Annotated in this window: 102 protein-coding genes and 1 tRNA gene (1 of these 103 only partly in view); 70 read left to right on the top strand and 33 right to left on the bottom strand. The window is 61.7% G+C overall.

Annotation, left to right across the window (positions count from 1 at the left end; translation table 11 throughout):
- Window positions 1–4: 4 nt before the first annotated feature.
- On the bottom strand, window positions 5–277 hold the full coding sequence (locus tag E9677_RS08340) for a DUF4164 domain-containing protein (protein WP_136557635.1): 273 nt from the start codon (window positions 275–277) through the stop codon (window positions 5–7).
- Between the two features lie 341 nt (window positions 278–618).
- Here E9677_RS08340 and tkt point away from each other — a divergent pair, with 341 nt between their 5' ends.
- The 8 genes from tkt (at window position 619) to E9677_RS08300 (ending at window position 11,937) form a co-directional block, all read left to right on the top strand.
- Window positions 619–2,601, top strand: a complete 1,983-nt coding sequence (gene tkt / locus E9677_RS08335; protein WP_136557634.1) for a transketolase — start codon at window positions 619–621, stop codon at window positions 2,599–2,601.
- Between the two features lie 74 nt (window positions 2,602–2,675).
- Window positions 2,676–3,686, top strand: coding sequence for a type I glyceraldehyde-3-phosphate dehydrogenase (gap, locus tag E9677_RS08330; protein WP_136557633.1), 1,011 nt, complete (start codon window positions 2,676–2,678; stop codon window positions 3,684–3,686).
- Between the two features lie 248 nt (window positions 3,687–3,934).
- Window positions 3,935–5,593, top strand: a complete 1,659-nt coding sequence (locus E9677_RS08325; protein WP_136557632.1) for a BCCT family transporter — start codon at window positions 3,935–3,937, stop codon at window positions 5,591–5,593.
- Window positions 5,594–5,810: 217 nt separating this feature from the next.
- Window positions 5,811–7,640, top strand: a complete 1,830-nt coding sequence (locus E9677_RS08320) for a potassium/proton antiporter (protein ID WP_136557631.1) — start codon at window positions 5,811–5,813, stop codon at window positions 7,638–7,640.
- 84 nt (window positions 7,641–7,724) lie between these two features.
- Entirely contained in the window at window positions 7,725–8,924 is a 1,200-nt protein-coding gene (locus E9677_RS08315; protein WP_136557630.1) for a phosphoglycerate kinase, read from the top strand.
- Window positions 8,925–9,349: 425 nt separating this feature from the next.
- Window positions 9,350–10,264, top strand: coding sequence for a fructose bisphosphate aldolase (locus E9677_RS08310; RefSeq protein WP_136557629.1), 915 nt, complete (start codon window positions 9,350–9,352; stop codon window positions 10,262–10,264).
- 128 nt (window positions 10,265–10,392) lie between these two features.
- Window positions 10,393–11,316 carry a PhzF family phenazine biosynthesis protein gene (locus tag E9677_RS08305; RefSeq protein WP_136557628.1) on the top strand — a complete coding sequence of 308 codons (924 nt, stop codon included), beginning with the start codon at window positions 10,393–10,395 and terminating at the stop codon, window positions 11,314–11,316.
- Between the two features lie 177 nt (window positions 11,317–11,493).
- Window positions 11,494–11,937 carry a PACE efflux transporter gene (locus E9677_RS08300; protein WP_136557627.1) on the top strand — a complete coding sequence of 148 codons (444 nt, stop codon included), beginning with the start codon at window positions 11,494–11,496 and terminating at the stop codon, window positions 11,935–11,937.
- Between the two features lie 6 nt (window positions 11,938–11,943).
- On the opposite strand, the gene E9677_RS25145 is transcribed toward E9677_RS08300, so the two are convergent.
- Window positions 11,944–12,099: a hypothetical protein gene (locus E9677_RS25145; RefSeq protein ID WP_168801152.1), complete on the bottom strand. Its 156-nt coding sequence runs from the start codon at window positions 12,097–12,099 to the stop codon at window positions 11,944–11,946.
- Between the two features lie 206 nt (window positions 12,100–12,305).
- Between E9677_RS25145 and E9677_RS08295 the strand changes: the two genes are divergently transcribed.
- The 4 genes from E9677_RS08295 to E9677_RS08280 all read left to right on the top strand — a co-directional run bounded on the left by E9677_RS08295 (window position 12,306) and on the right by E9677_RS08280 (window position 15,880).
- The gene (locus E9677_RS08295; RefSeq protein WP_136557626.1) at window positions 12,306–13,601 is read left to right on the top strand and encodes an MFS transporter; all 1,296 of its coding nucleotides are present in this window, start codon (window positions 12,306–12,308) and stop codon (window positions 13,599–13,601) included.
- Complete coding sequence (locus tag E9677_RS08290) at window positions 13,598–13,792, top strand: DUF1192 domain-containing protein (RefSeq protein WP_136557625.1); 195 nt, start codon at window positions 13,598–13,600, stop codon at window positions 13,790–13,792. The genes E9677_RS08295 and E9677_RS08290 overlap by 4 nt, the downstream gene beginning before the upstream one ends.
- 352 nt (window positions 13,793–14,144) lie before the next feature.
- Window positions 14,145–14,660 (top strand): protease adaptor protein RcdA, encoded by a 516-nt coding sequence (gene rcdA, locus E9677_RS08285; protein ID WP_136557624.1) that lies wholly within the window; start codon window positions 14,145–14,147, stop codon window positions 14,658–14,660.
- Between the two features lie 152 nt (window positions 14,661–14,812).
- Entirely contained in the window at window positions 14,813–15,880 is a 1,068-nt protein-coding gene (locus E9677_RS08280; protein ID WP_136557623.1) for a patatin-like phospholipase family protein, read from the top strand.
- An 81-nt stretch (window positions 15,881–15,961) separates the two neighbouring features.
- Here the strand turns inward: E9677_RS08280 and rpmE are convergent, their stop codons facing one another.
- Window positions 15,962–16,183: a 50S ribosomal protein L31 gene (gene rpmE, locus E9677_RS08275; protein ID WP_112244294.1), complete on the bottom strand. Its 222-nt coding sequence runs from the start codon at window positions 16,181–16,183 to the stop codon at window positions 15,962–15,964.
- 188 nt (window positions 16,184–16,371) lie between these two features.
- Here rpmE and E9677_RS08270 point away from each other — a divergent pair, with 188 nt between their 5' ends.
- Window positions 16,372–18,174, top strand: a complete 1,803-nt coding sequence (locus E9677_RS08270; RefSeq protein WP_136557622.1) for an ABC transporter transmembrane domain-containing protein — start codon at window positions 16,372–16,374, stop codon at window positions 18,172–18,174.
- A gap of 20 nt (window positions 18,175–18,194) precedes the next feature.
- Here the strand turns inward: E9677_RS08270 and E9677_RS08265 are convergent, their stop codons facing one another.
- The 7 genes from E9677_RS08265 to E9677_RS08235 all read right to left on the bottom strand — a co-directional run bounded on the left by E9677_RS08265 (window position 18,195) and on the right by E9677_RS08235 (window position 26,449).
- Window positions 18,195–19,841: an FAD-binding dehydrogenase gene (locus E9677_RS08265; protein WP_136557621.1), complete on the bottom strand. Its 1,647-nt coding sequence runs from the start codon at window positions 19,839–19,841 to the stop codon at window positions 18,195–18,197.
- An 88-nt stretch (window positions 19,842–19,929) separates the two neighbouring features.
- On the bottom strand, window positions 19,930–20,961 hold the full coding sequence (locus E9677_RS08260; protein ID WP_136557620.1) for a peptidoglycan -binding protein: 1,032 nt from the start codon (window positions 20,959–20,961) through the stop codon (window positions 19,930–19,932).
- Window positions 20,962–21,993, bottom strand: coding sequence for a flagellar motor protein MotA (locus tag E9677_RS08255; protein WP_136557619.1), 1,032 nt, complete (start codon window positions 21,991–21,993; stop codon window positions 20,962–20,964).
- Between the two features lie 98 nt (window positions 21,994–22,091).
- A complete protein-coding gene (locus tag E9677_RS08250) occupies window positions 22,092–22,892 on the bottom strand; it encodes an inositol monophosphatase family protein (protein WP_136557618.1) in 801 nt (266 codons plus the stop codon).
- Between the two features lie 139 nt (window positions 22,893–23,031).
- Window positions 23,032–24,297 carry an MgtC/SapB family protein gene (locus E9677_RS08245; RefSeq protein ID WP_136557617.1) on the bottom strand — a complete coding sequence of 422 codons (1,266 nt, stop codon included), beginning with the start codon at window positions 24,295–24,297 and terminating at the stop codon, window positions 23,032–23,034.
- A gap of 305 nt (window positions 24,298–24,602) precedes the next feature.
- Window positions 24,603–25,793, bottom strand: a complete 1,191-nt coding sequence (locus E9677_RS08240; RefSeq protein ID WP_136557616.1) for a tetratricopeptide repeat protein — start codon at window positions 25,791–25,793, stop codon at window positions 24,603–24,605.
- An 8-nt stretch (window positions 25,794–25,801) separates the two neighbouring features.
- The gene (locus E9677_RS08235; RefSeq protein WP_136557615.1) at window positions 25,802–26,449 is read right to left on the bottom strand and encodes a thiamine phosphate synthase; all 648 of its coding nucleotides are present in this window, start codon (window positions 26,447–26,449) and stop codon (window positions 25,802–25,804) included.
- Window positions 26,450–26,553: 104 nt separating this feature from the next.
- Here E9677_RS08235 and E9677_RS08230 point away from each other — a divergent pair, with 104 nt between their 5' ends.
- The gene (locus E9677_RS08230; protein ID WP_136557614.1) at window positions 26,554–27,330 is read left to right on the top strand and encodes a sulfite exporter TauE/SafE family protein; all 777 of its coding nucleotides are present in this window, start codon (window positions 26,554–26,556) and stop codon (window positions 27,328–27,330) included.
- 77 nt (window positions 27,331–27,407) lie between these two features.
- The gene (locus E9677_RS08225; protein WP_136557613.1) at window positions 27,408–27,668 is read left to right on the top strand and encodes an ArsR/SmtB family transcription factor; all 261 of its coding nucleotides are present in this window, start codon (window positions 27,408–27,410) and stop codon (window positions 27,666–27,668) included.
- 147 nt (window positions 27,669–27,815) lie between these two features.
- Here E9677_RS08225 and E9677_RS08220 read toward each other — a convergent pair whose 3' ends face one another.
- On the bottom strand, window positions 27,816–27,992 hold the full coding sequence (locus E9677_RS08220) for a YdcH family protein (RefSeq protein WP_112244271.1): 177 nt from the start codon (window positions 27,990–27,992) through the stop codon (window positions 27,816–27,818).
- 232 nt (window positions 27,993–28,224) lie between these two features.
- On the opposite strand from E9677_RS08220, the gene E9677_RS08215 reads away from it, so the two are divergent.
- From E9677_RS08215 to E9677_RS08190, 6 genes are all read left to right on the top strand, one after another.
- Entirely contained in the window at window positions 28,225–28,428 is a 204-nt protein-coding gene (locus tag E9677_RS08215) for a YdcH family protein (protein WP_136557612.1), read from the top strand.
- An 18-nt stretch (window positions 28,429–28,446) separates the two neighbouring features.
- Window positions 28,447–28,947: a 5-(carboxyamino)imidazole ribonucleotide mutase gene (gene purE / locus E9677_RS08210; protein WP_136557611.1), complete on the top strand. Its 501-nt coding sequence runs from the start codon at window positions 28,447–28,449 to the stop codon at window positions 28,945–28,947.
- Window positions 28,944–30,008 (top strand): 5-(carboxyamino)imidazole ribonucleotide synthase, encoded by a 1,065-nt coding sequence (locus E9677_RS08205; RefSeq protein WP_136557610.1) that lies wholly within the window; start codon window positions 28,944–28,946, stop codon window positions 30,006–30,008. Before purE ends, E9677_RS08205 begins: the two co-directional genes overlap by 4 nt.
- A 178-nt stretch (window positions 30,009–30,186) precedes the next feature.
- A complete protein-coding gene (gene ykgO, locus E9677_RS08200) occupies window positions 30,187–30,312 on the top strand; it encodes a type B 50S ribosomal protein L36 (protein ID WP_003497670.1) in 126 nt (41 codons plus the stop codon).
- A gap of 113 nt (window positions 30,313–30,425) precedes the next feature.
- On the top strand, window positions 30,426–31,061 hold the full coding sequence (locus tag E9677_RS08195; RefSeq protein ID WP_136557609.1) for a tetratricopeptide repeat protein: 636 nt from the start codon (window positions 30,426–30,428) through the stop codon (window positions 31,059–31,061).
- A gap of 75 nt (window positions 31,062–31,136) precedes the next feature.
- Complete coding sequence (locus E9677_RS08190) at window positions 31,137–32,207, top strand: alpha/beta fold hydrolase (RefSeq protein WP_235882889.1); 1,071 nt, start codon at window positions 31,137–31,139, stop codon at window positions 32,205–32,207.
- 58 nt (window positions 32,208–32,265) lie between these two features.
- Here E9677_RS08190 and pyk read toward each other — a convergent pair whose 3' ends face one another.
- Window positions 32,266–33,705, bottom strand: a complete 1,440-nt coding sequence (pyk, locus tag E9677_RS08185; RefSeq protein WP_136557608.1) for a pyruvate kinase — start codon at window positions 33,703–33,705, stop codon at window positions 32,266–32,268.
- Window positions 33,705–34,094 (bottom strand): DUF1036 domain-containing protein, encoded by a 390-nt coding sequence (locus E9677_RS08180; protein ID WP_136558122.1) that lies wholly within the window; start codon window positions 34,092–34,094, stop codon window positions 33,705–33,707. Before E9677_RS08180 ends, pyk begins: the two co-directional genes overlap by 1 nt.
- A gap of 302 nt (window positions 34,095–34,396) precedes the next feature.
- Between E9677_RS08180 and E9677_RS08175 the strand changes: the two genes are divergently transcribed.
- The 3 genes from E9677_RS08175 (at window position 34,397) to E9677_RS08165 (ending at window position 35,895) form a co-directional block, all read left to right on the top strand.
- Entirely contained in the window at window positions 34,397–35,206 is an 810-nt protein-coding gene (locus E9677_RS08175; RefSeq protein WP_136557607.1) for an N-formylglutamate amidohydrolase, read from the top strand.
- An 11-nt stretch (window positions 35,207–35,217) separates the two neighbouring features.
- Window positions 35,218–35,523, top strand: a complete 306-nt coding sequence (locus tag E9677_RS08170) for a DUF1244 domain-containing protein (RefSeq protein ID WP_136557606.1) — start codon at window positions 35,218–35,220, stop codon at window positions 35,521–35,523.
- Between the two features lie 105 nt (window positions 35,524–35,628).
- On the top strand, window positions 35,629–35,895 hold the full coding sequence (locus E9677_RS08165; RefSeq protein WP_054157131.1) for a DUF2312 domain-containing protein: 267 nt from the start codon (window positions 35,629–35,631) through the stop codon (window positions 35,893–35,895).
- A gap of 75 nt (window positions 35,896–35,970) precedes the next feature.
- On the opposite strand, the gene E9677_RS08160 is transcribed toward E9677_RS08165, so the two are convergent.
- Together E9677_RS08160 and E9677_RS08155 are read right to left on the bottom strand one after the other, a co-directional pair.
- Window positions 35,971–37,848 carry a DUF882 domain-containing protein gene (locus tag E9677_RS08160; RefSeq protein ID WP_235882888.1) on the bottom strand — a complete coding sequence of 626 codons (1,878 nt, stop codon included), beginning with the start codon at window positions 37,846–37,848 and terminating at the stop codon, window positions 35,971–35,973.
- A 150-nt stretch (window positions 37,849–37,998) separates the two neighbouring features.
- Window positions 37,999–39,516, bottom strand: coding sequence for a sigma-54-dependent transcriptional regulator (locus E9677_RS08155; protein ID WP_136557605.1), 1,518 nt, complete (start codon window positions 39,514–39,516; stop codon window positions 37,999–38,001).
- A 250-nt stretch (window positions 39,517–39,766) separates the two neighbouring features.
- Between E9677_RS08155 and E9677_RS08150 the strand changes: the two genes are divergently transcribed.
- The 3 genes from E9677_RS08150 to E9677_RS08140 are packed head-to-tail and all read left to right on the top strand — an operon-like array spanning window position 39,767 to window position 43,409.
- On the top strand, window positions 39,767–41,617 hold the full coding sequence (locus E9677_RS08150; protein ID WP_136557604.1) for a M3 family oligoendopeptidase: 1,851 nt from the start codon (window positions 39,767–39,769) through the stop codon (window positions 41,615–41,617).
- Between the two features lie 20 nt (window positions 41,618–41,637).
- Window positions 41,638–42,801, top strand: a complete 1,164-nt coding sequence (locus E9677_RS08145) for an aminodeoxychorismate synthase component I (protein WP_136557603.1) — start codon at window positions 41,638–41,640, stop codon at window positions 42,799–42,801.
- Window positions 42,786–43,409: an aminotransferase class IV family protein gene (locus tag E9677_RS08140; RefSeq protein ID WP_136557602.1), complete on the top strand. Its 624-nt coding sequence runs from the start codon at window positions 42,786–42,788 to the stop codon at window positions 43,407–43,409. Before E9677_RS08145 ends, E9677_RS08140 begins: the two co-directional genes overlap by 16 nt.
- Before the next feature lie 7 nt (window positions 43,410–43,416).
- Here the strand turns inward: E9677_RS08140 and E9677_RS08135 are convergent, their stop codons facing one another.
- Window positions 43,417–43,761 carry an Atu4866 domain-containing protein gene (locus E9677_RS08135; protein ID WP_136557601.1) on the bottom strand — a complete coding sequence of 115 codons (345 nt, stop codon included), beginning with the start codon at window positions 43,759–43,761 and terminating at the stop codon, window positions 43,417–43,419.
- A 10-nt stretch (window positions 43,762–43,771) separates the two neighbouring features.
- The gene (locus tag E9677_RS08130; RefSeq protein WP_136557600.1) at window positions 43,772–44,494 is read right to left on the bottom strand and encodes an SDR family oxidoreductase; all 723 of its coding nucleotides are present in this window, start codon (window positions 44,492–44,494) and stop codon (window positions 43,772–43,774) included.
- A 111-nt stretch (window positions 44,495–44,605) separates the two neighbouring features.
- Between E9677_RS08130 and E9677_RS08125 the strand changes: the two genes are divergently transcribed.
- From E9677_RS08125 to E9677_RS08080, 10 genes are all read left to right on the top strand, one after another.
- The gene (locus tag E9677_RS08125) at window positions 44,606–45,490 is read left to right on the top strand and encodes a LysR family transcriptional regulator (RefSeq protein ID WP_136557599.1); all 885 of its coding nucleotides are present in this window, start codon (window positions 44,606–44,608) and stop codon (window positions 45,488–45,490) included.
- A 65-nt stretch (window positions 45,491–45,555) separates the two neighbouring features.
- Entirely contained in the window at window positions 45,556–46,443 is an 888-nt protein-coding gene (locus E9677_RS08120) for a heme-dependent oxidative N-demethylase family protein (RefSeq protein WP_136557598.1), read from the top strand.
- A gap of 135 nt (window positions 46,444–46,578) precedes the next feature.
- Window positions 46,579–48,021: a homospermidine synthase gene (locus E9677_RS08115; protein WP_136557597.1), complete on the top strand. Its 1,443-nt coding sequence runs from the start codon at window positions 46,579–46,581 to the stop codon at window positions 48,019–48,021.
- Window positions 48,022–48,215: 194 nt separating this feature from the next.
- Complete coding sequence (gene omp10 / locus E9677_RS08110; RefSeq protein ID WP_136557596.1) at window positions 48,216–48,578, top strand: outer membrane lipoprotein Omp10; 363 nt, start codon at window positions 48,216–48,218, stop codon at window positions 48,576–48,578.
- Between the two features lie 208 nt (window positions 48,579–48,786).
- A complete protein-coding gene (locus E9677_RS08105; protein ID WP_136557595.1) occupies window positions 48,787–50,712 on the top strand; it encodes a 5'-nucleotidase C-terminal domain-containing protein in 1,926 nt (641 codons plus the stop codon).
- A gap of 121 nt (window positions 50,713–50,833) precedes the next feature.
- The gene (hemH, locus tag E9677_RS08100) at window positions 50,834–51,868 is read left to right on the top strand and encodes a ferrochelatase (RefSeq protein WP_136557594.1); all 1,035 of its coding nucleotides are present in this window, start codon (window positions 50,834–50,836) and stop codon (window positions 51,866–51,868) included.
- 411 nt (window positions 51,869–52,279) lie between these two features.
- Window positions 52,280–52,888 (top strand): hypothetical protein, encoded by a 609-nt coding sequence (locus E9677_RS08095; RefSeq protein ID WP_136557593.1) that lies wholly within the window; start codon window positions 52,280–52,282, stop codon window positions 52,886–52,888.
- An 80-nt stretch (window positions 52,889–52,968) separates the two neighbouring features.
- The gene (locus E9677_RS08090; protein WP_136557592.1) at window positions 52,969–54,930 is read left to right on the top strand and encodes a methyl-accepting chemotaxis protein; all 1,962 of its coding nucleotides are present in this window, start codon (window positions 52,969–52,971) and stop codon (window positions 54,928–54,930) included.
- A gap of 193 nt (window positions 54,931–55,123) precedes the next feature.
- Window positions 55,124–56,128, top strand: coding sequence for an SPFH domain-containing protein (locus tag E9677_RS08085; RefSeq protein ID WP_136557591.1), 1,005 nt, complete (start codon window positions 55,124–55,126; stop codon window positions 56,126–56,128).
- A 5-nt stretch (window positions 56,129–56,133) separates the two neighbouring features.
- Complete coding sequence (locus tag E9677_RS08080; protein WP_136558120.1) at window positions 56,134–56,592, top strand: NfeD family protein; 459 nt, start codon at window positions 56,134–56,136, stop codon at window positions 56,590–56,592.
- 9 nt (window positions 56,593–56,601) lie between these two features.
- Here E9677_RS08080 and E9677_RS08075 read toward each other — a convergent pair whose 3' ends face one another.
- Window positions 56,602–57,597 carry a KpsF/GutQ family sugar-phosphate isomerase gene (locus tag E9677_RS08075; protein WP_136557590.1) on the bottom strand — a complete coding sequence of 332 codons (996 nt, stop codon included), beginning with the start codon at window positions 57,595–57,597 and terminating at the stop codon, window positions 56,602–56,604.
- Between the two features lie 153 nt (window positions 57,598–57,750).
- Between E9677_RS08075 and E9677_RS08070 the strand changes: the two genes are divergently transcribed.
- Complete coding sequence (locus E9677_RS08070) at window positions 57,751–59,310, top strand: outer membrane beta-barrel protein (RefSeq protein ID WP_136557589.1); 1,560 nt, start codon at window positions 57,751–57,753, stop codon at window positions 59,308–59,310.
- Between the two features lie 21 nt (window positions 59,311–59,331).
- Here E9677_RS08070 and galU read toward each other — a convergent pair whose 3' ends face one another.
- Window positions 59,332–60,219, bottom strand: coding sequence for a UTP--glucose-1-phosphate uridylyltransferase GalU (gene galU, locus E9677_RS08065; RefSeq protein ID WP_136557588.1), 888 nt, complete (start codon window positions 60,217–60,219; stop codon window positions 59,332–59,334).
- Between the two features lie 195 nt (window positions 60,220–60,414).
- Here galU and E9677_RS08060 point away from each other — a divergent pair, with 195 nt between their 5' ends.
- Together E9677_RS08060 and E9677_RS08055 are read left to right on the top strand one after the other, a co-directional pair.
- The gene (locus tag E9677_RS08060) at window positions 60,415–61,626 is read left to right on the top strand and encodes a lytic murein transglycosylase (protein WP_136557587.1); all 1,212 of its coding nucleotides are present in this window, start codon (window positions 60,415–60,417) and stop codon (window positions 61,624–61,626) included.
- Window positions 61,627–61,740: 114 nt separating this feature from the next.
- On the top strand, window positions 61,741–62,958 hold the full coding sequence (locus E9677_RS08055) for an SGNH/GDSL hydrolase family protein (RefSeq protein ID WP_408014699.1): 1,218 nt from the start codon (window positions 61,741–61,743) through the stop codon (window positions 62,956–62,958).
- Window positions 62,959–63,035: 77 nt separating this feature from the next.
- On the opposite strand, the gene E9677_RS08050 is transcribed toward E9677_RS08055, so the two are convergent.
- Both E9677_RS08050 and gltB read right to left on the bottom strand, forming a co-directional pair.
- Window positions 63,036–64,490 carry a glutamate synthase subunit beta gene (locus E9677_RS08050; protein ID WP_136557585.1) on the bottom strand — a complete coding sequence of 485 codons (1,455 nt, stop codon included), beginning with the start codon at window positions 64,488–64,490 and terminating at the stop codon, window positions 63,036–63,038.
- Window positions 64,491–64,577: 87 nt separating this feature from the next.
- Complete coding sequence (gene gltB / locus E9677_RS08045; protein WP_136557584.1) at window positions 64,578–69,296, bottom strand: glutamate synthase large subunit; 4,719 nt, start codon at window positions 69,294–69,296, stop codon at window positions 64,578–64,580.
- Between the two features lie 413 nt (window positions 69,297–69,709).
- Between gltB and E9677_RS08040 the strand changes: the two genes are divergently transcribed.
- The 5 genes from E9677_RS08040 to E9677_RS08020 all read left to right on the top strand — a co-directional run bounded on the left by E9677_RS08040 (window position 69,710) and on the right by E9677_RS08020 (window position 73,578).
- Window positions 69,710–70,756, top strand: a complete 1,047-nt coding sequence (locus tag E9677_RS08040; RefSeq protein ID WP_136557583.1) for a threonine aldolase family protein — start codon at window positions 69,710–69,712, stop codon at window positions 70,754–70,756.
- 145 nt (window positions 70,757–70,901) lie between these two features.
- Complete coding sequence (locus E9677_RS08035; protein WP_136557582.1) at window positions 70,902–71,204, top strand: BufA1 family periplasmic bufferin-type metallophore; 303 nt, start codon at window positions 70,902–70,904, stop codon at window positions 71,202–71,204.
- Window positions 71,205–71,280: 76 nt separating this feature from the next.
- On the top strand, window positions 71,281–72,201 hold the full coding sequence (gene bufB, locus E9677_RS08030; RefSeq protein WP_136557581.1) for an MNIO family bufferin maturase: 921 nt from the start codon (window positions 71,281–71,283) through the stop codon (window positions 72,199–72,201).
- Window positions 72,191–72,982 carry an HvfC/BufC N-terminal domain-containing protein gene (locus tag E9677_RS08025; RefSeq protein WP_136557580.1) on the top strand — a complete coding sequence of 264 codons (792 nt, stop codon included), beginning with the start codon at window positions 72,191–72,193 and terminating at the stop codon, window positions 72,980–72,982. The genes bufB and E9677_RS08025 overlap by 11 nt, the downstream gene beginning before the upstream one ends.
- Window positions 72,979–73,578, top strand: coding sequence for a DoxX family protein (locus tag E9677_RS08020; RefSeq protein WP_136557579.1), 600 nt, complete (start codon window positions 72,979–72,981; stop codon window positions 73,576–73,578). The genes E9677_RS08025 and E9677_RS08020 overlap by 4 nt, the downstream gene beginning before the upstream one ends.
- A 28-nt stretch (window positions 73,579–73,606) precedes the next feature.
- Here E9677_RS08020 and E9677_RS08015 read toward each other — a convergent pair whose 3' ends face one another.
- Window positions 73,607–74,077, bottom strand: a complete 471-nt coding sequence (locus E9677_RS08015; RefSeq protein ID WP_136557578.1) for an Hsp20 family protein — start codon at window positions 74,075–74,077, stop codon at window positions 73,607–73,609.
- A 397-nt stretch (window positions 74,078–74,474) separates the two neighbouring features.
- On the opposite strand from E9677_RS08015, the gene E9677_RS08010 reads away from it, so the two are divergent.
- Complete coding sequence (locus E9677_RS08010; protein WP_136557577.1) at window positions 74,475–75,464, top strand: alpha/beta fold hydrolase; 990 nt, start codon at window positions 74,475–74,477, stop codon at window positions 75,462–75,464.
- Between the two features lie 9 nt (window positions 75,465–75,473).
- Here E9677_RS08010 and hisN read toward each other — a convergent pair whose 3' ends face one another.
- Both hisN and E9677_RS08000 read right to left on the bottom strand, forming a co-directional pair.
- Window positions 75,474–76,250, bottom strand: coding sequence for a histidinol-phosphatase (gene hisN, locus E9677_RS08005; RefSeq protein ID WP_136557576.1), 777 nt, complete (start codon window positions 76,248–76,250; stop codon window positions 75,474–75,476).
- Window positions 76,251–76,574: 324 nt separating this feature from the next.
- The gene (locus tag E9677_RS08000) at window positions 76,575–77,450 is read right to left on the bottom strand and encodes an N-formylglutamate amidohydrolase (RefSeq protein ID WP_136557575.1); all 876 of its coding nucleotides are present in this window, start codon (window positions 77,448–77,450) and stop codon (window positions 76,575–76,577) included.
- 198 nt (window positions 77,451–77,648) lie between these two features.
- Between E9677_RS08000 and cpdR1 the strand changes: the two genes are divergently transcribed.
- The 3 genes from cpdR1 (at window position 77,649) to E9677_RS07985 (ending at window position 79,769) form a co-directional block, all read left to right on the top strand.
- Complete coding sequence (gene cpdR1, locus E9677_RS07995) at window positions 77,649–78,011, top strand: response regulator CpdR1 (RefSeq protein WP_006726917.1); 363 nt, start codon at window positions 77,649–77,651, stop codon at window positions 78,009–78,011.
- Window positions 78,012–78,106: 95 nt separating this feature from the next.
- Window positions 78,107–78,181 (top strand) — tRNA-Val (locus E9677_RS07990).
- Between the two features lie 58 nt (window positions 78,182–78,239).
- Entirely contained in the window at window positions 78,240–79,769 is a 1,530-nt protein-coding gene (locus tag E9677_RS07985) for a glycosyltransferase (protein ID WP_136557574.1), read from the top strand.
- Here E9677_RS07985 and E9677_RS07980 read toward each other — a convergent pair.
- Together E9677_RS07980 and E9677_RS07975 are read right to left on the bottom strand one after the other, a co-directional pair.
- Window positions 79,762–80,184 carry a hypothetical protein gene (locus E9677_RS07980; protein WP_136557573.1) on the bottom strand — a complete coding sequence of 141 codons (423 nt, stop codon included), beginning with the start codon at window positions 80,182–80,184 and terminating at the stop codon, window positions 79,762–79,764. The two genes, E9677_RS07985 and E9677_RS07980, sit on opposite strands and share 8 nt — an antisense overlap.
- A gap of 1 nt (window position 80,185) precedes the next feature.
- Window positions 80,186–80,887 carry a fumarylacetoacetate hydrolase family protein gene (locus E9677_RS07975; RefSeq protein WP_136557572.1) on the bottom strand — a complete coding sequence of 234 codons (702 nt, stop codon included), beginning with the start codon at window positions 80,885–80,887 and terminating at the stop codon, window positions 80,186–80,188.
- A 262-nt stretch (window positions 80,888–81,149) separates the two neighbouring features.
- Between E9677_RS07975 and E9677_RS07970 the strand changes: the two genes are divergently transcribed.
- The 18 genes from E9677_RS07970 (at window position 81,150) to E9677_RS07885 (ending at window position 106,518) form a co-directional block, all read left to right on the top strand.
- Window positions 81,150–82,577, top strand: a complete 1,428-nt coding sequence (locus E9677_RS07970; protein ID WP_136557571.1) for a mannose-1-phosphate guanylyltransferase/mannose-6-phosphate isomerase — start codon at window positions 81,150–81,152, stop codon at window positions 82,575–82,577.
- A 129-nt stretch (window positions 82,578–82,706) separates the two neighbouring features.
- Complete coding sequence (locus E9677_RS07965; protein WP_136557570.1) at window positions 82,707–86,081, top strand: transglutaminase family protein; 3,375 nt, start codon at window positions 82,707–82,709, stop codon at window positions 86,079–86,081.
- Between the two features lie 4 nt (window positions 86,082–86,085).
- Entirely contained in the window at window positions 86,086–88,500 is a 2,415-nt protein-coding gene (locus tag E9677_RS07960; RefSeq protein ID WP_136557569.1) for a circularly permuted type 2 ATP-grasp protein, read from the top strand.
- 4 nt (window positions 88,501–88,504) lie between these two features.
- Window positions 88,505–89,386: a transglutaminase family protein gene (locus tag E9677_RS07955; RefSeq protein WP_136557568.1), complete on the top strand. Its 882-nt coding sequence runs from the start codon at window positions 88,505–88,507 to the stop codon at window positions 89,384–89,386.
- Window positions 89,387–89,480: 94 nt separating this feature from the next.
- Entirely contained in the window at window positions 89,481–90,698 is a 1,218-nt protein-coding gene (locus tag E9677_RS07950) for a TadE/TadG family type IV pilus assembly protein (RefSeq protein ID WP_205910117.1), read from the top strand.
- A gap of 261 nt (window positions 90,699–90,959) precedes the next feature.
- Window positions 90,960–93,422 carry a glycogen/starch/alpha-glucan phosphorylase gene (locus E9677_RS07945; protein ID WP_136557566.1) on the top strand — a complete coding sequence of 821 codons (2,463 nt, stop codon included), beginning with the start codon at window positions 90,960–90,962 and terminating at the stop codon, window positions 93,420–93,422.
- Window positions 93,422–95,635, top strand: a complete 2,214-nt coding sequence (gene glgB / locus E9677_RS07940) for a 1,4-alpha-glucan branching protein GlgB (protein ID WP_136557565.1) — start codon at window positions 93,422–93,424, stop codon at window positions 95,633–95,635. The genes E9677_RS07945 and glgB overlap by 1 nt, the downstream gene beginning before the upstream one ends.
- Before the next feature lie 13 nt (window positions 95,636–95,648).
- Entirely contained in the window at window positions 95,649–96,908 is a 1,260-nt protein-coding gene (gene glgC, locus E9677_RS07935) for a glucose-1-phosphate adenylyltransferase (protein WP_136557564.1), read from the top strand.
- Window positions 96,909–96,916: 8 nt separating this feature from the next.
- Window positions 96,917–98,356 carry a glycogen synthase GlgA gene (glgA, locus tag E9677_RS07930; protein ID WP_136557563.1) on the top strand — a complete coding sequence of 480 codons (1,440 nt, stop codon included), beginning with the start codon at window positions 96,917–96,919 and terminating at the stop codon, window positions 98,354–98,356.
- A gap of 3 nt (window positions 98,357–98,359) precedes the next feature.
- A complete protein-coding gene (locus tag E9677_RS07925) occupies window positions 98,360–99,988 on the top strand; it encodes an alpha-D-glucose phosphate-specific phosphoglucomutase (RefSeq protein ID WP_136557562.1) in 1,629 nt (542 codons plus the stop codon).
- Window positions 99,989–100,104: 116 nt separating this feature from the next.
- The gene (locus tag E9677_RS07920; protein ID WP_136557561.1) at window positions 100,105–100,464 is read left to right on the top strand and encodes an ArsR/SmtB family transcription factor; all 360 of its coding nucleotides are present in this window, start codon (window positions 100,105–100,107) and stop codon (window positions 100,462–100,464) included.
- A gap of 10 nt (window positions 100,465–100,474) precedes the next feature.
- Window positions 100,475–100,984 carry an arsenate reductase ArsC gene (locus tag E9677_RS07915; protein ID WP_136557560.1) on the top strand — a complete coding sequence of 170 codons (510 nt, stop codon included), beginning with the start codon at window positions 100,475–100,477 and terminating at the stop codon, window positions 100,982–100,984.
- Window positions 100,985–100,989: 5 nt separating this feature from the next.
- The gene (locus tag E9677_RS07910) at window positions 100,990–101,691 is read left to right on the top strand and encodes an aquaporin (protein WP_136557559.1); all 702 of its coding nucleotides are present in this window, start codon (window positions 100,990–100,992) and stop codon (window positions 101,689–101,691) included.
- Window positions 101,688–102,113, top strand: a complete 426-nt coding sequence (gene arsC, locus E9677_RS07905) for an arsenate reductase (glutaredoxin) (protein ID WP_136557558.1) — start codon at window positions 101,688–101,690, stop codon at window positions 102,111–102,113. The genes E9677_RS07910 and arsC overlap by 4 nt, the downstream gene beginning before the upstream one ends.
- A complete protein-coding gene (arsH, locus tag E9677_RS07900) occupies window positions 102,106–102,816 on the top strand; it encodes an arsenical resistance protein ArsH (protein ID WP_268960300.1) in 711 nt (236 codons plus the stop codon). The genes arsC and arsH overlap by 8 nt, the downstream gene beginning before the upstream one ends.
- Window positions 102,817–102,896: 80 nt before the next feature.
- Window positions 102,897–104,855, top strand: coding sequence for a glycogen debranching protein GlgX (gene glgX / locus E9677_RS07895; RefSeq protein WP_136557557.1), 1,959 nt, complete (start codon window positions 102,897–102,899; stop codon window positions 104,853–104,855).
- An 89-nt stretch (window positions 104,856–104,944) separates the two neighbouring features.
- A complete protein-coding gene (locus E9677_RS07890) occupies window positions 104,945–105,433 on the top strand; it encodes a MaoC family dehydratase (protein WP_136557556.1) in 489 nt (162 codons plus the stop codon).
- Window positions 105,434–105,459: 26 nt separating this feature from the next.
- The gene (locus E9677_RS07885) at window positions 105,460–106,518 is read left to right on the top strand and encodes a DUF2332 domain-containing protein (RefSeq protein WP_136557555.1); all 1,059 of its coding nucleotides are present in this window, start codon (window positions 105,460–105,462) and stop codon (window positions 106,516–106,518) included.
- A gap of 19 nt (window positions 106,519–106,537) precedes the next feature.
- Here E9677_RS07885 and E9677_RS07880 read toward each other — a convergent pair whose 3' ends face one another.
- Complete coding sequence (locus E9677_RS07880; protein WP_136557554.1) at window positions 106,538–106,900, bottom strand: hypothetical protein; 363 nt, start codon at window positions 106,898–106,900, stop codon at window positions 106,538–106,540.
- 232 nt (window positions 106,901–107,132) lie between these two features.
- Between E9677_RS07880 and E9677_RS07875 the strand changes: the two genes are divergently transcribed.
- A complete protein-coding gene (locus E9677_RS07875; protein ID WP_136557553.1) occupies window positions 107,133–108,011 on the top strand; it encodes a hypothetical protein in 879 nt (292 codons plus the stop codon).
- 152 nt (window positions 108,012–108,163) lie between these two features.
- On the opposite strand, the gene E9677_RS07870 is transcribed toward E9677_RS07875, so the two are convergent.
- Genes E9677_RS07870 through E9677_RS07855 form a run of 4 tightly spaced genes read right to left on the bottom strand, consistent with a single transcriptional unit; the run spans window position 108,164 to window position 113,292 of the window.
- The gene (locus E9677_RS07870) at window positions 108,164–108,718 is read right to left on the bottom strand and encodes a sarcosine oxidase subunit gamma (RefSeq protein ID WP_136557552.1); all 555 of its coding nucleotides are present in this window, start codon (window positions 108,716–108,718) and stop codon (window positions 108,164–108,166) included.
- Window positions 108,711–111,704, bottom strand: coding sequence for a sarcosine oxidase subunit alpha (locus tag E9677_RS07865; protein WP_136557551.1), 2,994 nt, complete (start codon window positions 111,702–111,704; stop codon window positions 108,711–108,713). The genes E9677_RS07870 and E9677_RS07865 overlap by 8 nt, the downstream gene beginning before the upstream one ends.
- Complete coding sequence (locus tag E9677_RS07860) at window positions 111,701–112,021, bottom strand: sarcosine oxidase subunit delta (protein ID WP_136557550.1); 321 nt, start codon at window positions 112,019–112,021, stop codon at window positions 111,701–111,703. Before E9677_RS07860 ends, E9677_RS07865 begins: the two co-directional genes overlap by 4 nt.
- A gap of 17 nt (window positions 112,022–112,038) precedes the next feature.
- On the bottom strand, window positions 112,039–113,292 hold the full coding sequence (locus E9677_RS07855; RefSeq protein ID WP_136557549.1) for a sarcosine oxidase subunit beta family protein: 1,254 nt from the start codon (window positions 113,290–113,292) through the stop codon (window positions 112,039–112,041).
- 307 nt (window positions 113,293–113,599) lie between these two features.
- On the opposite strand from E9677_RS07855, the gene rpsU reads away from it, so the two are divergent.
- Together rpsU and E9677_RS07845 are read left to right on the top strand one after the other, a co-directional pair.
- Complete coding sequence (gene rpsU / locus E9677_RS07850) at window positions 113,600–113,827, top strand: 30S ribosomal protein S21 (protein ID WP_136557548.1); 228 nt, start codon at window positions 113,600–113,602, stop codon at window positions 113,825–113,827.
- A 158-nt stretch (window positions 113,828–113,985) separates the two neighbouring features.
- Window positions 113,986–114,828 carry a tetratricopeptide repeat protein gene (locus E9677_RS07845; protein WP_235882918.1) on the top strand — a complete coding sequence of 281 codons (843 nt, stop codon included), beginning with the start codon at window positions 113,986–113,988 and terminating at the stop codon, window positions 114,826–114,828.
- Between the two features lie 143 nt (window positions 114,829–114,971).
- On the opposite strand, the gene E9677_RS07840 is transcribed toward E9677_RS07845, so the two are convergent.
- Entirely contained in the window at window positions 114,972–115,196 is a 225-nt protein-coding gene (locus E9677_RS07840; RefSeq protein ID WP_136557546.1) for an aa3-type cytochrome c oxidase subunit IV, read from the bottom strand.
- A gap of 132 nt (window positions 115,197–115,328) precedes the next feature.
- A protein-coding gene (locus E9677_RS07835) for an N-acyl amino acid synthase FeeM domain-containing protein (protein WP_235882886.1) crosses the window boundary here: on the bottom strand, window positions 115,329–115,343 show its end. It continues 705 nt past the right edge of the window; the window shows 15 of its 720 coding nt (coding positions 706–720); its start codon lies beyond the right edge, outside the window — the gene reads right to left on this strand; it ends in the stop codon at window positions 115,329–115,331.

Raw genomic sequence — 115,343 nt, 5'->3', positions numbered from 1 at the left:
ACAATCAGCGATCGAGCACCGCGCGGATCGTCTCCATGGCCGTGACCAGACGACGTGATACCTCACGATTGACCTCTTCGAGTCGATTGGCCCGAAACTCCGACTGGTCCAGTTCCTGGGCGAGGCGCGACCGATCGGCATGCACCCGCCGGACCTCACCGTCGATCTCCATACTCTCGCGCTCCGCCTCGAAGCGCATGTCGACGGCATTCTCCAACCCGGCGACAGCCTGGCGAAGCGCCGTGAGCGCGGCATCCACCGAATTTTCCGCCGGCATGATTGTGCCCCTGCTTCACTGACGTCTGTTCGCCACACGAATCGTCGTGGCTGCCGTGATGATGTGAGCCGGGACAGTAAGCCCCGGCCTTGCCGCGCGTCAATAAAGTGCAAGCCATACACTGAAGCCAATTCTGTGGAAGACTGCCACAAATTGCCGCTTGGAAATTCATAGCGAAAACTCGCACAGGAATGAGGCAGCGCGATGATTTATTGGCTCCAGAAACGCCCGAAGCCGGGCCATTTGTTGACTTGCGCGATGCACCTGATAAGGATCACCCCCGTTCAGGCGGCCCACCCCGGCGGGCCGTGTCTCGAAGCCCCGGAACAAGCGGAAAAGCCATGATTTCTCCCGAAAAACATCAGCGGATGGCGAATGCGATCCGTTTCCTCGCCATGGATGCAGTGGAAAAGGCCAATTCCGGCCATCCCGGCATGCCCATGGGCTGCGCCGATGTCGCGACCGTCCTCTTCAGCCGCTACCTGAGCTTCGACCCCAAGAACCCGCTCTGGCCCGACCGTGACCGTTTCGTCCTTTCGGCCGGCCATGGCTCGATGCTGATCTACTCGCTCCTCTATCTTACGGGATACGAGGACATGACCATCGAGGATATCAAGTCCTTCCGTCAGCTCGGCGCCAAGACCGCCGGCCATCCGGAATACGGCCACGCTTCCGGTATCGAGACGACCACCGGGCCGCTCGGCCAGGGCATCGCCACGGCTGTCGGCATGGCACTCGCCGAGAAGAAGCTCGAAGACGAGTTCGGCTCGGACCTGCAGAACCACTACACCTACGTGCTTGCCGGTGACGGCTGCCTCATGGAAGGCATCAGCCAGGAAGCGATCACGCTTGCGGGTCACCTGAAATTGAACAAGCTGATCGTCTTCTGGGATGACAACGGCATCTCGATCGACGGCGCGGTCTCGCTCGCCGATTCGACCGACCAGCATGCCCGTTTCCGTTCGGCCAACTGGAATACGATTGCCATCGACGGCCACGATCCGGATGCCATCGCTTCCGCCATCGAAACCGCGAAGAAGTCCGACAAGCCGACCATGATCGCCGCCAAGACCGTCATCGGCTTCGGCGCCCCGAACAAGGCCGGCACCCACAAGGTTCACGGCTCGCCACTCGGTGCCGATGAAATTGCCGCGACTCGCAAGGCGCTCGGCTGGGAAGAAGAAGCCTTCTCTATCCCCGCTGACGTACTCGACGCCTGGCGCCTCGCCGGCCTGCGCTCGACCAAGACCCGCAAGGACTGGGAAGCCCGCCTCGCTGGCGCCGACACGGAGAAGCGCGCGGAGTTCAACCGCCGCTTCGCCGGCGAACTTCCAGGTACGCTTGCCGGCGCCATTGACGCCTACAAGAAGAAGCTCGCTGAAACCAAGCCGACGGTCGCGACCCGCAAGGCTTCGGAAGATGCGCTCGAAGTCATCAACGGTGTCGTCACCGAAACGCTCGGCGGCTCCGCTGACCTGACCGGCTCGAACAACACCAAGACCAGCCAGACCCAGTCGATCACCCCGACTGACTTCTCCGGCCGTTACATCCATTACGGTATCCGCGAACACGGCATGGCCGCCGCCATGAACGGGATCGCGCTGCATGGCGGCCTAATCCCCTATTCCGGCGGCTTCCTGATCTTCTCGGACTATTGCCGTCCGTCTATCCGTCTGGCCGCCCTCATGGGCATCCGTGTCATCCACGTTCTGACCCATGATTCCATCGGTCTCGGCGAAGACGGCCCGACCCACCAGCCGGTCGAGCACATGGCAGCCTTGCGCGCCATTCCAAACCTGATGATGTTCCGCCCGGCCGACGCCACGGAAACGGTCGAGTGCTGGCAGGTTGCGCTGGAAACCAAGGATCGTCCGTCGGGCCTCGCGCTGACGCGCCAGAACCTGATCCCGGCCCGCACCGAATATGAAGAGCGCAACCTCTGCGCCCAGGGTGCCTATGAGCTGATCTCGGCCAGCGACGCAAAGGTTTCGATCTTCGCTTCCGGTTCGGAAGTGGAAATCGCGATCAAGGCCCAGCAGCAACTGGAAGCCAAGGGCATTCCGGCCCGCGTCGTGTCCGTTCCCTGCTTCGAGCTCTTCTTCGATCAGGACGCCGACTACCAGGAAGCGATCATCGGCAACGCGCCGGTCAAGATCGCGGTCGAAGCCGGCATCCGCCAGGGCTGGGACGCAATCATCGGCTCCACCGGCACCTTCATCGGCATGACGTCCTTCGGCGCCTCCGGCCCGGCCAAGGAACTCTACAAGCACTTCGGCATCACGGCCGACGCTGTTGTCGCCGCAGCCGAAGCCAAGCTTGCCTGACACCATCCCGCCAGGGCGCGACTGTCGCGCCCTGACCTGCCTGCCAAGCCATCTATTCAATCGGGAGTGCACCAATGACTGTGAAAGTTGCCATCAACGGCTTCGGCCGTATCGGACGTAACGTTCTCCGCGCCATCGTCGAATCCGGCCGTACCGACATCGAAGTCGTCGCCATCAACGATCTCGGCCCGGTCGAAACCAACGCCCACCTGCTGCGTTACGACTCGATCCACGGCAAGTTCCCGGCCACCGTGAAGGTCGACGGCGACACGATCACCATTGACGGCGGCAAGCCGATCAAGGTCACTGCGATCAAGGATCCGGCAACCCTTCCGCACAAGGAACTCGGCATCGATATCGCCATGGAATGCACCGGCATTTTCACATCGCGTGACAAGGCCGCCCTGCATCTCCAGGCTGGCGCCAAGCGCGTCATCGTCTCGGCACCGGCAGACGGCGCAGACCTGACCGTCGTCTTCGGCGTCAACCACGACCAGCTGACCAAGGACCATCTGGTCATCTCCAACGCGTCCTGCACGACGAACTGCCTGGTTCCGGTCGTCAAGACGCTTGATGACGCCGTTGGCATCGACCACGGCTTCATGACGACGATCCACTCCTACACGGGTGACCAGCCGACGCTCGACACCATGCACAAGGACCTGTACCGCGCCCGCGCAGCAGCCCTGTCCATGATCCCGACCTCGACGGGTGCTGCCAAGGCCGTTGGCCTGGTCCTGCCGCATCTCAAGGGCCGCCTCGACGGCACCTCGATCCGCGTGCCGACCCCGAACGTCTCGGTCGTCGACTTCAAGTTCGTTGCCAAGCGGAACACCACGGTTCAGGAAATCAACGACGCCATCATCGCTGCTTCCGACGGCGCGCTGAAGGGCATCCTCGGCTACACCGACGAGCCGCTGGTTTCCCGCGACTTCAATCACGACAGCCACTCATCGATCTTCGCGCTCGACCAGACCAAGGTTCTCGAAGGCAACTTCGTCCGCATCCTGACCTGGTACGACAACGAGTGGGGCTTCTCCAACCGCATGTCGGACACGGCAGTGGCAATGGCGAAGCTGATCTGAACTTACTGACTTTGTCTCGCATGAAAGGCGGGCCAGCAATGGCTCGCCTTTTTCGTTTTCGGGGATGGCCGAGCGTCCGCAAAAAAATTCGTTCCGATCGGGAACAATTGAGCGGCTCGCAAGTTGCCTCTTCGAATTGTGGCGCAAATGCGGCTCTCAAAAAGGGCGCGCGCCACCACTCTGGCGCAACACTTGCGCCCATTTCGGGGCCCGATTGCCCCGTCTCACATCGAAAGGATACCGGAACATTGGCTCTCACAACGACCGATCCCGACACAGCTGTCGCTGAAGACGCGATACCGGCGCCCGAAGGGCGAACCGAGATCATCGACACGACCTACGAGATCGGTCAGGACAACATCAACTTCCGCCGCCGCTTCGTCTTCGAACTCGACATTCACAATGTCGTCTTCAGCGTCTCGGCCATCGCAATCGTGCTCTTCACCTTCCTGACGCTCGCCTTCCAGACCACGCTCGAGCCTGTCTTCACCGGCCTGCGTGACTTCCTGACCGGCAATCTCGATTGGTTCTTCCTGCTCACCGGCAACATCTTCGTGCTCGTCTGCATCGGCCTGATCCTGTCCCCGCTTGGGCGGATCCGTCTCGGCGGCCCGGATGCGCGACCGGATTACAGCAACCTCTCCTGGTTCTCGATGCTGTTTGCCGCCGGCATGGGCATCGGCCTGATGTTCTATGGTGTCTCGGAACCCATGGGCCACTTCACGGCAGCCCTCGGCGGTCCCGTCTTCGAAGATGGCGTACGTACGGACTGGGCACCGCTCGGCGGCGCAATCGGCGATCCGGAAGCGGCCCGTCGCCTTGCCATGGCCGCCACCATCTTCCATTGGGGCCTGCACCCCTGGGCGATTTACGCCGTGGTTGCACTGGCCCTTGCCCTTTTCTCCTTCAACAAGGGACTGCCACTCACCCTGCGCTCGATCTTCTATCCGATCTTCGGCGAACGGGTCTGGGGCTGGCCGGGCCATGTCATCGACATCCTCGCGGTCTTCGCCACGATCTTCGGCCTGTCCACCTCGCTCGGCATCGGTGCCCAGCAGGCGAGCGCCGGCCTGGAGTTTCTCTTCGGCATTCCCTCGACCCAGACGACGATGATCCTGCTCGTGCTCGCCATCACCTGCATCGCCATCGCCTCTGTCGTGGCCGGCATGGACAAGGGCGTCAAACTCCTGTCCGAGATCAATCTGGGCCTCGCTGCCTTGCTGCTCGTCTTCATCATCGCGGTTGGACCGACCATGCAGATCATTCAGGGCTTCTTCCTGAACCTGAAGGCCTATGCGACCTATCTGCCGGCGCTCGCCAATCCCTTCGGGCGCGAAGACACCAATTTCGCCCAGGGCTGGACGGCCTTCTATTGGGCATGGTGGATCAGCTGGTCGCCCTTCGTCGGCATGTTCATCGCCCGCGTCAGCCGTGGTCGCACGGTTCGCGGCCTCCTGACGGCTGTGCTGCTGATCCCCTCGCTTGTCTCCGTTCTCTGGATGACGGCGCTCGGTGGCACTGCGATCAGTCAGGTCGTCAATGACGGACTGAGCAGCGTTCAGGATGCAGCACTTGAACTGCAGCTGTTCGAGATGCTCGCCCATCTGCCGCTCACCGCCGTCACCTCTTTCATCGGCATCGTGCTCGTGGTGGTCTTCTTCGTCACCTCGTCCGATTCCGGCTCGCTGGTGATCGATACGATCTCGGCGGGCGGCAAGGTCAATGCCCCTGTGCCGCAGCGCGTCTTCTGGGCGACCTTCGAGGGTCTCGTCGCTGTTGCCCTGTTGCTCGGCGGTGGTCTGGTCGCCCTGCAGGCGATGGCGGTCTCCACCGGCCTGCCCTTCGCCTTCGTCCTTCTCGGCGCGAGTTATGCGCTCATCAAGGGCCTGCTCTCCGAACCGAGATAAAACTTTGTGGGGCGGATTAAAGAATTTAAATTCGCCCCACAATCATCATGATCTTGTTCCAGTTTCTTCAAGCCGTTCGGCAAGCACGAGATTACCCTGTTTGAAAATCGACCCGTCTCAGGATGGGAAACGACGACCATCGGTTTGACACCCTGATGGCCGCGGCGGACAGTGGTGGGTGTTGCCGCCCGGCCGGCATCTGGAAAGGGGAAGAGGGTTGAGCGAATTCTACGCGGTCACACTGGTTGCAACGGCCCTGGTTTTTCTGGCCGCCTTTTCGAGCCTGATCGCCTTTCGCTTCGGCGCCCCTCTCCTTCTTCTCTTCCTCACGATCGGCCTCGCTGCGGGCGTCGATGGCCTGGGGATCGTGTTTTCCAACTTCCCGCTCGCCTATGTGGTCGGTTCGCTCGCCCTGGCGGTGGTACTCTTCGATTCCGGCTATGGCACGTCGCTGCAGTCCTTTCGCCTGTCGGCCGCACCGGCGCTGACGCTCGCGACCTTCGGCGTGCTCCTGACCACGCTCCTCCTCGGCCTCGCCGCCCACTTGCTCTTTGGCTTCAGTTATCTCGAAGGCCTGCTGCTCGGCGCCATCCTCGCCTCCACCGACGCGGCGGCAGTCTTCTTCCTCCTGCGCATCGGCGGCATCAACATCCGTGACCGCGTCCGCTCCACACTGGAAGTCGAATCCGGCACCAACGACCCGATGGCAATCTTCCTTGCCATCGCTCTGGTCGAACTCATCTCCAACGGCAGCGGCGCAGACGGTCTCTCTCTCGAATTGCTCAGGCTCTTCGTCGAACAGATGGGAATCGGCCTGATCCTCGGCCTCGCCGGCGGTGCGTCGATCGCCTTCATTTTGCGCCGGCTGCATATCGAACAGGGTCTCGCCCCGATCTTCATGCTGGCCATCGCTCTGATGATCTTCTCATTCACCGGCCTGATCGGCGGCAGCGGCTTCCTGGCGGTCTATGTCGCGGGCATCTATGCCGGGTCTCGCAAGCTGCCCGCAACGGTCGCGATCAAGCGTTTCCAGGATGGCATGACATGGCTGGCCCAGATCATCATGTTCCTGGTGCTCGGGCTTCTCGCGACGCCCTCGCAATTCCCGGAAATCCTGTTACCCGCCGTCCTGCTTGCGCTCTTCCTGGTCTTCGTCGCGCGTCCGCTTGCCGTCTGGCTTTGCCTCCTGCCCTTCGATTTCACCCAGCGCGAAACCGGCTTCATCGCTTGGGTCGGTCTGCGCGGAGCCGTGTCGATCCTGCTCGGCATCGTGCCGGTGGTCGGCAACATGGAAAACGGCCAGATCTTCTTCAACACGGCCTTCATCGTCGTCATGATCTCGCTCGTTCTTCAAGGCTGGACCATCAAGCCTCTGGCCAAGCGTCTCGCCCTGATCATCCCGCCACGCATCGGCGCGATCGACAAGGTCGAGCTCGATCTGCCGGGCACGGCCAACCACGAACTTCTGGCCTACCGCGTCGTCGCGCGCAGCCCCGTCCTGCGTGGCGAGCGTATACCGCGCTGGGCCATGCCGTCGCTCGTCATCCGCGACGGCAAGTCGATGCGCTACCAGTACGCAGGACGCCTGCGCGAGAACGACCAGGTCTATCTTTTCATCGCCCCGAGCTATTCCAAGCTGCTCGACCGCCTCTTTGCGACAGAAGCACCGGTCGCGGAAGATGACGGCGAATTCTTCGGCACATTTGCCATCTCGCCCGCCAGCCATGTTCGCGATATCGACGAGGCCTATGGCCCACTCTCGATCTCCGACAGTGAGCGCAGCAAGACGATCGCCGAACTGATCACCCAGCGCGTCGGTGGCCGACCCGACTACGCCGATCGGGTGCGACTGGGTACCATCGTGCTCATCGTCCGCGATATCGACGAACACGGCCACATCGCGTCCGTCGGCGTTTCCATGGAGCCTGTAGAGCCAGCCACGACATGGCCGATCTTCCTGAATATCCGCGAACTCGCCCATGCGCTGCGCGATTATCTGCGTCGAAAACGCGCCGCGATCAGCGCGCAGCAGACCGGCGAAAAATGACGCCGCTCGCCTTGCGCCGTCACGTAAGCGGTGTAAGGTCCCGCCCGTCAGCCCAGTTCAACAGCATTTCAGACGGGTAAATCCATGCCGGCTTTCAAGACACTCGACGATCTCACCGACATCGCAGGCAAGCGCATTCTTGTCCGCGTAGACCTCAACGTTCCCGTCACGGACGGCAAGGTATCCGACACCACCCGCATCGAACGCGTGGCGCCGACGATCCTGGAACTGTCGGAGAAGGGCGCCAAGGTCATCCTGCTCGCGCATTTCGGCCGTCCGAAAGGCGAGCCGGTTGCCGACCAGTCTCTGTCGCTGATCGCCCCGTCCGTCGAGGAAGTACTCGACCAGCGCGTCGCCTTCGCCTCCGATTGCATCGGCGCGCCGGCCGCTGATGCCATTGCCGCCATGAATGACGGCGATATCCTGCTTTTGGAAAACACCCGTTTCCACAAGGGCGAAGAGAAGAACGAAGCCGGCTTCGTCGCAGAACTCGCCAAGAACGGCGACATCTACGTCAACGACGCCTTCTCCGCCGCCCACCGCGCGCATGCCTCGACGGAAGGCATCGCCCATCACCTGCCGGCCTATGCCGGCCGCACCATGCAGGCCGAACTCGAAGCGCTCGAAAAGGGCTTGGGACAGCCGACCCGTCCGGTCGTTGCCATCGTCGGCGGCGCCAAGGTCTCGACCAAGATCGACCTGCTCTCCAACCTTGTGACCAAGGTCGACGCGCTCGTCATCGGCGGCGGCATGGCCAATACCTTCATCGCCGCCCAGGGCATCAATGTCGGCAAGTCGCTCTGCGAGCATGACCTCGCCGAAACCGCGCTTGCGATCATGGAGACGGCAAAGACCGCCGGCTGTGCCATCGTGCTGCCGGTCGACGGCGTCGTCGCCCGGGAGTTCAAGGCAAATGCCGCCAACGAGACGGTAGACGTCACAGCTATCCCGGCCGATGCCATGATGCTCGACGTCGGCCCGAAATCGATCGAACTGGTCAATGACTGGATCGGCAAGGCTGCGACGCTGGTGTGGAACGGTCCGCTCGGCGCCTTCGAGATCACGCCCTTCGACAAGGCGACCGTCTCGGCGGCACTGCATGCCGCCGAACAGACCAAGGCCGGCAAGCTCGTCTCCGTTGCCGGCGGCGGCGATACCGTGTCTGCGCTGAACCATGCCGGCGTTGCCGACGATTTCTCCTACGTCTCGACGGCAGGCGGCGCCTTCCTCGAATGGATGGAAGGCAAGGAACTCCCGGGCGTGGCCGTGCTCACCAAGGGCTGATCCGCCTCCCGACAAGCAAAGCATTGATAAACCGCGTGTCCCAAGGCACGCGGTTTTTTCGTGTCCGGCGTCATTGGGCTGCACCTGCATCAATGTTAGCATGCCTGCAAAAGGAACAGCGCGGCTTCGAACGGGTTCTCCTGAGTGAGGAAACGCTCTCATCAGGCCCGTTTGGCATGGCAATTTCTGTGCCGTTTGAAATGGATTTAAAAATCTTTGAATTTTCAAACGATTGAAACGATTTCAATCGTTTCAATAGCTTAGCCACCCATTTTCCCATTGCGGAAGTTCTGTTATCGCCGAAGTCATCACGGTCTTGAAGGACCGATAGGCGGTCAGGGAGTGACCGGCACGGCGAAAGAGCCGTCACCAGATGCAGAGATTGTGCGGCGCTACGGTGCCATGTTCAGGGATAGGAGTGAGATATGGTGGACGCGAAAATGTTGAACAAGATCACCTCGGCGCCCGGCTTTATCGCGGCGCTGGATCAGAGTGGAGGTTCGACACCCGGCGCACTGCGTCTCTATGGCATCGCCGAAAACGACTATCAGGGCGACGACGAGATGTACCGCCTGATCCACGCCATGCGCGTACGCATCATGAAGGCACCGGCCTTCACGGGCGACAAGGTCATCGGCGCGATCCTCTTCGAACGCACCATGGATGGCGATGTGGATGGCGAACCGGTCCCCGCTTATCTCTGGGAAAAGCGTGGCGTCGTGCCTTTCCTGAAGATCGACAAGGGCCTGCTCGATGAAGAAAGCGGCGTGCAGAAGATGAAGCCGATGCCCGATCTCGACGCGCTGCTGATCCGCGGTCGCGAGAAGGGCATCTTCGGCACCAAGATGCGTTCGGTGATCGCCCATGCCGACAAGGCCGGCATTGCCGCCGTCGTCAAGCAGCAGTTCGAAGTCGCGCGCCAGATCATCGGCCAGGGTCTGGTGCCGATCGTCGAGCCTGAAGTGTCGATCAAAAGCCCGACCAAGGTTGAAGCGGAAGCCATCCTGCGCGACGAGATCGCGAGCGAACTCGACAAACTGCCGGCCGGCGACAAGGTCATGCTGAAGCTCACCATCCCGACGGTCGCCGATTTCTATGCCCCGCTGGTCGCCCACAAGTCCGTCGTGCGCGTCGTCGCCCTTTCCGGTGGTTACAGCAGGGTGGATGCCTGCGAGAAACTCCGCCATAACCACGGCATGATCGCGAGCTTCTCGCGCGCGCTGGCCGAACAGCTGCGCGTCTCCATGAGCGACGCGGAGTTCAACACCAGCATCGCAAAGACGATCGATGAGATCTATGCCGCGAGCGTGGACAAGACGGGTGCAATGGCAGCCGAGTAATCGGCCGGTGTTTGAAAGCCGTTCAGGCGCGACCGCCAGAACCTAAACTTGTCATCAGGACACGAAAGCCCGGCCACGCGCCGGGCTTCTTGCTTTAACAATGCGCGGGCCAAACATCGGAGCCATCCATGCCTTCCGCCACCCGGGCCATCCCCTTCGTCACCGTCGACGTCTTCACCGACACGCGCTTTGCCGGCAATCCGCTGGCCGTCATCATGGATGCCAGGGATCTCAGTGGACCGGAGATGCAGCAGATCGCCGCCGAGTTCGGCTATTCGGAGACGACCTTCGTCCTGCCGCCAAGCAACCCGCAGAACACGGCAGAGATCCGGATCTTCACGCCTGTCACCGAGGTCCCCTTTGCCGGCCATCCGAATGTCGGCACCGCCCATGTGCTGGCCACTGCAGGCAGCGTCTACGGCAAGCCCGTTGGCGACCATATCCGCTTCGAGGAGAAGGCCGGACTCGTTGAGATTGCAGTCAGCCGCGATGCCGAAGGCAAGGTTGCCGAAACCACGATCCGCGCGCCGGGGCCGCTGACGATAGGCGCAAGGGTTCCTGCGCCCGTCATGGCGCCCTGCATCGGCTTGACGGAAGAAGACATCGTGACCCGTCAGCACGAACCGCTCTTCGCCTCCGTCGGCCTGAAATTCATCCTGGTCGAAGTGGCGAGCCTCGAAGCCCTCGGCCGGGCGAGCCCGCGACTGGACCCGCTTGAGGCGCTCCGCGCCAACCACGAGAACGAGAACTGCGACTGCGCCACTTTCCAGTACACCTGGGTCGGCCCCGATCATGTCCGGGCCCGCATGTTCGCGCCTTTCGACAATGTCGCGGAAGATCCGGCAACCGGCAGCGCCTCGGCCGCACTCGGCGCCTTCCTCAGCACCCTCGCCCCCGCGCCGACCGAGAGACGTCTCCTGATAGAACAGGGTGTGGAAATGGGCCGGCCAAGCCTCATCGGCGTGACTGTCACCACATTGGCCGGGAGGTTCGACCGGGTGGAGATCAGCGGAAGCTCCGTGACCGTCATGCGGGGCGAACTCACCCTGTGACCCGAAGGCAACCACCGACGGGATAACGCACAATCCTTATGCTGTTGCTGAAAAGATCAGCAATACATTCTTGCCGCTTCCAACCATTGCGCCTATATCCTCCAGCGAGGACGACCTCCCCTGTCAGGGACTTTATCGAACGCGGGACGACCCGCCTGTTTTCCCGGAGGGAAGAACATGCGCACCGCCGCAGACCGCATTCGTCACGCCATCAGCTTCGAACTTCTTGGCCTTGCCCTGATCATACCGATCGGCAGCTGGGCCTTTTCCATGCCAGTCGCCGATATCGGCATTGTCGGCGTCGTCAGCGCCACGCTCGCGACCGCCTGGAACTACATCTACAATCTGGGCTTCGACCACGTCCTGCAGCGCTACACCGGGACCACGCTGAAGACTGTCGGCATGCGGGTCGCCCATGCCGCACTCTTCGAGGCAGGCCTGCTGATGATCCTCATGCCATTCATCGCCTGGTATCTGGGGATCAGCCTCTGGCACGCCTTCGTGATGGACGTCGCCTTCGCGCTTTTCTACATGGTCTATGCCTTCGCCTTCAACTGGGGCTATGACCGCCTCTTCCCGCTGCCGGAATGGCAGGACGCACAGGAAGCAGGCAAGGTCTGAGGGCCATCAGGGCCGGATCAGGAGCGTGACCGACCAGGTGACGAAGGCGACAACCGCGAGCTTCCAGAAGTCGCCTCGGCGCCGGAGCCCCGGCAGCCCGAGCGGCTTGATCAGTTGAACGATCATCGCCAGGATCAGAAAGGCAGAAATGGCCTTGGTCATCGACATTCCTTGTGGACGTGCATCTGCGGGCGGCCAGACGGCGCGTGAAGCAGCAGGTCAGCCACAACCATGTCACTTTTGCCCGCCAGAAAGTCATCCTGCAAGCACCAAGCGTCGCATTCAGATTACGGTAGGAAGATCAGTCTACTGTGAACGAAACACGCAGCTCCGTCCGGACGCCACCCACTCCAATCGACAAGAATGCCATGAGACGTAATCTTCTGCCGGTAATGGCCCTGCTCCTGGGCACGCTTTTCCTGTTCCTCGGAAACGGCCTCCATGGTCTGCTCCTGCCCGTGCGGGGTGCCGCCGAGGGTTACTCGAACGAGGTGCTTGGTCTGCTCGGGACCACCTGGGCCGCCGGCTTCGTGCTCGGCTGCTTCGTCTCGCCGAAGCTCGTGATGCGTGTCGGCCATGTCCGGGCCTTCTCGACCTTCGTCGCCCTGATTCTGGTGAACGCGCTCCTCACCGGCATCGTCGTTGATGCCTATTGGTGGGTGGCGCTCCGCGTCATTACCGGCTTCTGCACCGCTGGCACCTCGATGATCATCGAGAGCTGGCTGAACGAGCGCGCGACCAATGAGAGCCGCGGCATGATCTTCTCCTTCTACATCTCGATCACGCTGATCGGGGTGGTCGGAGGACAGATGCTGGTCGGCATCTTCGATCCGGCGACGACCATCCTCTTCATGATCTGCGGCATCGTCTATGGCTTCGCGATCATGCCGACGCTGATGTCGACGGCAGCCACGCCACAGCCGCTCCGGTCCATCAAGCTCGATCTGCCACTGCTCTACCGCAACTCGCCCGTATCCTTCATCGGCATCCTCATGATCGGCATCGCCAATGGCGCCTATGGCACGCTCGGGGCCGTCTTTGGATCACGCGTCGGTCTCGACCCGTCGACCATAGCGTTGCTCCTGTCGGTCACGATCTTCCTCGGCGCCATCATGCAGTTTCCGGCCGGCAAACTGTCCGACCGCATCGATCGCCGCTACGTGTTGGCAGCACTCTCGGCGCTCGCCGCCTTCGCGGCGCTCGCCATGGTCGCCATCATGCCTTCTGATCCGCTCTGGATTTTCATTTTCGTCGGCATTTACGGCGCCGCCGCCAATGCGCTCTATCCGATAGCCGTGGCGCATGCGAACGACTTCGCCAAACCCGACGAGTTCGTGAAGGTGTCAGGCGGCCTGCTTCTACTCTTCGGCATCGGCACGATCATCGGACCGACGCTGGGTGGTCCCGTCATGACCGCTGCCGGTCCCTATGCTCTCTTTGCGGTGACCGCGATCGCTCACCTGCTTATCTCGGCCTATGCCATCTATCGCAGCCGGACACGCGCCGCGATCCCGGCCGAGGATCGTGAAAACGTGCCGAACCTGCCCATCTCCGCATCGCCGATGAGCAGCACGCCGGAAGGCTTGAGCCTCGATCCGCGCGCTGCGCCGTTCCCGGAGGAGGAAGCGTTCGATGAGGAGCAACGGAGGGAGGAACACCCATGATAAGGGACGAGGAGCCTGCCAAGCGCAGAAATGAACACGAACTCGGGTGTGACCTGTCCAGCATTTCCGCAGATGAATTGCGGCACCGGATCAGTCTGCTCGAAGCGGAGATTGATCGAATCAAAAGCGAGATCGACCGCAAGGATGCAGGCCGGAAAGCCGCCGACAGCCTCTTCGGCCCCAAAGTATAACGGGTGAAATCCTCAGAAACGACCGGAAATGAACGCCTTTTCACGTTTGCGTTTACTTCACGTTAAGCATTTTACGGGAAACTATGTTCATCCAGAGCTCCTGGATTCAGGCAGTTCATCTCATTCGGTGAGCCTCTGATTTTCCCTGTTTTACCTTGAGAGCCGCATTTGCGGCTCTTTTTTTGTCCCATTTGCCAAAGGTTTCACGAAAGTGTGGGAATTAACCCTTCCTTAAGTTTCGCCTTGCGGATTTGGGCTATTGGTAGCATCGTGGCCTCACAAAATGCGACAGGAACAAGTTCGTACCACTGTCGTTACATGCCTTAAGTGATGCGTTTACAGGGAAACATCCATGTCGGAACTCGGTATGAATACGGTTAGCTTCGCCGGTCGCGTCGCAGCGTCCAGCCAGTTCAAGGCGACCTATGCCGAGGGCATGGGTCTGGTCGAAGAAACGGCTGCCTATCTCGATGGCCCGGGCCGCGCAGCCGCCAAGGTTCTGCCGCGCCAGGCATCGGTTCTCTACGCTGCGGAGTCGATGCGCCTGACCACGCGTCTAATGCAGATGGCCTCCTGGCTGCTGCTGCAGCGTGCCGTCAACAACGGCGAGATGAGCCGCGATCAGGTTCTCTCCGAAAAGAGCAAGGTGCGCCTGGACGGCTTCAACGTCGATCGTTCCGCCCCAGGCTGGCACGACCTGCCGGAATCCTTCCGCGACCTCGTGGAGCGTTCGCTCCGCCTGCAGAACCGCATCGCCCTGCTCGACCGGGAAATCTATCGTCCGGCTGAAGAAGAATTCCAGCCCGACAACGAAAACAGCGTCCAGGCTCAGTTGAACCTGCTGCGCACCGCCTTCAACGCAGGCTGATCAAGCCAACAAGCACCACCTCGAACCCGGCCAGCAAACGTTGGCCGGGTTTTTTGCTGTCAATTTTCCTAAAATTGATTGTATCGACTGGATGTTTACAACTTTAAATATTATGCGACACTGATCCCCGTTCCAAACACCGGGAGAGGTCCATGACCAAATTCATCTTGTCTATTGATGGTGGCGGCATCAGGGGCGTGATCCCCGCCGTCGTGTTGACCGTTCTGGTCAAGAAGCTGGCAGACAGAAACAAGACCCTGCCGCTGCATCGCTACTTCCATCTCATCGCGGGCACTTCGACTGGCGCGATCATCGCCGCAGGCCTCACCTGCCCTCGCCCCGGGCACCCAAAGGAGCCCGCGGCTGACCCGCAGACCCTGCTTGCCCTTTACAAGAATAAGGGACCGAAGATCTTCGACATCGGCCTGTTCCGAAAGATGGCCAATTTCGGCGGGCTGTTCGAGGAACGCTATAGCGCCGCGGCCCTCGAGAAGATTCTGACCGACATGCTGGGCAAGACATCAGAGATCAAGGACGCCCTCGCCAAGGTTCTGATCACGGCCTACGACATCCACGCACGCCGAGCCGTGTTCATGACCAATGCCGACAAGGACCACGAGCGCTTCTACTTCTGGCAGGCGGTCCGCGGGTCCTCGGCAGCACCCACCTATTTCGAACCCGGCCTCGTCGAAGATCTCACCCGCACCGCGCATGGCCAGACACCGATGCTTCCCTTGATCGACGGTGGCGTCTTCGCCAACGATCCCGCCATGGCGGCCTATGTCGAAGGATCCAAGCTCGGCTGGCGGGAAAACGGGGACGAAATGGTGATCCTCTCGCTCGGAACCGGTTCGGCAAACCGGAAGATCCCCTATCAGCAGGCCAAGAGCTGGGGCGCCGGTGGCTGGATCAACCCGGCCAACGACACGCCGTTGATCTCCGTCCTCATGCAGGGTCAGTCGAGCACCGCATCCTATCAGTTGAACAAGCTGCTCAACCGCGAGCCGCCTTCATTTGCCGAGGGGGCAACGGTCGTGACCCTCGCGAATCGGAAGGGGCTCAACTACTTCCGGCTCGATGCACCGCTGGTCGGTGTGAATGATGCCTTGGATGACGCCACGCCGGGCAATATTGCAGATCTGGAGAAATTCGGGCGTACGCTGGCCGAGAAACACGATCTCGCCCTGGAAGAAATTGCCGACCGCATCACGGCGACCTAATCCCCATCGTTCAGAGCCTGCCCGAAACGACAAAGCCCGGCGCGAAGGCCGGGCTTTTCGTATGCGGATCGTTCGAAACGATTAGAGGCCGAGGCCACCGAAACGCTTGTTGAACTTGGAAACGCGACCACCGCGGTCCAGCATTGCCTGGTTGCCGCCGGTCCATGCCGGGTGCGAGGTGGGGTCGATTTCGAGGTTCATGACGGCGCCTTCCGAACCCCAGGTCGAACGAGTCTGGTATTCGGTGCCGTCGGTCATGACGACCTTGATGACGTGGTAGTCGGGATGGATGTCAGCCTTCATCGCTCTATTCCTGCTGTGCCGTGGGGTCCATTTGCCGCAATTGCCTCGGCAGAACCTATTCAATAGATGAAGCCGCAGTCCGTCTGAGCTACGGCTTCCCAATTCGATGCCGTGCCTATACATGAAGGATGCAGGGATAACAAGTGCCATGGCGCGAAAGCCCGTGTGCGCTGAAGGAGCATGACAGAGTGACCTCGGAAGCAGACAATACAGACAAGAAACGCCGCTCTCTGAAGCCTCTGACCAGTCTCTATCCCTATCTGAGCAACTACCGCGGACTGGTCGCCGGCGCCCTTATCTTCCTCTGCCTCGCAGCCGCAACGACCCTTGCCCTGCCGATCGCCATTCGTCGCATGCTCGATCACGGCTTCCAGGCATCCGACAGCGCTTTCATCAACCGATACTTCGCCATGATGATCGTCATGGCCATAGTCCTCGCGGTGGCAAGCGCCCTGCGCTACTACTATGTCATCACCATCGGCGAGCGCGTGGTCGCTGACCTTCGCCGGGATGTCTTTGCCCATGTCACCCGGTTGTCTCCCTCCTTCTTCGACATCAATCAATCGGGCGAAATCGTCTCCCGCCTGACCGCCGACACGACCCAGCTGAAGTCCGCGGTCGGCGCGACGGCTTCGCTTGCCCTGCGCAACACCATCCTCTGTCTCGGTGCCGTCGTCATGATGATCGCGACGAGCCCGAAACTCTCGATCATGGTGCTGGCGGCAATCCCGATCATCGTCTTTCCGCTGGTCGGATTCGGCCGCTCCGTGCGTCAGCGCTCCCGCGCCGCCCAGGACACCCTGGCCGAAGCTTCGTCCTATGCCGGCGAGGTGATCGGCGCGGCGCGCACCCTTCAGGCCTTCAATGCCGAAGAGGGGGCCCGGGAACGCTACTCCTCATCCGTCGAGAGCGCCTACGAGGCCGCCCGCTCTGCGATCAAATCCCGCTCGCTTCTGACGGGCGTCGCGATTGCGCTCGTCTTCGGCAGCGTCGTCGGCGTCCTCTGGTATGGCGCCCAGAGCGTGCTGGCCGGCTCCATGAGCGGCGGCACGCTCGGCCAGTTCCTCCTCTATTCCCTGATCGCCGCAGGCTCGCTCGGCACGTTGTCGGAAGTCTGGGGCGAACTCTCCCAGGCCGCGGGTGCCGCCGAGCGCCTGCATGAACTGCTGGAAGAACATCCGGCGATCGCCGCACCTGCCCTGCCCAAGGCGTTGCCCGAACCGGCAAAGGGTAGTGTCGCCTTCGACGATGTCCATTTCTCCTATCCATCCGCCAAGACAAAATCGGCGCTCAACGGCCTTTCTTTCTCGGTCGCCCATGGCGAGACGGTCGCGATCGTCGGTCCGTCCGGCGCCGGCAAGAGCACGATCTTCTCGCTGATCCTGCGCTTCTACGATCCCGCCTCTGGCTCGATCCGGCTCGATGGCGTCGATATCCGCGAGGCCGATCCGCAGGCCGTGCGCGCCCGCATTGCGATCGTCCCGCAGGACACGACGATCTTTGCCACGTCGATCCACGAAAACATCGCCTTCGGCACGCCAAATGCATGCCGCGGCATGGTGGAAGCAGCAGCAGAAGCTGCCCAGGCATTCGAGTTCATCGGGCGTCTGGAAAACGGCTTCGACACGATCGTCGGCGAACGCGGTGTGACGCTGTCCGGCGGCCAGCGCCAGCGCATTGCGATCGCCCGCGCCCTGCTCCGCGACGCACCTCTTCTCCTGCTCGACGAAGCCACCTCGGCACTCGACGCAGAGAGCGAGACCTTGGTGCAGAAGGCGCTTGACGGACTGATGCGCGATCGGACGACCATCGTCATCGCTCACCGGCTGGCAACCGTGTTGAAGGCCGATCGCATCCTCGTGCTCGACGACGGCCGGATCGTCGAGGAAGGCACCCACCAGAGCCTGATCCAGCAGAGCGGCCTCTACGCGAAACTCGCTCGCCTGCAGTTCGAGACCGGCGGCCGCGATTTCACCGTAGCCGCCCAGTAGTGCCGCGACGGACGGCCTATTTACCGTCCGGCGCTGCGTCCCGCCACCAATCCGGAATACAGGCAGCCCCCCAGGAAGGTACCTTCCAGGGCGTTGTAACCATGCATGCCACCGCCGCCGAAGCCGGAGACCTCGCCGGCCGCGTAAAGCCCCGGCACCGGCTTGTTCTCCCGGTTGAGGACCCGACCTTCGAGATCGGTATGAACCCCGCCCAATGTCTTGCGGGTGAGGATATGCAGCCGGACGCCGATCAAGGGCCCGGCCGCCGGATCGAGCAGCCTGTGCGGTTTGGCCGTGCGCATCAGCTTGTCACCGAGATAATTCCGGGCACCGCGGATGGCCACGACCTGTGCATCCTTGGAAAATCGGTTGCTCATCTCCCTGTCCCGCGCCTCGATCTGCGCACGGATATGATGCACGCCGAGCCGGTGCTCCCCAGTGAGTTCGTTCATGCCCGATACCAGATCCTCGAGACTGTCGCGAACGACGAAGTCCTCCCCCTTGTCCATGAAGGCCTGTACGGGACCGGGCGGATTCTTGCCGAGCCGCTGCAGAAGCAACGGGATGTTCTTGTCCGTGAGATCCGGATTCTGCTCTGAGCCCGATAGCGCGAACTCCTTCTTGATGATCGCCCTGTTCAGGATGAACCACGAATAGTCATGGCCGCGCGACCGAATTGCGCTCAGCGTGGCCAACGTATCGAAGCCGGGCAAGGCCGGTGGCGGGAAACGTTTTCCATCCGCATCGCACCAGAAGGATGACGGCCCGGGCAGGATGCGGATCCCGTGGTTCGGCCAGATCGGATCCCAGTTCTTGAGGCCCTCGGTGTAATGCCACATACGGTCGCCATTGATAATCTCGCCACCGACCGCCTGTGTGATCGAGAGCATCCGCCCATCTACATGGGCGGGCACGCCGGCCACCATCTTCTTCGGCGGCGCGCCGAGGCGATCCACCGGCCAGCTCTTGCGGACGAGATCGTGGTTGCCGCCGATACCACCCGACGCCACGATCACGGCACCGGCCCGCACCTCGAAGTCACCGACGACATTGCGCGAACTGGAACCGCCACGTGGCGTGGCGTCGCCCGCCAAAAGCACACCGGCGGCCCCGGTCACGGTACCGTCCGAGACGACCAGCCGATCGACCTGATGGCGGAAGAGGAAGCTGAGCTTGCCCTGGTCGGCGGCAGCCCGGGCACGCCGGGTGAAGGGCGCGAGCACGCCGGGTCCCGTACCCCAGGTGACATGGAAACGCGGCACCGAATTGCCATGACCATCGGCCTGACCGCCACCCCGCTCCGCCCAGCCCACGACAGGGAACCAGCTGACACCCTGGCTCTTCAGCCAGCTGCGCTTCTCACCGGCGGCAAATTGCAGATAGGCTTCCGCCCATTGCCGCGGCCAGAAATCTTCGATGCGATCGAAACCTGCCGATCCGAACCAATCCTGCCGCGCGAGCTCGATACTGTCCCGGATCCCCATGCGCCGCTGTTCCGGACTGTCGACCAGAAAGAGGCCGCCGAGCGACCAGAAGGCCTGTCCGCCGAGGTTCTGTTCACCCTCTTGGTCAATCAGCCCGACTTTGAGGCCACGGTCGGTGGCCTCCGTAGCAGCCACGAGACCAGCCAGCCCGCCTCCGATGACGACGACGTCGAATTCTTGCATGCAAGCCTCCCGCTCCGCCGCGATCTTACCTTTACGCGCACGTAATGCATCCCACAAATTGTGGGGAGAGCAAACGAATTTGCTAGGCTCAGCGCTCGGTGAGTTTGAGTTCGATGCGACGGTTTTGCGAGAGGACGTCGGGTGTGTCACCCTCGGCGATCGGCTGGAATTCCCCGAAACCGGCGGCAACCAGTCTATTGGCTGGAACGCCTTGGGAAATCAGGTACTTGACCACAGATGTAGCTCGGGCCGAGGAGAGCTCCCAATTGTCCCGGTAACGGCCCGTTCCCGTCAGCGGCGACGCATCCGTATGGCCGTCGACCCTGAGCACCCAGTTGATCTCGGCGGGAATTTCCTGCGCCAGTTCGAGAATGGCCGCCGCGAGCTTGCCCATTTCCGCCTGGCCCGCCGTATCGAGATCGGCGCCGCCGACCGGGAACAGGACTTCCGACTGGAAGACGAAGCGGTCGCCGACGATCCGGATGTTTTCGCGGTCCGATAGGATCTCGCGAAGACGCCCGAAGAAGTCCGACCGATAGCGATTGAGCTCCTGGACGCGCTGGGCGAGCGCCACGTTGAGACGACGACCGAGGTCGGAGATACGGGCCTGCGATGCCTGGTCCTTCGCCTCGGATGCCTGGAGGGCTTCCTCGACCGCCCCGATCTGCGCTCTGAGTGCTGCGATCTGCTGGTTGAGGAGCTCGATCTGGCTCATTGCACGGGCACTGACCTGCCGCTCGGCATCGAGTTCGCCGGTGAGCCGTCCTACCTTTTCATCGGCCACCGCGGTAGATCCGGCGCCGCTTTCGAGCAGTTGTTGCAGCCGGGTTCTCTCGCTTTCGGAGGAAGACAATGACGACTGGAGAGAGGCCAGCGTGTCCTCGAGGTCCTGATTGCCGCTCTTTTCGAGCGCCAGCAATTGTGTGAGTTCCGCAATCTGGCTGTTCAGGCGGTTGAGCACCTCGTCCTTGCCCGAGATCTCGCGGCCCAAAATGAACTGGGCGACGACGAACACTGTGAGCAGGAACATGATGGCAAGCAGCAGCGTCGACAGGGCATCGACGAAGCCAGGCCAATAATCGACCCCGCGGTCACGGCGGCGGTTGCGCCCGAGCGCCATTTACTTCGCCCCGCTGATCTTGTCGTTCAGTCGGTCAAGCGTCTTGCGCATGGCACGCGCGTCCTCCTGCTGGGCCTCGATCCAGTCTCGCAGCATCTGCTGCTCATTGCGCATGTTCTTGACCAGACCCTGGATGCCCTCGGCAAGGCCGGCGATGGCAGCAACCGAGCGATCATTCCCGTCCTTGCTGCCGAGCTTCTGGATCTCGGCGACGAGAAGCTGGATGTCCTCGCTGGCAACCGTAGCGCTGCCGTCGGAAACGACCGCGCGTTCGGAATCCACATCGGTGACGGAGGAAAGCCAGTTTTCGAGTTCGACGTAGAACCGGTTCTGCGCTCGCCCCGCCTGCAGGTCGAGGAAGCCGAGGATCAGCGAACCGGAAAGGCCGAGCAGCGAAGACGAGAACGCCGTGCCCATGCCGGCGAGCGGTGCCGTGAGGCCCGACTTCAGCGACTGAAGCACGTCATTGCTCTCGCCCGACGCCGGATCGAGAGACGCGATGACCTCGTTGATTGACCCGATCGTTCCGAGCAGACCCCAGAAGGTACCGAGAAGGCCGAGAAAGACAAGCAGACCGATCAGGTAGCGGCTGGTGTCACGGGATTCGTCGAGGCGTGTCCCGATCGAATCGAGGATGGAGCGCAAGGCGGTGGTGGAGATCGCCATGGAGCGGCGACCGCCGATCAAGGCACGCATGGGGGCGAGAAGCTTCGGCTCGCGCCCGACCAGGGAGGCATTGTCGCCAGCGGCACGGAAAGAGTTGAACCAGCGCACTTCGGGCCTGAGCGCCAGCACCTGAGTGAAGACCAGGATGATGCCGACGGCGAGCACGCCGAGGATGAGGCCGTTCAGCCCCGGATTGGTCACGAAGGCCGCATGCGCCTGCCGGTAGAGGATGGCCGCGATGAAACACACGATGATCAGGAAGATCACCATGGTCGTGAAGAAGGGCATCGGGCTGGAGAGTTTCTGGCCGTATGCTCCCGGGCGGGTTTCACCCACCTCGAGATCCTCCAACTTCACTTTCGCCATGATACGCTCAACCTCCGGGGAATCTTGGACCGGAGGCTAGTGCAAAAATGAGACGAATTGAAGCCGCGGACCTTGGGAAAACTTTCCCTATACAGGGATCAGGACTGCGGCACCGGACGGTTGACGACCTCTTCCAGAGCCTTGCGGATGTATTCGTTGCCGGCAAGCACGGTGCCGTTCTCGAACATGTCCTGGCCGCCCTTCATGTCGGAGACGAAGCCGCCAGCTTCCTTGATCAAGAGAATGCCGGCCGCGATGTCCCAGGAATTGAGCTGGGCTTCCCAGAAGCCGTCGAGACGGCCGGCCGCGACATAAGCGAGATCGAGTGCTGCAGCTCCCATGCGGCGAACGCCGGAGACTTCGCCCATCACGTGACGCAGTTCCACGAGGAACTTGCCGTGCTGGCCACGACCGAGATGCGGCACGCCGCAACCGATGACGCAATCGGAAAGCACCTTGCGCGCACCGACGCGGATGCGGCGATCATTGAGGAAGGCACCGCCACCCTTTTCCGTCGTGTAGAGTTCGTCGGTGGCCGGGTTGAAGATGACGCCGGCGACGATCTCGCCATTGCGCTCGAGCGCGATCGAGACGGCGAATTGCGGGATACCGTGCAGAAAGTTGGTCGTGCCGTCGAGCGGATCGACGATCCAGCGATGCGCACCGTCCGTGCCCTTGATCTCCTCACCTTCCTCGCCGAGGAAGCCATAGGTCGGACGGGACTTCAGCAGTTCCTCGCGCACGATCTTCTCGGCGCGAAAATCGGCCTGCGAGACGAAATCGCCAGGACCCTTCACGGAAACCTGCAGGTTCTGCACTTCGCCGAAATCGCGCGAGAGCGACTTGCCGGCCTTGAGTGCAGACTGGACCATGACGTTAAGAAGGGCGGAGCGAGCCATAGGTAGAATTCCTTGAAACTGGGATGCGCCGGAAAGCGGCAAGGGGCAAGCGCGCCTCGGCGGCGGTGTTTGGCGGGTTCAAGACCACAAATGCCGCTGGAATTCAAGGGGGATGGCCGCTGCGTTCCATGCGCCCTCGTCAGACAAGCCCTGCAGCGAAGGTCACGACAAAGCCCGAAACCAAAGCGAGCAGAGATATGGCGGCCAGCCTCAGTGCAAAGCCCCGGCTTCCGGCGGCCGCCGCGTAGACAACCTTGGCCAGCATGTTGGCCGTGACGGCTATTCCGATGGCGGTGGTCGCGACATCGAGCGGCAGGCCCGGCAGCATGCCGGCGACGGTGACAGTCATGGCATCGACATCGGCGAGCGCCGTCAGGCCGGAGACGATGTAGAGGCCTCCGTCACCGAGGATCTGGCTCGCTGCGCGTGCGACGAAGGCAATGACGGTGATCAGCAACGCCATCTTGATGACCTGCGAAAGTTCGAACGGATTTCCGGGCAAGTCTGCCTCGGACGAAGGGCCGGCCCGCGCAACGAGCGCGATCGCGCCCATCAGCATCAGACCTCCAGCGACTAGGAGCCCCGGCAACAGCCGTTCGGCAAGCGTTGGCGCAAGTGCAAAAAGCAGGAGCCCCGTCCGAATGAGGGAAACGCTTCCCGCCGCCATCGCGCCGGCAGATGGACCGGCAGCATTGGCGGCCAATTCGCTCTGGCGCGCCATGGCGAGCGTTGTGGCGGTCGAGGAGACGAGGCCACCCACAGCGCCGGCAATGAGATCACCGCGACCGCCACCGATCAGGCGAACGGCGACATAACCGACATAGGAGATGGATGCCAGCATGATGACGAGGATCACAATGCTGCGCGGCGACACTCCACCGAAGGGACCGTAGGGATCGGCAGGAATGAGCGGTAGCAGCACGAAACCCATGGCGAGCAGAATGACGGCCGAGCGCAGCTCGACCCAGGTCAGGCGCCGGATCGCGCCGTGCAGGAATTCCCGGCTGGCAAGAACGGTGACCATTGCGGCCCCTGCAGCGGATGCCACCGCCATCTCGCCGGTGACGGCGAGCGCGCCGAGCCCGAATGTGGTGATCCCCGCAATCACCGTCGTCGCGCTGAAAGAGCCTTCCGCCCGCGCCTCCATCAGGCCGAAGCGGAGCAAGACGACGGAAACTGAGATCAGGAAGCTCGCCACGATCAGGCCGGACAGGCTGCCCGGCGCGAGGACGGCATCGAGCAGACCCGCGAGCCCGCCGGTCATGCCGATCAGCGTGAAGGTGCGAATGCCGGCAATGCGGGCGCCTTCCGGCTCGTCGCGCTCACGCCAGTGTCGTTCTACGCCGACCGCCGCGCCGATCGCGATGGCGAGCCCGAGACGCTGGAAGATATCGATGAGATCCATGACCGCCGCCCTCCCCTTGATACCAAATCTCGATGATAGGAACCCATAGGATCGGCTCGACCGGCCTTGCTGGCTAGGAGAGATCCGAAGAGCGATGCTTTCGCATCGGTCAAGGAACTCGACAACGCCAGAGGGGCCGGGAAGCCGACCGAAGGTGGCTTATCGCAGCCCTCTGGCGTTGTTGCGCCGCTTGGCCGATGCGAAAGCATCGCCCGGCGCGCCGCGCCTAGCCAAAGACCTGCGATAAGCCATCCTATGGGCTCCTGTCATCGAGACTTGGTATACAGCGGCAGAGCGAGGCCGCGTCATGTCCGCCGGAACCGGTTGGCCCGATCGATGGCCTGCTTCTGCTGCTCTTCGTTGAGACCGAGGTAGAAATCCTCGAGACCGGGATCCTTGAGACCCGCGCGGCGCGACAGAACATACCACTTGGCGGCCTCGATCGAATCGGGCGCGGTGCCGAGCGCGTTGATGTAGAGATGCGCCAAGCGGTTCTGGGCCACCACATTGCCGCGGGCAGCAGCAATGCTGAGCCACCGGTATCCCGCCTCGTAGTCACGCGGACCGTTATAGCCGTTGACGAGCCAGAGCCCCATGTCGAGCTGCGCCGTATCGAAACCGGCGCGCGCGGCGCGCGTCATCCACTCCCGGGCGCGGGCCTTCTTCTCGTCCGGCACGTCCTTGAGCGCCGAATAGACCTGTGCCAGCGCGTATTGCGCGTCCGCAATGCCCTGTTCGGCCGCCTTTTCGTAGTAAGGCATGGCAGCGGTCAGCCCGCGAACGCCGGGCGTTCCGGCAACCAGGATCTGCGCCCAGTTGAACTGGGCCGAAGCATTGCCCGCATCGGCCGCGCGGCGCATGTAGTCGTCCGCCTTCGCCTTGTCCTGCGGGACTTCGCGGCCCTCCATCAGGAGCAGGGCATATTTGAACATAGCAGCCGGATCACCGCCCTGGGCGGCCTGACCATACCAGAAGGCCGCACCCTTCAGATCGCGCTTGACCCCGAGGCCCCGCGACATGATTTCCGCCAGCAGGGTCTGCGCGGCAGGATCGCCGAGCTGCGCACGCGGCAGCGCCCTATCGACGGCAGTCAGGAAGAGCCCGCGCTGGAAGGCACCGTAAGCGTCGTCGGGTGTTCCTTCGTAAGGCTTCTCCGGCGGGACGTCGGGCAGCGGCGTACCCATCCGCAGATAAATATTGATGCCCTGCAGCGCGTCGGGCTCACCACCCACCGTGGGCTTGTCGCCCTTGATCACGGGCGGAGCGGAATCCCTGTCACCGCGATCGAGCGTGTTCGCATCACCCGTGCTGCTGCTCGGCCGTGAACCGCGTTCGATCTCGCCCGCATTGTCAGGATCGGCCGGCATGATGGCCGGCGCATCGCCGATCTCGAGACCATCCTCGCTGTCTTGCCCCATCGCCGGACTGGCCAACGCAAGGCAGGCCCCGGCAAGCGCGGCGAGAATCAGGCGATGATGGGACAAGATTGGACGCATGAGGCGGTTCAATCTGCAAACCGTGGCGCTTTTTCGTCAAGCTCGGCATTCACCCGGGTCACAATCGCGGCAGCTTGGGAAGGATCGGCGAAGACCGCCTTGCCGAGCGCCACGAACTCCACGCCGCTTTCAGCGACGACCACGGCCGAAGTAGGGTCCTGCCCACCCATCACCATGCAGGGGATCTCAATCATCGACGACCACCATTCTCCCAGCGCCACATTCTTCGAATGGGCTTCCGGCTTGATGTCACCGTCGATCTTGCCGAAGAAGATGTAGTCCGGCTGGATCTCACCGATTTCAAGCGCATGGTGGCGGTCCATCGCATTGCCGCCGCCGACGATGAGCTTCGGCGTATGATTTTCGACTTCTTCGGCAAGCGCTGCGGCATTGCCCGAGACATGCAGACCGTCTGCTTTGACCCGACCGGCGACACGGCTGTTGTCGACGATGAGGGCTGCCGCCCCCGCTTCCTGAACCACGGGCACGAGCAGCTCGGCATGTTTCTGGAAAACCGTATCGTCCAGGCCGTATTGCGGGATGATCACCGAGGCGACGTCGCCGCCGCGCAGGGCATTGCGCAGCATCTCCGTGCGCTCGGCAGGATCAGCGATATCAGGAGTGATGAGGACGAGGCGGCAGCGATTTTCGGTCATGCGCGGTGTTTCCGTGTGCGGGACAGGTCCGTTTCTGCGGAAACCGTCCTCGTTTTCTCTGGATGAATCCGATAGACCGCTCTTCCGAAAGGATCAACCGCGCAATGCTGACAGACCCGAACTTCTATGCCGTCGCCATTCCCGCTGTTGCCCTTGTCGGCCTGTCGAAAGGCGGCCTCGGCGGTGCCTTCGCACTGATCGGCGTGCCGCTCCTCGCTTTTGCCGTTCCCCCCATGCAGGCCGCCGCGATCTTCCTGCCGATCCTGCTCGTCATGGATGCCGTCGCGCTCTGGGCCTGGCGCGGTTACAATGACAGAAGCACGCTTCTCGTGATGCTGCCCGGTGCCGTGATCGGCATCGCCCTTGGCTGGGCGACATCCACCTATGTCTCAGCCGATGCCATGCGTCTCGTCCTTGGAGGCATCTCCGTCGTCTTTGCGCTGAGATACTTCCTCGAAAGCTGGGCGGCTTACAAGGGACAGGAGACGGCGGCAGCCAGCCAGCGTCCGGTCGCAGGCTCTTTCTGGGGCTCGCTCGCCGGCTATGCGAGTTTTGTTGCCCATGCCGGCGGCCCGCCTTTCCAGATCTACGTCCTGCCGCTCAAGCTCGATCCGCTCACCTATACAGGCACATCGACACGGTTCTTCGCGATCCTGAATGCGATCAAGGTCATTCCGTACTTCGCGCTGGGGGAACTCGACAGCACCAACCTGACACTCTCGGCGGCATTGCTTCCGGTGGCGCTCGTGTCGACGCTCGCCGGCGCACGCCTCGTCCACCTCCTGAAGCCGGCCGTCTTCTATCCGCTCATGTATGGCATGGTGCTGCTGGCCGGCGGCAAACTGCTCTATGACGGGGTTGTCGGCGTCTTCGGTGGCTGACCTATAGGTCATCAAAGCCCATGCTGCAGCGCACATGAGCGCTTGCCGCAGACCGACCTTTGACATAGGCTTTCACCATGACGAACGCAGACCCGTTCACCGCGATCGCAGACCCGAACCGGCGACACATCCTCGAGGATCTGCGCCGGGGTGAAAAGACCGTGAACGAACTTGCCGGCCAGCTGCCGATCAGCCGTCCGGCCGTCTCCCAGCATCTGAAGGCATTGCTGGACAGCGGGCTCGTCGACGTTCGCTCGGAAGGCACCCGCCGCATTTATTTCATTCACCGCCCCGGCTTCGACCGGATGAACATGTGGCTCGACCAGTTCTGGTCGTGAGCCTTCTCCGGCATTTTCGCTGCAACAGACAAAACAAAAGCCCCGAAGTCGAAAACTCCGGGGCCTAGATGGGTTGTTGGCTGCTTCATGAATACATCGGGATCGGTCTTGGGTCCGCCAGACCCCGGCGCAGCCGGAAGGGAGGTATCAGTGGCGTGTGGTCGCCCTCACGCGTTCCATTTCATCCTTGAGGCGCAATTTGAGGCGCTTGAGTTCGGCAATATGCCGATCATCGACGGAGGGGGATGCAAGCGCGTCATGGAGCTTCTCTTCGAGGGCTCCATGCTTCTTCTGCAGCGATTCAAGATGAGCCTGTATGGTCATTTGATGCGTCCTTCCTTATCGCCTACCTCCAGCCCTCATCCGCTGGAGTTTCAGGCTTTGCGAAGATAATGTGACACGAGAAATGCGGTTTGTCGAAGGCGAATTGGGCAAAAACGACCGTGAAAATCGAAGACAAGGATAACTTCCCGTTACCGGTATTTGGTGATAGGAGCTTGCGCGAATCTTCCGGGCATCCTTAAAGGATGGGCAAACGGCGATATGGGGAACAAGCATGGCCGATCAGGAACAGGCTGACGTTCGGCTCTCTCTGGCACGGCTGCGCCAGGAGCATGAAGACTATGATGCCGCGATCAACGCCATGATCTCGGTCGGTTGCGATGCCTTGCGTGTTCAGCGGATGAAGAAGAAGAAGCTGTCGATCAAGGACAGGATCACAGCACTCGAAGACCAGATCATCCCCGACATCATTGCATGACGGCAGAAGGATAGCCTGATGACAGCAGAGTGCCCGCCCGTCGCCATCATCATGGGAAGCCAGTCCGACTGGGAGACCATGAAAAATGCGGCCGACACGCTCGACGCACTCGGCGTCTCCTACGAAGCCCGGATCGTCTCGGCACATCGCACGCCCGACCGCATGGTTGCCTTCGCCAAGGGCGCCCGTGACGAAGGTTTCAAGGTGATCATCGCCGGTGCCGGTGGCGCTGCCCACTTGCCCGGCATGGTCGCCTCGCTCACCACCTTGCCCGTCTTCGGCGTACCGGTTCAGTCGAAGTCGATGTCTGGCCTCGACAGCCTGTATTCCATCGTGCAGATGCCAGCCGGCATTCCCGTCGGTACGCTTGCGATCGGACGGGCTGGCGCCGTGAATGCAGGCCTGCTCGCCGCCCGCGTGCTCGCCGTCTTCGATGACGAATTGGCCGAACGTCTCGACGAATGGGTCGAGCGCCAGACCGCATCCGTTGCCGAGTATCCCGTGGATGAGGCCCCATGACGATCCGCACCATCGGCATCATCGGTGGCGGCCAGTTGGGCCGCATGCTGGCCATGTCTGCCGCTCGTCTTAACTTCCGCACCGTCATTCTCGAGCCTCAGGCTGACAGCCCGGCAGCCCAGGTGGCCAATCAGCAGATCACGGCAGCTTACGACGACCCGGCAGCGCTCGCCGAACTCGCCCGCCTCTGTGACGTCATCACCTATGAATTCGAAAACGTGCCGGTCACGGCAGCTGAAATGCTGGCCGCCAGCATCCCGGTCTATCCGCCGCCGAAGGCACTCGAAGTCGCCCAGGACCGGCTCACTGAAAAGCGCTTCCTCAACGCGTCCGGCATCGAGACCGCCCGTTTCCACGCCGTCGACAGCCAGGCCGATCTCCAACGCGCCCTTGCCGACTTCGGCGGGGAAGGTGTCTTGAAGACCTGCCGCCTCGGTTATGACGGCAAGGGCCAGAAGGTCTACCGAATGGGTGATACTGCGGAAGGCGGCTACGAGGCATTGGGATCCGTCCCGCTGATCCTCGAAAGCTTCGTGCCCTTCGTCCGCGAAATCTCGATCATCGCCGCGCGCGGCACCGATGGCGAAATCCGCTGCTACGACCCAACTGAGAACGTTCACCTGAACGGCATCCTGCATACCTCCACCCAACCTGCCGCCATTACGCCTGAGACGGCGAGCGCGGCCCGCGAGGCAGCGACCAAGCTGCTCGACGGCCTCGCCTATGTCGGCGTGGTCGGAATGGAGTTCTTCATGCTTGAGGATGGCAGCCTGATCGCCAACGAGATTGCGCCCCGCGTCCACAATTCCGGCCACTGGACGGAGGCCGCCTGCATCGTGTCGCAGTTCGAGCAGCACATCCGCGCGGTGACCTCTCTCCCGCTCGGCGACACCGTGCGTCACTCCGATTGCGTGATGACGAATCTGATCGGGGACGACATCGATTCTGTGCCAGCCTGGCTCGCAAAGCCGAACGTGCTCGTTCATCTCTATGGCAAGACGGAAGCCCGCCCAGGCCGCAAGATGGGCCATGTCACCGAAATCCTGCCGTTTCGCGACTGATTTTCCCGGTTTTTTAGCCTGATGTGTCCCGCATTTTCCGCCGGGCATGTTGACATCAAGGCCTCCCTCGGGCTAATTGCCGCCAACTCTTCAGGGGCGCGCCCGGCGGCGCGCTTTTGATTGTTTGATCACAGTGGGTGAATGACACATTCCCCGACAATCGTTGTGGACCAGAAAAATGAAGATCAAGAACTCGCTGAAAGCGCTTAAAGCCCGTCATCGCGACAACCGTCTGGTTCGCCGCAAGGGCCGTGTCTACATCATCAACAAGCAGAACCCGCGCTTCAAGGCTCGCCAGGGCTGATGCCCCGGGATCTCAGGATCCCATGAGCCAGACGGACTGCCCGCCGCATCTGCGGCGTGATGATATCGGAAATTTGAGTTTGAAAGACGGCGCTGAGGGACTACCTTCCCTGAATGCGCCGTTTTTCATTTCGACTCGCCCTCACTCTCCCGCTCATCCCCATCCTGCTTTTTGCCGGAACCGCATCCGCGCAGGCACCGGAAGAGCAGGACGGAAATCAGGCAGCCCAGGCCCCCGTCGAGCAGGTCCCGCTGAGGCCGCCGGCCAAGCCGAAAACCGTCGATGAGCTGCTCGCAGACCTGAAGCGGGAGCGCGATCCGCAGGCCGCCCGTCAGATAGCCAATACTGCCATGGCCACCTGGAGCGATTCGCCGAGCCCAACGATCAATCTGCTGATGCAGTGGTCCGCCAAGGCGGCAGCGGAAAAGCGCAATGCCGCCGCCCTCGACTTCATCGACCAGGCCATAACGCTCAAACCGGATTTCGTCGGCGCCTGGAATCAGCGCGCCACGCTGCATTTCAGCATGGGCAACTATCAGAAATCCGTTTCCGACATCGAGAAGGTGCTGGATCTCGAACCCCGTCATTTCGGCGCCATCGCAGGCCTCGCCGGCATCCTGACCGAGCGTGGCAGCAAGGACGGCGCCTTGAAGGCCTGGGAACGCTACCTCGAAGTCTTCCCCGCCGACCGCGAGGCCCAGGAGATCGTCTCCAAGCTCTCAGAGGAACTGGCTGGCCAGCGGACGTGAGTCCGGCTTCCCTTGACGAACGGCACTGCAGCACGATCTTCTGCAGATAACATTCGTTTGCGGAAGCTGCCCTCTGTGTTCACCCTCCCCCGTATCGGCCTCTCCTTGCTCTTAATCCTCCTCCTTATCATCGTCGCCCTCGTAGCCCTCGCCATTGCGACCCAGATCCGTGCGCGCGCCGTCGAGGCTGAGACGCCGAACATCGGAGAACTGACCGATGTCGGCGGCTTTCGCCTGAACGCCCTCCACGTCCCCGCAGGGCCCGACGCAGACCTGCCGCCGATCATCTTCATCCATGGCGCCTCAGGCAATCTACGGGATCAGGCGGGCGCCTTCCTGGAGCCTTTGCGGGGCCGCGCCGAACTTCTGTTCGTCGACCGGCCAGGGCATGGTTATTCCGAACGCGGCGGCCCCGAGAACGACACGCCGGAGGGACAGGCGAACGCCATTGCCGGCCTCATGGAGCAGAAGGGCATCGAACGGGCGATCATCGTCGGCCATTCCTTCGGCGGAGCCATCACGGCAAGCTTCGGCGTGCTGCATCCGGACAAGGTCGAGGGCCTCATCTTCCTCGCTGCCGCGACACATCCATGGCCGGGCGGCGTCGATTGGTACTACCATCTCGCCTCCGCGCCCGTCATTGGACCGATCTTTTGCCACACGCTGGCGCTGCATGCCGGCATGATGCGCATCGAGGCCGCGACAGACCATGTCTTCGCCCCCAATCGGCGCCCCGAGACCTATCTCGAAGACACCGGCCCGGCGCTCGTGTTGCGCCCGTCCGCCTTCCGGTCCAACGCCAAGGATGTGGCCGGTTTGCACGCCTATGTCACAGCCTTCTCGCCGCGCTACCGCGAGATCGCGAAACCGACGGTGGTCATCACCGGCGACGCCGATGAGATCGTGCTGGAGGAAATCCATTCGAAGGGCCTCGCCCGCGACATCGCCGGATCCGAACTGATCTGGATCGAGGGCCTTGGTCATAAGCCGGATTATATCGTGACGGATATCGCCATCGCCGCGCTAGAGAAAATTGCGGGACAAGAACGCGATTTGCAGTCCATGGCCCGGGCGGCGGAGCCACGCCTGGCCGCCACGCGGGTCGATCCAAAGGGCGACGCGCCTTCCCTGCAGGCAGGGCAATAGGCCAGATGAAAAAAGCCGCCCGAAGGCGGCTTTTGCAATTCAGCATATGGCCCGGGGATCAGATCCCCGACTGGCCGTCCGAGCCGATATAGGCGATGCGCAGCATGTTGGTCGAGCCGGGTGTGCCGAGCGGCACGCCGGCCGAGATGATGACGCGGTCACCCGGCTTGCCGAAACCTTCATCGACGACGATACGGCAGGCGCCGTTGACCATTTCATCCAGATCCGTCGGCTCGGAGGAGACGACGCAGTGCAGGCCCCAGACAACCGACAGGCGGCGAGCGGTCTGGATGACCGGCGACAGCGCGATGATCGGCACTTCCGGACGCTCGCGCGAGGCGCGCAGGCCGGTATTGCCCGACGACGTGTAACAGACGATCGCCTGCAGCTTCAGCGTCTCGGCGATCTGACGGGCGGCGAGCGAAATCGCATCGGCGCCGGTTGCTTCCGGCTGGGCGCGCTGAGCGTAGATGATGCCGGGATAATGCGGCTCGCGTTCGATCGTCGCGGCAATCGAGGCCATGGTGGCGACGGCTTCGACAGGATACTGGCCGGATGCCGATTCGGCAGACAGCATGATTGCGTCGGCACCTTCGAAGACGGCGGTCGCGACGTCGGAGACTTCCGCGCGGGTCGGAACAGGCGCGGTGATCATCGATTCCAGCATCTGGGTCGCGACGACCACAGGCTTGCCTTCGCGGCGGCAGGCACGGATCAGCTGCTTCTGAATACCAGGAACGCGCTCGAGCGGCATCTCGACGCCGAGGTCGCCACGAGCGACCATCAGGGCATCAGAGAGCGCGATGATCTCGTCGATGCATTCGATTGCCTGCGGCTTTTCGATCTTCGACATCAGGCCAACACGGCCCTTGGCGATCTTGCGCACTTCGGCAAGGTCTTCCGGCCGCTGGATGAAGGAGAGTGCGACCCAGTCGACGTCATTGGTGGCGAGCACGGCATCGAGGTCGGCCCGGTCCTTGTCGGTCAACACGCCGGTGGCGAGAATGGTGTCGGGCAGGCTCACGCCCTTGCGGTCAGAGATCTTCGTGCCTGACACGACTTCGGTGACGATCGTCTTGCCGTCGCATTTCACGGCCTTCAGATGCAGCTTGCCGTCATCGATCAGCAGACGGTCGCCCGGCTTCACGGATTCGAGAATTTCCGGATGCGGCAGGTAGACGCGGGTCGCGTCGCCGGGCGCCTCGTTGCTGTCGAGCGTAAAGGTCTGGCCGGGCTTCAGCTCGACGGCCGTTTCGGCAAACTTGCCCACACGCAGCTTCGGTCCCTGCAGGTCGGCGAGGATGCCAATCGGGCGACCACAGGCGGCCTCGACATTGCGGATGCGCTGAATCAGTGTCCGCAGCATCTCATGGCTCGAATGGCTCATATTGATGCGGAAAAGATCGGCCCCGGCTTCGTGGAGCTTCCGGATCATCGTCTCGTCGGAAGAGGCGGGACCAAGCGTGGCGAGGATCTTTACTTTGCGGTTGCGCTTCATCAGTTCTGGCTTTCCTGGGTGCCCGACGTATCGGATAGCTGGACCATCCAGCTCCCCTGCCTGCCGGTGTCGTATTCCTTGAATCCCATCTGCTGATAGCCGCGTGCGAAGCAGTCCTTCACGCCGACGATCTTGAACTCGTTTTCGGCGACACACATGTTGATGTCACCGGTCCAACGACCACCGCGGGCAGCATCCTCAGCATAGAGATAATAGTATCGCGATTGGAGTTCGCCTTCGATCAGGGTGGCGCAGGTGCCGGCCGGAACTTGCCACCAGCCTTCCGTGATCCAGCCCTCTTCCGCCCGGTAACCGACAGCCGCTCCGACGAGATTTTGCGTGCCGTTGCAGACGCGAAACTCGGCCTGGGCGGCAGAGGCTGCAAGCATCGGCGAAAACAGCGCACCCGCGATCAGGAGGGGCTTCAGAAAACGTGCCGCGGCACGGTCGAAAGTCTGTCTGATCTGGTGATGCACGATTGCCGCCGGAACTCCAAAAATGCGCATAGGATGCCTTCTTGCGATGCTGACCAGAGAATGTCAACGCAACTCTAATCGATTATATTTTCTGTCTTTGGCCAGTACTGGAACCTTTATGTGCGATCTTGGCACAAACGTGACAGCCATGAAAGCTTGCGCTCCCCCATTCCCCATGCGATCAAGCGCTTGTAGCAGCTGATGGCTTCAAACTGATGAATGTTTCCCCTGTTTTCGAGATATTGGATGGCCGCTTCGATGCTGGCCTCGTGCTTCTGGCCGACCACGCGACGAACCATGTGCCGGAAAAATATGGTCGATTGGGCCTGCCCGACAGCGCCTTCGGCCGGCACATTGCCTATGACATCGGCATAGAACCGCTGACACGGACGCTCGCCGCACGGCTCGGCGTTCCCGCCGTCATGTCGCACTTCTCCCGCCTGCTGATCGATCCGAATCGCGGCGAGGACGATCCCACCATCATCATGCGGATTTCCGACGGCGCTATCGTGCCCGGCAACCACCCGATCACCGCAGAGGAATGGCAGCACCGCATCGAGACCTACCACCGCCCCTATCACGGGGCCGTCTCGGAGGTCATCGCGAAGGTCGCCGAAGCCTCGGGCAAGGCACCGCTCGTTCTCTCTCTGCATTCCTACACACCCGCCTGGAAAGGCGTGCCTCGGCCCTGGCATGCGGCCGCGCTCTGGGACACGGACGAACGGGCCGTGCGCCCGCTGATCGATGGCCTCGAAGCATCGGGCGACATCCTCGTCGGCGACAATGAGCCCTATGACGGCGCCTTGAAGGGCGACACCATGTATCGCCACTGCATGATGACGGGCATGCCGCACGCGCTGCTGGAAGTCCGGCAGGATCTGATCGCAGACGAGGCCGGCGTCGCATCCTGGGCGGACCGCCTCGCACCGATCTTCGACCGCCTCAATGCCGACCCGAAACTGCACGAGTATCAACTCCATGCCTCGCGCACCGGACCCTATCCATCCACACCCGTCGCGCCCTGAAGGAGAGAGAGATGACGCTCCCGAACAAGGACCAGCAGACCGAACTCGAAGCAGCGGCCTTTCGCCGGCTCGTCTCGCACCTTCGCAATCGTGCGGATGTGCAGAACATCGATCTGATGAACCTCGCCGGCTTCTGCCGCAACTGCCTGTCGAACTGGTATCTCGACGCCGCCAAGGACAAGGGTCTCGACCTCACCAAGGACGAAAGCCGTGAGATCGTGTACGGCATGCCCTATGACGAGTGGAAAGCAGTCCATCAGCGCGAGGCGAGCAGCGACCAGCAGCAAGCCTTCGAGGAAAACCGGCCCAAGGAATGATCACGGCCGCAAGCTTTGGGGCTTGACGCGGACGCCGCTTCGCGGCACGTGATCGCCACGAAACCCATCCCGAGAATGCCATCCCTGCAATGAAGGAGATTGCCCATGTCTGATGCCGCCCACGGCGTCGCCCGCGACCAGCTCCGTGCCTTTGTCGAACGCATCGAGCGCCTGGAAGAAGAAAAGAAGACCATCGCCGACGACATCAAGGATGTCTACGGCGAAGCCAAGTCCATGGGCTTCGACACGAAGATCCTCAAGAAGGTCATCGCACTTCGCAAGAAGGACGACCAGGAGCGCATGGAAGAGGACCTGATCCTCGACACCTACCTGGCAGCGCTGGGCATGATCGAGAGCCCGCCGGAAGGCTGAGCCTCTTATCGCAAGCCAACAAAAAACCCGCCGATCCGGCGGGTTTTTTTGTCTGCAAATCACTGGCGCTGAAGATCAGGGAGCCCCGAAGCGGCTCGGATCAATCGTCGTGGCGTCGAGACGGAATCCATCAGGAATGGCCGTTGCCGGTGCCACGAGCGAGCGCGACACGACGCGGGGTGCCTTGACCGGCTTGGTCACCGCTTCGAACTTGCCCTGGTTCAATGCCCACTGCTCGATCATGCCCTTGGTCAGCTTGGTACCGCCATACATGGCCATGTGCGCACGTTCGGCGTCTTCCTGGCCGGGGCGTCCGCCCTTCTTGGGCATGGTCGCTTCGGCATTGGGCGCAGCGTCGGACGGTGCGTCGAACATGTCGCCGAACTGTGTGGTCACCTCCTCCACGGAAGCGTCCTGCGGGATCGATGCGACCTCCACCGGCTTCTGGCTCGGAGCGGGTGCAGCCGTCAGGTTAGCCTGGGTCGGTGCGCTCGACGGAATGGGGGCTGCCATTTCCGGGATTGCGCTGTCTTCGAGGGCGGCGGCGGCCTCCGGTGACAGTATGGCCTGCTCGACCTCATCCACTTCAGCTTCGGCTTCGGCCTCTGCCGTGGCGAGCAGTGCTTCTGCGACCGCCGGCCGTGCCGTCGGAACCGGAACAGCCATTCCTTCTGCGCGCAGCATTGCTTCCGCATTCGGATCGATCGAAGCGGTCATCACGCCCTGCTCCGCGTCACCGGCCTGCGGCCGCGGATTGAGCAGCGTCGGAACCGGCACAGTCATCGAAGCGAGATCGGGGAATTCATCCGTCGGCTGTGAGGCCGGCGTCGCAACGCCGCTCGCGACCTGCTGAAGGGCATCCTCTGCGGCGTTGCGGGGAGGCTGATAAAGGGCAACGGCGAGACTGTTGTCGGCCGGACGCAGCGAGGGACGGGCCTGCGGTACGGGCGCATCCGCAGCATCGACACCCGGAAGGGCAGCGACCATAACGGGTTCGGACGCCGTGACCACGGGCTGCTGGCGCGGCGCGGCAGGAGCCTGCTGCGGCGAAGCGATCGACGGACGCTGTGCGGGTTCCGGAACATCCTCGACTTCGTCTTCGTCACCACCGCCGAACAGCATGGCGAGGAAATTGCGCGGACGCGACGAGGACTTTTCCTCGGCGATCATGACCGTGTTGCCGGAGGCCACGCGACGCTTGTATTCGGCCAGCGCCTGCTGGTAACCCGGCAGCGGCTTGCCGTCGGAAGGAATGTGGACGGTCTTGCCGTCCGGGAAGAGACGCGCGAGGTCCTGACGGTTCATGCGTGGCCAGGCGCGCACGCCGGCAACGTCCATGTGCACGAAGGGCGAACCGGATTTCGGATAATAACCGACGCCGCCGGCCTGCATCTTCACGCCGAGTTCGCGCAGCGTCTTGAGCGCCACACCTGGAATGTAGAAGTCCATCGCCGTGCCGCGCATATGCTGGCTTTCCTTGGCGACACCCTTCGAGCGCGAACGCAGCATCGAGTTCGTGGCCGGAGAACGATAGGCGGAGACGACCTTGATATAGCCCTTGGCGCGGGATTGGCGATAAACCTCCCAGACGAGGTCGAAGAGGCGCGGGTCCATCTTCGTCGGCTCGTTGCGGCGCCAGTCGCGGAGAATGTAGTTGAGCTGCTTCAAACCCTTGGGGTCGTAGCGGCCATTGCGCTTGAAAGTGATCGAGGCGCGCTCGCCGGTGTGCACGAATTCGATGTTGAGCGTGCGGCTCTCAGCGCTCGCCACTCCGGCACTCCCGAGAAGGCCACCGAGCCCCATCAGAAGTACGGCGAACAGCGAAACCAGCAGCCGCGCTGCCAACTGCGCAGACGCAAGCCGGGTTTTGCGCCCGCTTTGCGTATGGAGCGCGTTGATATCCTGCGATGCCTGCAATGCAATCCCCGTCCGAAAGACTACGTCCCATGCCATTCGAATGAACGTCAAATGCGGTCATACCATGGCAAATTTGCCACATCCGCACAAGCCGTCCATTTATAGTGAACGCTTGACTAACAAATGCTTAGCCCTTGGGTAAGCGATTAAGCTTACCCCAGAGTTAACAGGGACGATTGAGGCAGATCAAGCGGCATCCCTTTGCGGGTCGTCGGGGTCGATTCCATAGTCTTTCAGCTTGCGGTAGAGCGTCGAGCGGCCGATTCCAAGCTTGCGCGCCACCTGGCTCATCTGGCCACGGTAGAATTTCAGCGCGAAGCGGATCAGCTCCTCCTCGATTTCGGCCAGCTTGCGCACATTGCCGGCTTCGTCGGTGCTGACGATGACATTGCCCTGGGCCGCGCCACCAAAACCTGTGGATGGAGCCGAGTAGCTGCCGGAGAAGGCGGCCGCACGTTCAGCCAAAGCAGCCTGAACCTTGGCGATCGGGCTCTGCTCCGGCACGGCCGGGTGCTGATCGATTCCGATTGCACTGCCGCGGTGGCTGTTCACCTGGGCAGCGATCTGGGGGAAGTCTCGCTCCCTGAGGCTCGTTCCGTCGGCAAGCACGACAGCGCGGAAGATGGCGTTTTCGAGCTGACGCGTGTTGCCCGGCCAGTCGAAGGAGGTGAGGAGCGCCAGTGCCGAGGGATCGACTTGAAGCGTACGCGGCAGGCGCTGCTCCAGCGAGAAGCGCTCGACGAAGGCGCGTATCAGGTGCGGAATGTCTTCCTTGCGGCGGCGCAGGGAGGCAATGGTAATCGGGAACACGTTCAGCCGATAATAGAGATCTTCGCGGAAACGCCCGGCCTTGACCTCTTCGATGAGATCCTTGTTGGTCGCGAGGATCAGCCGAACATTGGCTTTTGCCGGCCGCTGCTGCGCGCCGCGATGGATCTCGCCCGTCTGGGCGATCTCGAGCACGCGGCTCTGCCCGGCGGGCGGCAGTTCGCTGATTTCCTCTATGAAGAGAGTGCCGCCATCGGCCTCCATGACCTTGCCCGGCAGCTGCTCGTTTCCGAACAGGACTTCTTCGATCAGGCTGGGCGAGATCGCATTGCAGTTGACCGGCACGAAGGGACGCGCCGAGCGATCGCTGGCGGCATGGATCGCACGCGCGACGAGTTCCTTGCCGACGCCGGCCTCGCCTTCGAGCATGACGGGGATCATAGATTGCGCCGCCCGACGACCGAGTTCGACCACCCGCGACATGGCGGCACTGGCAGCGACCACATCCGAGAAACTAACGGAGCCGCTGCGGGCCCGACGCGGGGTGCGGCCCTGCAGGCTGGTACGGTGGATCTTGAGCGCGGATTCGATCGCACCGATCAGACGTTCCTGGGTGATCGGCTTGACGAGAAAGTCGAAGGCGCCTGCGCGAACGGCGTTGAGCGCCGTTTCCGTCGCCCCCTCCGCCGTGCCGACGATCACGGGCACGGCCGGATTGATCTGCCCGAGCAGAGGGATCACCGTCGGGTCTAGCCCGTCCGTAGACCCCGCGTCGATCAGAACCAGACCGATCGTATCGCCATGCCGGCGGAAAAGCTCGATACCGGCATGCACCGTATCTGCGAGATGGACCGTGTGGCCGTGCGCTTCTATCGCAGCCTTCATGCTGCGGCGCTCGGCGGCATCTTCATCGATGAGTAGAATCTGTGCAGTCAACTTGCGCTCCCCGAGGCTGTTTTGGCGCATTTGCGCTCCTGGGTTATCGCGGTGACCCTGCCAGAAAGGCCTGAAGATGTTCTTGGAAGAAAGCCTAGCATTTTAACGGTCCTTAACCGTTTATGGCACAATCCACAGACAGCCCCCTTCCGTGCGGAATAAAGTCGCATCACGCTGGTACAAGCCGCTGCTTGCCCATTGACGGACGACTGACTACATCTCCGGAACGAACGAGAGAAAGGACATCGCCATGATGATCGACCGCCGCCCGGTCTCGAGCCCCGCGCCCCAGACCTCCGCGAACAGGGACCACAATCTCGGCGACCTGCCGCTTTGGAAGCTGGACGATCTCTATCCGGGCCAGACCTCGGCAGAGTTCCTCGGCGCGGTCGAGAAGGCAGGCTCGGACGCCCTCGCCTTCGAAACCAGGTGGAAAGGCAAGCTGGCAGAAGCACTCGAAACCGTTGGCGATGCATCGTTGGCCAAGGCTCTGACGGAAATGGATGCGCTGGAAGACCTACTCGGCCGCATCGCTTCCTACGCGGGTCTCACCTATTATTCCGACATGACGAACCCGGCGAATGGCAAGTTCTTTGGCGATATCCAGGCCAAGCTCACCGACATGTCGTCCCGCCTCCTCTTCTTCCCGCTGGAACTGAACCGTTTGCCGGACGATGCGGTCGACGCCGCCATGGACCGCGATCCGGCGCTTGGCCATTTCCGCCCCTGGATTGTTGACCTGCGCAAGGACAAGCCCTTCCAGCTCGACGACCGGATCGAGCAGCTGTTCCTCGAAAAGTCCCAGACGGGAGCTGCTGCCTTCAACCGCCTGTTCGACGAGACGCTCGCCTCGCTGCGCTTCAAGATCGGCGACGAAGAGATGCCGCTCGAGCCGACGCTGACGCTTCTGCAGGATGCAGATCCGGCAAAACGCAAGCAGGCGGCCGAGGCCCTGTCGAAGACCTTCAAGGACAATATCCGCATCTTCACTTTGGTGACCAACACGCTCGCCAAGGACAAGGATATCTCCGACCGCTGGCGCGGCTTCGAGGACATCGCTGATAGCCGGCATCTGGCCAACCGCGTCGAACGCGAGGTGGTCGATGCGCTGGCCGAAGCCGTACGCGAAGCCTATCCGCGCCTGTCGCATCGCTATTACAAGATGAAGGCGAAATGGCTCGGCATGGACCAGATGAATTTCTGGGACCGCAACGCCCCACTCGCCGAAACACCCGACCGTCTGATCCCCTGGGATGAAGCCAAGGACATGGTGCTTTCGGCCTATGGCGGCTTCTCGCCCGAAATGGCCGAGATCGCCGGCCGCTTCTTCGACGGCGGCTGGATCGATGCGCCTGCCCGCCCCGGCAAGGCCCCGGGCGCCTTTGCACACCCGACCGTGCCGTCGGCCCACCCTTACGTCCTGGTGAACTATCTCGGCAAGCCGCGCGACGTGATGACGCTCGCCCATGAACTCGGCCACGGCGTGCACCAGGTTCTGGCCGGCGGCCAGGGTGCTTTGATGTGCCAGACGCCGCTGACGCTCGCCGAAACCGCATCCGTCTTCGGCGAAATGCTGACCTTCCGCGCGCTTCTCGACAAGACGACCGACAGCCGCGAACGCAAGGCCATGCTCGCCCAGAAGGTCGAGGACATGATCAACACGGTCGTGCGACAGATCGCCTTCTACCAGTTCGAGCGCAAGATCCACGCCGCCCGCAAGGAAGGCGAACTGACGGCAGAGAAGATCGGGGAACTCTGGCTTTCGGTCCAGGAAGAGAGCCTGGGCCCGGCGATCAAGATTTCGGAGGGCTACGAGACCTGGTGGGCCTATATCCCCCACTTCATCCACTCGCCCTTCTACGTCTATGCCTATGCCTTCGGCGACTGCCTGGTGAACTCGCTCTATGCCGTCTACCAGAACGCCGACCAGGGCTTCCAGGACAAGTATTTCGAGCTCCTGAAGGCTGGCGGCACCAAGCACCATTCGGAGCTTCTGGCTCCGTTCGGGCTGGATGCGACCGATCCGTCGTTCTGGGCCAAGGGTCTGTCGATGATCGAGGGGCTGATCGACGAGTTGGAAGCGCTAGATAAGGCAGCCTGAACCGGAGCCGCCGATATCCCATGCGTGACCACGCGCCCTATGCGCTCTTCCGCGACGACCGCGCGGGGACGAGCCTCGTCTTTGCCGAACCGGAGACGCTCGTCGTCGCCCGGACGGCGGACGAGGTCGAGCCTGCGCTCGCCAAGCTGGAAGCGCACCGGAAAGCCGGCAAATGGCTGGCGGGTTATCTGTCCTATGAAGCGGGCTTCGTCTTTGAGCCGAAGCTGCGTCCGCTGGTGGAAGACGGGCGGGAAACCCCACTCATCGCTATGGGGGTCTTCGCCGCCCCCGCATCAGCCGAACACCCGCTGGCGGCGGCGCCCTCGAACATCCCGAACGCCCCCATGCTCACTGAGCCCAAAGCCGGCTGGGACTTCGATGCCTATCGTAGCCGCTTCGACCGGCTACACGCTCACCTGCACAAGGGCGACTGCTATCAGGCCAACCTTACCATGCCGATCGAGGCCCGTTGGGACGGCGATCCCCGCGCCGCCTTCTGGTCACTCGTCGGTCGCCAGCCCGTGCACTACGGTGCACTCATCGACTACGGCACCGGCCCCATAATCCTGTCGCGTTCACCCGAACTCTTCTTCTCCGTGGATAACGACGGCTGGATAGAGACCCGCCCGATGAAAGGCACGGCACCCCGAGGCGCCTCTCCGAAAGAAGATGAAGCGATCATCGCCGCCATGCTCTCCGACGAGAAGACGCAGGCCGAAAACCGCATGATCGTCGATCTCTTGCGAAACGATGTCTCCGTCATCACTGAAGTCGGCACGCTCTCCGTGCCGAAACTCTTTGCCATCGAGACCTATCCCACGGTCCACCAGATGGTGAGCTATGTCAGGGCAAAACTCTCGCCCGACATCGGCCTCCCCCAGATCATGGCAGCGCTCTTCCCCTGCGGCTCCGTCACCGGCGCCCCGAAAATGTGGGCCATGCGCATCCTGCACGAGCTGGAAGCCGGTCCGCGCGACGTCTATTGCGGCGCGATCGGCTGGTGCGACCCTGCTGGCCCCATGCGGTTTTCGGTTGCCATCCGCACGATCTCCCTTTTCAACGAGGGTCGTGCCATCTTCAATGTCGGCGGCGGCATCGTCTACGATTCGAAGGCCGAGGCCGAATACGAAGAATGCCTCTTGAAGGCGCGCTTTGCCCTGGGTGATCAATGGATTTCTCGCTGATCGAGACGCTACGCTGGCAACCGGACGCAGGCTTTCTGCGGCTCGACCAGCATCTGCGACGCCTCGCCCGCTCCGCCGATGCGCTCGGCTTTCGCCAGCCGCAGGACGCCAAGGGCAAGCTGGAAAAGGAAGTCTCCGGCAGCGAACCTCTGCGTGTGCGCCTGGTCATGACCTACCGCGGCAAGATGGAGGTCAGCGCCACGCCCTTCGAGCCTCAGCCGGAAGAGACTGTCTGGCGGCTGAAGGTCGCAAAGACGCGCCTGCAATCCGAAGACAGCCTCTTCCGCCACAAGACCACCCGCCGCGAACCCTACGAAGCGGCGCGCGCCGAGTTTTCCAAGGACGAGGCCGACGAAGTGATCCTGCTCAACGAGCGCGGCGAGGTCTGCGAGGGCACGATCACCAACCTCTTCGCCGAAGCAGCCGACGGCATGCTGCTCACCCCGCCGCTGACCAGCGGCCTGCTGCCAGGCGTCTTGCGCGCCGAACTGATCCGCGAACGGCGTGCCAGAGGTGAAGTCCTGAAACTAGACGACCTGCGCCACCGCAAACTCTTCGTCGGCAATTCCCTGCGCGGGCTGATCCGCGCAGAAATGGCAGAGTCATGAGGCTGCTTCACTTGCGGCGGTAGAACACCATGCCGCCATGATGCAGAATGTCATCGCTGACGAAATCTCCGTCGGCGGTGAACCCTGTATCGTCCCAGTATTCGATATGGGTACCAGTCACCTCATACCGGCCCTGATAGGCGCTTTCCCGCGTGCCACGGGCTTCGTCGTAGCGTCCGTTAGGCAGCAACTCGTGACGGATGCGACCATCTTCGGTCACCCACATGCCGACATAGGGGTGCGTATGCTGGGTAGTGGCTGCCTGAGACATGGTATCCTCTGCACGAAGGGGTTGAGAAGGTACCGCCGCCAAAGCGACGGCGACGTTGAAAACAATAAGATCAAATCGCATCTCGGCCTCCTCAATAGGGCGAACGGACCGGACGCAGGACGATCTCGCTGACATCGACATCGTCAGGCTGTTCGATCGCATAGCGAACGGCCCGACCGATGGCATCCGGTGTCAAAGCGATGGCGCGAAACCCCTTCATGGCTTCGGCCGCGACTGGATCGGTGATCGTGTCGGCCAGTTCGCTTTCGACGACGCCGGGATGGATACATGTGACGCGCAGCTTGTCGTTCTCCTGGCGCAAGCCATCCGAAATCGCCCGCACCGCGAACTTGGTGGCGCAATATACGGCTGCCGTCGGGGAAACGCTGAGCGCGCCGATCGAGGCGATGTTGATGATATGACCGGAACCGCGTTCGGTCATGTCCGGCAGAACCGCAGCGATGCCGTAGAGGACGCCCTTGATGTTGACGTCAACCATGCGCTCCCATTCCTCGACCTTCAGAGAGGACATCAGCGACAGCGGCATGACACCGGCATTGTTGACGATGACGTCCACCCGACCGAACTCAAGCCTCGCTGCCTCGGCGAACGCTGCAACGTCGGCGCGGTCGGTTACATCCAGCCGGCGCGTCATCACGCGACCGCCGGCCCAACGGATCTCGTCTGCCAGCAAGTCCAGTCTATCCGTCCGGCGGGCACCGAGGACGACTGCCGCCCCCGCTCTCGCCAATTCCCGTGCAATGCCGGCACCGATTCCACTCGATGCACCAGTAATCAGAACGACTTTGTCCATGGTTTTGTCCTTTCGTGGTTCCCGCTGCATGCGGTTGCCAGAAAAGTAAGCACCGTTCATTGTCGCGATAACCCGTCCATTACTTTCCTCACTGGCAAGAGATGTTAACCAATGATGCACGATTTGAACGCGCTCGCAGTCTTTGCTGTCGTTGCGGACGAGAAGAGTTTCCGGGCTGCCGCCGATCGCATCGGCGTGACGCGTTCAGCGGTCAGCCAGTCGATCCGCAAACTCGAGGAGACGCTGGGCATCGCGCTCGTGGCTCGCACGACCCGCAGCGTTTCTTTGACGGAAGCAGGCGAGCGGCTTTACGCCCAGATCGCTCCCTCCCTCGCCGAGATGAACGATGCACTAGAGGCGACTGCGAACCTGCGTGGCAAGCCGCGAGGACAACTCAATCTCGCAGTGTCTTCGATCGCCGAGAGCTTTCTCTCCGGCCCCTTGCTCGCACGTTTCACGAACGACCACCCCGATGTGAAGCTGCATGTCACTGTTACCGACGAGGAGTTCGATATCGTCGCAGAGGGTTACGATGCGGGTGTCCGACTTGGTGAGGTGATCGCGCAGGACATGATCGCCGTTCCCGTGTCCGGCAATCTGCGGCAACTGGCCGTGGCATCACCGGCTTATCTCGCAGAATTCGGCCAGCCCGCACATCCGCGCGATCTCGCAAACCATCGCTGCATAGGCTGGCGGTCTGGGCTGCAGGTCGCACCCTATCGCTGGGAGTTCGCCGAGAACGGCAAGGAGTTTTCCGTCGCAGTCGCCGACACCATCACCACCACCGACATGGCGCTGATGGTGAAACTCGCAATCGCCGGTGCGGGCATCACTTTCGGCATGGAGGATTCGTTCGAAGCACCGCTTCGCCGCGGCGAATTGGTGCCGGTCCTCGAGGCGTACTGCCCTTCTTTCCAAGGCTTCTATCTCTATTATCCCAGTCGGCGGAACATGGCGCCGAAACTGCGAGCCCTGATCGACCACCTCAAACGATGAAGACTTCGGCTCATTCAACTCTGGTCGACATTGACACGGGCAAAGATCCGCTGGAGCCTTGGAGTATGCCACTCATCCACGCCCCCTATGCCGGCCCTACGCGTCCCTTCACGATCGGCCTCTCGGCCCTCGACCCGGCTCGCTGGATCGAACCCGACGCGGATCTCGACCGATACCTCACGGAAAAGCGCGAGCTTGCGGAAACCCGCCTCACCGAAGTCTTCCGCGCCACCCAAGACAGCCTTGCCGCCCAACAGGAATGTCTGGCCGAACTCCTCTCGCATCTGGAGACCCATCATAGGCAGCTTTACCGCCGCGACGGCGACTTCCTGCAGATAGCCGGCCACACCGCCGACATTTCCGATCAGACCATCCCTCCACTCCTGCGCGCAGGGCTGCTCGTCCAGGATGACCTCGTCATCATGATGAAGCGCGAGGCGGGCTGGTTCATCGCTGCCGCCCACCTTTCCTTCCCCTCTTCATGGCTGCTCGCGGAAAAGTTCAACCGGCCGATGGAGGAGGTCCACGAACATGTACCCGGCTTCGAGGGTGGGACACGCAATGCCGCGATGATCAACCGCATCTTCGACAATCTCGCACCCGGCCTGCCGGCCGAACGCTTCAATTGGTCGATCAACTGGCAGGAAAAGCTTTTCCATCCTGAGACGGGGCGCAACGATGCGGCCGATCCGGACGTGGCCGTCGTCCGCGTCGAGCGTCAGACCTTGACGAAACTGCCGCAGACAGGTGCTATCGTCTTCACGATCCGCATCTATCTCGACCCCGTCATTCTGTTCAAAAAACACCCGGACGGCAGGCGTCTCGCCCTGGCGCTCGCGGAGCAGCTGGAGGGGCTGAGCGATCCCCAGCTTCGATACAAAGGCCTCGACATACAGCGCGACCGCCTCGTGTCGCGCCTGCGGCAAGATGCAGCGTCGGAAAATAATATCTGAGAGCCCCTAGCCCCTCGTCCTCACCCTTTATTGTGTCAGAGTTTTGTGATCTAGAACCGCCATTATAGCTCCGGCCGCACAAGACAGGCCGGAAACACGGCCCAGGCAAGAAACCGGGCCTCCAAGGAGACGCAAATGAGCGAAATGACCTACCCGGTTTATGGCGAGATCACCGGCCCGATCGTGATGATCGGCTTCGGCTCGATCGGCCGCGGCACCCTGCCGTTGATCGAACGACACTTCAAGTTCGACAAGAGCCGGATGGTTGTCATCGACCCGCGCAACGACGAGGCGGAGCTTCTCGCCAAGCACGGCATCAAGCACATCCAGGCGCATGTCACCAAGGACAATTACAAGAAGCTGCTGAAGCCGCTTCTCACGGAAGGCGAAGGCCAGGGCTTCTGCGTCAACCTTTCCGTCGACACCGGCTCGCTCGACCTGATGAAGCTCTGCCGCAAACTCGACGTGCTCTACATCGACACGGTCGTCGAGCCCTGGCTCGGCTTCTACTTCGACAAGAACATGAAGAATTCCGAGCGCACCAACTACGCGCTGCGCGAAACCGTGCGCCAGGAAAAGGCGAAGAACCCGGGCGGCACGACGGCCGTCTCCACCTGCGGCGCAAACCCGGGCATGGTCTCCTGGTTCGTCAAGCAGGGTCTCGTCAATCTCGCCCATGAAATCGGCCTGAAATTCGAAGAGCCCGACCAGAACGATCGTGACGGCTGGGCCAAGCTGATGAAGAAGGTCGGCGTCAAGGGCGTTCACATCGCCGAGCGCGACACCCAGCGTACCAAAAACCCGAAGCCGCTCAACGTCTTCTGGAACACATGGTCTGCCGAAGGTTTCATCTCGGAAGGTTTGCAGCCATCCGAACTCGGCTGGGGCACCCATGAGAACTGGATGCCGAAGAACGCCAAGAAGCACAAGAAGGGCTGCAAGGCCGCGATCTATCTGGAGCAGCCGGGCGCCAACACCCGCGTTCGCACCTGGTGCCCGACGCCCGGCCCGCAATACGGTTTCCTCGTCACGCACAACGAGTCGATCTCCATCGCCGACTACTTCACCGTCGAGAAGGATGGCGAAGTCGTCTACCGTCCGACCTGCCACTATGCCTATCACCCGGCCAACGACGCCGTGCTTTCGCTGCACGAGATGTTCGGCAATGGCGGCACGCAGCAGCCGGTCCTCCACGTCCTGAACGAGGACGAACTGGTTGACGGCGTCGATGAACTCGGCGTGCTGCTCTACGGCCACGAGAAGAACGCCTATTGGTTCGGTTCGCGCCTGTCGCTCGAAGAAACCCGCCGTATTGCGCCCTATCAGAACGCGACCGGCCTGCAGGTGACCTCTGCCGTCCTCGCCGGGATGGTCTGGGCCATCGAGAACCCGAAGGCCGGCATCGTCGAGTCGGACGAGATGGATTACAAGCGCTGCCTCGAAGTGCAGTCGCCCTATCTCGGCCCCGTCGAAGGCCACTACACCGACTGGACGCCGCTCGACGGTCGCCCGGGCCTCTTCCCGGAAGACCTCGACGAAAAGGATCCGTGGCAGTTCCGGAACATCCTCGTTCGCTGAGAGTTCACGAACATTGGCGAGGCCCGCTTTTACAGGCGGGCCTTTGTCATGCAACAGTTGCGACATCAAGGTCGGGATAACCTTGGCACCCCGGCCCTGGCGCCTTGCTTTGGTCAAGGCTTCGCGGCATGGTTTGCCTGAAGAATCGAGAGGCGGACGGCATTGCCGAACTGCCGTGAAGGTGGGAGACAAGAATGAAAATCAGATCCCTGGTCGCGATCACCACAGCGAGCCTCGCACTTACGTCCTGTTATTCCAGCCCGCCACGCCAGTTGCCGGCCGTCCAGCAGGGTCCGTCGATCGAAGGCGCCTGGGTGGATCCGAACGGCATTGCGTCCACCTTCCAGGGCGGCACCTTCACCACGCGCACCACGGACTCCAATCAGATCCTCGCCTCGGGAACCTACACGCTGGTCAACGATCGCCTGGTTGAGATCAACATGACCTCGCTGGTTCGCAACACGCGGCAAAAGGTCAATTGCGCCCTGGTCACTCCGAGCCAGCTCAACTGCACCTCCGACAGCGGTGCACAGTTCTCCCTCGCCCGTCGCGGCTGAGACGAAACCTCCAAGAGCGTGTTGAGAAGCGGCCCAAGTGGCCGCTTCTTTCGTTTCGGCATTGCCTAACATGCGTGACACGGGGCGATTTTCGCTTGCTCTGTCCCGGTCTTGATGAAAACATCCGGCATCCGAATTCCGGCGCGCGGCTGTCATCCTCGTGTGCCAGACTGGGGTGAGATGGAATGGTTTGGAACAGGAGAACAAGATGTTCAGACATTTGAAGATTGGCCTATTCAGCGCCTCGGTGCTGGCCCTGACGGCCGGAACCGCTCTGGCCGATTTCGAACTCAACATCCTGCACATCAACGATCTGCATTCGCGCATCGAAGCGATCGGCAAGACGGACTCCACCTGCTCTGAAGAAGACGCAGCCGCCAATGAGTGCTTCGGTGGTATCGCGAGGGTGAAGGCTGCGATCGACGCCCGCCGTGCCGAACTCTCTGGCAAGAATGTTCTGACGCTTGATGCGGGCGACCAGTTCCAGGGCTCGCTCTTCTACACCACCTACAAGAGCGCGCCGATCGCCGACTTCATGAACGGCATCGGCTTCGACGCCATGGCGATCGGAAACCACGAATTCGACGACGGCCCGGAAGAGCTTGCCAAGTTCATCGACGCGCTGAACTTCCCGATGATCTCAGGCAATACGCTGGCCGGGCTGAACTCGCCGGTCGCCGACAAATTCAAGCCTTACATCGTCAAGGAATTCGGTGATGAGAAGGTCGCCATCGTCTCCGTCCTCGCGACCGACACCGACGAGACCTCGTCGCCTGGCGACGCGATCCTGTTTGCCGATGAGATCGCCTATCTGAAGGAAGCCGTGACGGAGATCGAAGGCCAGGGCATCGACAAGATCGTGCTGCTCTCGCATGTCGGCTATCTCAGGGACCAGGAGATCGCGGCAGCCGTTGATGGCATCGACGTGATCGTCGGAGGCCACAGCCATACCCTGCTCTCCAACACCGACGAGAAGGCGGCTGGCCCCTACCCGACGCTCGTGAAGAACCCGGCCGGAACAGACGTACCGATCGTCCAGGCCTATGCCTATTCCAAATATCTCGGTGACCTGACGGTTGTCTTCGATGATGCCGGCGTGGTGAAGTCGACCTCTGGCGATACGAAGCTGCTCGACGCTTCCGTGACGCCGGATGAGGCTTACGTCGCCAAGGTCGCAGAGCTCGGCGGACCGATCGAGGAACTGAAGACGAAGGAAATCGGGGCGACGGCCGAGGGAGTCGATGGTTCCCGCGAAACCTGCCGCGCCACGGAATGCACCATGGGCAACCTCGTGGCCGACGCCATGGTGGATCGCGTCAAGGATCAGGGCGTCACCATCGCAATTCAGAACGGTGGCGGCCTGCGCGCCTCGATCGATGCGGGCACCGTCACCATGGGCGAAGTCCTCACTGTCCTGCCCTTCCAGAATACGCTTGCCTCCTTCCAGCTCAAGGGTTCGGATGTGGTCGCAGCGCTCGAAAACGGCGTTGGACAGGTCGAGGAAGCCGCAGGTCGCTTCCCACAGGTCTCCGGCCTGAAATACACCGCCGATCTCAACAAACCCGCCGGCAGCCGCATCACCTCGGTCGAAGTCAAGGAAGGCGATGCCTTCGTCGCCATCGATCCGAACAAGGTCTACGGCGTCGCCACCAACAACTACATGCGCTCGGGTGGCGACGGCTACGAGATATTCGCAACCGGCGGCCAGAATGCCTATGACTTCGGACCAGGCCTGGAGACGGTGGTGGCCGACTATCTCGCCAAGAACAATCCCTACAAGCCCTACACGGATGGCCGCATCACCGTGATCGCCGCTGCAGCGTCGGCAGAGCCGGCCCCTGCCACGGCTGATGCCGCAACCACGCCGGCCGCGCCCGCCACAACCGAGGCACCCGCCACCGCTGCCGCAACACCTGAAACCCCAGCCACTGCTGCGCCTGCGGCTACCGCCACGGAAACGGCGGCGGCCACTGCAGCGACCGTCTACAAGGTCGTTGCCGGTGACAGCCTCTGGAAGATCGCGGAAGCCACCTATGGCGACGGCATGTTCTGGAGCAAGATCGCCGAAGCGAACACGCTTCGCAATCCGAACGTGATTTCGATCGGCCGCGAATTGCAGCTGCCGGCGAAGTAAGCCAGTTTGCCGCATGCCAAAAGCCGGTCCGGGCTTCCCCGGACCGGCTTTTGCTTTTATCAGATGATCTCAACTGGCCATCCTCACGTATCGGTCGAAATCAATTCACCAGGACAACACAATGAACGCACTCCCCGCCCATTGGCCCTCCGAGCACCCCCCCGTGAATTTCGGCAAGGTCGGCGTGCTGCTTGTCAACCTCGGGACGCCCGACGGTACGGACTACCGATCGATGCGCCGTTATCTCGAGGAGTTCCTGACCGACAAGCGCGTCATCGAGTGGTCTCGGTGGTTCTGGTATCCGATCCTTTACGGCATCGTCCTGAACAAGCGCCCGCAGAAGGTCGGCAAGGCCTATGAGGAAATCTGGAACAAGGATCTCGATGAGAGCTACCTGCGCACCTACACCCGCAGCCAGGCGGAGAAGTTGGCGGTCGCCCTGAAAGACCTGCCCAACGTGCATGTCGACTGGGCCATGCGTTACGGCCAGCCGGCCATCCAGGCGAAGATGAACGAGATGCAGAAGGCCGGTTGCGAGCGCATCCTCGTCTATCCGCTCTATCCGCAATATGCAGCCGCCACCACGGCGACTGTCAATGACGAGGCCTTCAAGGCGCTGTTGAAGATGCGCTGGCAGCCGGCGCTGCGGACGGTACCGCAATATGCCGACGACCCGGTCTACATCGCAGCCCTCGCCAATTCGATCACCCAGCACCTCGCCACGCTCGACTGGGAGCCGGAACTGGTGATCACCTCCTATCACGGTATCCCGAAGTCTTACTTCATGAAGGGCGACCCCTATCACTGCCAGTGTTACAAGACGACGCGCCTGCTGCGCGAGCATCTCGGCTGGGAGAAGGAGAAGCTGATGGTCACCTTCCAGTCCCGCTTCGGGCCTGAGGAATGGCTGCAGCCCTATACCGACAAGACGGTGGAGAAGCTCGCAAAGGAAGGCGTCAAGCGCATTGCCATCCTGAACCCCGGCTTCGTCTCCGACTGCCTCGAGACGCTGGAGGAAATCGCCGGCGAAGCGGGAGAGGACTTCCTGCACAATGGTGGTGAAAAATTCAGCCACATTCCCTGTCTCAACGACAGCGACGACGGTATGCGCGTCATCGAAAACGTCGTCCGCCGTGAATTGCAGGGTTGGGCCTGAGGCCTCACTCGAACGAGCCGCGATACGACATCAAGGGGGGCTGCCGATAAGGCGGGGCCCCTTTTTTCTTTGCTTTGCATCCAGTTGCAAAAGAAGACTTGGAAAGCCGTCTGAAGCCGGCAAACGGATGCAACCCAAACGATGATCACCAGTGCATCCGCTTTCATCCATCGCCCATTTTCCAGCGGAGATGCACAATTTTAGTGCATAATTTCATTTGGTTAGGCTTTCACGGGGCACGTCACGCCACAACCGAGAAGACAACTCGAAGCTGTCATCATGCGCAGACCGGGAGCGTCGCAGCGAGCCTAAATCATTGGATTACAATACAATTTCAGATAGGCGATTTCTTATATTAAGGTTCCATTTAGTAATGATCCCTAGAATTAGGGAGAGTTGAAGGAGACCACCATGAGATTTACTACCACCGCATTGGCAACGACATTCCTCGCCTTGTCGCTGACCACCGCGCATGCCGAACCGCCTCAGCCGGACATCGCCAAGCTCGTTTCTCCCGAACTCCTGGCACAGATCCAGGAGTTTATCTCGGCCGAGATCGTGACCGTGTCGGTCCAGGCACAAAACTCCCGTCTGAACGAACTGACCCAGGACAAGATCGACGAGCTGGACAATCAGTGGAAGGCCGAGCGCGAGGCTGCCGACAAGCCGCTGATCGCCGCTACGCTTTCCAGCCCGCTGTCTGTCTATCTCGCGCGTATCCAGGGCAAGTCGCTCGGTCTATATCCCGAAATTTTCGTCATGGACCAGAACGGCCTCAATGTCGGCCAGAGCTCGATCACCAGCGATTTCTGGCAGGGCGATGAGGCAAAGTTCCAGAAAACCTATGATGTCTCGGATGATGCAATCTTCATCGACGAAGCAGAGTGGGACGACGAACTTAAGATCTGGCGCAACCAGGTGAGCTTCACGCTGCTCGACGGCACGAAGAAGAAGATCGGTGCTGTCACCGTCGAACTCAATCTCACGGAACTCGAGCGCCGGGCTCTCGCCGGCAGCTGATCCGTCGACCACGACCCCATGATGGCGGCCGTCCTGTAAAAAATGACCCAATTCGACCCCGACCGGGACAGGATTTTACTATGCTCAAGAACCTATCCGTAAGCGCCAAGGGCTTTCTCGCTTTCGGACTCCTTGCCGCCATCGCGATCGCAGCCTCGACCTTCATGCATAACCGCGCCATCGTCGCGAGCGAGCAAGTTGCCGAAACGGCCGTCGTGAACAATGTCGTGGCCGCCATCGACGAATTTTCAGCCGATCTCTACATCGCGGATCTTCAGCTGAAGACCTTCCTGCTGACCGGCAACCGCGACTACGCCGTCGGCGCCCAGAACGTCGCAGCGGAAATGGACAAGGACAAGGTCAGCATCGAGGCACTTGTTTCGGGCTCGGCTCCCGCCGAACTGGCCAAGTTCAAGGAAGCGATTGCAGCGCTCGATGCCTGGAAGGCGAATTTCATGGAGCGCCAGATCCTGCTGATGCGCGATCCTGCAACCGTCGAACTCGCTCGCGCGATCGAAGTCACAGGCGAAGGTGAAGCGCTGGTCAAGGCATTCGAAGACGGTCTAGCCGATCTCAAGACGACGCTTTCCGCCCGCGCCGCAACTGCCGCAGCCCACCAGACTGCAGCTCTGTCGCTCGTGGAAACGGTCAGCCTCGCCGCCTCGATCATCGTCGGCATCGCAGCGGTTCTGATGGGTTTCCTGAACTTCCATCTCGTATCCAGGCCGCTCGGCAAGCTCGCCGATGCGACAACCCGGCTGTCGGAAGGCGATCATGACATCGTCATCGATCAGGGCGGCAGGGACGAAATCGGCCGCATGTCGGCAGCCATGCAGGTTTTCCGCGAGGCGGCCATCACCAACAAGCGTCTCGAAGCAGAGGCCGACGGCAATCGCCGCCAGGCTGAAGCCGACCGGATCGCTGCACAGCAGCGTGCCGAGGCCGATGCCGCAGCCCGTCTGCAGGCTGCGACCTCCGGCCTCGCGGCCGGCCTGAAGCGCCTGGCGTCCGGCGACCTCGCCTTCCAGATCAACGAAGCCTTCTCTCCGGATTTCGAAACGCTGCGTCACGACTTCAATCAGTCGGTCCGCCAGCTGAACCAGACCATGGCCGCGATCACCAACAGTGTCGCCACCATGGAAACCGGCACCCGCGAGATCGCCTCCGGCACCGACCATCTATCCAAGCGCACAGAGCAGCAGGCGGCAGCCCTCGAAGAGACAGCGGCCGCCGTCGAGGAAATCACGGCGAATGTCCAGAACTCGACCAAGCGGACGGAAGAAGCCCGCTCTGTCGCAGCCCAGGCCAACACCTCGGCGACCCAATCCTCGGACGTCGTCTCCCGCGCCGAAGACGCAATGCGGCGCATCGAGGGTTCCTCGCAGCAGATCTCGAACATTATAGGTGTGATCGACGAGATTGCCTTCCAGACCAACCTTCTGGCGCTGAATGCGGGTGTCGAGGCTGCACGTGCCGGTGAAGCTGGCAAGGGCTTCGCCGTCGTCGCACAGGAAGTCCGCGAATTGGCGCAGCGCTCCGCAAACGCCGCGAAGGAAATCAAGGCGCTGATCCAGAATTCCTCGACGGAAGTCGCAGGCGGCGTCGATCTCGTCCGCAAGACCGGCGAAGCGCTCCGGACCATTGGCGGCTTCATCACCGAGATGAACACCCATATGGATGCCATTGCCCTGTCGGCCAAGGAACAGGCGACCGGCCTCTCGGAAGTCAATCATGCCGTCAACTCGATGGACCAGACGACCCAGCAGAACGCCGCGATGGTGGAAGAATCGAATGCTGCTTCTGCAGCACTCGCCACCGAAGCTGCGAAGCTGCGCGAACTGATCTCGCACTTCTCGATCGACGGCGTTCAGCAGGTCCAGGCTTCGGCGCTACGCGACACCGCACGCACCATGGCCCAGCCGTCCGCCTCCGCGAGCCGCGCTCCGGCACCGCGTGCGGCACAGCCCGCTCGTCACGCCGCCCCTGCCCCGCGCAGCCATGGCAATGCCGCCGTCGCGCAGGACAGCTGGGAAGAGTTCTGAGCTGAAACGGCTCGGACGGAGATAAATGAGGGCGGCCGGAGTGATCCGGCCGCCCTTTTTCTTTCCCAAGACCCTGCGATTGACGGCCAGGTTGTTGGCCCATGTGACGGCTAAACCTTGCAATTCGCCTGCCACCCCACGATGTTAGACCCTGGGGTCGCGGCTCATGTTCGCGCCAGAGCTGGAGGATTTCATGCCCATCACCGGTCCGGACATTGTCGTCATTGCACTCGTTGTGCTCGTTATCCTGGTCCTCTTTGCCGGTATCAAGACCGTGCCGCAGGGCTACCGTTACACGATCGAACGCTTTGGCCGCTACACACGCACGCTGGAACCCGGCCTGAACCTGATCATCCCCTTCTTCGAGCGCATCGGCGCCAAGATGAACGTCATGGAGCAGGTTCTCGATGTTCCCACCCAGGAAGTCATCACCAGGGACAATGCCTCGGTTTCTGCCGATGCCGTCGCCTTTTACCAGGTGCTGAACGCCGCCGAGGCAGCCTATCAGGTCGCCAATCTCGAGAACGCGATCCTCAACCTCACCATGACCAACATCCGCTCGGTCATGGGCTCGATGGACCTCGATGAACTGCTCTCGAATCGTGAGGTGATCAACGACCGACTGCTGCGTGTTGTCGACGAAGCCGTGCGTCCCTGGGGCATCAAGGTCACTCGCGTCGAGATCAAGGATATTCAGCCGCCCGCCGATCTCGTCGCTGCCATGGGCCGTCAGATGAAGGCGGAACGCGAGAAGCGCGCCCAGGTACTCGAAGCAGAAGGCTTCCGCAATGCGCAGATCCTGCGCGCCGAGGGCGCAAAGCAATCTGCGATCCTCGAAGCCGAGGGCGAGCGCGAAGCCGCCTATCGAGAAGCCGAGGCCCGCGAGCGCCTGGCGGAAGCCGAAGCCACGGCCACCCGCCTCGTCTCGGAGGCGATCGCCGCCGGTGACGTCAACGCCATCAACTACTTCGTCGCTCAGAAATACACCGAGGCGATGGCCGCGATCGGCACGGCCAGCAATTCCAAGATCGTTCTGATGCCGATGGAAGCCACGGCCCTGATCGGCTCGCTCGGCGGCATCGGCGCGATCGCCCGTGAGGTCTTTGGCGAGGACAAGCGCCCCGCCACACCACGCGCGGCTCCGCCTGCCCCGCGCAGCACCCCGCCGATCTCCTCCTTCAACCCCAACGGCGAGTGATGACGATGATCGGCCGGATCATCGCCGAACTCGGCCCCTGGAGCTGGTGGGTGCTGGGCATGCTGCTTCTGGCGGCCGAACTCGTGATGCCCGGCGTCTTTCTCGTCTGGATCGGCCTCGGCGCGCTCCTGACAGGTGTCTTGTCGCTGCTGCTCTGGGATGCCGGTTTCTGGAGCTGGCAGGTGCAGTCACTCGTGTTTGCCGCCAGTGCCGTAGTCTTCACCCTGGCGGGTCGGCGCTTGTTCACGCGTCTCCAGACCGACAGCGACCAGCCCCTGCTCAATCAGCGGGGCGCGAGCCTCGTCGGCCGCACGGCGGTGCTCGGCGAACCGATCCGCGAGGGCCGCGGTCGCATTCGTTTGGACGACACATTCTGGCTTGTTTCAGGCCCTGATCTGCCGGGCGGAGCAAGGGTCAGGATCGTCTCCAGCAACGGCCGCGACCTTGTCGTCGAAGAGGCGTAACCTCGCCCCTCAGGCGACCCCTATCCGTAGCAGATCGTGGAAGTGAATGAGACCGATCGGCGTGTTCTCGTCATCCACCACGATCAACGCGCCGATACTGTGTTTGTTGATCATCGCAGCAGCCGTCGTGGCCAGCGCATCGCCCTTGATGACCTTCGGGTTGCGGGTCATCACATCCTCGACGTTGAGGATCGACAGATCGCGGGCGAGATTGCGCGCCATGTCGCCTTCGGTGACGATGCCGCAGAGCTTGCCTGTCTCGTCGGTGATGCCCACACAGCCGAAATGCTTGTGCGACAACGTTTTGACCGCATCGGGCATGGACGTGCCGAGTGGCACCAGCGGCACGCGGTCGCCGGTATGCATGATGTCGCGCACATGGGTCAGGGCCGCGCCGAGCTTACCACCCGGATGGAAGGTGCGGAAGTCGGACGGCGAAAAGCCGCGTGCTTCCAGAAGTGCGATCGCAATGGCGTCCCCGATTGCGAGCTGCAAGACGGCGGACGTCGTAGGTGCCAACCCGTGCGGACAGGCTTCCTGAACCTTTGGCATCAGAAGAACGACATCGGCATTGCGCGCGAGCGTCGAAGTCTCTCCAGCTGTGATGGCGATCAGCGGAATAGAGAAGCGGCGGGAAAAGGCGAGGATGCCCTGCAGCTCGGCCGTTTCACCACCCCAGGAGATTGCCAGGATCGCATCGTCCTGGGCAATCATACCCAGATCGCCGTGATTGGCCTCCGCGGGGTGCACGAAGAAGGCCGGCGTGCCCGTCGAGGCGAAGGTCGCGGCAATCTTCGAACCGATATGCCCGCTCTTGCCGACGCCGGTAACGATCACGCGGCCGCCGATATCTCCGATTGTCTTGACCGCGTTGCAGAACGGCGCGGCAAGCGGCCCCGCCAGCGCCTCCTCAAGCACGCGCAATCCCTCGCGCTCCGTCGAGATGACGCGAAGAGCGGATTCGGTGGCACTGGCTTCGACGAGATTGACTGCGCGCTTGATCATGCCGTCCCATACTGCGTTTGTCGGCTGCTGTAAATTCTCGTGCGATGTCGCGGCTGCGGCATCTCGGTCTGATGCACAACCATGCACCCGAAACCAAACGTTAACCATCAGGCTTTACGTTTGGGTAAGCATTGCAGATTGCCGGGCGCAGGAATGACCTCAGTCGAAAATCGGGACAAGAGCGGCAAGGGCCGCCTCGGGCTGCGCGCCTTTGCAGGCGTGCTGGCGCTGTCCGTGCTCGCGCACCCGTCCCTCCTCGCCGCCCAACAGGCAGAGCCAGGCAGTGCGACGTCGGACGGAACGCTTCCCACCTGGTCTCCGCTATCTGGATCTGGACAGACGTCGACAGGCGCGACGGCAGCGAACGGTATATCCGCATCGATGCAGACGGGCACCACCTCCTCGTCTCAAACGGCAACCGATCCGCTGGCGACCGGCACCACCGTCGCACCCGACACCCAGGCGCTCGGACCGCTCACAGACGGGGACACCATCCCCATCGATGAGGACATCGGTCGCCAGAACCTGCGTGAAGCCCGCGTCGACAACCCGACAGCCGAGCGCATCAGCCGCGAACTCGATTCGGAAGACGACAGCGGCATCCGCCTCGGCACCCTGATCCTACGTCCTTCGATCAGCCAGAAACTGGGGAGCGAAACGGAAAAGAGCGGAGGCGTGAAAGACGACCGCATCTTCTCCGAAACGGGCCTCAAGGGCACGCTGACGTCCGACTGGTCGCGCCATGAACTCTCCGTGGGAGCCGAAGGCGCCTGGCAGGAAACACTGTCAGGGGACGAGACCGACAAGCCGCGGGCCGACATCGACGCACGCCTGCGCCTTGACCTCGCGGACGACACGATCGCCACGATTTCAGGCTCCTACAGTTTCGGCCGTGAAGACAGCGACGATCCGAACGCCGTCACGGGCGCCAAGGTCCAGTCCGGGGTGCATCAATATGGTGCGGGCGCCTCCATCGAACGCGACTTCGGCCTCATCCGTGGGTCAATCGGAGCCGACGTGACGCGCCTGCAATATTCCGACGCCGAACTCTCGGACGGCTCGACACTGGAGCGCAGCGACCGGAACCGGAACCGCTATGCGCTCACCAGCCGCCTTGGCTACGAGCTCTCGCCTGCCCTCATCCCCTTCATCGAAGGCACGATTGGGCGGATTGATTACGACGATGCCGTTGATTCCGCCGGGTATCGCCGTTCGGCCGACCTCTATGGCGCGAAGACTGGTGTCGCGGTGGATCTCGGCGAAAAACTGCGCGGCGAGATCGCCGTCGGCTACGAACGCCAGAAATTCGAGGACGGCCGGCTTGAAGAGCTTTCCGCCCTCACCGTCGACGGCAACATCTTCTGGTCGCCGCGCGAAGGCACGAGCATAGACGTGACGCTCGACACGAGCATCGACCCGTCGACGACCGCAGGCGTGAATGGCGCGACAATCCATCGTGTAACTGCGCAACTCGCGCATGACCTGCGTACGAACCTCGTCGCCCGCCTGACCGGCGGCACGACCTTTACCAGATATGATGGAGATGCGGCTGCAGCCGATACGACTGCCTATCTGGCCGGCGCCGGCCTGACCTGGAAGGTCAACCGCTATCTCGACGCGACGGCGGATCTCACCTATGAGCGCACGCACTACAACACGGGCGTGGACAACGACAGCCTGACGGCACTGGTGGGCCTGACCGCCAAGCGTTGAGCCCGGCGGTCAGTAAATCGGTCACTTGAGGGCTGCGAGCAATGCCTTCAGCTGGTCCTCGATCGCTGGGCGGATGTCTGCACGCTCGATGGCGAAGGAGACGTTGGCCAGGATGAAGCCATCCTTGGAACCGCAGTCGAAGGTCTGACCCTTGAAATGATACCCTGCAAAGTCTTGGCTCTGGGCAAGCTTCAGCATGCCGTCGGTCAGCTGGATCTCATTGCCGGCGCCACGCTCCTGCGTAGACAGGATCTCGAAGATCTCCGGCTGCAGGATGTAGCGGCCGTTTATGAAGAAATTGGAGGGCGCAGTTCCCTTGGCCGGCTTTTCCACCATCTGGTTGATCTTGAAGCCGCCTTCCAGCGTCTCGCCAACACCCACGATGCCGTATTTGTGCGCCTGTTCGGGCGCGCATTCCTCGACCGCGACGATGTTGCCGCCGGTCTTTTCGTAAAGTTCGACCATGCCCTTGAGGCAGCCCTTTTCCGCGCGCATAATCATGTCAGGCAGAAGAAGGGCGAAGGGTTCGTGCCCCACGATGTCGCGTGCACACCAGACGGCGTGTCCGAGACCCAGCGGCTCCTGTTGGCGCGTGAAGCTGGTCTGGCCGGCGGTCGGCTGAAGTGATTCGAGCAGGGACAGTTCGGCATTCTTGTTGCGGGCCTTGAGCGTCTGCTCGAGTTCGAACTGAATGTCGAAATAATCCTCGATGACCGCCTTGCCGCGGCCGGTCACGAAGACGAGATGTTCGATGCCGGCCTCGATGGCTTCGTCGACCACATACTGGATGACGGGCTTGTCGACGACGGTGAGCATTTCCTTCGGCACCGCCTTGGTGGCAGGCAGAAAACGGGTGCCGAGACCGGCGACGGGAAACACGGCTTTCCGGAGCTTTTTAGTCTGAACCACTCATCCCTCCTGGAGGATATAATCGATTAACGCCTTCATAACGCGGTTACGGCCAGTAACATATAATTGCTTCAAAATGGCAAAGACTAAGCTTGGGCTGACCGCGTGGTAAAGGGTTTGTTGACTGAACAGCGTTAACCTGTGGTGAACAGCCTTTGTTCCGGCTGCCAACACGAGAATGCACGGGAGATGCCCATGAAAAGACACCGCCCCAGCCTGCTCGGCGCGATTGCCCTGACAATTTCGACGGCGCTCATCCCGCTGGATGCCTTTGCAGACGCCGGCTTCCAGAAGTGGATCCGCGATTTTTATCCGACGGCCGCGAAAGCCGGGATCACCGAACGCACCTATCGCCAGGCTTTCAATGGCGTGAACGAGCCCGACCAGTTCGTGCTCGAAAAGGCGGCGTATCAGCCGGAGTTCAAGTCTCAGATCTGGGACTACCTCGACAGCCGCGTGAACCCCTACACGGTGAAGATCGGCCAGGAAATGCTGGCCAAGCATGGTCGGCTGCTGACCGCCCTCGAAAACCATTTCGGCGTCGACAAGCATGTGCTTCTGGCCATCTGGTCGATGGAATCGAATTATGGCGCCGCCCTCGAGCGTCCTGACCGCCTCCACAATGTGCCACGTTCGCTGGCCACGCTCGCCTATGCCGACCGCAAGCGCGCGAAATTCGCTCGCACCCAGCTGATTGCCGCGCTCAAGATGTTGCAGAACGGCGACGTCACCAACAAGAATCTCATGGGCTCCTGGGCAGGTGCCATGGGCCATACCCAGTTCATTCCGACGAGCTACCTGCTCTATGGCATCGATGCCGATGGCAATGGCAGCAAGGACATCTGGCACTCCATCCCCGACGCGCTCGCAACGGCCGCAAACCTGCTGGCCAAGAACAACTGGCAGACCGGCCGGACCTGGGGTTACGAAATTGTGGTCCCACGCGGTGGCAACAAATACACCGGCCAGACCAAGACTCTCGCCCAATGGCAGGCGCTCGGCTTTGCCCGTCCGACCGGCAAGGGTTTCCGCACCGGTAGCGAACGTGCCGAACTGAAGATGCTGGGTGGTGCCAACGGCCCGGGCTTCCTGATGACCAAGAACTTCTTCGTTATCAAGCGCTACAACGCCGCCGACAGCTATGCGCTCGGCGTCGGCCTGCTCGCCGACGAGATCGCCGGCTATGGCGGCATGAAGCAGCGCTGGCCGCGGCCGGACGGCACGCTCGACATGAAGGAAAAGTTCGAGTTGCAAACCCGCATGCAGGCGCTCGGCTACTACGACGGCAAGATCGACGGCAATTTCGGCTCGGGCTCGAAGGCAGCGATCACCGCCATCCAGCAGCGTCTCGGCATGTCGGTGGACGGCCAGCCGTCGCGCGTCCTGCTCGATGCCCTGCGCAACTGATCGAAGCGCCCACGACATCGGCAACAGTTGACTTGGCATCCGCCGCGATCCAGAAACATGGGATCGCGGCGGACTGCGTTTAAGCCTGCAGCAGCGACGGCGAAGGAGTGGAACTTGAAGAGCCCGCATCGACCCCTTGCCCGCTTTATGTGCCTTGGCCTGGCGTTGATGCTCGGCGCAACGGTATTCATCGCCTCGACTGCAGAAGCCCAGCAACCCGAGCGACGCCGCAACCTGCTCGACATGCTCTTTGGCCAGCGCCAGCCAGTGTATGTGCCGCCACAGGACGTCCAGCGTCCACGCGAGGGCAAGGTCCGCAAGAAGAACAGTGGCAGCGTTACGACCATCCAGACACGCGCGCCATCGACCCGAGCCGCGGCGGCTCCGCCGCCACCGCCGAAACTCGACACGGCGAAGAAAGTGCTGGTGGTCGGAGATTTTGTCGCCAGCGCCCTGGGTGATGGGTTGAAGGCCGCATTTGAGGATTCCCCGGGCGTCGTGGTCGAGAGCCGGGCGAACGGTTCCTCTGGCCTCGTGCGCGACGATTTCTACGACTGGCCCGGCGCGCTACCGGCCATCGTCGCGGAGATCAAGCCCAGCGTGCTGGTGATCCAGGTCGGCGCCAACGACCGCCAGCAACTCGTGACGGCAGAGGGGCGCCTCGATTTCCGCACCGATCCCTGGTTCACCGCCTATGGCGAGCGTGTCGCGCGGCTTGCGACGGTGGCTGCGGAAACACGCGTGCCGGTGATCTGGGTCGGCCTGCCGGCCTTCCGCCCGCAGAACATGACGGCGGACGCCCTGCGTCTCAACACCATCTACCGCTCCAACATCGAAAAGGTCAGCGGCGAATTCGTCGACGTCTGGGAAGGTTTCGTCGATCAGGAAGGCCGCTTCATCGTCACCGGCTCGGATATCAATGGCCAGCCGGTGCGCCTGCGCGGCAATGACGGGATCGGCTTCACCGGCCCAGGCAAGCGCAAGCTGGCCTTCTATGTCGAGAAGTCGGCGCGCCGCTATCTGGGCGACATGACCAGCCCGGACCTCGTCCGTCTCGATGGCAGCAACCTACCGGAATTGCTGAGCCTGCCGCCCTCGGAAAGCAAGGCCATCATCACCACGCCGCCGATCGACCTCTTCGATCCCGAACTCGATGGTGCGGACGAACTGCTGGGCGGCACGCTCCCGCCCTCCTCCAGCTTCCCCACGCCCCGCGACCAGCTCGTCCAGAACGGTCGCCTGCCGGACCCACCGGTCGGGAGGGTAGACTATGTGAAGCGTGTGCCGGCAACCGCAGCGACGACAACAGCACCAGCCACCGCCACACCTTAAGCTCTCGAAAACACCATTCAAATCAAAAGGGGCCGCTCGAAAGCAGCCCCTTTATAGTTCTTGATGCTGCGCCAGAATCAGCGCGGCAACACGCTTTCGCCCATCAGGGCCTCGTCGATAGCCCGCGCCGCCTGACGGCCTTCGCGGATCGCCCAGACGACCAGCGACTGGCCGCGACGGGCATCGCCTGCCACCCAGACCTTGTCGACCGACGAGCGATAGTCCTTGTCGTTGGCGACGACATTGGTTGAGCCGCGACGGTCGGTGTTGAGCGTGAGCTTGCCGTCGAGATCCTTCAGCACGCTGTCGGTGAACGGGCCGGAGAAGCCGATGGCGATGAAGGCGAGATCGGCCTTGATGATGAACTCGGTGCCCGGGATCGGCTTGCGGCGCTCGTCGACCTGGCAGCACTTCACGCCAGTCAGCACACCGTCTTCGCCGACGAATTCGAGCGTTGCCACCTGGAATTCGCGATTGGCGCCTTCGGCCTGGCTGGACGAGGTGCGCATCTTGGTGGCCCAGAAGGGCCAGATCGCGAGCTTGTCTTCCGTCTGCGGCGGGCGTGGGCGGATGTCGAGCTGGGTCACCTTGACGGCGCCCTGGCGGAATGCCGTGCCGACGCAGTCGGAGGCCGTGTCACCACCACCGACGACGACGACATGCTTGCCACCGGCGAGGATCGGATCGGCCGGCCAGCCGACGCTGTCAATGTTTTCGCGGCCGACACGACGGTTCTGCTGCACGAGATACGGCATGGCATCGTGGACGCCATGGAACTCGACGCCGGGAATGCCAGCTTCGCGCGGGGTTTCCGAACCGCCGCAATAGAGCACGGCGTCGTAGTCCGCGCGCAGCTTCTCGACGGTGACATCGACGCCGACATTGACGCCGCAATGGAAGGTGACGTTTTCGCCCTTCATCTGCTCGACGCGGCGATCGATGAAGTTCTTCTCCATCTTGAAGTCGGGGATACCATAGCGCAGCAAGCCGCCGGGCTTGGATTCACGCTCATAGACATGCACCTCGTGACCGGCGCGGCCGAGCTGCTGTGCAGCAGCGAGACCCGTCGGACCGGAACCGATGACGGCAACCTTTTTGCCGGTATGGATGGTCGCCGGCTGCGGCACGATGAAGCCGAGCTCATAGGCCTTGTCGGCAATCGCCTGCTCGACGGTCTTAATCGCGACCGGCGCATCTTCGAGATTCAGCGTGCAGGCTTCCTCGCAAGGCGCCGGGCAGACGCGCCCGGTGAATTCCGGGAAGTTGTTCGTCGAGTGGAGGTTGCGGATCGCCTCCTCCCACTTGTTGTTATAGACGAGGTCGTTCCAATCAGGGATCTGGTTATGAACAGGACAGCCGGTCGGACCGTGGCAATAGGGAATGCCACAATCCATGCAGCGCGCCGCCTGCTTGGTAACTTCGGGATCCGACATGGGAATCGTGAATTCGCGGAAATGGCGGATGCGGTCGGAGGCCGGCTGATACTTCGCCACCTGCCGGTCGATTTCCATGAAACCTGTAACCTTGCCCATTTTAAAGTCCTGCTAATCTGAGCTTCAACTGCACGGCCGAGCCGTGGGCGGCGACATCCCGGCCCATCCGGGATGTCGAGGTGGCAATCATTCGGCAGCGACGCCCATGCGCATGCGTTCCATCTCCTCCAGCGCACGCCGATACTCGACCGGCATGACCTTGCGGAACTTCGGACGATACTCGGCCCAACTGTCGAGGATCTGCTTGGCACGGTTTGAGCCCGTGTAATGCAGATGGTTCGAGATCAGCTGATAGAGGCGTTCCTCGTCATGGCGGGTCATGTCGCCGGACACGTCGACCAGACCCTTGTGCATGAGGTCGCCGCCGTGATGGTGTAGCTTCTCCAGCATGTCGTCCTCTTCCGGAACCGGCTCGAGTTCGACCATGGCCATGTTGCAGCGCTTGGCGAAATCATCGCTTTCGTCAAGCACGTAAGCCACACCACCCGACATCCCGGCGGCAAAGTTGCGCCCTGTCTGGCCGAGCACGACGACGACACCGCCCGTCATGTATTCGCAGCCATGGTCACCCACGCCTTCGACCACGGTGATCGCACCCGAGTTGCGCACGGCGAAACGTTCGCCGGCCACGCCGCGGAAGTAACATTCGCCGGAGATCGCGCCGTAAAGCACGGTGTTGCCGACAATGATCGAGTTTTCCGCCACGATCCGGGCATTTTCCGGCGGACGCACGATGATGCGACCACCCGAGAGACCCTTGCCGACATAGTCGTTGCCGTCGCCGACGAGATCAAACGTGATGCCCCGCGCCAGGAAGGCACCGAAGGACTGACCAGCCGTGCCGTTCAGCGTGACGTGGATCGTGTCATCCTTCAGCCCCTTATGGCCGTAGCGCTTGGCCACTTCGCCGGACAGCATGGCGCCGGCCGACCGGTCGACGTTCTTGATATCGACGTCAAAGACGACAGGCTGCTTGGCTTCGAGCGACGGCATCGCCTTCTCGATCAGCTTGCGGTCGAGAATGTCGACGATCGGATGGTTCTGCTTCTCGGTCCAGTAGGTGGCGGACTTCGGCGCATCGACTTTGTGGAAGATCTTCGAGAAGTCGAGCCCCCTCGCCTTCCAATGCGCGAGCATGTCGTCCTTTTCCAGAAGCTCGGAAGCGCCGATGATCTCGTCGAGCTTGGTAACGCCAAGCGAAGCGAGGATCTCGCGCACTTCTTCAGCCACGAAGAAGAAGTAGTTGATCACATGCTCGGGCGTGCCCTTGAAGCGCTTGCGCAGCACCGGATCCTGGGTCGCGACACCCACGGGACACGTGTTCAGGTGGCACTTGCGCATCATGATGCAGCCGGCAGCGATCAGAGGAGCCGTCGCGAAGCCGAATTCGTCAGCGCCCAGAAGTGCGCCGATGATCACGTCGCGGCCGGTCTTGAGGCCACCATCGACCTGCAGCGCGATGCGCGAACGCAGACCATTCAGCACCAGCGTCTGCTGGGTCTCGGCAAGACCGATTTCCCAAGGCGAACCAGCATGCTTCAGCGAAGTGAGAGGCGATGCGCCCGTGCCGCCATCGAAGCCGGAGATCGTGATATGGTCGGCGCGCGCCTTGGCAACGCCGGCGGCAACCGTACCGACGCCGACTTCCGAGACGAGCTTGACCGAGACATCGGCTTCCGGGTTGACGTTCTTCAGATCGTAGATCAGCTGCGCCAGATCTTCGATTGAATAGATGTCGTGATGCGGCGGCGGCGAGATCAGGCCGACACCCGGGGTCGAGTGTCGCGTCTTGGCGACCGTCGCATCCACCTTGTGGCCTGGCAACTGACCGCCTTCGCCGGGCTTGGCACCCTGCGCGACCTTGATCTGCAGCATATCGGCATTAACGAGATATTCGGTCGTGACACCGAAGCGGCCCGACGCGATCTGCTTGATCGCCGAACGCTCGGGGTTCGAGGACCCATCTGCGAGCGGCAGGTAACGATCGCTCTCTTCGCCGCCCTCGCCGGTGTTCGACTTGCCGCCGATCCGGTTCATGGCAACCGCAAGCGTCGTATGCGCCTCGCGGCTGATCGAGCCGAAGGACATGGCACCGGTCGAGAAGCGCTTGACGATATCGACCGCCGGTTCGACATCATCGATGGAAACAGGCTTGCGACCGAGCGCTTCCGCCGACTTGATCTTGAACAGGCCGCGAATGGTGTTCATCCGCAGATTGCTGTCATTCACCATCTCGGCGAATTCGCGATAACGCTCCTGACTGTTGCCGCGCACGGCATGCTGCAGCGACGCAATCGAATCCGGGCTCCAGGCATGGTTTTCGCCACGCATGCGATAGGCATATTCGCCGCCGATATCGAGCGTATTGGCGAGAACCGGATCCTTGCCGAAAGCCGACGAGTGCCGGGCAACGGTTTCCTCGGCGATTTCGGCAAGGCCGATGCCTTCGATCGTCGTCGCGGTGCCGAAGAAATACTTGTCGACCAGCTCGGACGACAGACCGATCGCGTCAAAAATCTGCGCACCGCAATAGGACTGATAGGTCGAGATGCCCATCTTCGACATGACCTTCAGGATGCCCTTGCCGATCGCCTTGATGTAGCGCGACACCACTTCATACTGATCGACTTCCTTGGGGAATTCCCCATGCTTGTGCATGTCGGTGAGCGTGTCGAAGGCGAGATAGGGGTTGATCGCCTCGGCGCCGAAGCCAGCAAGACAGCAGAAGTGATGCACTTCGCGTGGCTCGCCCGATTCGACAACCAAGCCAACCGAGGTGCGCAGCCCCTTGCGGATCAGGTGGTGATGGACGGCAGCGGTCGCGAGCAGCGCCGGGATCGCGATCCGATCCGGACCGATCTGGCGGTCGGAGAGCACGATGATGTTGTAGCCGCCACGCACGGCCGCTTCCGCCCGCTCGCAGAGACGATCGAGCATTTCCGGCATGCCTTCGGCACCGCGCTCCACGTCATAGGTAAAGTCGAGCGTCTTGGTGTCGAAGCGATCCTCCATGTGACCGATGGAGCGGATCTTTTCCAGATCGCCATTGGTCAGGATGGGCTGGCGCACTTCCATGCGCTTGGCATTCGCCATGCCCTCATGGTCGAGAATGTTCGGACGCGGGCCGATGAACGACACGAGGCTCATGACGAGTTCTTCGCGGATCGGATCGATCGGCGGGTTCGTTACCTGGGCGAAGTTCTGCTTGAAATAAGTGTACAGCAGCTTCGACTTTTCCGACATCGCCGAGATCGGCGTGTCAGTGCCCATCGAGCCGATGGCTTCCTGGCCCGTGGTCGCCATCGGCGACATCAGGATCTTTGTGTCCTCGGTCGTGTAGCCGAAGGCCTGCTGGCGATCGAGCAGCGAGACGTCGCGGCGCAAGGCGCGCGGTTCGACCGGCTTCAGGTCTTCGAGGATCAGCTGCGTGCGGTTCAGCCATTCGCGGTACGGATGGCTCTTGGCGAGCGATGACTTCACCTCTTCGTCCGAGATGATGCGACCTTCCGCCATGTCGATCAAAAGCATTTTGCCCGGCTGCAGGCGCCACTTCTTGATGATGCGCTCTTCCGGTACCGGCAGCGTGCCGGCTTCCGAGGCAAGGATAACGCGGTCATCGTCCGTGACGATGTAGCGGGCCGGACGCAGGCCGTTGCGGTCGAGCGTGGCGCCGATCTGGCGGCCATCGGTGAAGCAGACGGCGGCAGGGCCGTCCCACGGCTCCATCATGGCGGCATGGTATTCGTAGAAGGCCTTGCGCTCAGGCGCCATCAACTGGTTCCCCGCCCAGGCTTCCGGGATCAGCATCATCACGGCATGCGCCAGCGAATAGCCGCCGCGCTGCAGGAATTCGAGCGCGTTGTCGAAGCAGGCAGTATCCGACTGACCTTCATAGGAGATCGGCCAGAGCTTGGAGATATCGTCGCCGAAGAGCGGCGAGGAGACAGACGCCTGACGCGCCGCCATCCAGTTCACGTTACCGCGCAGCGTGTTGATTTCGCCGTTATGGGCAACCATGCGGTACGGGTGCGCCAGCTTCCACGACGGGAAGGTGTTGGTCGAGAAGCGCTGATGCACGAGAGCCACGGCCGATTCGAAGCGCGGATCGGCGAGATCCTTGTAATAGGCGCCAACCTGGTAGGCGAGGAACATGCCCTTGTAGACGATCGTCGAGGACGACAGCGACACCGGGTAGAACCCGGTCTCCTGGCCACCATATTGGTCGTAGATCCGGTTGGAGATCACCTTGCGCAGCAGAAACAGGCGACGTTCGAACTGGTCCTGGGTCGCGGCATCGCGGCCGGCACCGATGAAGACCTGGATCTGGCGCGGTTCGGTCGCTGCAATCTCGGGCGCCTTGGAAAGCGAGGAATTGTCCACCGGCACATCACGATAGCCGATCAGCGTCTGGCCTTCGGACTGACAGACTTCAACGATGACCTGCTTGAAATGCGCGATCTGCTGCTCGTCTTGCGGAAAGAAGAAGTGCCCGACGGCATATTCACCAGACTTCGGCAGGGTGACACCCTGAGCCGCCATCTCTTCGCGGAAGAAACGATCGGGGATCTGCACCAGGATACCGGCGCCATCACCCATCAGCGGATCGGCACCGACAGCACCGCGGTGCGTCAGGTTCTCCAGGATGAACAGGCCGTCCTTGACGATCTGATGCGACTTCTGCCCCTTCATATGGGCAATGAAGCCGACGCCGCAGGCATCGTGTTCGTTGCGGGGATCGTAGAGACCCTGTTTCGGAGGCAGACCGATGCGCGCGATCGCCGTTTCGGCGACTGCTTCCGCATCGGCGGACCGCATGATCTCTTCGGATGACGGAACCTTCGTCATGACCTTTACCTCCGTTTAAGCCGGACTGGCCGGGCTGTTGGACACGCTCCAGGCGCCGATGGGCGCCAGCGGTAGCCTCGCCATCCCTACGCGGATTGCCTGACCACCCCATGACGCCCGAAACGCATCGCCTTCGAAGCTGGAATTAGGTCAACTAATCTGACCTAATTTCTGTTGTTCCTATGACAGAAAGTAAACGCTCATGCAAGACTTCGACCGGAAAATTAACCGGGCACCAAATGTGAAATTGCCGCAACCAATGCCTCGACGAAATTTCATTACGTTCAAGAGATCAGCGGGATCACCTTGTTGCTGACTTGCCTTCTTTCGGGTCGTTCTGCCTTGGGCCGGATTGATAGCAATCCGGAAATGCCTAAAGTCCTGAAAACAATCCCGCCTCAGGAAAGATGCCCATGCACTTCGCTTCAGACAACTGGTCCGGCGCCCATCCCAGCATCGCCGAGAACCTCACCCGTTATGCTTCCGGCTTCGCCTCGGCCTATGGCACCAGCGACCTGGACAAGGCAGTTGAAGACCGTTTCAGCGCCATCTTCGAACGCCAGGTCGCCGTCTTCTTCGTTGCAACCGGCACAGCTGCCAATTCACTGGCGCTCGCCAGTCTCGCCAAGGCCGGTGGTGTCAGTTTCTGTCACGCCGATGCCCACGTCAACGCCGACGAGGGCGGAGCACCCGAATTCCTGACCGGCGCGACGCGGCTTTTCCCCGTCGAGGGTGCGGAAGGCAAGATCGATCCAAGGGCCCTCGATACCGCCATCGCCCGCTTCGAACCGGCCTCCCCGCATCACGGCCGCCCCATGGCCGTGACCGTTACCCAGGCGACCGAAGTCGGCACCGTCTATTCCCTCGATGAACTGGATGCGATCGCAGCGGTGGCCAAGTCCCGCAACCTCCCGCTTCATATGGACGGTGCGCGCTTCGCAAACGCCCTCGTATCGCTGGGCCTGACACCCGCCGAGATGACCTGGAAGCGGGGCATCGACATCCTGTCTTTCGGCGGCACCAAGAACGGCTGCTGGTGCGCCGAGGCGATCGTCTTCTTCAATCCGGACATGGCAGCCGACATGCCTTTCATCCGCAAGCGGTCGGCGCAGCTCTTCTCCAAGAGCCGCTTCATCTCGGCGCAGCTCGAAGCCTATCTCGACGGCGGCCTCTGGCTCGAACTCGCACGCCACTCCAATGCAATGGCCGATCGCCTGCGCGCCGGCCTTTCGGCCAAGAATACTGCGCGCCTCGCCTGGGATACTTCGGCAAACGAAGTCTTCGCCGTGATCGAAAGGTCGGCGACTGAGCGGGCAAGATACAAAGGTGCGAAATTCTACGACTGGCAGCCGCCACAGGGCTGGCTCCCCTTGCCGGCTGAGAATGAAACACTAGTTCGCCTGGTAACGAGCTTCGCGACGACGACCGATGAAGTCGATCAATTCATAGAAGTCGTTTGAGGGAACCGTTTCTTACAATCGAAACGCGCAACTCTGCTACAAAAAACCTTGATTTTTCAAAGTCGCAACTCCTCGACATGATGTGTTTGCCAGCCCCGACGAGGGCTGGACCAACAACGCGCATCACGATCCGAGGAGAAGCATCATGAGCAAGACCACCATCAACACCGCCGCCCTCGCCGCCGCCGTCACCATGGCCATCGGCAGCGCCGCCCTCCTGTCGGGTCCCGCCATGGCCCAGGAAAAGGAACGCTGCTTCGGCGTTTCCGTGGCCGGCAAGAACGACTGCGCCGCCGGCCCCGGCACCACCTGCGCCGGCACATCCAAGGTCGACTATCAGGGCAATGCCTGGACCTATGTCGCCAAGGGCACCTGCACCGCCATGGCACTTCCGGACGGCCGCATGGGCGCACTCGAGGCTCTCGACCGCGACCTCCCCAAGGCCTGAGCCGACACGGCATCTGCGGCCAATCCGCAGGTGCCGTCTCTCTTTCTTCAGCAGAGCGATCCATATGGAGCCGGCCATGTCATTTCCTGACACTGCAAAGGCCATCGCCACCGACATCGGACAAGGCGACAAGGCCAACAGCCTCCCGTGCCGTGCTGGCGCCGGCTTCAAGCCGCAGCATGCCGACGCGATCCTTGCCGACCCCTTCCGTATTGGCTTTCTCGAAGTCCACGCCGAAAACTACATGGGTGCCGGCGGCCATCCGCACCGCATCCTGACGCGTATGCGCGCAGACTTCCCGCTCTCCATCCACGGCGTCGGCCTCTCGATCGGCAGCCCGACCGGCCTCGACCAGGCCCATCTCGCGCGGCTGAAAACCGTGGTCGATCGCTATCAACCGGAACAGATCTCCGAACATCTCGCTTGGTCGACCCACGAGAGCCACTTCCTCAACGACCTCCTGCCTGTGCCTTATGACCAGGCGACCCTTGACCGCGTCTGCGACCACATCGACCGGCTGCATGAAACGCTCGGCCGCCGCATTCTCCTCGAAAACCCGTCCACTTATCTCGGCTTCGAGGCCTCAACGATGAGCGAGACGGATTTCATCCGGGCAATTGCACGGCGCACCGGCTGCGGCCTCCTGCTCGACATCAACAATGTCCATGTCTCCGCCACCAATCACGGCTATAGCGCCCGCGACTATCTCGCCGAATTCCCCCTCCAGTCCGTTGAAGAAATTCACCTCGCCGGCCATGCGCAAGACATCGACGACTCCGGCCAGCCGCTCCTCATCGACAGCCACGACCGCCCGGTCGACGATCTCGTCTGGGATCTCTACGAACACGTCATCGCCAAGCTCGGCCCGCTGCCGACGCTGATCGAATGGGACAACGAGGTGCCGGACTGGCAGGTCTTGAAGCGGGAAGCCCTTCTGGCCAATGCGATCCTGGACCGTCACGCCGTCCGTGACCTGGGATTGCGCCATGCGTCCTGACCCGATCGAAAGCGGCGCCTTCGCCCATGCGCTCCTGGCCGCAGACCTGCCGCTTCCGGAGGGCCTGACCAGCCGTGACGGGCGCATCCCGACGCGTCGCTTTGCCGTCTACCGCAACAATGTCACAGTTTCCTTGGTCGATGCCATGGCATCGATCTTTCCGACCGTGCAGAACCTCGTCGGCGAGGATTTCTTTCGCGCCATGGCACGTCTCCACGTGACCGCCCATCCGCCGACCTCGCCCCTGCTCTTCACCTATGGCGAGAGCTTTCCGACATTCCTCGAAAGCTTTCCACCAGCGTCTGACCTGCCCTTTCTCCCAGACGTGGCCCGGGTCGAGCGCCTCTGGCTCGACGCCTTCCATGCGGCCGATACCGCACCGCTCGATCCGGCCGCGCTGGCGCATATCCCGGCGGAGGATCTGGCCGGCATCCGTTTCAACCCGCATCCGGCAACCCACCTCGCACAGTTTAGCCATGCTGCTGGCACGATTGTCAGGCGCGACCGAGCCACGCTGCCGCTAGACGGGCTCAATCCGATGGCACCGGAAACGGTGTTGATCACCCGGCCCGACTGCGATCCCGCGATCGAGGTATTGCCGGCCGGAGGCGGCGCATTCTTTCAGGCACTTCTGTCCGGCGGCTCGCTGGGTGAAGCCTGTTTCGCCGCCCAACAATCACAAGGCGACATCCCCGCCCTTATCGGGCTCGCACTCTCGAGCGGCGCCTTCTCAACGACCTACATGCCCGACGACACGGCCCAGGAAAGCGACCGACCATGACATCAGCCATATCTCTCGTCGAACTCTATCGTCGCACTGTTCGCGGGCTGGAAGCGGCACTGGACGGCTGGTTTCTCGGCCTCCTGGCCCGGCTCGTCTTCCTCGCGGTTCTCGTACCCTACTACCTGAATTCCGCGCTGACGAAATTCAGCGGCCCCTTTTCAATCGCTGACGGCGCCTACTACCAGATCGCCCTGCCCGCTGTGGATGCGGCAGGCGGTGATGTCTCAGCCGTCTCCTTCTTCCCCTGGGGCCTGATGGTCTTTCTCGGCTCCTATGGAGAAATCATCCTGCCGCTGCTCATCGTCGCCGGCCTCTTCACCCGCATCGCCGCTCTCGGCATGATCGGCTTCGTTGTCGTGCAGACGCTGACCGACATCCTGGTTCACAACGTCGACGCAACCACGATCGGCGCGCTCTTCGACCGTTTCCCTGACAGCGTCATCCTCGATCAGCGCCTGCTCTGGATCTTTCCGCTCGCCTATCTCGCGGTGAAGGGCGCAGGCATACTCTCGCTCGACAAGCTGCTCTGCACCCTGTGGACGCGCCGCATGATCGCCCAACAGAAAAGCGGCCGGCTTGCGCCGACCGCCTGATGAAAGAAGCTGCTCTTCGAGCGAGCGATCAGTTCACATGCGCCTCGATAGCCTTCGGTGCCGTACCCATGGGCTCGGCGGCAATCGAGATGCGCCGCGGCTTCATGGCTTCCGGGATGTTGCGCAGAAGATCGATGTGCAGCAACCCGTTCTTCAGCGAAGCGGCGGTGACTTCCACATGATCAGCGAGCTGGAAGCGGCGCTCGAAGGCGCGCTTTGCAATGCCGCGATAGAGGAATTCGCTCTGCTCGACCTTCTCGTCCTCGGCCTTTTCACCCTTGACGGTCAGCACATGCGCATGCGCCTCGATCGAAAGCTCGCTTTCGTCGAAGCCGGCAACGGCCATGGTGATCCGGTAGAGGTTATCGCCGGTGCGTTCGATGTTGTAGGGCGGGTAGGTCTGGGCCTGTTCCGGCTGGCCGAGACTGTCCAGCATGGTGAACAGGCGATCGAAACCGACGGTGGAACGGTAGAGCGGGGAAAAATCGACGTGACGCATGATGTCCTCCTTGAAGCGACGTTGGCGTTCTCTGAAGGCCGCGCGCATCCCGCTTGGGGCGATGCTGGCGGCGGCTCGCGGACCCTTCTGGCGTCCGCAGACCCGATGTGGGAAATGCTTTTCCGGAATTCAAGATCGACGTATCGTCGGACGAACCGCCCGCATGAACTGTCGGTGAACGCCCGTTTCAGGCCGCGTTCAACCGCCTCCGCATAATGTCTCCGCATCGGTTGTCTCGACCGTCCGGCCCGGAGATATCGTCCCTTCCACTTCGGCCGGCTCTCTCCGGAACCGCATATCTCCGTATGCGGTTCCGGCTTTTTTCTTTGACTTCGGCTCGGGCTGCAGCCTATCCCGGAGAGACGAGAAGCGCTTCAACCGACAGGCAGTTGCAGGCATGGATGCCATTCTTCACGCCACCCCCGGCAACCCCATTCCCGGCACGCCTCTGGTCGGTTTCTTCGAGGGATATCGCGGGGTGCGGCTCCGCTATGCCATCTTCCGGTCCTCGGCGCCGAAGACCAAGGGCACGATCGTGCTTCTCCATGGGCGCAACGAGGCGATCGAGAAATATTTCGAGACGATTCGGGACCTGAATGAACGCGGCTTCTGGGTGGCGACCTATGATTTCCGTGGACAGGGCGGCTCGGAACGCCTGCTGAAGGACCCGCGCAAGGGCCATGTCGGTCGCTTCGACCACTATATCCGGGATCTCGAGATCTTCCTCGAGCAGATCGTCCTGCCGGATACCCGCCTGCCCTTCTTCCTGATCGCCCATTCGACCGGCGGCCTGATTGCACTGAAGGCAGCGCCCCGGCTTTCCAACCGCATCGAGCGCATGGTACTTACCGCCCCCTTTGTCGGCCTCGGCGGCCAGAAGACCTCGCCGGAAAACATTAGACGACTGGCAACGCTTGCCTCCTTCACGGGCTTCGGCAAGATCACGCTGAACAAGGACGAACCGCTGAAGCCCTTCGAGGCCAATCCGCTGACGACGGACGCCCTGCGCTTCGCGCGCAACCAGCGCCTGATCCTCGATCATCCAGAACTGGCACTCGGGCCCCCGACGGCGCGCTGGCTCCATGAGAGCCAGAAGGCGATAGACGATGTCAGGCGCCCCGGCCATCTCGCCTCGATCACGGTGCCCACGGTCATCATCGCACCCGGCAACGACCCGATCGTACCTTTCCATTTCCAGGAATCGCTGGCGCAATATTTCCGCGCCGGACAGCTCGTGCCGGTGCCCGGCGCCCGCCACGAGATCCTGCAGGAGCAGGACCGCTACCGCACCCAGGCCCTGGCGGCCATCTTTGCCTTCATGCCCGGCGGCGAGCCTGATGAGGCGGATCCAATCGGGGAACTGACCGATTCGGCACTGGAAAGCTGAGGAGCGCCCTCAGCGTCGTTTGAGCATGTCCATTGCCTGCGCATGCACGGCCTTCGAACCGGCCGCGATGATCGAGCCGCCGGCTTCCGGACGTCCGCCATCCCAGGTGGTGATGATCCCGCCCGCCTGCTCGATGATCGGGATCAGCGCGCCAACGTCATAGGGCTTCAGCACAGTCTCGATGACGAGATCGACATGGCCGGCCGCGAGCAGGCAATAGGCGTAGCAGTCGACGCCGTAGCGGAAGAGCTTGACCTTGTCCTGTACAGCCTGAAAGCGCTCGACTTCCCAATCCTTGAAGAGATGCGGCGAGGTGGTGAAGAGGATCGCGTTTTCGAGGCTGCCGCAGTCGCGCACCTCGTTCTGACGCTCGCCGTCGGGACCAGAGTACCAGGAGCGCTCGCCATCGGCATAGTAGCGCTCGCCGGTGAACGGCTGTTCCATCAGGCCCATGACCGACTTGCCCATTTCCTGAAAGCCGATCAGCGTGCCCCAGACCGGCACCCCGGAAATGAAGGCGCGCGTTCCGTCGATCGGATCGATGACCCAGAGCTGGTCACTATCGATCCGGATGTTCTCGTGCTCCTCGCCGAGAATGCCGTGGGTCGGAAACTCGGCCTCGATCAGCTGACGGATTGCGATCTCGGCGGCCTGGTCACCCTCGGTCACGGGATCGAAACCGGCCTTCTCCTTGTTGACGACGGAAAGGCCCGAACGAAAGCGCGGAAGGGTCTCGGCCTTGGCGGCATCGGCAAGGCGGAAGAAGAAATCACGGTCAGGGCGCATGGGATAGTCCGTCGTCTGGAGGGAGATCACGTCTTAAGGCCAGTTACGAGGAAAGAAAACATCCGAACGCGACGGAACGATGCCCCGCAGCCTTTCAGCCGACCGCCAAGAGCGAAATTGCGTAAATTTTGGCCTTGCTCAAAAAAGCACCAAATTCCGACTTGACAATGGTGCGCCGCAGCATCTAACCTCTCAGTTACAGTCTTCTGACTGTAAATACCCTCCTTGGGTGTTTCCTCCCTAGACTTAGCCGCGCCACGAGCGCGGTTTTTTTTGCCCGACGCAATGCGAGGGGCTTCAGGGATCGTGTTGGATTGGGACGACCTACTCGGCCGCGAGCGCCTGGTCGATTGCGTAATCCCCGACGAACTCCGCCATCTGCTGCATGAAGACGGCGATCGAGCCGGCAAGAGCGTCGAAGTCGTCACGCTTCTCCAGCGTCGCCTCGTCGATATAGATCGAGCGATTGACTTCGATTTGCAGGGCGTGAAGCCCGCGCGCCGGGCGACCGTAATGCTCGGTGATGAACCCGCCTGCATAGGGCTTGTTACGAACGGCCGTGTAGCCGAGTTCTTCGAGAAACTGCAGCGCCGCCTGACTGAGATCGGTGGATGCACTGGTGCCATAACGATCGCCGACGATGAAATCGGGCTTCAGGCCACTGCCAGCGACCCTTATATTGCCCGGCATCGAATGGCAGTCGATCAGCACACCGAAGCCGAACATCGCATGCGTCCGGGCAATAAGCCGCCTGAGACAGGCGTGGTACGGCTTGTAGCAGCTCTCGATCCGCTCCATGGCGACTGAAAGCGGCATCCGGCGCTGATATATCTCCATGTTCTCGGCAACGATGCGCGGGATCGTGCCGAGACCACCGGCCACGCGTGCGGAATTGCTGTTGGCAAACGGCGGCAGCGGATCGGAAAACATCCGGGGATCGAGCTCATACGGCTCGCGATTGACGTCGACATAGGCCCGCGGGAAATGCGCAACGAGCAGCGGCGCACCAAAGCCAGGCGCCGCCGAGAAGAGCTCGTCAACATAGTGATCTTCGGATCGCCGAATCGAGACATCGTCGAGTCGCGACTCATCCAGGAAGGACGACGGGTAGCGACGACCGCTATGCGGGGAATTATAGACGAAGGGAATGGTCTGGATCGCGGGCTCTCGAACCTCGAACAGCTCGATTTCGTTGGTCATCCGCTTCCCCGGGCCTCTTCTTTACCAAGTCACAAACTTGTTGCGTGTCTCATGTTGCCAGTCACCTGTCGCAAAGTCCATACTGCCGGAAATGGCGGAGCAGGCTCACTTTTTCGTTGTTCACCGGTTCTTTACTGCGCCGACCCTAAAGTGAGCGACTGCGAGCTTCCCAATGCAATCGAGTACAGCGGTCCCTAAATGACTCAGAAAATCCTTCTCGCCGAAGACGACAACGACATGCGCCGGTTCCTGGTGAAGGCGCTGGAAAAGGCGGGGTACAAAGTTTCCTCCTTCGACAACGGCGCCAGCGCCTATGACCGCCTGCGGGAAGAACCCTTCTCCCTTCTGTTGACCGACATCGTGATGCCGGAAATGGACGGCATCGAACTGGCGCGCCGCGCCACCGAGCTCGATCCGGACCTGAAGGTCATGTTCATCACCGGCTTTGCAGCCGTTGCCCTGAACGCCGATTCGAAGGCTCCGAAGGATGCAAAGGTGTTGTCCAAGCCTTTCCACCTCCGTGATCTCGTTGACGAAGTGAACAAACTTCTTGCTGCGTAAGGCCTTGGCGAGAGATTGAAAAAATCTCTTCACAAAACTGCAAAATGCCTATTGACGGGCGAACAGGTTTTGTGGTCTTAAGCCGCTCATCGGATGGGCGTGTAGCTCAGCGGGAGAGCACTACGTTGACATCGTAGGGGTCACAGGTTCAATCCCTGTCACGCCCACCATTCGAATTCTTTCAAGGGCTTAGCGAGTGATCGCTAAGCCCTCTTTGGTTTTGGCCTCTTGGAGGCTTACCGTGTTTTCGAACAAGCTCTCGCAGTTTATGCCGTCAGCTTGGCGCTCGTCAGCCGCAACGATTACCCAATTGGCTTAGGGAGATGCTGGTCCAACGAGGTACTCGACAGCCTGAGAATGCGCCAATTAAAACTAAGCCTCACGGCCAGCCATTATGGTCTCGCGGGCTTGGTGAGTCAGGACTCTTTGATGCGCTTTCTCTTTGTGACTGCCTTCCCACCATTTCCGATTGATAGGAGTGGTGGAGCAATCCGCTCGAAGCTTATCATCGACGCATTGAGTGCGATTGGAGAAGTCAGTCTCTTCTATCTAAATTATCGGGGCGAAGACCACTTTATCGAGGATGAGATCAATAGATTTGATCATGCGATGAACTGGAATGTCGAGCGCTCCATAAATTTTTTCAACAAAGGCATCCGGAAGCGGCTGAATAAAGTGCTTCGAGCCCTTCGGATGTTCTATCGAGATGATCTGGCCGCCGCGGGAATCGAAGTCAGTGGAACTGCGGCACGCGCTCTTCAAGACCTCGCGGAGAGTAGACGCTTCGACCTAGTTGTTGGCAGATTGAGCCGCGCGACGGCGGTCTCAGGCTTGTTGGACATCGACGAACTACCCCTGCTGGTAGACGCAGACGATTGGGAGCCGAGTAGAATCCGGAGCCAACTCGCCATGACACCACACTGGGATTTGCCGGCGAGAGCAATGCTGGGGAGAATGAAACTGGGATCTGATCGCCTGGCGTCTCGACTGCTGACCAGGGCAGATCATATCTTTCTTGCCTCGGATAAGGACACGCAATCACTGGCCAGCAACATCACGACGACCTTGCCGAACCTTCCACTCACCAGAGAGGGAGGCAGCATCCCTCCCCTGCCCAGATCGCCTGCCGGATCGAAGACAGTGTTCGGTGTTGGCGAATGGACAGCGAGGCAGAACTCGGATGGGATGACTTGGTTTCTCAGATACTGCTGGCCAATAATAGTTGGGCGACTACCCGAAGCCAAGCTACGCATCGCAGGGCGCTCGCATGCCGCCTTGTCCCGAAACTGGGGCCGCAGCCACAATGTCGAAGTTCTGGGGTTCGTGGACGACTTGGCGCGCGAATACGACCAGGCCGCCGTCATTGCCACGCCGATCACTTGGGGTGGGGGCACGAAGATTAAGGTCCTGGAGGCGCTTGCACACGGTCGCGTGCCCCTCGGCACCACGCACGCCTTCGACGGAGCGTTGAGCGAAGCGGAACTCGCGCAGATCGATCTGACAAGCGATGATCCGGCAGAGTTAGCGGATAGGTTCGTCGTCGCGATTACCGATCCGGAGGCACGGTGGGCGAAAGAAGTACAGTGCCTTGAATACTTTCAGTCGAACTACAAGCTGGATGATTTCAACGACACAATCCAGCGCAAGGTTTTGGAGATCGTTGAGGCGACTAGGCGTGGGAAGAAGCCCGACCACAAAGAGGTTCAAACCTTGAATTCGCTTGGATCACAGCCCGCGCATAAGGAGGGGATCACTTGAAAACGACCAGAGACTCAGCACTATAAACCACTACATAACCACCCTCAGGCTTCACCGCCCGTGCCCGCGCCTCGAGCCAGCCGAGATAAGGCGCTTCCAGCCAGATCGCGCCCGCCTCCGGCTCCACCAGCACCGTCAATTGCGGCCCCTGCGCATACAGCATCATCCGGCTCAGCCTAGGCTCCCAATCGTCCCCGAGCGTCGGGTCCGTGCGCCAGAGACAGTAGAACTCGCGGCAGGTCGAAGGTCTGACGTCATAGGCGTCGCAGCCGCCGCCGGGCAGACAGTGGCGACAGGGTTGGTTCGCCGGTTTGTCGAATTCTGCGATGTCGGGAAGGATGCAGCAGAGCGAACAGCTGCCGCAATCGCGGCCCGGCACCAGCACCGGGCCCTGCCCTTCCTCCGGGAAAGCCATGTCAGGCTGCCGGTCCAATGGTGACGGTGATCGGCGAAAGGCCTTCGACGGCGCCTTCAAGCCGGTCGCCCGGCTGGAGCGCGCCGACACCAGACGGCGTGCCGGTGAAGATCAGGTCACCCGGCGTCAGATGATAGTAACGCGAAAGATGGCTGATGATATCGGGCACCGACCAGATCATGTCGGAGAGATGCCCCTCCTGCCGCAGCCCGTCATTGACGAGAAGCGATATCCGCTGCGCGGCGGGCGCGAAGTCCGCAGCCTGCGTAATCGGCCCGATCACGGCCGAGTCCTCGAAGGCTTTGGCGATATCCCAGGGCCGCTGCTTGTCCTTCATCATCTGCTGCAGGTCGCGGCGCGTCATGTCGAGGCCGACGGCATAACCGAACACGGCGTTCATCGCCTCTTCAGCTGACACGCGGAAGGCCGGCGCGCCGATCGCGATAACCAGCTCGATCTCGTGGTGATAGTCCTCCGTTCCCGGCGGATAGGCGATTGTGCCGCCTTCGAGAGCGAGACCGGTCGGCGGTTTGGTAAAGTAGAATGGCGCGACACGGTCGACCGTATTGCCGAGCTCTGCAGCATGCGCCGCGTAATTGCGTCCCACACAGAAGATGCGGTGGATCGGAAAGCCTTCGTCGAGCCCGAGGATCGGAACGAGCGGGGCGGACGGCACGGGAAACAACGGGCGGGATGCGGACAAGGCACACTCTCTTCAGATGGGAAACGCAGGGACCGCAGCGGGCGCTGCGACACAACCAGCATAGCGCCCGCCAGATCGTTACGCATCATTGATAATGGCGCGATGTTCGGGCAAGGCTATCCGCTCGCCGGGCTTGGAACATTCGACCAAACATGTAACAAAACCGCCGCGACCGCGTTGCATAATGCGTTAAGAAGATACGTCGAACAGGGCGAAGGCAGAAGACTTTTCGTCCCGGCAAGACATCGAAAGGCAAGAAGTTATGAGCATCAAGATCGTGCCGGTCATCATGGCCGGCGGCAAGGGAACCCGGCTCTGGCCGCTGTCACGCGCAGCCGCTGCCAAGCAGTTCATCCGCTTCCTCGGCGACGAGACACTGCTGCAGAAGACCCTGGCCCGCGTTTCAGACGACAAGATCTATGACGCGCCGATCGTCGTCACCAATGAGGACTTCCGCTTTCTGGTGGCCGAGCAGGCGCGCGAACTGGGCGTCAAGCTGGATGGCATCATTCTGGAACCAGAGGCGCGCAACACGGCAGCAGCCGTGGCGGCTGCGGCCGTTATCGTCAGCCAGCGCCACGGACCTGAGACCCTGATCCAGATCCTGCCCTCCGACCACGAAATCACGGTCGACGACACCTACCGCGCCTGCGTCCGCAAGGCAGCCGATGCGGCCCGCGTTGGCAAGATCGTCACCTTCGGCATCACGCCCACCGAGCCTGCGACCGGCTACGGCTATATCGAGATCGGCGAGGAGCTCGGTGGCGGCGTCAACAAGGTCGCGCGTTTCGTCGAAAAGCCCAATGCCGATGTCGCCGAAAAAATGCTCGCGAGCGGCAACTATGCCTGGAACTCCGGCATGTTCGTCTTCTCCGCCGGCCAGATGATTTCCGAGCTGGAGGCGCTCGCGCCGGAAGTTCTGGCGGCCGTCGAGAAGTCGATCGAAAACGCCAAGGGCGACCTCGACTTCACGCGTCTGGATGCGGAAAGCTTTGCGACCAGCCCCAGCATTTCCATTGACTATGCCGTCATGGAAAAGACCCCCAATGCCGCCGTGGTGCCTTCGCCGATCATTTGGTCGGACCTCGGCAGCTGGGATGCGATCTGGAAGCTCGCAGAAGGCGACGAGCATGGCAATGTGGTCAACGGCAACGCCACCGTCTCCGACACCACCAACTCGCTGATCATGTCGCGCAATGCCCATCTCGCCGTCCAGGGTATGGAAGGCGTCGCCGTCATCGCCTCGGAAGACGCCGTCTATGTCGGTCGCCTCGACCGCAGCCAGGACGTCGGCAACCTCGTCAAGATGCTCGCCGCCGACAAGGACACGGCGCATCTCACCGAGAACCACCCAACGGCGCTGCGCCCCTGGGGCGGTTACACCTCTATCCTCAACGGCGACCGCTTCCAGGTGAAGCGTCTCTTCGTCCATCCGGAAAAGAAGCTCTCGCTGCAGAAGCATCACCACCGCGCCGAACATTGGGTTTGCGTGCGCGGCACGGCGGAAGTCACGATCGACGACAAGGTCACCGTCCTGCACGAGAATCAGTCGATCTATATTCCGCAAGGATCGGTGCACCGTCTGGCCAATCCGGGCAAGATCCGCCTCGAGGTGATCGAGGTCCAGACGGGCTCCTATCTCGGCGAGGACGACATCATCCGTCTGGTCGACGAATTCGGCCGCAGCTGATTGCTGCAACATCGAAACACGTTGGCCCGGAAGCTTAGGCTCTCCGGGCCGCTTGCTTTATGGCGCTGCATTGCACAAGATCGATGCAAGCCGGAAAAAACGGCAAGGCGAACAGCGAAGCGGTAAAGAATGGCGATCAAGGCAAGCATCTACCACCTCACCCACTACAAGTATGACAACCCAGTCCAGCTCGGACCGCAGATCATACGGCTGAAGCCTGCCGCCCATTCCCGTACCAAGGTTCTCTCGCATTCGCTGAAGGTCACGCCCGAAAACCACTTCGTCAATCTTCAGCAGGACCCCTACGGAAACTACCTCGCCCGCTTCGTCTTCCCGGACCCGGTGACCGAGTTCAAGATCGAGGTCGATCTCGTCGCCGACATGACGGTCTACAATCCCTTCGACTTCTTCACCGAGGAAGTCGCGGTCACATGGCCCTTCGACTATCCCGAAGACCTGCGCGACGACCTGAAGATTTACATGACGCCCGAACCCTCGTCCCCGGCGCTGGATGCCTTCATGGCGACCGTCGACATGACGCCTGGCCAGGGCACGGTCGATATGGTGGTCGGGCTGAACGCCCGCCTGCAGCATGACGTGGGTTATGTCATCCGCATGGAGCCGGGCGTGCAGACGCCCGAGGAAACGCTGACCTCCGCGCGCGGATCCTGCCGCGATTCGAGCTGGCTGCTCGTCCAGATCCTGCGCCGCCTCGGCCTCGCCGCCCGCTTCGTCTCCGGTTATCTCATCCAACTCGCACCGGATCTAAAGGCGCTCGATGGCCCCTCGGGGACAGAAGTGGATTTCACCGACCTGCATGCCTGGGCGGAAGTCTATATTCCCGGCGCCGGATGGATCGGCCTCGACCCGACTTCGGGCCTTCTGACGGGTGAAAGCCATATTCCTCTGGCGGCCACCCCCCACTACAAGAATGCCGCTCCCATCTCCGGCGGCTATGTCGGCCAGGCCAATACCGAATTCGCCTTTGACATGCAGGTGAAACGCGTCGCCGAGCACCCGCGCATCACCAAGCCTTTCTCGGACGACAGCTGGGACGCCCTGAATGCACTCGGACAGAAAGTCGATGCCGACCTGAAAGCCCATGACGTGCGGCTCACCATGGGCGGCGAGCCGACCTTCGTGTCGATCGACGATTTCCAGTCCGCCGAATGGAACACCGATGCCGTCGGCCCGACCAAACGCGACCTCGCCGATCAGCTCATTCGCCGGTTGCGCCAAAAATTCGCCCCTGGCGGCTTTCTGCATTACGGCCAGGGCAAGTGGTATCCGGGCGAAAGCCTGCCGCGCTGGACCTTTTCGCTCTACTGGCGAAAGGACGGCAAGCCGATCTGGCATGATCCGGCGCTGATCGCCGCCGAACACAAGGACACCGGTGTCACCCACCAACAAGCCGAAGCGCTGATGGCAGGCATCGCGGCCGAGCTTGAGATCGAAACCGACATGATCATCCCGGCCTTCGAGGATCCGGCCGAGTGGATCATCAAGGAAGGCAGCCTACCGGAAAACGTCGATCCGTCGAATTCCAAGCTCGAAAGCGCGGAAGAGCGCGCCCGCATCGCCAAGGTCTTCGAACGTGGCCTGACGACCCCGACCGGCTACATCCTGCCGGTCCAGGCCTGGAACGCCAAGGCGGGAGGCCGCCGCTGGGTCAGCGAGAAATGGCGCACCCGCCGCGGCAAGATCTTCCTCATCCCCGGCGACAGCCCGATCGGCTTTCGCATGCCGCTCGGCACCCTGCCTTACGTGCCGCCGTCGGAATATCCCTATATCCACACCACAGATCCGTCGGTCCCCCGTTCGCCCCTTCCTAATTTCGGTCCCCGCGATTTCGGTCCCCGCGATTTTGGCCCAAGAGCGCCCGAAGGCCGGACCATGCCGGAGGTCTCTCGCCGGACTGGTGAAGCCCAGCAAGACCGCAATGAGCAGACCATTGCCGGCTCGGTCGAGGACATCAGGGGCGCAGTCCGCACCGCGATGAGCGTCGAAGCGCGGGATGGACGCCTTTGTGTGTTCATGCCGCCGGTCGAGGACGTCGAAGATTACCTCGAACTGGTGGCAGCCGCCGAAACTGCGGCGCGTGGGCTTGGCCTGCCGGTCCATATCGAAGGTTACGCCCCCCCGCAGGATGAGCGCATCAATGTCATCCGCGTCGCCCCGGACCCGGGCGTCATCGAGGTCAACATTCACCCTGCCGAAAGCTGGCAGGACTGCGTCGCCACGACCAATGCCATCTACGAGGAAGCGCGCCAGACCCGCCTCGGCGCCGACAAGTTCATGATCGACGGCCGCCATACCGGCACCGGCGGCGGCAACCATGTCGTGGTCGGCGGCGCCAACCCCGCCGACAGCCCCTTCCTGCGCCGTCCGGACCTGTTGAAGAGCCTGATTCTCCACTGGCAGCGCCACCCGGCGCTCTCATACATGTTCTCCGGCATGTTCATCGGCCCGACCAGCCAGGCGCCGCGCTTCGACGAAGCCCGCCATGACAGCCTCTACGAGCTGGAAATCGCCATGGCCCAGGTGCCGGTGCCGGCCAGCGGTGAAGAAGCGCCCCTGCCCTGGCTGGTCGACCGCCTGTTCCGCAATCTCTTGATCGACGTGACCGGCAACACCCACCGCTCGGAAATCTGCATCGACAAGCTGTTTTCGCCGGATGGTCCGACGGGTCGTCTCGGCCTCGTCGAATTCCGCGGCTTTGAAATGCCGCCGAATGCGCGCATGTCGCTCGCCCAGCAATTGCTGGTCCGCGCTCTGATCGCCCGCTTCTGGAAGAACCCGATCGGCGGCCGCTTCGTTCGCTGGGGCACAAGCCTCCACGATCGTTTCATGCTGCCGCATTATCTCTGGCTGGACTTCCTCGAAGTGCTGGCGGACCTGCGCGAAAACGGTTTCGACTTCAAGCCGGAATGGTTTGCCGCCCAGCTCGAATTCCGCTTCCCCTTCGTCGGAGAGGTCACCTACGAGGACTCGAAGCTGGAACTGCGCCAGGCGCTGGAGCCCTGGCATGTCATGGGCGAGGAAGGCGCACCCGGCGGCACGGTCCGGTATGTGGACTCATCCGTCGAGCGCCTGCAGGTGCAGCTGGAGACAGCCAACCCCGAACGCTTCGTCGTGGCCTGCAACGGCCGTCAGGTGCCGCTGCGCAAATCCGGTGTCAACGGCGTGGCGGTGGGTGGCGTGCGCTACAAGGCATGGCAACCGTCATCCGGCCTGCATCCGGTCCTGCCCGTCAACACACCGCTAACATTCGACATCTATGATACATGGTCTGCCCGGTCGATCGGGGGCTGCGTTTATCATGTCGCGCATCCCGGAGGCCGGACCTACGACACTTTCCCTGTGAATGGGAATGAAGCGGAAGCCCGTCGGCTTGCACGTTTCGAGCCTTGGGGCCATACAACCGGCTCCTATCCCCTATGGCCCGAAACCGTGTCGCCGGAATTCCCGCACACTTTGGACCTGAGACGACCGCAAGGTATCTGATCTGATGGCACAGAAGACGGCAGCGGAGCTTTCTCCGCCAGACACGCCGAAAAGCGAGGCCCACACGGCGGGCTATCGCGTGCTGGCGGGCGCTGCCGACGAGATGCTCGACACGCAAGGCAATGTGCGGCCTGTCTGGCAGGCTCTTGTCTCGGCCATCGACACGATGCCGGAACACGAACTGCACGAACGATTCGCCCGGGCCGATCGTTACCTGCGCGATGCCGGCGTCTTCTATCGCGCCTACGGCAGCGGCGGATCGAGCGAGCGGGCCTGGCCCTTTTCCCATATCCCCGTGATGATCTCGGATGCCGAATGGCAGGTGCTGGCCGAGGGCCTCGTGCAGCGGGCGAACCTGCTGGAAGCCGTCGTCGCCGACATCTACTCGGACAACAGGCTGGTACAGGAAGGCTTCCTCCCACCCCAGCTGATCGCGTCGAATCCTGAATTCCTGCGCCCCCTCGTCGGCATCAAGCCGGCCGGCGGCCACTATCTGCATTTCTGTTCCTTTGAAATCGGCCGTGGCCCTGACGGCAACTGGTGGGTTCTCGCCGACCGCACGCAAGCCCCCTCCGGGGCGGGCTTCGCTCTCGAAAACCGGGTCGCCACTGCTCGCGCCTTTTCCGACATCTATGCCGAGACCCATGTCCATCGGCTGGCCTCCTTCTTCGGCGCCTTCCGCAAGGCGCTGCAGGCCCGAACCCGCAACAGCGACGAGCGCATCGCCGTCTTGTCGCCGGGTCCGGCCAACGAGACCTATTTCGAACACGCCTATATCGCCCGTTACCTAGGCATCATGCTGCTCGAAGGCGAAGACCTGACGGTCGTCAATGGCCGTGTCATGGTCCGCACCGTTGCCGGCCTCAAGCCCGTCGGCGTGCTCTGGCGCCGTCTCGACGCAGCATTCGCCGATCCCTTGGAACTCGACCAGAATTCCTACATCGGCACGCCCGGCATGGTGGAGGCCTTGCGCAACGGTGCCGTCACCTTCGTCAATGCGCTGGGTTCCGGCATTCTCGAAACCCGCGCCTTGCTCGCCTTCATGCCCACACTCTCGCGCCATCTGCTGGGCGAAGAGTTGAAGCTCCCGTCCATCGCCACCTGGTGGTGCGGCCAGAAGGCCGAACGCGAGCACGTGGCGAACCACCTCGACCGCATGGTCATCGGCTCCGCCTTCTCCCGCCTGCCCTTCTTCGACGACGGTGGACGCTCGGTCATGGGTTCCCGCTACAAGGACCCGCAGGGCCGCACCACGGCCGAATGGCTGGAGACCGAAGCCGGCAATCTCGTCGGCCAGGAAGTCGTCACCCTATCGACGACCCCAGCAATCGTGGACGGCAAGCTGACGCCACGCCCGATGTCGCTCCGCGTTTTCGCTGCCCGGACGAAGAACGGCTGGCAGATCATGCCCGGCGGCTTTGCCCGCATCGGCAGCGGCTCGGATGTTTCGGCGATCGCCATGCAATCAGGCGGCAGTGCTGCCGATGTCTGGATCGTCTCCGACAAACCGGTCGACCGCACCTCGCTTCTTCCGGATGAAGAAACCTTCACCCGCAACATGCCCGGCAGCCTGCCGAGCCGGGCGGCTGACAACCTCTTCTGGCTCGGCCGCTACATCGAGCGCGCCGAAGGCGTGTTGCGCATCCTGCGCGCCTGGCACGCCCGTTATGCCGAAAGCGCCAATCCGGATCAGCCGCTGCTCGCCTTCGTCAGCGAGTATCTCTCGGACATCGACGTCGACACCAAGTCCGGCGTGCCGGAAAGCCTGCTGCGCAATATCGACAGCGCTGTCTATTCGGCGAGCAATATCCGCGACCGCTTCTCGCCGGACGGCTGGCTGGCCCTGAACGACCTGTCGAAGACCGCCAAGCGTTTCCACGAAAAGGTGAAGCCGGGCGACGATGCGGCGCATGCCATGACCATCCTCCTGCGCAAGCTCGCAGGCTTTGCCGGTCTCGTGCATGAAAACATGTACCGCTTCACCGGCTGGCGCTTCCTGACGATCGGCCGCCTCCTCGAACGCGGCCTGCACATGACCCGCCTGCTCGGCCACATGACCGGCCCTGATGCACCCGATGGCGCGCTCGATATGCTCCTGGAGATCGGCGACAACGTCATGACGCACCGCCGCCGCTACAACGTCTCGACCGCACGCCTGACGGTCACCGACCTCTTGGCGCTAGATCCCCTCAACCCGCGCTCGATCCTCTTCCAGCTGAACGAGATCCGCATCGAGGTGGAGCAATTGCCGAACGCCATGGTCAACGGCCAGATGTCGAGCCTCTTCCGCGAGGCCATGCGCCTGCATTCGGGCTTGGCGGTCATGACCCCCGAGGCCATGTCGGCAGAGGTTTATGCCAATCTGGAGCGGGAACTGGAGAAGCTCTCCGACATCCTCGCCCAGACCTATATGAACTGACGCCATGCTTTACGATCTCTCGCTCCATATCGGCTATCGCTACGAGGTTCCGGCATCGGGCGCGCATCACATGCTGCGCCTCCTGCCCCTCTCGCTGCCCGATCGCCAGCGCCTCATCGCGGGTGCGATCACGGTGACACCGGAGCCGGACGAGATCACCACCTTCACCGATTTCTTCCGCCATCCAGCAAGCCACGCCATCCTGCGCGGTCCGCACGAAAAGCTCGACATCCGCATGCAGGCCCGGGTCATGGTGCAGGCTCAGCCGATGACCGCCGACTTCTCACCGCTCCTCGACCGTCTTCCGCAGGATATCGCCGAGACCTGGTCGCTCGATGCCGAATCCCCGCACCATTTCCTCGGCACCAGTCCTCGCCTGCCGAGGGACAAAGCGATATCGGCCTATGTCCGCGGCATGCTGAAGCCGAGCATGACCGTGCGCCAGATCGCTGAAACGCTTTGCCGCCGCATTCACAAGGATTTCAAGTACGACGCCGAGGCGACGACCGTGGACTCGACGCCGGCGGAAGCCTTCGCCAAGAAGAGCGGCGTCTGCCAGGATTTCAGCCATGTGATGATCGTTGCACTGCGCAGCCTCGGCATTCCCGCCGGCTATGTCAGCGGCTTTCTGCGCACCATCCCGCCGCCGGGCAAGGAGCGGCTGGAAGGCGCGGACGCCATGCATGCCTGGGTGAGGATCTGGTGCGGCAAGCTGACCGGCTGGCTGGAGCTGGACCCGACCAACGACATCGCCGCAGGAACGGACCACATCGTGGTTGGCTACGGGCGCGACTACGCGGATGTGGCACCGGTCATCGGCGTTTTGAAGAGTTACGGCAACCATGAGACGGACCAGGCCGTGGATGTCGTGCCGGTCAGACAGTGAAACTGCGACATCCCTACAATTTTAGCGAGCCGGTTAAGCCGAATACAAGATATCGGATCTAAGGTCTTCCAAAAGCTGCCTTTGGATGGACATGATGACTAAACCTGACAGCAAGTTCAAATCGATTTTCTCGCGCTTTTGCCGCGACCGCGCCGGCAATTTCGGCATCGCGACCGCCGTGATCATTCCGGTAGTTGCCGCGACAGCCGGCGTGGCGCTCGACTACAACAGGATGGTCCAGGTGCGCGCGGCCCTTCAGGACTCCGCAGACTCGGCGGTGCTGTCGGCGGCAAACGCGCTCGCCAAGAACAACAACATGTCGGATGAAGCCGCTCTCGATCTGGCGCGCAAGTTCATGAAGGCGCAATTCTACAACGTGGTTCAAGGCGCCAGCGGGGACACCTCGGACGTCCCCGCCGATGAGGATCCACTCGCAGGCGCTGTTGGTAATATCGAACGAAAATCCAGCTCGGCGGGCAAGACCTTCGACGTGACCCTGTCGACATCCTACACGATGCCCACCAATGGCATGACCGGTCTGCTCGGCTGGAAGGAAGTAACTGTAGGAGTCACCGCCACGGCGCAAGCCACCACGGAGAGCAAGAACGCCTTGTCGATGTATCTGGTTCTTGACCGGTCTGGATCGATGGCCTGGGATACCTCGACCATAAATGCGGCCCAGCCGACGAAGCCCGTCTATTATAGCTGTGGCAACCGAAATAATCCACGGACCTGCAGCTACGACGTGGCTAATTACGTTATTAAGATCGACGCACTTAAACTTGCCGTTGCCAATCTCACGACCCAGCTGGATACAGCAGACCCCGAGAATAAGTTCGTCCGTAGCGCCGCCGTCTCCTACGAGGCACGGATGTACAGTCCTGTTGCATTCAATTGGGGCAGCACACATACGCTGAACTATGTCCAGGCGCTCGTTGCCAACGGCGGAACGGACTCTTCCGATGCAATGGCCCGCGCCTATTCCGACATAATGAAGTCGTCAGAGAATACGGCACACAAGAACAAGAACGGCCAAGTGCCGAGCAAATTTATCGTCTTCATGACCGACGGCGACAACAACTATTCAAGCGCGGACACCAAGACCCGGGCTACCTGCGACAACGCCAAAAAGGACGGAGTCGAGATTTTCACTGTTGCCTTCATGGCACCGAGCAAGGGCCGCACGCTTCTCGAATACTGCGCGACTAGCACCTCGCATTACTACGATGCGCAAGATGCTGCCGAACTGGTCGCGGCATTCAAGGAGATCGGAGACAAGGCGGTACAGGCCTCGACCCGCCTCACCAACTGACCACATCCAAAACGTTTTGGATTTTTCCTGAAATTCGACCGCAGTCGCCAAGACTGCGGTCTTATCGTATCTTCGCAATGTCGGGATAAACAAGTCAATTCATAAACTTGCAGCCCTTCCAGGCATCTCCAACAAAATTGAGCGCGCCCGCCCGCCCCTGTTGCAACTGTTCCATTTCGATGCGTAAACTGACGTCCCAGGGGTCGGCGCCTGCGATCGCATCGGAGCCGCCCGGAGAAACGAACAACGCCAGGCGGACCGATGATCAAGACTCCCCACAAAGTCGACCTTCCCCTTCCCAAGCGCGAAGTTTCCGATCCGGACGCCTTGGCCGGCGAGATCATGGAAAAGCTGACCTACAGCATCGGCAAGGATGCCAAGGTCGCCACCCCGCATGACTGGCTGACAGCGACCATCCTCGTTGTGCGTGACCGCATCATCGACACATGGATGGAATCCACCCGCAACACCTACATGAACAATGGAAAGCGGGTTTATTACCTATCGCTCGAATTCCTCATCGGCCGCCTGTTGCGCGACGCCATGTCGAACTTGGGCCTGATGGATGACATGCGCCAGGCGCTGCAGTCTCTCTCGGTCGAGTTCGACGTGATCGCAGGCCTCGAGCCGGACGCAGCCCTCGGCAACGGCGGCCTCGGCCGTCTCGCCGCCTGCTTCATGGAGAGTATGGCGACCGTCAACATCCCGGCCTATGGCTATGGCATTCGTTATGTACATGGCCTCTTCCGCCAGCAGATGGCCGAAGGCTGGCAGGTCGAACTGCCGGAAAGCTGGCTCGCCCATGGCAATCCCTGGGAATTCGAGCGCCGCGAAAGCTCCTATGAAGTCGGCTATGGCGGCACGGTCGAGACAACGGAAGGTCCCGACGGCGAGCCCCGTTACGTCTGGAAACAGGGCGAACGCGTCATCGCAACCGCCTTCGATACGCCGGCTGTCGGCTGGCGCGGCGAACGCGTCAACACGCTGCGCCTGTGGTCGGCGCAACCGATCGACCCGATTCTGCTCGACGCCTTCAACGCCGGGGACCACATCGGCGCGCTCCGCGAGAGCAACAAGGCGGAATCCCTGACCCGCGTTCTCTATCCTGCCGATGCGACGTCGGCCGGCCAGGAACTGCGCCTGCGCCAGGAATTCTTCTTCTGTTCGGCCTCACTCCAGGACATCGTCCGGCGCCACCTGCAGCAGGGCAACACGCTCGCACAGATGCCCGACAAGGTCGCGATCCAGCTCAACGACACGCACCCGGCCGTCTCCGTCGTCGAACTCATGCGCCTCCTGGTCGACGTGCACGGCGTCGCCTTCAATGATGCCTGGGAAATTTCCTCGAAGACCTTCTCCTACACCAACCACACGCTTTTGCCGGAGGCGCTGGAAAGCTGGCCGGTCCCGCTCTTCGAACGCCTCCTGCCGCGTCACATGCAGCTCGTCTATGCGATCAATGCCAAGATCCTGCTCGACGCACGCAAGAACCGTGGTTTCAACGACCATGAAATCCGCCAGATCTCGCTGATCGACGAAAGCGGCGATCGGCGCGTGCGCATGGGCAATCTCGCCTTCATGGGCTCCCACTCGATCAACGGCGTCTCGGCCCTGCACACCGAACTGATGAAGGAGACGGTCTTCTCCGATCTCCACAAGCTGTATCCGACGCGCATCAACAACAAGACCAACGGGATCACACCGCGCCGCTGGCTCATGCAGTGCAATCCTGACCTGACCGACCTGCTGAAGGAAGCGATCGGTCCGGCCTTCCTCGACGACGCAACCAAGCTCAAAGACCTCGATGCCTTTGCCGACGATGCGGCCTTCCAGCAGAAATTTGCGGCGGTGAAATTCGCCAACAAGCAGAAGCTCGCGGGCCTGGTCGCAAGCCGCATGGGCATAAAGCTCGATCCGCATGCGATGTTCGACATCCAGATCAAGCGCATTCACGAATACAAGCGCCAGCTTCTCAACATCATCGAGACGGTCGCCCTCTTCGACCAGATCCGCTCCCATCCGGAACGCGACTGGGTTCCACGCGTGAAACTCTTCGCCGGCAAGGCAGCGCCCAGCTACCACAATGCCAAGCTGATCATCAAACTTGCCAACGATGTCGCCCGCGTCATCAACACCGATCCATCGGTCCGAGGCCTGCTCAAGGTCGTCTTCATCCCGAACTACAACGTCTCTCTTGCCGAAGTCATGGTCCCCGCGGCCGACCTCTCCGAGCAGATTTCCACCGCCGGCATGGAAGCGTCCGGAACCGGCAACATGAAGTTTGCGTTGAACGGTGCACTGACCATTGGAACGCTCGACGGCGCCAATGTCGAAATGCGCGATCATGTGGGCGAGGAGAACATCGTGATTTTTGGAATGACCGCAGACGAGGTCGGTCGCGTGCGCGCCGAGGGGCACAATCCCCGCGCCGCAATCGACGCCTCGCGCGAACTGCAGCAGGCATTGTCCTCGATCGCATCGGGCGTCTTTTCGCCCGACGATCGCGACCGTTACGCCGAGTTGATGCAGGGCATCTACCAGCATGACTGGTTCATGGTCGCCGCCGATTTCGACGCCTATGCCCAGGCACAGCGTCAGGTGGACGATATCTGGACCGATACGTCTGCCTGGTATTCCAAGACCATCCGCAACACGGCGCGCATGGGCTGGTTCTCGTCGGACCGTACCATCCGGCAGTACAATGCGGACATCTGGAGAGCTTGATGGCAAAATCACCGAAGAGGAGCGGTGACGTAGCGAAGCCGGACACACCGTCGGCAGCAGAAATCGAAGCGATCATCCACGGATCCCACGGCGATCCCTTTGCCTTTCTCGGGGTCCACGAGGCAGGCAAGGGCCATGTCGCCCGCTGCTTCATCCCCGGCGCCGAGACCGTGGTCGCCTACAATCTCGCAGGAGAGCAGCTCGGCGAGCTGGTCCGGCATCACGACGCCGGTTTCTTCTCCGGACCCGTCAAGCTAGATGGCGTCCTGCCGGTCCGCTACCGCGCCACGCGGGGCGACGCCGAATGGACGGTGACCGACCCCTACAGTTTCTGGCCGATCCTCGGGCCGATGGACGATTACTTCATCAAAGAAGGCTCGCACTTGCGCCTCTTCGACAAGATGGGCGCCCACCCGATCAAGCACCAAGGCGTCGATGGATTCCACTTTGCCGTCTGGGCCCCCAATGCGCGCCGTGTTTCGGTTGTCGGCGATTTCAACGATTGGGACGGCCGCCGGCATGTCATGCGCCTGCGCCGCGATACCGGCATCTGGGAAATCTTCGCGCCCGACGTGCGTGCCGGCGCCACTTACAAGTTCGAGATCGTCGGCCCGCATGGCGAACTTCAGCCGCTGAAAGCCGACCCTTTTGCCCGCCGCGCGGAGCTTCGCCCGAAGAACGCCTCCGTCACCACCGCAGAGCTTGAACAGGCCTGGGATGACGAAGCGCATCGCAAGCACTGGGCGAGCATCGACCAGCGCCGTCAGCCGATCTCCATCTACGAGGTCCATGCCGGCTCGTGGCAACGCCGCGACGACGGCTCCATGCTGTCCTGGGATGAAATGGCGGCCCGGCTTATCCCCTACTGCGTCGACATGGGCTTCAGCCATATCGAATTCATGCCGGTCACCGAGCACCCCTACGATCCCTCCTGGGGTTACCAGACGACCGGCCTCTATGCGCCGAGCGCCCGCTTCGGCGAGCCGGAGGGTTTCGCCCGCTTCGTCAACGGTTGCCACAAGGTCGGCCTCGGCGTCATCCTCGACTGGGTGCCGGCACACTTTCCGACCGACGCGCACGGGCTGCGCCACTTCGACGGCACCGCGCTCTATGAACATGCCGATCCGCGCCAGGGCTTTCACCCGGACTGGAACACGGCGATCTACAATTTCGGCCGACAGGAAGTCCTGTCCTACCTGATCAACAACGCGCTTTACTGGGCCGAGAAATTCCATCTCGACGGGCTACGCGTCGATGCCGTTGCCTCGATGCTCTACCTGGATTATTCGCGCAAGGAAGGCGAGTGGATCCCCAACGAGTATGGTGGCCGCGAAAACCTGGAGGCGGTCCGCTTCCTCCAGCAGATGAACCACCATGCCTATGGCAGCCACCCCGGCATCATGACCATTGCTGAGGAGAGCACCTCCTGGCCCAAGGTCTCGCAGCCCGTCCACGAAGGTGGGCTCGGCTTCGGCTTCAAGTGGAACATGGGTTTCATGCACGACACACTGAGCTATTTCGCTCGGGACCCGATCTACCGGAAGCACCACCACAACGAACTGACATTTGGCCTGCTCTACGCCTTCTCGGAAAACTTCGTCCTGCCAATTTCCCATGACGAAGTCGTGCACGGCAAGGGTTCGATGATCGCCAAGATGCCCGGCGACGACTGGCAAAAATTCGCCAATCTCCGTGCCTATTACGGCTTGATGTGGGGCCATCCCGGCAAGAAGCTGCTGTTCATGGGCCAGGAATTCGCCCAGTGGGGCGAATGGTCGGAGGAGCGCTCACTCGATTGGAACCTGCTCGATTACGCGCCGCATGAAGGCATGCGCCGCCTCGTGCGTGATCTCAACCTGACCTATCGCGCGAAGGCCGCACTTCATGCCCGTGACTGCGAGGGTGAGGGCTTCGAATGGATCGTCGGCGACGACCAGGACAATTCGGTTTTTGCCTGGCTGCGCAAGGCACCCGGTGAAAAGCCGATCGCCGTCATCTGCAATCTCACTCCGACCTTTCATGAACGCTACGAATTGAGCTTGCCTGCGGCCGGCCGTTGGCGTGAGATACTGAATACCGATGCCGAAATCTATGGCGGTAGCGGCAAGGGCAATGGTGGTCGCGTGGAGGCGCATGCCACGGGAAGCGGATGGGCAAAAGCAGGTGTGACCCTGCCGCCGCTCGCCGTGATCATGCTGGAATTGGAACAGTAAGGGGAGGATACACATGACGGAAAAGAAAACAAAAAGCCTGTCACGCGATGCCATGGCCTATGTGCTGGCCGGCGGTCGCGGAAGCCGCCTCAAAGAGCTGACCGACCGACGCGCAAAACCCGCCGTCTACTTCGGCGGCAAGGCCCGCATCATCGATTTCGCCTTGTCCAACGCCCTCAATTCCGGCATCCGCCGTATCGGCGTTGCCACCCAGTACAAGGCCCATTCGCTGATCCGTCACATGCAGCTCGGCTGGAACTTCTTCCGCCCCGAGCGTAACGAGAGCTTCGACATCCTGCCGGCGTCCCAGCGCGTCTCGGAAACCCAGTGGTATGAAGGCACCGCCGACGCCGTCTTCCAGAACGCCGACATCATCGAATCCTACGCGCCGGAATACATGGTCATCCTCGCCGGCGACCACATCTACAAGATGGACTACGAACTCATGCTCCAGCAGCATGTGGATACCGGCGCCGACGTCACCATCGGCTGCCTCGAAGTCCCGCGCATGGAAGCGGTCGGTTTCGGTGTCATGCATGTCGACGCCACAGACCGCATCATCGACTTCGTCGAAAAGCCAGCCGACCCGCCGGGCATTCCGGGCGACGAGGAGCGGGCGCTCGCCTCGATGGGCATCTATGTCTTCAACACCAAGTTCCTGATGGAACTGCTGCGCCGTGACGCCGCAGATCCAGATTCCAGCCGCGACTTCGGCAAGGACATCATCCCCTACGTGGTCAAGAGCGGCAAGGCGGTGGCCCACCGCTTCGCGCAATCCTGCGTCCGCTCCGACTTCGAGCGCACCCCCTACTGGCGCGATGTCGGCACGATCGATGCCTACTGGCAGGCCAATATCGACCTGACCGACATCGTTCCGGAACTCGATCTCTACGACAAGACCTGGCCGATCTGGACCTATTCCGAGAACACACCGCCCGCCAAGTTCGTCCATGACGACGAGGGACGGCGCGGCTCGGCGATCTCGTCGCTCGTCTCCGGCGACTGCATCATCTCCGGCTCATCACTCTACAAGAGCCTGCTGTTCACGGGTGTTCGCGCCAATTCCTATTCCCGCCTCGAAGGTGCCGTCGTCCTGCCCAAGGTGCAGATCGGCCGTCATGCGCGGCTCACGAATGTCGTGATAGACCATGGCGTGGTGATCCCCGAAGGCCTGATCGTCGGCGAGGACCCGGAAATGGATGCCAAACGCTTCCGCCGCAGCGAAAACGGCATATGCCTGATCACCCAGGCCATGCTCGACAAACTGGGTTAGACACATCCATGAAGGTCCTCTCGGTTGCCTCCGAACTTTATCCACTGATCAAGACCGGAGGCCTCGCCGACGTCGCGGGCGCGTTGCCGATTGCGCTCGCCGCCCATGGCGTCGAGACGAAGACGCTCATCCCCGGCTATCCGGCGGTGATGAAGGCGGTCAAGAAGCCGAAGAAGGTCTACGACTTCGATTCCCTGCTCGATGAGCGGGCAACCCTTCTCTCCGCTCGCCACGAGGGGCTGGACCTTCTCATTCTCGACTGCCCGCAGCTTTACGAGCGATCGGGTGGCCCCTATCTGGCGACGGATGGCCGCGATTATCCCGACAACTGGAAACGCTTTGCCGTACTATCCAAGGCCGGTGCCGAAATCGCCGCCGGCATCCTGCCCGACTTCATCCCCGACCTCGTCCATGTGCATGACTGGCAGAGTGCACTGGTGCCAGTCTACATGCGATACGCGGAAGCCCCGGAAGTCCCGAGCCTCATTACCATTCATAACATCGCCTTTCAGGGACAGTTCGCGGGCTCGCTCTTTCCTTATCTCGAACTGCCCGGCCACGCCTTCTACGAGGCACTCGAATATTATGGCACGCTGAGTTACCTGAAGAGCGGCATCATCACCTCGCACGCGGTCTCCACAGTCAGCCCGTCTTATGCCGAGGAAATCCTGACACCTGAATTCGGCATGGGGCTGGAAGGCCTGATCGCCAGCCGGGGCTCCGACCTTTACGGCATTGTCAACGGCATCGACGCCGATGTCTGGAACCCCTCTGCCGATGAACTGCTGCCATCAGCCTATTCTGCCACCACCTTGAAGAAGCGTGCCGGCAACCGCGCAGCCCTGAACGAACGCTTCGGCCTGGACGCCGACGACGGACCGATCTTCGCCGTCATCTCGCGTCTCACCTGGCAGAAGGGTCTCGATCTCGTGCCCGAAGTACTGGACGAGATCCTCGACGCCGGCGGCAAGCTCGCCATACTGGGCTCCGGCGACAGCTTCATCGAGGCGGCCCTGCAGGGCGCTGCCGCCTATAATCGCGGTCGGGTCGGCATGGTGCTCGGCTATGACGAGAAACTCTCGCATCTCATGCAGGCAGGCTCCGACATCATTCTCGTGCCGTCACGCTTCGAACCTTGCGGCCTGACACAGCTTTATGCCCTGCGTTATGGCTGCATTCCGCTGGTCGCCCGCACGGGTGGCCTTGCCGATACCATCATCGATGCGAACGAAGCCGCCCTCGCTGCAGGCGTTGCAACCGGCGTGCAGTTCGCTCCGGTCACCGCCGATGCCTTTCGCCACGCGATCCGCCGCACACTCCGCCTGCACAGTGACCAGAGACTCTGGTCGCAGATGCAGAAGCAGGGCATGAAGTCGGACGTCTCCTGGAACAGGAGTGGCGCGACCTATGCCGATCTTTATCAACGCCTCGTCTCGAAAGGCCAGTAATCGATGATCTCGACCGTTTCCACCAAGCCCTATGCGGACCAGAAACCGGGCACGTCGGGACTGCGCAAGAAGGTTCCGGTCTTCCAGCAGGAAAACTATGCTGAGAACTTCATCCAGGCGATCTTCGACAGCCTTGAGGAATTTGCCGGCCAGACACTGGTGATCGGCGGCGACGGTCGCTATTACAACCGCGAAGTCATCCAGGTGGCGCTGAAGATGGCCGCCGCCAATGGCTTTGGCAAGGTCATGGTCGGCAAGGGCGGCATTCTCTCGACGCCGGCCGCCTCCCATGTCATCCGCAAGTACAAGGCCTTCGGCGGCATCGTGCTCTCGGCCAGCCACAATCCCGGCGGCCCGACCGAAGACTTCGGCATCAAATACAACATCGGCAATGGCGGCCCGGCACCGGAGAAGATCACCGATGCGATCTTCGCCCGCACCCGTAACATTGACAGTTACAAGATTGCCGACGTCGCGGACATCGACCTCGACACGGTGGGCAGCTTCGATCTGGCTGGCATGACCGTCGACGTCATCGACCCGGTCGCCGACTATGCCGACCTGATGGAAACGCTGTTCGACTTCCCGGCCATCCGCTCGCTGATCTCTGGCGGCTTCCGCGTGGTCATCGATAGCATGAGCGCCGTCACCGGCCCCTATGCCGTCGAGATCCTGGAGAAGCGCCTCGGGGCGCCCGCTGGTTCCGTGCGCAACGAAGTCCCCCTGCCGGACTTCGGCCACCACCACCCGGACCCGAACCTCGTCCATGCCAAGGAACTCTATGACGACGTCATGAGCGCCGATGGTCCCGACTTCGGCGCTGCCTCCGACGGCGATGGCGACCGCAACATGGTCGTCGGCAAGGGCATGTTCGTCACCCCCTCCGACAGTCTCGCGATGATCGCCGCCAACGCCACCTGCGCCCCCGGCTACAAAAACGGCATCGCCGGTATCGCTCGCTCGATGCCGACAAGTGCTGCTGCCGACCGAGTCGCTGAAAAGCTCGGCATCGGCATGTACGAGACCCCGACCGGCTGGAAATTCTTCGGCAACCTGATGGATGCCGGCAAGGTCACCGTCTGCGGCGAAGAAAGCTTCGGCACCGGCTCGGACCATGTGCGCGAGAAGGACGGCCTCTGGGCCGTGCTCTTCTGGCTCAACATCGTCGCGGCCCGCAAACAGAGCGTGAAGCAGATCGTAGAGGCGCACTGGGCCGAATACGGCCGCAACTACTATTCCCGCCACGACTATGAGGGTGTCGACACGGACAATGCCAACGCCCTGGTCACGGCACTGCGCGCGAAGCTCGACAGCCTGCCTGGCACCAAGATCAACGGCCTGACCGTCAGCGCCGCCGACGACTTCGCCTATCACGACCCGATCGACCACTCCGTCTCGAAGAACCAGGGCATCCGCATCCTCTTCGAAGGCGGCAGCCGCATCGTCTTCCGCCTTTCCGGCACCGGCACCTCGGGTGCGACGCTGCGCCTTTACGTCGAACGCTACGAGCCAGACGCCAGCCGCCACACCATCGAGACGCAGGCGGCACTGGCAGACCTTATCGTGGCGGCAGAAGAGGTCGCCGAGATCAGGCGGCATACGGGAATGGATGTGCCGACGGTCATTACGTGAGGATGTAGACACATTCTCTTGCGCTTCAGAACCCCGGTGTCTTCGGCGCCGGGGTTTTTCTTTGCCCACTGGCCCGATCTGGTTGACTCCCTAATCATATCCACTATTCTGGATATATGGATGAAAAAATGACGATTGCGGCACTCGCCGCACTGGCCCAGCCGACGCGCCTTCAGACTTTCCGCCTGCTCGTGGCGCATGAACCTGATGGCATTCCGGCGGGCGAGCTCGCGCGGCTGATCGGTGTGCCGCAGAACACCATGTCGGCGCATCTGTCGACACTGTCCCAGGCAGGGCTCGTTTCGGGCGAGCGCCAGAGCCGCTCGATCCTATACCGCGCCGATCTCGATTGTTTCCGCGCCGTCGCCCTGTACCTGCTCAAGGATTGCTGCGGCGGCAATGCCAGCCTCTGCCAGCCGCTGATCGACGATCTCGCCTGCTGCAGCCCGACGCTTCAACCCGCACGCCCCAACTGAGAGACCGGCCATGACCGACAAGATCTACAATGTGCTCTTCCTCTGCACCGGCAATTCTGCCCGCTCCATCATCGCCGAGGCCCTGCTGAACCGGCTCGGCCAGGGCAAGTTCAAAGCATACTCTGCCGGCTCCCAGCCGAAGAGTGAGGTTCATCCCTATACGTTGCAGCTGCTGAAAGGGGCGAATTACGACACCAGCTTCGCCCGTTCCAAAAACTGGGACGAGTTTGCCGTGCCTGGCGCGCCGCAGCTCGATTTCGTCTTCACCGTCTGCGACAACGCCGCCGCCGAAGCCTGTCCGGTCTGGCCGGGCCAGCCGATGACCGCCCATTGGGGCGTGCCTGATCCGGCCGCGGCCGAAGGCACGGAATCCGAGCGCCATTTTGCGTTTGCCGACGCCTATCGCATGCTAAACAACCGCATTTCGATCTTCGTCAGCCTGCCGATGATGAGCCTCGACAAGCTCTCGCTGCAGAAGCGGTTGAACGAAATCGGCAGTAGCACACAGACGGCCGGCTGAAGACCATGGCCGATCTTTCCCGCCGCCTCGCAGCCGAGGCGCTCGGCACCGCCATGCTCGTCGCGACGGTCGTCGGCTCCGGCATCATGGCGGACCGACTCTCCGACGACGTCGCTGTCTCGCTGCTCGGCAACACCATTCCGACCGGCGCGATCCTTTTCGTCCTGATCACCATCCTCGGCCCCATCTCCGGTGCCCATTTCAACCCGGTTGTGACAATGGTCTTCGCTCTCCGCAAGGAGTTGGAGACCTCCGCCATCTTGCCATACGTGCTCGCCCAGATCCTTGGCGGCATCGTCGGCACGCTCATCGCCCATGCCATGTTCGACCTGTCCATGTTGCAGATCTCGGAGACCGTGCGCACGGGATCGGCCCAGTGGAGCGCAGAGGCGGTCGCAACCTTCGGCCTGCTGCTGACCATTCTCGGCGGCCTGCGCTTCAAAACGGAAGCCATTCCGATGCTGGTCGGGCTCTACATCACGGCCGCCTACTGGTTCACCGCCTCGACCTCCTTTGCCAATCCGGCCGTCGCGATCGCCCGCAGCCTGACCAATACTTTTGCCGGCATCCGCCCAATCGACCTCACCGGCTTCATTCTCGCACAGATGGCTGGCGCCTTGATCGCAGCCGCGTTTGCCGCCTGGCTCTTCGCCGAGAGCCGCAACGAAATTCCCCCGATCATACCCGAAGGAACGGAACGTCCATGACCGTCACCATCTATCACAACCCCGCCTGTGGCACCTCGCGCAACACGCTGGACCTCATCCGCCATGCCGGCATCGAGCCTGTTGTCATCGAATATCTGAAGGCACCGCCAAGCAAGGAAGACCTCGCAACCATGATCGCCGATGCCGGCCTCACTGTCCGCCAGGCGATCCGCGAAAAGGGTACGCCCTACGAGGAACTCGGCCTGGCCGATCCGACCCTGACCGACGATCAACTTCTCGACGCCATGATCACCACGCCTGTGCTGATCAACCGCCCGCTTGTCGTCACCGACATGGGAACCCGCCTCTGCCGCCCATCGGAAGTCGTGCTCGACATTCTGCCGGCTGACGCCTTCACCTCAGCCTTCGTCAAGGAAGACGGCGAGGCCGTGCTCGACGCGGAGGGCAAGCGCATTGTCTGATGTGAATACCGACCTGCCCGCCGCCGATCTCGACCACCTGCGCATGCCGGATCTGGAGGCGCTGCGGCGCCCCTTTTCCACCCACAAGCCACGCATCCTGATCCTCTATGGCTCCTTGCGCCAGGTCTCCTACAGCCGTCTTTTGGCGATGGAGACCAAGCGCCTGCTCGAACATTTCGGCGCCGAGGTGAAGGTGTTCGACCCTTCAGGCCTGCCTCTGCCCGACGATGCACCGGTCAGCCACCCCAAGGTGCAGGAATTGCGCGACCTCTCCGAATGGTCAGAGGGCCAGGTTTGGGTGAGCCCGGAACGTCACGGTACCCTGACCGGCATCATGAAGGCGCAGATCGACTGGATCCCGCTGTCGATCGGCGCGGTTCGCCCAACCCAGGGCAAGACGCTGGCGGTGATGCAGGTCTCCGGCGGCTCGCAGAGCTTCAACGCCATCAACGCCATGCGCCTGCTCGGCCGCTGGATGCGGATGATCACCATCCCGAACCAGTCCTCGGTCGCCAAGGCCTATCAGGAGTTCGACGCCGACGGCCGCATGAAGCCCTCCGCCTATTACGAGCGCGTCGTTGATGTGTGCGAGGAACTGGTGAAGTTCACCTATCTGACCCGTGACATCTCGGATCACCTGACCGACCGCTACAGCGAGCGCAAAGAAAAAGCCGTGAAAGCGGTGAACCTCAAGGCCATGTAAGCGCAACCGCTCTGGTCGCGTCCGCGCCGCCTGCTATTGTTCCATCAGGCGAGCGAATCAACCGGATCACGAGGCGGCACATGACGGAAGCGATGCTCGGAGCCACCCTCGACAAGACGGGCGCCGATTTCCGTCTCTGGTCGCATCATGCAGATCTCGTCGAACTTTGCCTGTTCGACGAGGCCGGCGATGCGGAACTCAAGCGGCTCACCATGACCCGCGGCGAAGGCGATGTGCACCACGTCTTCGTCGATGGCATGAAAGAGGGCGCCCGCTACGGCTTCCGCATCCATGGCCCTTATGACCCGGTCGCGGGTCACTGGTACGACCCCTCCAAGGTCCTAGTCGATCCTTACGCCACCGAAATCGACCGCCCTTTCGTCTATGACCAGAGGCTCGGCCAGTTCGGCGTCGATACGGCCGATCTGATGCCGAAGTCTATCGTGAAAGCCCACAAGCCGCTCAAACCCATGATGCCGCTCGGCGACCGTGCCGGCTTCATCTACGAGGTCAACATCAAGGCGCTGACCATGCTGCATCCGGATGTACCGGAATCCCAACGCGGCACGCTCGCGGCGCTGGCGCATCCCGCCGTCCTCGCCCATCTGCGCCGCATCGGCGTCGACATGATCGAATTGATGCCGATCACCGCCTGGATTGACGAGCGTCACTTAGCCCCTCTCGGCCTCACCAACAGCTGGGGCTACAACCCCGTGGCAATGATGGCGCTCGATCCGCGCCTCGTGCCCGGCGGTGTGAAGGAATTGAGAGACACGGTCGCAGCACTTCATGCCGAAGGCATCGGCGTCATCCTCGACCTTGTCTTCAACCACACCGGCGAAAGCGATGTGCACGGCACCACGCTCTCGCTGCGCGGCATCGACAACCGCTCGCTCTTCCGTCACGTCACAGACGATCCGGGCACCCTGGTCAACGACACCGGCTGCGGCAACACGCTAGCCTGCGATCATCCCTTCGTCCGGCAACTGATAACAGACACGCTGCGCCATTTCGTGCTTTCGGCAGGCATCGACGGCTTCCGCTTCGACCTCGCCCCGATCATGGGCCGTCACTGGGACGGTTTTCATCAGGACGCGCCGACCCTCAAGGCCATTCTCGAAGACGAAGTGCTGGAGGATCGCATCCTGATTGCCGAGCCCTGGGACATCGGCCCCGGCGGTTATCAGCTCGGCCGTTTTCCGCCCGCCTTCCTCGAATGGAACGACCGCGCCCGTGACACCTTCCGCCGCCATTGGCGTGGCGATGCGGGCACCACGGGAGATCTCGCAACGGCCCTTGCCGGCTCTGCCGATCTCTTTGCCCATGACGGCCACGGCCAGACCCGCAGCGTGAACTTCATCGCCGCCCATGACGGCTTCTCGCTCTCCGACCTCGTCTCCTATGAGCACAAGCACAACGAGGCGAATGGCGAGGAAAACCGCGACGGCCACAACGAAAACCACTCCTGGAACAACGGCGTTGAGGGCGAGACCTTAGACAAGGCGATCCTGAAGAGGCGCCGGCAGGATATCGAAGCCCTGCTCTCCACGCTCTTTGCCAGCCGCGGCGCTGTCATGCTGACATCAGGTGACGAGTTCGGCCGCAGCCAGCGCGGCAACAACAACGCCTATTGCCAGGACAATGCGCTCACCTGGCTCGACTGGTCGAAGGCGGACGAAGAACTGATCGAAACCACCGCCCGCCTTGCCGCCATGCGCCAGCGCTTCAGCTGTTTCATGGACACGAGCATATTGACGGGCGAAGGCGATGTGGCATGGCTGAATAAGGACGGCCTGCCCATGACCGTCGGTGACTGGCAGACGCCGGATCTCGCCGCGTTTGCCATGGTGCTTGCCGCGGTCGATCGCGAGACCGGCAAGGACTGCCGCGTTGCCGTCCTCTTCAACCGGGCGACGGAGACCAAAGACTTCGTCCTTCCACCGCAAGACAACCGCAAATGGCGGCGCCTGCAGACCGGCCGCAGTGCCACAAAGGTCAGCATGAAGCCCCGCACGGTGGATTTCTGGGTCGAGAGCTAGTTTTTTGATATTGATGTGATCGAAACCTATTCCGCCTGAGATCAAGCGGCTATAGCCTGCCGGAATTGTTGGAAAATCGGGTTCATTTCATGCCGCATGAGATTTCGCTGAAAGACGTGCAGGGGCTTGTCGGGACTGTGGTCGGGGTATCGGACTGGATCACCGTCGACCAGCCGATGATCGACGCCTTTGCCGGCGCCACCATGGACCATCAGTTCATCCATACCGATCCCGTCAGGGCTGCGGCCGAGACCCCCTTCGGCGGCACGATCGCCCATGGCTTTCTCACCGTCTCGCTGCTGTCGGCGATGAACTTTAACTGCTTGCCGAAGATCCGCGAACAGACGCTCGGCATCAACTACGGCTTCGACAAGCTGCGTTTCATGTCGCCGGTGAAGACGGGCAAGCGCATCCGCGGGTCCTTCAAGCTCGCCGGAGCGCGCTTCCGCGGCGCGGGCATGCTGATGAACACCTATGAGGTGACGGTCCAGATCGAGGACGAGCGCAAGCCGGCTTTGACCGCCGACTGGATCACCATTTCCCAATTCGACCCGAAGGATCGGCCGGAGCACGTCTGACGGCCCAGAATCGAGGAGAGCGGCTGATGTCTGACGATCGCTCCGGGGCCATCCGCCAGAGTTTCCGACGTCAGGCCAAGGCCTGTGAAGATCTTGGCTCGCCCTTCACCGCAAGGCTCTGCACCTTGGTCGCAGAACGGCTGACCGAAGCAACACCGGTCGGTGCGGAAATCCTCGGCTGGTCAGGAAACCCCGACGGCACCGGCGATGCCCTGGCCTTGCGGCTGGCCGGCACATTGCACGCGCTGGTCCGCTCTGGGCGCGACCCGGAACTGGCCGCAGTCTATCCGCCCAACACCACGGATGAAGACACGCTCTGGTCCTCCGTCGAAACCGCCTTGCAACGCGACGAAACCTTCATTCTCGACCGCCTGAAATCCGCACCGCAGACCAACGAGGTGCGCCGCTCCTCCGCTCTGCTCCCCGGCTTCCTGACCATCGCGGCGCTGACCGGCAAACCGCTCGTCCTGTCGGAACTCGGCGCCAGCGCCGGGCTCAACCTGCAATGGGATCGCTACAGCTATCGCTTGGGCGACGTCAGTTGGGGAGACGCCTCGCCGGTTCACCTCGAACCACGCTGGGAAGGCCCGCCGCTGCCCAAGACTGAAATCGAAATTGCCGAACGCGCCGGCTGCGACTTGAACCCGCTCGACCCGTCATCCGAAGACGACCGCCTGCGGCTCTTCTCCTATATCTGGGCCGACCAGCAGGACCGCCTCGACCGCACCGCAGCAGCCCTTGCCATGGCCGCTGGGAGCGGACTGAAGGTGGAGAAAGCCGACGCCATCGACTGGCTGAGAAAGCGCCTAGCGACGTCCCGTCCCGGCCTTACCCACGTCGTCTACCACACCATCGCCTGGCAATATCTGCCACCGGCGCTCAAGGCCGAAGGGGAAGCGCTGATCGCCGAAGCCGGCAGTCGAGCAAACGAAGCCGCACCGCTGGCGCGTCTGCAGCTGGAAGGCGATGGCAAGCCCGACGGGGCTGCCATCCTTCTAACGCTTTGGCCGACGGGCGAGACTCGCGAGATCGGCCGCGCGGATTTTCACGGGCGTTGGGTGAAATGGGCGGGGTGGGAGAGGTAACAGTCAGCATGCAACGGATTTACCCAATCGGCTTGAACACCTGCTCAGCAATCGGCTTGGTCAGATCGACATCCTCGCGCAAGTCCAAAGGACTGTCTTTCAATGCGCCCGCCCCGTAAACGACAACGACCTCACCCGTCGTTGGGTCCTGCATTAGCAGATCGAGCGCCGCATCAACCTCCTCCAGCGTCAAACTTGGTCGCGGGTCACTAAGTGACCGGTGGATTCGCGCATCCAGTGCATTGAGGTGAAGCAGCGCATCTTCGCGCCTCTGGTGCCATGCCTCGATCGCCGCCATGACGGCCTCATCGGCCGACGCAAAATCGCCGGTCTCCACAAGAGCATCCAAAGCCTTCAGCGTGTCGTTGCGCAGGAATTCCATCGAATTTGGTCCACCGGTCGCAACATGAACTCAAGTAGAGAACAGCAGGAGCTTTCGAACACCGCTACACAACGTACAACCGAGGGGGAGAAATCGACCTCAGCCGAATAGCGCAACTGACGCTTAGCATCCTCCGGCATGCGGCTTAGCAGCTGAGTGGACGAATATAGCTTCTTGACAAGTCTCGACGCTGCCAACACGCTTATACAATGTTAAATAGAGCAAAAGTTGAATGCAAATATTTCAGTCTCACGTATCATTTTCTTGTCCTGACTGCGGCAAGGTGTCGTCCGGTCCAGTTGAAATTCCTGAACCGGACTGGTCAGCAGCAGAGAGCCCAAGTGACCTAAATTCTGAAGGCCAGATTTATGTATCATGTACCGAATGTGACGAAGAGTACCCAGCTTTTGTCGTCAACAGCGCCGGAAATGTCCACATTACATTCGAAGACCATCCAACCATAAGGGTGTCAGCAGATAACGCATTTTATTCATCTGATGAAGACCAATGGCCAGAACCGGAAATTCCTTCGGACCCTTGGTCGATTTTCCATGGCCTCCGCTCCGAGGTCAGTGTTTGGCTGAAGGACCATGGGAACGAGCACGGCGGAGCACTCATTAATCGGATGCTGTTCGCGTCGTTGATCAGTGGGCTTGAAGCTTTTCTGTGCGATACACTTCTCAACGCAGTTTCGGAGCGAAAAGAAGCTCAATTGCGTCTGGTGAAAAGTGACAAAGACGTTCTCACGATGAAATTTACCTTAGCACAGGTTCTTGAAAAACCTAATCTGGTTGTCGAAACCATAAAAACGCATTTACGCGACATCAGCTTCCACAACCTCCCAAGAGTCAACGCCCTTTATCGTGCGGCCTTAGATATCGACTTCTTCAAAATGCTCGAAAAAGAAGAAGTTGCGGCGCTAAACAAGGCAGTGGAACTTCGACATCACGTCGTCCATCGCAATGGACGCGACAAGGATGGCAATATATTGGAAAATTTCACCCCTAGATATGTGAAATCTGTTTTAGAACTGACCGACACCTTGGTTAGGAAGCTTGATGAAGCTGTGAACCCGGATGATTATTTCGACGACGATTCCATCCCTTTTTAACCTCGACCTACAGACGTTGTCTCTCAGCTTTGTGGTTGATCGCCTCGAGCGCCGCCTTGCGAAAGAACTGCTCGCAACGCTCACGTTGCGAGCAGCCTCGATGGCGTGAATATGAATAGATTCCAAAGCGCGGTTGCGCTCACGGCTTGAGCTCAGAGCGAGGCATCCTCCGCGCCTTCGCTCAGCATGCCGAAGGCATAGTCCGCAAACGAGCGCCAGCATTCGACGCGGAAAGTGTCTTCCTCGGCGCGATAAAGGATGATCTCGATCTTGCCGAAGACGGTGCGCGTGACGGCGCCGACCGGGAAAGCGGCGAGCGACAGGTCGAGCGGGCAGGCCGCGTTAAGCGTGTTTGCAGCGGCGGGACCCGAGACGATGATCGCCGTGTTGCGGTGGGAGATGTCGGTGGCCGAGTGAACCACGCCGGAGGCCGCGCAGTCGGCCATCAGCGCGTCGCCCTTCTCGTCGATCAGGAACCATTCGTCCGGACCGATCCAGAAGGCCGTGCGGCCCTTGGCCGAGGCGGACGTCTTCGGCTTTGTCGGCAACTTGAGACCAAGCGTCTTGGAGAGGCCCGCCACGGCATCCGCACCGGCGCGCAGCGACACGCGGGTCGCGGGAAGCGCCGGGGTGAGGCGAACCTTGGCGCTGCCGCCATGGAAGCCGGCAAGAACGGTCTTGCGTTCTGCAACAGACATATCAGCCATGGATGCGGCCTCCTTCCTTGTCAACGAACACCATGTCGGTGACTTCCACCGCGATGGTCTTTTCCTTCATCGGCACATAGAGCGTCTCGCCCAGGCGGGCGCGGCCACCGGCCACCATCGCAATCGCGATCGAGCGACCGAGGTTTTCCGACCAGTAGGACGAGGTCACATGGCCGAGCATGGTCATCGGCTTCGGCTGGTTCGGGTTGGCGACGATCTGCGCGCCCTCTTCCAGCACTTCGTTCGGATCCTTGGTGAAGATGCCGACAAGCTGCTTGCGGCCTTCCTTGACCAGATCCGGCCGCTTCATGCCGCGAATACCGACGAAATCGGTCTTCTTCTTCGACACCGCCCAGGAGAGTCCGGCATCGTCAGCCGTCAGCGTACCGTCGGTGTCCTGACCGACGATGATATAGCCCTTTTCGGCGCGCAGCACGTGCATGGTCTCGGTGCCATAGAGGCAGGCGCCGAGCGACTGGGCGCGTTCCCAGATCTTTTGGAAGACGTCAGCGCCGAAATCGGCGGGCACGTTGACTTCGAAGCCGAGTTCACCGGTGAAGGACACGCGGAAGAGACGCGTCGGCACGCCGCAGAACTTGCCTTCGGCCACGCTCATATGCGGGAAGGCCTCGTTCGAGATGTCGATGCCCTCGACGAAAGGCGCGATGATGTCGCGCGCCTTCGGACCCTGGACAGCGATGACGGCCCACTGCTCTGTCGTCGACGTCAGCCAGACCTTCAGATGCGGGAATTCCGTCTGCAGATAGTCTTCCATGTGGTGCATGACGCGCGGCGCACCGCCCGTCGTGGTGGTCACATGGAAGCGATCCTCGGCCAGACGCCCGACGACACCATCGTCATAGATGAAGCCGTCTTCGCGGGTCATGATGCCGTAACGCGCCTTGCCGGGCTTCAGCGTGTCCCAGGCATTGGTGTACATCAGGTTGAGGAACTCGGCCGCATCGGGACCGACAACCTCGATCTTGCCGAGTGTCGAGGCGTTGAACACACCGGCTGCCTCGCGCACTGTCTTGCATTCGCGGTTCACGGCAGCATGCATGTCCTCGCCCGCCTTGGGGTAATACCAAGCGCGCTTCCAGTTGCCGACGTCTTCATAGACGGCACCCTGTGAGACTTCATAGGCGTGCATCGGCGTCTTGCGGGTCGGATCAAACAGCGCATCGCGCGAATGGTTGATCAGCGTGCCGAAGGTGACGGGCGTATAGGGCGCGCGGAAGGTGGTGAGACCGACCTGCGGGATTTCCTTGCCAAGCACTTCGGCCGCAATGGCCAGACCATGCATGTTGGAAAGCTTGCCCTGGTCGGACGCCATGCCGTTCGTGGTGAAGCGCTTGATGTGCTCGATCGAATGCATGCCTTCGCGCACGGCCAGACGAATATCCTTGGCGCAGACATCGTGCTGGAAGTCGACGAAGGCCTTGACGTTGTCTTCGCGTCCGGCGCCTTCGGCAGCGCCGATCATGCCGCCGGTCCAGGCGTAGGCATTGGCGCCGGAGAGCGAGAGCGAAGGCGCCTCAGCTGCACCCGCAGCCTTGGCCGAGGAGAGACCGGCAGCCGTTGCCTCATCGAGAAGCGCCTGCAGATCATCAGTGCCGTTGCAGCCACCGACAGACACGCAATCCTGCACATAGACGTCAGGCAGGAAGCGGTCGTTTGCCGCGTCATATTTCAGCTTGCCGCGCGACTGCGAGAACATGTGCACGGACGGCGTCCATCCGGCCGACATCAGGAGCGCATCGACCTCGATCTTGCGGGTGGAGCCGCCACCATTGCGGCGAACGGTGATCGAGCGGACGCGCAGACGACCTGACGTGTCGACCACGCCATGGTCGGTCAGCACTTCGATGCCTAGCGCACGCGCCTGGGCCAGAACACCCTCACCCGGCTTTTCGCGAGCGTCGACGATGACCGGCACAGAAACGCCCGCCTTCTTCAGATCGATCGCCGCTTCATAGGCCGAGTCATGCGCGGTGTAGACTCCAACCTTGGCGCCGACGGCAACGCCGAAATGATTGAGATAGGTGCGGCCCGCCGCCGCCAGCATTATGCCCGGGCGGTCGTTGTTGGCGAACACCATATGGCGTTCGATCGAACCGCTGGCGATGATCACGCGCTTGGCGCGGACCTGCCACAACCGTTCGCGCGGCTGGTTCTTGGACGGCTTGGCGACGTGGTCAGTGACGCGTTCGACCAGCGCCACGTAATTGTGGTTGTGATAGCCGAAGGCGGTCGTGCGCGAGAGCACGGTAACGTTCGCCATGGCCTTGAGCTTGGCAACGGTGGCCTGCGCCCAGTCCCAGCCGCTCTGGCCGTCGACGGTCGCGCCCGTGTCGAAGTGGAAGGCACCACCCATTTCCGGCTGCTCATCGACAACAATGACGCGCACGCCCGTCTGGGCCGCGGCCAGTGCCGACGCGAGACCAGCGGCACCGCCACCAATCACCAGCACGTCGCAATGGGCGTAACGGTTGGCGTAATGATCCGGATCCGCTTCCTTCGGCGCATGGCCGAGACCGGCAGCGCGACGGATGAAGGGCTCATAGATCTGGTGCCAGGCAGCCTTCGGCCACATGAAGGTCTTGTAGTAGAAGCCGGCGGCGAAGAAGGGCGACAAGAGGTTGTTGACCTCGCCGATGTCGAGCGACAGCGAGGGCCAGCGATTCTGCGTCTCGATCTTCATCCCGTCGAAGACTTCCTGCACGGTCGCCCGCACATTCGGCTGGCGGCGGGCGGCGTCACGCGAGACGTCGAGCAGCGCATTCGGCTCTTCCGGACCTGCGGTCAGGATGCCGCGCGGACGGTGATACTTGAACGAGCGGCCGGCGAGATGCATGCCATTGGCGATCATCGCGGACGCCACGGTATCACCTTCATAAGCGGTCAGCGTACGGCCATCGATGGTGAAGCGGGCGGTCAGCGCCGGCGTCAGGCGGCCCTTGCCGGGAATACGGTTGGCAGCACTCATGCCTTTTCTCCCTCAGGTGCAGACGGGGCAACCAGTGTTGCGGGATCGGGCATGGGTTCACCGGCCTTGTAGGTCAGCAGGATCTTGTCGGAGATGGTGTCGCGGGCGGCGTTGAAGAAGCGCCCGCAACCACTGATATGGCGCCAGCGTTCGAAGATCAGACCCTTCGGGTTGTCGCGCAGGAAGAAGTAATCGGCGAATTCCTCGTCGGAAATCGCGGAGATATTGGCAGGACGCGCGATATGCGCCTCACCGGCGGCGCGAAACTCGAGCTCTGCACGCTCTTCTTCGCAATAGGGGCATTTAATGACCAGCATGATGGACGATCCCTAATTCAGTGCGCCACGGCAGCGGCGGCTGCCTCGTCGATGAGGCGGCCGGTGCGGAACCGGTCGAGCGTCAGACCCTGGGCCAGCCGGTGCGGCTCGCCCTTGGCGATGAGATGAGCGAAGAGGTTGGCAGAACCCGGCGTCGCCTTGAAACCGCCCGTACCCCAGCCGGCATTGACGAACAGGTTCTGAACCGGCGTCACACTCTGGATCGGCGAACGGTCGGCCGTGTTGTCGGTGATCCCGCCCCATTGGCGCATCATCTTCACACGACGGAACATCGGGAAGAGCTCGCAGATGGCATCGAGCGTATGGGTGATGATCTGCATGCCGCCGGTCTGGCTGTACGAATTGTACTGGTCGGTACCGGCACCGATCACCAGCTCGCCCTTGTCCGACTGCGAGATATAGGCATGGACCGTGTTGGACATGACAACGCAGGGGAAGATCGGCTTCAGCGGCTCGGACACGAGCGCCTGCAGCGGCGTCGAGTGAACTGGAAGACGAACGCCCGCCATGCCCATGACGACGGAGGAATGGCCGGCAGCGGAAACACCGACCTTCTTCGCACCGATGAAGCCCTTGGTCGTATCGACGCCGGTCACTTCACCGTTCGGTCCGCGACGCAGGCCCGTGACTTCGCAGTTCTGGATGATGTGCACGCCGCGATCGGAAGCGGCACGCGCATAACCCCAGGCAACCGCATCATGACGGGCGGTGCCGCCGCGACGCTGCAGGGCAGCACCATTGATCGCGTAGCGGGCGTTCTTCGAGATATCGAGCGGCGGGCAAAAGGCCTTGGCCTGCTCCGGCGTCAGCCATTCATTGTCGATGCCATAGAGATTGTTGGCATTGACGTGCCGCTTGAACGACTGCTGGTCATGCACATTGTGCGACAGCATCATCACGCCGCGCGGCGAATACATGACGTTGTAGTTGAGGTCCTGGGAAAGACCCTCCCAGAGCTTCAGCGAATGCTCGTAGATGTCCATGCTCTCTTCATAGAGATAGTTGGACCGGATGATCGTCGTGTTTCGGCCGGTATTGCCACCGCCGAGCCAGCCCTTCTCGATCACGGCGACATTGGTGATGCCGTGCTCCTTGGCGAGATAATAGGCTGCACCCAGACCATGGCCGCCGGCGCCGATGATGATGACGTCGTAGGACTGCCGCGGCTCGGGAGAGACCCACTGAGCCTCCCATCCCTTGTGGGCACGCATGGCCTCACGGACAACGGCAAAGACCGAATATTTGCGCATTCGCCTTAAACTCCTGTGGTTCAGGCTTTGGGGGTAGGATGATACAGGTCGCAGATCAACCCACGACATGACGTCCGTTTTGCGACGCAATACCACCCGGCTTTCGACACCCCGTCAAAAGGGGCGTGGCTCGCCTGAAAATTCTTGACCAGAAGCCCTGCAGCATATGGACTTTGCCCACCTCTTCTGGTAACAGGCACCCTAATCGCCGGACTCATGGGCCGCGCGAACCGATAGGCTGTTTCCGTTGATGTGACACGCATTGGCGGAAGGACACAACACCAACAACCGAAGGAACGGGATAAACGTGCAGGTACTAGTCCGCGACAACAACGTTGACCAGGCGCTCCGCGCTCTCAAGAAGAAGCTGCAGCGCGAAGGCGTCTTCCGCGAAATGAAGATGCACGACTTCTATGAGAAGCCGTCGCAGAAGCGTGCGCGTGAGAAGGCTGAATCCGTTCGCCGCGTCCGCAAGCTCGCCCGTAAGAAAGCCTTGCGCGAAAGCGGCGTAGTCGCCGTTGCTCGCGGCCGTTGATCGGCCCCGTTTTAGACGTTTTCCTGTGAAATGAGAGCGGGGGCGAAACGAATCGCCGCCGCTTTTTTGATATCAAACACGAACTTGCGCTGTCTGAGGCCTGATGCGGCGCAGACAGCGGCCGGATGATGCGCCTCATGACGAAAACCTCCGTGCTGATGACTGCCTCCAACACTGACCGCAAGCACCGCCTGGCCTCTGCCGTGGCCCTGCTCGCCGCCCTGACCCTGGCAGGCTGCGCCACGACGACGGAAACGACCGACGTGATCCGCCTCGATCGTGCCCAGGGTTCCGACGAGAACATCGCGTCCCTCACCGCCGTCATTCAGGCCAATCCGCGCGCTCCGGAAGGTTACAATGTGCGCGGTTCTGCCTATGGTCGTGCCGGCCAGTTCAAGCAGGCGCTCGACGATTTCAACACCGCCCTGCAGATCAATCCGCAATTCTTCCAGGCCTATGCGAACCGTGCGCTGGTCTATCGCAACATGGGCAAGCCCGTCGAAGCGGCCGCCGACTACAATGCGGCGCTCAAGATCAACCCGAACTACGACGTCGCCTATATCGGTCGCGGCAACATCTACCGCCAGGCCGGTCGCATCGACGAAGCTTTCGGCGATTTCAACCGCGCCATCCAGCTCGACACGACAGACGGCCGCGCCTATCACAATCGCGGCCTGATCTATCAGCTGCGTGGCGACCACGCCAAGGCGATCGATGACTTCTCGAAGGCCATCTCGCTGTCGTCGCGCGCACCGGAACCCTACAATGGTCGCGGCGTCTCCTACATCGCGCTGAACGACGACGAAAACGCCTTTGCCGATTTCAATCTGGCGATCGAGCTGAACAACAGCATCGCCGAGAGCTGGGCCAATCAGGCACTCGTTTACGAGCGCCGCGGCGACAAGGCACGGGCTGCCAAGTCCTACAGCCACGCTCTGCGCCTCGACCCGAAATACGAGCCGGCCAAGCAGGGCCTCGCACGCACGCGCGGAACGACCTGAAAACTGGACGAGACACGGATTTGAGAGCGGCGGGGCAACCCGCCGTTTTTTTGTTTCCGCGGATTAGATTTAAGACATTGGGGCCAACGAAAAAGACGGCCCGTTTCCGGACCGCCTCATGCAGATCAAAGTTTTTATGGCGGTCAGCGCATCATGAAGACGCCGGCGACCGACAGAACGATCCAGATCAGCAGGCCGCCGAGCAGGCCCGCACCGCCGAAGAAACCGGCAGCCATTGCAATCATGAGAGCAACGAGCAGCGCGGTGCCATATTTGGCGCCGGCGATGAAAAGGTCATAGGTCTTTTCGTGCTCCTTGTAGTCCATGGTAGCACCGGTTTCGACCGGACCGGAATGATGTTCGCTCATGTTCGATCTCCCAATTCTCAAGGACTGGCGGCACCACGGCAGAATCACTGAGGACACGGCTATGGGCGAAATTACGTCTTTTCCCGCATACACAAACGCTAGCCGGAGTGCAATCGTATCCGCGGGTTAGCGTCAATAATCCCGCCC

The sequence above is a fragment of the Peteryoungia rhizophila genome, assembly GCF_004912145.1.
Taxonomy (GTDB): domain Bacteria; phylum Pseudomonadota; class Alphaproteobacteria; order Rhizobiales; family Rhizobiaceae; genus Allorhizobium; species Allorhizobium rhizophilum.
Note: the sequence above shows the minus strand (reverse complement) of the source record. Positions and strands in the feature narration are given on the sequence as shown.

Excerpts from the sequence above, each read along its gene's own strand:
- E9677_RS08205 (WP_136557610.1), top strand. The coding sequence starts at position 28,944 with ATGACGATCCGCACCATCGGCATCATCGGTGGCGGCCAGTTGGGCCGC.
- E9677_RS08075 (WP_136557590.1), bottom strand. The coding sequence starts at position 57,597 with ATGATCAAGCGCGCAGTCAATCTCGTCGAAGCCAGTGCCACCGAATCC.
- omp10 (WP_136557596.1), top strand. The coding sequence starts at position 48,216 with ATGAAAATCAGATCCCTGGTCGCGATCACCACAGCGAGCCTCGCACTT.
- E9677_RS08140 (WP_136557602.1), top strand. The coding sequence starts at position 42,786 with ATGGATTTCTCGCTGATCGAGACGCTACGCTGGCAACCGGACGCAGGC.
- E9677_RS08020 (WP_136557579.1), top strand. The coding sequence starts at position 72,979 with ATGACATCAGCCATATCTCTCGTCGAACTCTATCGTCGCACTGTTCGC.
- E9677_RS08070 (WP_136557589.1), top strand. The coding sequence starts at position 57,751 with ATGACCTCAGTCGAAAATCGGGACAAGAGCGGCAAGGGCCGCCTCGGG.
- E9677_RS08215 (WP_136557612.1), top strand. The coding sequence starts at position 28,225 with ATGGCCGATCAGGAACAGGCTGACGTTCGGCTCTCTCTGGCACGGCTG.
- E9677_RS07865 (WP_136557551.1), bottom strand. The coding sequence starts at position 111,704 with ATGAGTGCTGCCAACCGTATTCCCGGCAAGGGCCGCCTGACGCCGGCG.
- E9677_RS08035 (WP_136557582.1), top strand. The coding sequence starts at position 70,902 with ATGAGCAAGACCACCATCAACACCGCCGCCCTCGCCGCCGCCGTCACC.
- E9677_RS08050 (WP_136557585.1), bottom strand. The coding sequence starts at position 64,490 with ATGGGCAAGGTTACAGGTTTCATGGAAATCGACCGGCAGGTGGCGAAG.
- E9677_RS08150 (WP_136557604.1), top strand. The coding sequence starts at position 39,767 with ATGATGATCGACCGCCGCCCGGTCTCGAGCCCCGCGCCCCAGACCTCC.
- E9677_RS07875 (WP_136557553.1), top strand. The coding sequence starts at position 107,133 with ATGCAAATATTTCAGTCTCACGTATCATTTTCTTGTCCTGACTGCGGC.
- E9677_RS08295 (WP_136557626.1), top strand. The coding sequence starts at position 12,306 with ATGAGACGTAATCTTCTGCCGGTAATGGCCCTGCTCCTGGGCACGCTT.
- purE (WP_136557611.1), top strand. The coding sequence starts at position 28,447 with ATGACAGCAGAGTGCCCGCCCGTCGCCATCATCATGGGAAGCCAGTCC.
- glgA (WP_136557563.1), top strand. The coding sequence starts at position 96,917 with ATGAAGGTCCTCTCGGTTGCCTCCGAACTTTATCCACTGATCAAGACC.
- E9677_RS07860 (WP_136557550.1), bottom strand. The coding sequence starts at position 112,021 with ATGCTGGTCATTAAATGCCCCTATTGCGAAGAAGAGCGTGCAGAGCTC.
- E9677_RS08165 (WP_054157131.1), top strand. The coding sequence starts at position 35,629 with ATGTCTGATGCCGCCCACGGCGTCGCCCGCGACCAGCTCCGTGCCTTT.
- E9677_RS08250 (WP_136557618.1), bottom strand. The coding sequence starts at position 22,892 with ATGGCTCGCTCCGCCCTTCTTAACGTCATGGTCCAGTCTGCACTCAAG.
- E9677_RS08265 (WP_136557621.1), bottom strand. The coding sequence starts at position 19,841 with ATGCAAGAATTCGACGTCGTCGTCATCGGAGGCGGGCTGGCTGGTCTC.
- E9677_RS08310 (WP_136557629.1), top strand. The coding sequence starts at position 9,350 with ATGGTGGACGCGAAAATGTTGAACAAGATCACCTCGGCGCCCGGCTTT.
- E9677_RS08280 (WP_136557623.1), top strand. The coding sequence starts at position 14,813 with ATGACCAAATTCATCTTGTCTATTGATGGTGGCGGCATCAGGGGCGTG.
- E9677_RS08095 (WP_136557593.1), top strand. The coding sequence starts at position 52,280 with ATGAGATTTACTACCACCGCATTGGCAACGACATTCCTCGCCTTGTCG.
- E9677_RS08220 (WP_112244271.1), bottom strand. The coding sequence starts at position 27,992 with ATGACCATACAGGCTCATCTTGAATCGCTGCAGAAGAAGCATGGAGCC.
- E9677_RS07945 (WP_136557566.1), top strand. The coding sequence starts at position 90,960 with ATGATCAAGACTCCCCACAAAGTCGACCTTCCCCTTCCCAAGCGCGAA.
- E9677_RS07845 (WP_235882918.1), top strand. The coding sequence starts at position 113,986 with ATGACTGCCTCCAACACTGACCGCAAGCACCGCCTGGCCTCTGCCGTG.
- E9677_RS07925 (WP_136557562.1), top strand. The coding sequence starts at position 98,360 with ATGATCTCGACCGTTTCCACCAAGCCCTATGCGGACCAGAAACCGGGC.
- E9677_RS25145 (WP_168801152.1), bottom strand. The coding sequence starts at position 12,099 with ATGACCAAGGCCATTTCTGCCTTTCTGATCCTGGCGATGATCGTTCAA.
- E9677_RS08135 (WP_136557601.1), bottom strand. The coding sequence starts at position 43,761 with ATGCGATTTGATCTTATTGTTTTCAACGTCGCCGTCGCTTTGGCGGCG.
- E9677_RS08305 (WP_136557628.1), top strand. The coding sequence starts at position 10,393 with ATGCCTTCCGCCACCCGGGCCATCCCCTTCGTCACCGTCGACGTCTTC.
- pyk (WP_136557608.1), bottom strand. The coding sequence starts at position 33,705 with ATGAAGCGCAACCGCAAAGTAAAGATCCTCGCCACGCTTGGTCCCGCC.
- E9677_RS07960 (WP_136557569.1), top strand. The coding sequence starts at position 86,086 with ATGGCACAGAAGACGGCAGCGGAGCTTTCTCCGCCAGACACGCCGAAA.
- E9677_RS07880 (WP_136557554.1), bottom strand. The coding sequence starts at position 106,900 with ATGGAATTCCTGCGCAACGACACGCTGAAGGCTTTGGATGCTCTTGTG.
- E9677_RS07855 (WP_136557549.1), bottom strand. The coding sequence starts at position 113,292 with ATGCGCAAATATTCGGTCTTTGCCGTTGTCCGTGAGGCCATGCGTGCC.
- E9677_RS07980 (WP_136557573.1), bottom strand. The coding sequence starts at position 80,184 with ATGGCTTTCCCGGAGGAAGGGCAGGGCCCGGTGCTGGTGCCGGGCCGC.
- E9677_RS07885 (WP_136557555.1), top strand. The coding sequence starts at position 105,460 with ATGTCTGACGATCGCTCCGGGGCCATCCGCCAGAGTTTCCGACGTCAG.
- E9677_RS08130 (WP_136557600.1), bottom strand. The coding sequence starts at position 44,494 with ATGGACAAAGTCGTTCTGATTACTGGTGCATCGAGTGGAATCGGTGCC.
- E9677_RS08105 (WP_136557595.1), top strand. The coding sequence starts at position 48,787 with ATGTTCAGACATTTGAAGATTGGCCTATTCAGCGCCTCGGTGCTGGCC.
- E9677_RS08010 (WP_136557577.1), top strand. The coding sequence starts at position 74,475 with ATGGATGCCATTCTTCACGCCACCCCCGGCAACCCCATTCCCGGCACG.
- E9677_RS08180 (WP_136558122.1), bottom strand. The coding sequence starts at position 34,094 with ATGCTTGCAGCCTCTGCCGCCCAGGCCGAGTTTCGCGTCTGCAACGGC.
- E9677_RS08235 (WP_136557615.1), bottom strand. The coding sequence starts at position 26,449 with ATGACCGAAAATCGCTGCCGCCTCGTCCTCATCACTCCTGATATCGCT.
- E9677_RS08300 (WP_136557627.1), top strand. The coding sequence starts at position 11,494 with ATGCGCACCGCCGCAGACCGCATTCGTCACGCCATCAGCTTCGAACTT.
- E9677_RS08015 (WP_136557578.1), bottom strand. The coding sequence starts at position 74,077 with ATGCGTCACGTCGATTTTTCCCCGCTCTACCGTTCCACCGTCGGTTTC.
- E9677_RS07840 (WP_136557546.1), bottom strand. The coding sequence starts at position 115,196 with ATGAGCGAACATCATTCCGGTCCGGTCGAAACCGGTGCTACCATGGAC.
- E9677_RS08125 (WP_136557599.1), top strand. The coding sequence starts at position 44,606 with ATGATGCACGATTTGAACGCGCTCGCAGTCTTTGCTGTCGTTGCGGAC.
- arsC (WP_136557558.1), top strand. The coding sequence starts at position 101,688 with ATGACCGTCACCATCTATCACAACCCCGCCTGTGGCACCTCGCGCAAC.
- E9677_RS08315 (WP_136557630.1), top strand. The coding sequence starts at position 7,725 with ATGCCGGCTTTCAAGACACTCGACGATCTCACCGACATCGCAGGCAAG.
- E9677_RS08145 (WP_136557603.1), top strand. The coding sequence starts at position 41,638 with ATGCGTGACCACGCGCCCTATGCGCTCTTCCGCGACGACCGCGCGGGG.
- glgX (WP_136557557.1), top strand. The coding sequence starts at position 102,897 with ATGACGGAAGCGATGCTCGGAGCCACCCTCGACAAGACGGGCGCCGAT.
- E9677_RS08115 (WP_136557597.1), top strand. The coding sequence starts at position 46,579 with ATGAGCGAAATGACCTACCCGGTTTATGGCGAGATCACCGGCCCGATC.
- E9677_RS08170 (WP_136557606.1), top strand. The coding sequence starts at position 35,218 with ATGACGCTCCCGAACAAGGACCAGCAGACCGAACTCGAAGCAGCGGCC.
- cpdR1 (WP_006726917.1), top strand. The coding sequence starts at position 77,649 with ATGACTCAGAAAATCCTTCTCGCCGAAGACGACAACGACATGCGCCGG.
- E9677_RS08060 (WP_136557587.1), top strand. The coding sequence starts at position 60,415 with ATGAAAAGACACCGCCCCAGCCTGCTCGGCGCGATTGCCCTGACAATT.
- E9677_RS08040 (WP_136557583.1), top strand. The coding sequence starts at position 69,710 with ATGCACTTCGCTTCAGACAACTGGTCCGGCGCCCATCCCAGCATCGCC.
- E9677_RS08230 (WP_136557614.1), top strand. The coding sequence starts at position 26,554 with ATGCTGACAGACCCGAACTTCTATGCCGTCGCCATTCCCGCTGTTGCC.
- E9677_RS07965 (WP_136557570.1), top strand. The coding sequence starts at position 82,707 with ATGGCGATCAAGGCAAGCATCTACCACCTCACCCACTACAAGTATGAC.
- E9677_RS08245 (WP_136557617.1), bottom strand. The coding sequence starts at position 24,297 with ATGGATCTCATCGATATCTTCCAGCGTCTCGGGCTCGCCATCGCGATC.
- E9677_RS07870 (WP_136557552.1), bottom strand. The coding sequence starts at position 108,718 with ATGGCTGATATGTCTGTTGCAGAACGCAAGACCGTTCTTGCCGGCTTC.
- E9677_RS08290 (WP_136557625.1), top strand. The coding sequence starts at position 13,598 with ATGATAAGGGACGAGGAGCCTGCCAAGCGCAGAAATGAACACGAACTC.
- E9677_RS07950 (WP_205910117.1), top strand. The coding sequence starts at position 89,481 with ATGACTAAACCTGACAGCAAGTTCAAATCGATTTTCTCGCGCTTTTGC.
- glgB (WP_136557565.1), top strand. The coding sequence starts at position 93,422 with ATGGCAAAATCACCGAAGAGGAGCGGTGACGTAGCGAAGCCGGACACA.
- E9677_RS08120 (WP_136557598.1), top strand. The coding sequence starts at position 45,556 with ATGCCACTCATCCACGCCCCCTATGCCGGCCCTACGCGTCCCTTCACG.
- E9677_RS08025 (WP_136557580.1), top strand. The coding sequence starts at position 72,191 with ATGCGTCCTGACCCGATCGAAAGCGGCGCCTTCGCCCATGCGCTCCTG.
- tkt (WP_136557634.1), top strand. The coding sequence starts at position 619 with ATGATTTCTCCCGAAAAACATCAGCGGATGGCGAATGCGATCCGTTTC.
- rpmE (WP_112244294.1), bottom strand. The coding sequence starts at position 16,183 with ATGAAGGCTGACATCCATCCCGACTACCACGTCATCAAGGTCGTCATG.
- E9677_RS08000 (WP_136557575.1), bottom strand. The coding sequence starts at position 77,450 with ATGACCAACGAAATCGAGCTGTTCGAGGTTCGAGAGCCCGCGATCCAG.
- rcdA (WP_136557624.1), top strand. The coding sequence starts at position 14,145 with ATGTCGGAACTCGGTATGAATACGGTTAGCTTCGCCGGTCGCGTCGCA.
- E9677_RS08260 (WP_136557620.1), bottom strand. The coding sequence starts at position 20,961 with ATGGCGCTCGGGCGCAACCGCCGCCGTGACCGCGGGGTCGATTATTGG.
- E9677_RS07890 (WP_136557556.1), top strand. The coding sequence starts at position 104,945 with ATGCCGCATGAGATTTCGCTGAAAGACGTGCAGGGGCTTGTCGGGACT.
- E9677_RS08255 (WP_136557619.1), bottom strand. The coding sequence starts at position 21,993 with ATGGCGAAAGTGAAGTTGGAGGATCTCGAGGTGGGTGAAACCCGCCCG.
- gap (WP_136557633.1), top strand. The coding sequence starts at position 2,676 with ATGACTGTGAAAGTTGCCATCAACGGCTTCGGCCGTATCGGACGTAAC.
- E9677_RS08160 (WP_235882888.1), bottom strand. The coding sequence starts at position 37,848 with ATGGCATGGGACGTAGTCTTTCGGACGGGGATTGCATTGCAGGCATCG.
- bufB (WP_136557581.1), top strand. The coding sequence starts at position 71,281 with ATGTCATTTCCTGACACTGCAAAGGCCATCGCCACCGACATCGGACAA.
- E9677_RS08175 (WP_136557607.1), top strand. The coding sequence starts at position 34,397 with ATGAATGTTTCCCCTGTTTTCGAGATATTGGATGGCCGCTTCGATGCT.
- E9677_RS08085 (WP_136557591.1), top strand. The coding sequence starts at position 55,124 with ATGCCCATCACCGGTCCGGACATTGTCGTCATTGCACTCGTTGTGCTC.
- E9677_RS08090 (WP_136557592.1), top strand. The coding sequence starts at position 52,969 with ATGCTCAAGAACCTATCCGTAAGCGCCAAGGGCTTTCTCGCTTTCGGA.
- hisN (WP_136557576.1), bottom strand. The coding sequence starts at position 76,250 with ATGCGCCCTGACCGTGATTTCTTCTTCCGCCTTGCCGATGCCGCCAAG.
- E9677_RS07910 (WP_136557559.1), top strand. The coding sequence starts at position 100,990 with ATGGCCGATCTTTCCCGCCGCCTCGCAGCCGAGGCGCTCGGCACCGCC.
- E9677_RS07915 (WP_136557560.1), top strand. The coding sequence starts at position 100,475 with ATGACCGACAAGATCTACAATGTGCTCTTCCTCTGCACCGGCAATTCT.
- E9677_RS08195 (WP_136557609.1), top strand. The coding sequence starts at position 30,426 with ATGCGCCGTTTTTCATTTCGACTCGCCCTCACTCTCCCGCTCATCCCC.
- glgC (WP_136557564.1), top strand. The coding sequence starts at position 95,649 with ATGACGGAAAAGAAAACAAAAAGCCTGTCACGCGATGCCATGGCCTAT.
- hemH (WP_136557594.1), top strand. The coding sequence starts at position 50,834 with ATGAACGCACTCCCCGCCCATTGGCCCTCCGAGCACCCCCCCGTGAAT.
- ykgO (WP_003497670.1), top strand. The coding sequence starts at position 30,187 with ATGAAGATCAAGAACTCGCTGAAAGCGCTTAAAGCCCGTCATCGCGAC.
- E9677_RS08240 (WP_136557616.1), bottom strand. The coding sequence starts at position 25,793 with ATGCGTCCAATCTTGTCCCATCATCGCCTGATTCTCGCCGCGCTTGCC.
- E9677_RS07970 (WP_136557571.1), top strand. The coding sequence starts at position 81,150 with ATGAGCATCAAGATCGTGCCGGTCATCATGGCCGGCGGCAAGGGAACC.
- E9677_RS08080 (WP_136558120.1), top strand. The coding sequence starts at position 56,134 with ATGATCGGCCGGATCATCGCCGAACTCGGCCCCTGGAGCTGGTGGGTG.
- E9677_RS07955 (WP_136557568.1), top strand. The coding sequence starts at position 88,505 with ATGCTTTACGATCTCTCGCTCCATATCGGCTATCGCTACGAGGTTCCG.
- gltB (WP_136557584.1), bottom strand. The coding sequence starts at position 69,296 with ATGACGAAGGTTCCGTCATCCGAAGAGATCATGCGGTCCGCCGATGCG.
- E9677_RS08225 (WP_136557613.1), top strand. The coding sequence starts at position 27,408 with ATGACGAACGCAGACCCGTTCACCGCGATCGCAGACCCGAACCGGCGA.
- E9677_RS08340 (WP_136557635.1), bottom strand. The coding sequence starts at position 277 with ATGCCGGCGGAAAATTCGGTGGATGCCGCGCTCACGGCGCTTCGCCAG.
- E9677_RS07920 (WP_136557561.1), top strand. The coding sequence starts at position 100,105 with ATGGATGAAAAAATGACGATTGCGGCACTCGCCGCACTGGCCCAGCCG.